Genomic DNA, 115,343 nt, shown 5'->3' on the forward strand with positions numbered 1-115,343 from the left:
CGCCGGTAAGGCCCGGCTGATCGTCCGGCACACCGCCGCCGCCCCGGCAGTGGACGTGCGAGCCGGCGGCAGCCCGGTCTTCGAGGACCTGACCAACCCGAACGAGGCCAAGGCCGACGTGGACGCGGGCAGTGTCTCGGCGGACGTGGTGCTCGCCGGCACCGAGACGGTGGCGATCGGGCCGGCCGAGCTCAACCTGCGGGAGGGCACCGCGACGATCGTCTACGCCATCGGCTCCGCCGAGGCGGAGAACCTGGCCGTCGTGGCGCAGACCATCACCGGCCTGCACTCGGCGCCCTCCGGCGTGCCGAGCGGCACCGGCGGGCAGGCCGACACCGGCCTGGGTGCCTGGTGGTACGCGCTGGCGGGCGCCGGGGTCCTGCTGCTGGTCGCGGGCGGGGCGCGGGCGGCGGTCGTCAGGTCCGGTCGTCGGTGACCGTCGTCAACCGTGGGGCGCTGGCGGCGGTTGCCGCCGGCGCCGCCGCGCTCGCCGTCGCCGCCGTACTGGCCGTGGTGTCCCGGCCGGCGGGAGACGTCGGCGCCGAGCAGGCCGCCGCGCTGGCCGAGGCGAGTCCGTCGGTCGCCGGGACACCGGGCGCCGCACCGTCCGTGGCAGTGGCTCCCGGCACGCTTCCCGGCGACGCCGAAACGGTGCCTCCGGTCCGGCTGCGGATCCCCGGGATCAAGGTCGTCGCGCAGGTCAACCCCGTCGGCGTGAACGAGCGCACCGGGGAGTTCGAGGTGCCGCCCAGCGTGGACCAGATCGGCTGGTACCGCTACGGCCCCGGGCTGGCGGCCGAGACCGGCTCGGTGGTGATCGCCGGGCACGTGGACAGCGCGGAGCAGGGCAAGGGCGCCTTCTACCGGCTGCGTGAACTCGCCCCGGGCGACACCCTGACGGCCACCGGTGCGGACGGCGTCGAGCGGACCTACCGGGTCGTGGCCCGGGAGGAGTACGACAAGACGAAGATCCCGCTGGAGCGTTACTTCGCCCGCGACGGTCGGCCCCGACTGACCCTGATCACCTGCGGCGGGCCGTTCGACGCCGAGGCCCGTCGGTACCGCGACAACATCGTCGTGACCGCCGAACCGGTCTGACCTTTGGCATCCGGTTATCCGGTCTGCGGTCGGCGCGGGCGCGGTCGTTAGGCTGAACCGTGATGGCTTACCTGGATCATGCCGCGACCACGCCGATGCTCGACGAGGCACTCGAGGCGTACGTCGCGACCGCCCGCGAGGTCGGCAACGCGTCCTCCCTGCACGCGTCCGGTCGGCGTGCCCGGCGGCGGGTGGAGGAGTCGCGGGAGCGGGTGGCCGCCGCGCTGGGCGCCCGACCGTCCGAGGTGATCTTCACCGGGGGCGGTACGGAAAGCGACAACCTCGCGGTGAAGGGCATCTTCTGGGCCCGCCGGGACGCCGACGCCCGCCGGGGCCGGGTGGTCTCCAGCGCCGTCGAGCACCACGCCGTGCTCGACGCGGTGGAGTGGCTGAGCCGGCACGAGGAGGCGGAGGTGGGCTGGCTGCCGGTCGACGGTGCCGGCCGGCTGGAACCCGACGCGCTCCGCACCGAACTGGCCGAGCACGGCGACCGGGTCGCCCTGATCACCGCGATGTGGGCAAACAACGAGGTCGGCACCGTGCAGCGGATCGGCGAGCTGGCCGCCGTGGCCACGGAGTACGGCGTGCCGTTTCACACCGACGCCATCCAGGCGGTCGGCCAGGTCCCGGTCGACTTCGCGGCCAGTGGGGTCGCCGCGCTCACGGTGACCGGTCACAAGCTCGGCGGCCCGGTCGGGGTCGGCGCGCTGGTGCTGGCCCGGGACGTCGCCGCCGTACCGCTGCTGCACGGTGGCGGGCAGGAACGCGACGTGCGCTCGGGCACCCTGGACGCCGCAGGCATCGTCGCCTTCGCGGTCGCCGTCGAGGCCGCGGTCAAGGGCCAGCAGGAGTACGCCGCCCGGGTCGCCGCGCTCCGCGACGACCTGGTCCGGCGGGTCCGGCAGGCGGTACCGGAGGTCGTCTTCAACGGCGATCCGACCGACCGCCTGCCGGGCAACGCGCACTTCTCCTTCCCGGGCTGCGAGGGGGACGCCCTGCTGCTCCTGCTGGACGCTCAGGGCATCGCCTGCTCGACCGGTTCGGCCTGTTCGGCCGGGGTGGCCCAGCCCTCGCACGTGCTCCTGGCGATGGGCGCGGACGACGACCGGGCCCGCTCCTCGCTGCGCTTCTCCCTCGGCCACACCAGCACCGCCGCCGACATCGACGCGCTCATCGCCGCCCTCCCGGCGGCCGTCGACCGCGCCCGCCGCGCCGCCGCCCTGCGCACCCCCGCTGACCCCCACCCCCGCTGCCCCTGCCCCACCCCCACCCCGCCGATCTTGCACTTTTGGTCGCGGCAAAAGCCGTGAAGGGGGGTAAATCGGCGACGGTAAGTGCAAGATCGGCGGGGTTCGTCGCTGGGCCATGAGGGCCGCGCGGGGTGGACGCGGGCAGAGATAGGCTCGACTGACGAAGGGAGCGTGGTCCGGGTGAGGGTGTTGGCGGCGATGTCCGGCGGAGTGGATTCCGCCGTGGCGGCAGCGCGGGCGGTGGAGGCCGGCCACGACGTCACCGGCGTGCACCTGGCGCTGGCACGTAACCCGCAGACCTATCGCACCGGCGCGCGGGGCTGCTGCACGCTTGAGGATTCCCGTGACGCCCGGCGCGCGGCCGACGTGCTCGGCATCCCGTTCTACGTGTGGGACATGGCCGACCAGTTCCACGCCGACGTGGTCGACGACTTCGTCGCCGAGTACGCGGCCGGACGTACCCCGAATCCGTGCCTGCGCTGCAACGAGAAGATCAAGTTTGCCGCCGTACTGGACCGGGCGGTGGCGCTGGGGTTCGACGCCGTGGTCACCGGCCATCACGCCCGGCTCGGCCCCGACGGCCTGCTGCGCCGCAGTGTCGACGAGGCCAAGGACCAGTCGTACGTGCTGGCCGTGCTGACCCGGCAGCAGTTGGACCGTTCGATCTTCCCGCTCGGCGACTCGACAAAGGCGCAGGTCCGCCAGGAGGCGGCGAGCCGGGGCCTGGCGGTCGCCGACAAGCCGGACTCGCACGACATCTGCTTCATCGCCGACGGGGACACCCGGGGCTTCCTGGCCCAGCGGCTCGGCGAGACGCCGGGTGACGTGGTCGACGCGACCACCGGTGCCGTGGTGGGCCAGCATGCCGGTGCGTACGCCTACACCGTCGGCCAGCGGCGCGGGCTGCACCTGGACCGCCCGGCTCCGGACGGCAGGCCGCGGTACGTGCTCTCGATCACCCCGAAGACCAACACGGTGACCGTCGGCCCGGCCGAGGCGCTGGAGGTGGCCGAGGTCCGGGCCACCCGCCCGATCTGGACCGGTGCCCCCCGCCCGAGCGCGCCCATCGAGTGTGAGGTGCAACTGCGCGCCCATGGCGTGGTCGTCCCCGCCGCCGTGACGGTGACCGCCGACAGCCTGCACGCCGAGCTGCGCCGCCCGGTTCGTGGCGTCGCCGCCGGCCAGGCGATCGTCGCCTACCGCCCCGATCCGGCCGGCGACATCGTCCTCGGCTCCGCGACCATCACCACCCCCGCTTCGAGCTGATCAAGAAGTTTCGTCTCCGGGCGGCGGAATCCAGACGCGAACCTTTTGATCAACAAGTGGCTGGGTACGCTTCGGCCGTGAGTGATCAGGTGTGGCCATGGCCAGCGGGTGCGGCGACCGGGATCGGGTCGTTGCCGGGCACCGACATCGCCGAGGCACAGCGGGTGGTGCTCGGGGAACTGCCGGCGCTGCCCCACCTGCCGGAGCTGCCGGCGCGCGGCCCCGGGGCCGACCTGATCGGCCGCACCGGCGGCCTGCTCGTCGAGCTGCCGGTGGAGCTGTACGCCGCCCGCTGGCGGATCGCCCCGCGCCCCGGCAAGGATCTGCGCCGCGCACGTGACCTGATGGAACGCGACCTCGACCAACTCGCCGAGCAGGCCGAGGAGTACGCCGGCCCGCTGAAGATCCAGGCGGCCGGCCCGCTCACCCTGGCCGCCTCGGTGGAGCTGCCGATCGGCGGCCGGATGCTGCGCGATCCCGGCGCGGTCCGCGACCTGGCCGGCTCGCTCGCCGAGGGACTGCGTGGCCATGTCGAGGCGGTCACCCGCCGGGTGCCCCGGGCGTCCGTGCTGCTCCAGCTGGACGAGCCGGCCCTGCCGGCGGTGCTCGCCGGACGGATACCGACCGAGAGCGGCCTCGGCACCTACCGGGCGATGGACCAGGCGGACGCTCGTTCGCTGCTGAGCGCGGTCATCGCGGCGGCCGGGGTGCCGACCGTGGTGCACTGCTGCGCCGCGGACGTGCCGGTGGACCTGATCCGGACCGCCGGTGCGGTCGGCGTCGCGCTCGACCTGAGTCTGGTCACCGAGCTCGACCCGCTCGGCGAGGCGATCGACGCCGGGCTCGGGCTGCTGGCCGGCGCCGCACCGACCATCCCGCCGACCGGTCCCGGTCGAAGCGGTGCAGCCGGAACCCGGCCGCCGTCGACCGGTCGCGCACCGACCTCCGCACAGGTCGCCGACCGGGTACGCACCCTCTGGGACCGTCTCGGCTTCCCGCGCAGCCGACTCGCCGAACAGGTGGTGGTCACCCCCGCCTGTGGCCTGGCCGGGGCCACTCCGGCGGACGCCCGGGCGGTCCTCACGGCCTGCCGCGACGCTGGCCGCCGGTTGTTCGAGGAGTGAGCTTCCCCGGTCGTGCCGGTGTGTCGCCGACCCGGGCGGCCACCCGTGCGGCCTCGGCCGGGACGGAACAGTCGGCAGCGGCGAGCGCGTGGGCTTGCGGCGGCACGGCATGATCGCGGGCGTGATCGACTCCTCGTGCCGCCGGGCCGCCGGCTCGCTCTTCGGTCTCGCCTACGGTGACGCCCTGGGCAAGCCCACGGAGTTCCTCAGTGTCCCCGAGATCGACCGCCGGTACGGTCCAGCCGGCCCTCGGGACCTGGCCGGCGACCCGGCGCTGGTCACCGACGACACCCAGCTGGCGCTCGCGGTGGGGTGGGCGCTGCACGACGCGCCCCGATACGCCGCCGAGACGGTGGAGCCACTGCTGCGGCAGCGCTTCCTGGCCTGGGCGGCCAGCCCGGACAACAACCGCGCGCCGGGGATGACCTGCCTGCGGGCCTGTGCCGAACTGTCCCGGGCCGTGCCGTGGCAGCAGGCCACGGTGGTCGGCTCGAAGGGCTGCGGGGCCAACATGCGGGTCACCCCGATCGGGCTGCTCGACGTCGACCTCGACACCCTCGCCGGGCTGGCCCAGCTCCAGGCGGGGCTGACCCACGGGCACCCCACCGGCCTGGCCGCCAGCGAGCTGACCGCGTACGCCGTGCGGCTGCTTGTCGACGGCGCCACGCTGGCGGAGTTGGCCGACCTGCTCGTCGCGCGTACCCACCAGCAGCGCACCGTCTACCGGGCCGACTGGCTCGACGACCTGTGGCGGCGGGCGGGTGCCGCAACGCCGGAGGAGTTCATCGCCATCGGTTGGGACGAGTGCCGGGCGGCGTTGCGCCGGCTGAGCATGGCGCTGGCCGCGCCGGACGACGGCGGTGACCCGTGCCGGCGTACCGGGGAGGGTTGGATCGCCGAGGAGGCCCTCGCGACCGCGCTCTACTGCGCCGTCCGACACGCCGACGATCCGGTCGGCGCGCTCGCCCGGGGTGCCCGTACCGCCGGTGACTCCGATTCCATCGCCGCTCTCGCTGGCGCGTTCGTCGGTGCCGCGCACGGCATGGCCGCCTGGCCGGGGGAGTGGGCCGACCGCATCGAGTACGCCGACCAGCTGACCACTCTCGCGATCACCTGGGAGCGGTAGCGTCGCGCGGGCCGGACCGACGGCGACGAGCCGTTCCTCCGCCGCGTCGCGTACCTGGTCACTGGCGGGCCAGGCCACGGTTGTCAGGCCCGACCGCTACGGTTCTGGGTAGCGTGATCACGGGAGGGCGGCAGCGGTGTCCGAAGACGGCAGGGTGTCCGAGGAAGCGATTCCTCAGCAGGTCAGCGCGGCGCAGGAGGCGGCGGCGGGAGCCGAGCCGAGCCCGCAGGCGCGGGAGCGGCACGCCACGCTCAGCCAGGAGCTGACCGAGCACCAGTACCGCTACTACGTGCTCGACGCACCGACCGTCTCCGACGCCGAGTTCGACCGGCAACTGCGCGAGCTGGCAGCGCTGGAGGAGGAGTTCCCGGCGCTGCGTACGCCCGACTCACCGACCCAGCGCGTGGGTGGCACCTTCTCCACCGACTTCACCCCGGTCGACCACGCCGAGCGGATGATGTCGCTGGACAACGCCTTCGCCGACGAGGAGCTGGCCGCCTGGGCGGAGCGGGTCGAGCGGGACGCCGGTGGTCCGGTGCCCTACCTGTGCGAGCTGAAGGTCGACGGGCTGGCGATCAACCTGACCTACGAGCAGGGCCGGCTGGTCCGGGCCGCGACCCGGGGTGACGGCCGCACCGGCGAGGACGTCACGGCAAACGTCCGCAGCATCCGGGACGTGCCGAGCCGGCTCACCGACTCCGCGGAGTACGGCCCGGTCCCCGAGTTCATCGAGGTGCGCGGGGAGATCTACTTCCCGGTCGCGGGCTTCGCCGACCTCAACGCCAGCCTGGTCGAGCAGGACAAGGCTCCCTTCGCCAACCCGCGCAACGCCGCCGCCGGCAGCCTCCGGCAGAAGGATCCCCGGATCACCGCGTCCCGACCGTTGCGCCTGGTGGTGCACGGCATCGGCGCCCGCCGTGGCTACCAGCCGGTCACCCAGTCCGAGTCGTACGCCGCCCTGCGCGCCTGGGGCCTGCCGACCAGCGACCGGTGGCGGGTGGTGCCTGACCTGGCCGGCGTCCGGGACTACATCGCGCACTACGCCGAGCACCGGCACGACGTCGAGCACGAGATCGACGGGGTGGTGGTGAAGGTCGATCCGGTGCCGATCCAGGGCCGGCTCGGCTCGACCAGCCGGGCACCCCGCTGGGCGATCGCCTTCAAATATCCGCCGGAGGAGGTCAACACCAAGCTGCTCAACATCGAGGTCGAGGTCGGGCGTACCGGGCGGGTCACCCCCCGAGCCGTGCTGCAACCGGTAAAGGTGGCCGGCTCCACCGTCGCGTACGCGACCCTGCACAACGCCCGTGAGGTCGAGCGCAAGGGGGTGCTGATCGGCGACACGGTGGTGATCCGCAAGGCCGGCGACGTGATTCCCGAGGTGCTCGGCCCCGTGGTCGACCTGCGTCCACCCGATGCGGAGCCGTTCAAGATGCCGGCGCACTGCCCGGCCTGCGGCACGCCGCTGGCCCCGGCCAAGGAGAGCGACGTCGACATCCGCTGCCCCAACTCGCGTAGCTGCCCGGCGCAGCTGCGCGAGCGGGTCTTCCACCTGGCCGGGCGGAAGGTGTTCGACATCGAGGCGCTCGGTTACAAGAGCGCCGCCGCGCTGCTCGACGCGCAGATCATCGCCGACGAGGGCGACCTGTTCTCGCTCGACGCGGAGCAGTTGGCCGGCTCGCCGTTCTTCGTCAACAAGGACGGCAGCCTCGGCAGCAACGCGGTCAAGCTGCTCGACAACCTGGCCGTGGCCAAGCAGCGTGACCTGTGGCGGGTGCTTGTGGCGCTCTCCATCCGGCACGTGGGGCCGACCGCCGCGCAGGCCCTGGCCCGGCAGTTCGGCTCGATCGAGGCGATCGACAACGCCACCGAGGAGGAACTCTCCGCCGTCGACGGGGTCGGGCCGACAATCGCCGCCAGCATCCGCGAGTGGTTCGCCGTCGACTGGCACCGCGAGGTGGTCCGCAAGTGGGCCGAGGCGGGCGTACGGATGGCCGAGGCGGCGGTCCCGGAAGGCGCCCGTCCACTGGAGGGGGTCACGGTGGTGGTCACCGGCACCCTGAGCGGATACTCCCGGGACCAGGCCACCGAGGCGATCCAGTCCCGGGGCGGCAAGGTCAGCGGCTCGGTCTCGAAGAAGACCGGTTTCGTGGTGGTCGGCGACAACCCCGGGTCCAAGGCGGACAAGGCGGCCACCCTCAAGGTGCCGGTCCTCGACGAGGAGGGTTTCCGGGTGCTGCTCGACGCGGGTCCGGAGGCGGCCCGCGCGGTGGCCCGCGTCGAGGAGTGAGCCGTACCCCTCCCCATCAGGGCACTCGCCCGGATACCAACTTAATTACGACTACGACCGATTCGTGGCTGTCGTGGCGGGAAAGTGGTCACCAGGAGCGTTTCATTGGGAACGGCGCGTGAACCCACGCGCGGAGGTGACGTACCGGGAGGTGTGATGGAGCCGCCCGACCCGCGAAACCTGGTCCCGCCCGGCCGGACGGCCCAGTTCACGGTCTTCGTCGGCGGGGTGCTGGCCGTGGCCGTGCTGGTCTCGGCCGCCCCGCTGGTGTCGCTTGGCAGCACCCTGCCCGAGCTTCCGGTGGCGTTCTGGACGATGGCGGTGCTCGCGGTGGCCTGCGACGCACGCCCGTTCGTCCCGCCCGGCCGGCGGCAGTCCTCCGCGGTCTTTCCGTCGACCTGCTTCACCTTCGCGATCCTGCTCGGCTGGGGGCTCGGCCCCGCGGTCGCGGTGCAGGCGGTCGCCGTGCTGGTCTCCGGATTCCGGATGGGGTACGCCCCCTGGCGGACGGCCTTCAACGCCGGCCAGTACGCCTGCGCCCTGGCCGCCGCGTACGCGGTCACCCGGCTCGGCCCCGGCGGCGTCTTCGACGGCGGTGCGCTGGGCGTCACGGACATCGCCGCGATCGGCGGTGCCGGGGTCGCCTGGCTCGTGGTCAACTACAGCCTGGTGACGACCGCCGTCCGGTTGCGTTTCGGTGAGCGGTGGTGGCCCAACGCCTGGCACGGGCTGCCCTTCGAGCTCCTCTCCACCGGCAGCCTGCTGCTGCTCGCGCCGGTGCTCGTCACCGCCGCGCGAGCCAGCGCGGCCCTGGTTCCGTTGGTGCTGGTGCCGCTCTTCGCGGTGTACCGGATGGCCCGGCTCACCGTCGAGCAGCACCAACTCGCCGCGCTCGACCCGCTCACCGGGCTGGCGAACCGCAAGGCGCTGCTGGCCGAGGTCAGCGAGGAGATCCACCGGCACGCCGAGTGTCGTGCCCGCGGCGAACCGGATGCCCGGCTGGCCCTGCTGCTGATCGACCTGGACCGGTTCAAGAACGTCAACGACGCGCTCGGGCACGAGGTCGGCGACCGGCTGCTCGTCGAGGTGAGCGCCCGGCTGACCGATGTGGTCGAACCGCCGGATCTCGTCGCCCGCCTCGGCGGTGACGAGTTCGCGATCGTGATGACCCGGCTGACCGAGGTCGCGCAGGCCCGGGCGCTGGCCGACCAGGTGGTGCAGGTGCTGGCCACGCCGGTGCCGCTGGACGGGCTGCCGCTGGACGTCGGCGGCTCCATCGGCATCGCCCTGTACCCGGACCACGGCGAGGATTTCGCCACCCTGATGCGCCACGCCGACGTGGCGATGTACGACGCGAAGCACCGCAACGACACCGTCGCCGTCTACACCGCCGAGTCCGACCACAACTCCGCCGAGCGGCTCGGCCTGCTGGCCGACCTGCGTCGGGTACTGGAGGGCGGGGCGGCCGGACAGCCCGGCGAGGCAGCGGTGCCGGCTGCGCCCGCCTCCGTGGTCCGGGGCGGGGACGGCGCGATGCTGTCGGCGATGCCGTCGGCGTCCACCGAACCGACTCGGGACGTGCCGCCGGCAGCAGCCGGGCTGGACGAGCGGCCCGGCCAGCGGTGGTGGAGCCGGCGTCGCCGCCGCCCGCCGCTCGCGGCCCAGGACGACGAGCTGATCAACCGGATCGTCACCGGCGCGGACCCGATCCTGCGGCGCGCCGCGCACGAGGCCGCAGCCGCCGATGAGCTGTGGGCCCGGCCGGTGCCTGCCGGGGAACCGCCCGATCCGGACCGGGCCGACGGCCAGCCGACCGGGCAGCCGCAGCTGTCCGGCCCCGAACGCGGCAACGAAGCGATCGAGGACGCGGGCGAGATCATGATGTATTACCAGCCGCAGATCGCGATCGCCACCGGTGCGATGGTCGGGGTGGAGGCGCTGCTGCGCTGGCGGCACCCACGCCGGGGGATGGTCGATCCGGAGGAGCTGATCCGGGTCGCCGAGCAGAGCGCCGTGATGCGCCTGCTCACCCGCCGGGTCATCGACGACGTGACGGAACAGCTCGCCAAGTGGTCGGCGGCGGGTCTCGAACTGCGGGCGGCGGTAAACGTCAGCGTGCGGGACCTGCACACCGGCGAGATCGCCGACCAGATCGCCGACCGGCTCGCCCGCCACCACCTGGCTCCGGACCGGCTGCAACTGGAGATCACCGAGGGTGCCCTGATGGCCGACCCGCGCCGGGTGCTGACCACCATCACCCGGCTGCACCGGATCGGGGTGGGCATCGCCCTCGACGACTTCGGCACCGGATACTCCTCCCTCCAGCACCTGCGCCGGCTGCCGCTGTCGGAGGTGAAGGTCGACCGCTCCTTCGTGCTCGGCATGGTCGACGACGCCGACGACGCGGCGATCGTCCGGTCGACCATCGAGTTGGCCAAGGCGCTGGGGCTGCGGGTGGTCGCCGAGGGCGTGGAGGACGAGCGGAGCTGGCGGATGCTGCACGCCGCCGGCTGCGACGTGGCCCAGGGCTGGTTCTACGCCCGACCGATGCCGGCCGCCGAACTCGTCGCCTGGCTGGCCCGCTACCGCCCGGTGCGCCCGCTCGGCGGCCACGACGAGGCGGACATCCCGCACCGGCACGCGCGGTGACGGGCAGCCTCCGACGTCCCGGGGGAGCCGGGGGCGGTCGGCCGGGCGCGGAACAATAGACTCGCTGCGGTCACCGCGGGACGCGCTTCGGCGACCGGGGTGGGCGTACCCAGACGCAGGACAGCCACGAAGGGGGCACCGATGGCCGCCATCTCCCGCGAGGAGGTCGCGCATCTGGCGCGACTGTCGCGGCTCGCCGTGACGGAGGAGGAGTTGGAGACCTTCGCCGGCCAGCTCGACGTGATCCTCCAGGCGGTCGCCCAGGTGGGCGAGGTCGCCGCCGCGGACATCCCGCCCACCTCGCACTCGGTGCCGCTCACAAACGTGCTCCGCGAGGACGTCGTGACGCCCTGCCTGACCCCGGCGGAGGCGCTGTCGGGCGCGCCCGACGCGGAGGAACAGCGGTTCCGCGTACCGCGGATCCTGGACGAGGATGTGGCTTCATGACCGACATCACCAGAATGACCGCGACGCAGATCGCGGGGTTGGTCGCCGCGGGCGAGACCTCCGCCGTCGAGGTCACCCAGGCCCACCTGGACCGGATCGCCGCCGTCGACGGCCGGGTCAACGCCTTCCTGCACGTCGACAGCGAGGGCGCGCTGGCCGCCGCCCGTGACGTGGACGCCCGGCGCGCCGCCGGGGAGCAGTTGGGCCCACTGGCCGGGGTGCCGGTCGCGGTCAAGGACGTGCTCACCACCAAGGGCGTACCGACCACCGTCGGGTCGAAGATCCTGGAGGGCTGGCGTCCGCCGTACGACTCGACGATCGTGCAGCGGCTGCGCGCCGCCGGCACGGTGATGCTCGGCAAGACCAACATGGACGAGTTCGCGATGGGCTCCTCCACGGAATACTCCGCGTACGGGCCGACCCGCAACCCGTGGGACACCGACCGCATCCCGGGCGGCTCCGGCGGAGGCAGCGCCGCGGCACTCGCCGCGTACGAGGCGCCGCTGGCGATCGGCTCGGACACCGGCGGCTCGATCCGCCAGCCGGGCGCGGTCACCGGCACCGTCGGCGCGAAGCCGACGTACGGCGGCACCTCCCGCTACGGTCTGGTGGCCTTCTCCTCCTCGCTGGACACGCCCGGCCCGTGTGCGCGTACGGTGCTCGACGCCGCGCTGCTGCACGAGGCCATCGGCGGGCACGACCCCCGCGACTCGACCTCGATCCCGGCGCCGGTGCCGGCCGTGGTCGCCGCGGCGAAGCTCGGCGCCACCGGCGACCTGAGCGGGGTGCGGCTCGGCATCGTGACCGAGTTCGCCGGCGAGGGTGCCGAGCCGGGCGTCATGGCCGCCTTCAACGAGGCGGTCGACGCGCTGACCAAGCTGGGCGCGGAGATCGTCGAGGTCTCCTGCCCGCACTTCAGGTACGCGCTGCCGGCGTACTACCTGATCGCGCCGAGCGAGTGCTCCTCGAACCTGGCCCGCTTCGACGGCGTCCGGTTCGGCCTGCGGGTCGGCGACGACGGCAACCGCTCGCTGGAGGAGGTCATGTCGCTGACCCGGGAGGCCGGCTTCGGGCCCGAGGTCAAGCGGCGCATCATGATCGGCACGTACGCGCTCTCCTCGGGTTACTACGACGCCTACTACGGCCAGGCGCAGAAGGTCCGCACCCTGATCACCCGGGACTTCACCGCCGCGTTCGAGCGGGTCGACGCGCTGATCTCGCCGACCACCCCGTTCGTGGCCTTCCCGCTGGGCGCGCGTACCTCCGACCCGTACCAGATGTACCTGGCCGACCTGTTCACCATCCCGACGAACCTGTACGGCGGGCCGGGCATCTCGGTGCCGTGCGGGCTCTCCGACGGGCTGCCGGTCGGTTTGCAGATCATGGCCCCGACGATGGCCGACGACCGGATGTACCGGGTCGCCGCCGCGCTGGAGACCGCTCTCGGCACGCTCACCCCACCGACGCTGTGATCCACCGGGCGCCGGGCTGCCGGCCCGCGCCCGGAATCGTCCCCCGCGTCCGGTGCGGTCGTCACGACCGCGCCGGGCGCGGCTGCCGTCGCAGCACACCATGATTACGATAAGTGGGTTGCCGACAGTCACTGGCACTTGTCGAATATGCTCCGAGGCTGCTGGATCGACTCGACTCCTGGTCCGCTGGCGAACGCGAGCGGTTCCGATCAGACCTGGATGTGCGATGAGGACACTTCGCTCGGTCATGGCCCTGATGATGGTTTTCGCGTTCCTGCTGGGCACCTCGCAACCGGCCGCCGCCACCGAAACAGTCACCATCACCTCAAGCAAGCCCAGGTCGGTCATGTACCTCGGGCAGGTGTACGCGATCCACACCGTCGAGGCCACCGGTGGCACCGAGCCGTACCGGTTGTCGGTGGTGTCGGGCAGTCTGCCGTCGGGCATGCTCCTGGTCGGGTCGTCCCTCGGAGGTCAGCCGGACACGCCGGGCAGTTACACGTTCACCCTGCGGATGACCGACCAGGACGGCCGGTTCGACGAGCAGACGGCAACCATCGAGGTACGCGAACAGAAGGTGGTCATCACCTCGGGCGCCCCCAGATCGCCCAGGTACCTCGGGCAGGTGTACGCGATCCACACCGTCGAGGCCACCGGTGGCACCGAGCCGTACCGGTTGTCGGTGGTGTCGGGCAGTCTGCCGTCGGGCATGCTCCTGGTCGGGTCGTCCCTCGGGGGCGAGCCGGACACGCCGGGCAGCTACCCGTTCACCCTGCGGATGACGGACAAGAACGGCCGGTTCGACGAGCAGGACGTCACCATCGTCGTCGCCAAGGCCGCGACCGCCTTCACCTCCGGCGACCCGCTCCCCGGCACGGTCGGGAAGCCCTACTCGTTCGAGTTCACCGCCGACGGTGATTCCGACATCGCGTTCACCCTGGCCGGCGGGGCCCTGCCGGACGGGCTCACGCTCGACAAGGAGGGCCTGCTCAGCGGCGCCCCCGGCAGTGCCGGCACGTTCACCTTCACCGTTCAGGCGAAGGGTCACCAAACCAGCGCCACCAACGAGGTGTCGCTCACCGTCGCCGCTGCGACCCCGACCACGCCCACGGTGCCCCCGACCGGTCCGAGGCCCACCCCGACGGCCACGCCGACCTCAAGCGATCCGACCGCCACACCATCGGAGAGCAGCCCGGCGGCACCCCAGCCGACATCCTCGCCGTCCAAGGCGAGTGGCGCGTGGCTGCCGATCACCGGCTCGAACTCGGCAGTGGTGCTGCTGTTGCTGAGCGTGCTGGCCTTCTCCATCGGCGGGATCCTCTTCGTCGTCGCGTACGAGCGCCGTCGACGGTTCACCACACCCGAGTGATGCCCGGCCGAGGCCGAGCAGGGCGAGCGGTTAGGCTTGGCGGCGTTGTGTCCGGCTGCCGCCGCGGGCCGGTTACCGCCTGCAAACTGGAGTTCCCATGACCACGACGCTGCCCGCGTACGACGAGGTCGTCGCGCGCTACGAGCCGGTGATCGGCCTGGAGACCCACGTCGAGCTGGGCACGAACACGAAGATGTTCTGCGGTTGCCCGACCGACTTCGGCGGCGAGCCGAACACCCGGGTCTGCCCGGTCTGCCTGGGCCTGCCCGGCTCGTTGCCGGTGGCGAACAAGGCGGCGATCGAGGCGACGATCCGGATCGGCCTGGCGCTGAACTGCTCCATCGCGCAGTGGTGCCGGTTCGCCCGGAAGAACTACTTCTACCCGGACATGCCGAAGAACTTCCAGATCAGCCAGTACGACGAGCCGCTCTGCGTCGACGGCTACCTGGACGTCGAGGTGAACGGCGAGACCGTGCGGATCGGCATCGAGCGGGTGCACCTGGAGGAGGACACCGGCAAGACGCTGCACGTCGGCGGTGCCACCGGTCGCATCCACGGCGCCACCGAATCGCTTGTCGACTACAACCGGGCCGGCATTCCGCTTGTGGAGATCGTCACCAAGCCGATCCCCGGCACCGGTGCGCTCGCCCCCGAGGTGGCCCGCGCGTACGTGACCGAGCTGCGCGACGTGCTCCGCTCGCTCGGCGTCTCCGACGTACGGATGGAAGAGGGCTCGCTGCGCTGCGACGTCAACACCTCGCTGAACCTGCCGGGCGAGGAGTGGGGCACCCGCACCGAGACGAAGAACGTCAACTCGCTGCGCTCGGTGGAGCGGGCGGTCCGCTCGGAGATGCTGCGTCAGGCCGCCGTGCTCGACGCGGGCGGGCGGATCACCCAGGAGACCCGGCACTTCCACGAGGACACCGGCGACACCACCCCGGGCCGGTCCAAGGAGACCGCCACCGACTACCGCTACTTCCCGGAGCCGGACCTGGTCCCGCTCGCGCCGGACCCGGTGTGGGTGGCCGAGCTGAAGGCCGCCCTGCCGGAGCTGCCCCGGCTGCACCGTCGCCGCCTCCAGCAGGCGTGGGGACTTTCCGATCTCGACATGCAGTCGGTGCTCAACGCCGGTGCGGTCGAGCTGATCGAGGCCACCGTCGCGGCCGGCACCACCCCGGCCGCCGCCCGCAAGTGGTGGCTCGGTGAGCTGTCCCGCCGGGCCAACGAGACGGGCGTGGAACTGGCCGATGTCGGGGCCACCCCGGCCCAGGTCGCCGAACTCCAGGGCCTGGTCGACGCCGGCAAGCTCAACGACAAGCTGGCCCGTACCGTCCTGGAGGGTGTGGTCGACGGGGAAGGCTCGCCGACCGAGATCATGACCAAGCGGGGCCTGGAGGTCGTCTCCGACACCGGCGCGCTGACCGCCGCCGTGGACGAGGCGATCGCCGCGAACCCGGACATCGCCGAGAAGGTGCGCAGCGGCAAGGTCGCCGCGGCCGGCGCGCTTGTCGGTGCGGTCATGAAGACCACCCGTGGTCAGGCCGACGCCAAGACCGTCCGCGAACTCATCCTCGCCCGCCTCAGCTGAGGTGTAAGGAAGGGCCCCTTATTAACGCCTGGTGTATAGGAAGGGCCCCCTCCTAACACCATGCCGTAACCCCGCGCCGCCGACCGGGCGTCAACGACGACGTACCGGACCCCTGGAGTCCACCGTGAACCAACACGACATCGATGTCCTCGACGAGATTCAGCGGCGGGTGCTCTGGCTCGCCACCCGGATCGTGGACGCGGCCAACCACGATCGCGCCACCGGCGACGGCGTGAAGGTCGGTGGGCACCAGGCGTCCAGCGCCAGCCTGGTCACCGCGATGACCGCGCTGTGGTTCGCCCACCTGGACGCCGAGGACCGGGTCGCGGTGAAGCCGCACGCCTCCCCGGTGTTCCACGCAATCCAGTACCTGCTCGGCAACCTGGACCGGTCGTACCTGACCCGGCTGCGGGCGCGCGGCGGGTTGCAGTCGTACCCGTCGCGGACGAAGGACCCGGACGGGGTGGACTTCTCCACCGGTTCGGTCGGCCTGGGTGCCGCCGCGCCGCTCTTCGCGGCGGTGACCCGGCGCTACGTCGATGCGCACTTCGGCGTACGCCCGCACTCCCGGTTCATCGCCCTGCTCGGTGACGCCGAGTTGGACGAGGGCAACGTCTGGGAGGCGGTCGCTGATCCGGCCACCGGCGGTCTCGGCAACGTGATGTGGGTGGTCGACTTCAACCGGCAGTCGTTGGACCGGGTCGTCCCGGGCGTACGGATCGACCAGTGGCGCGGGCAGTTCGAGGCCGCCGGCTGGCACGTGGTCGAGGTCAAGTACGGCCGCAAGCTGGCCCGGGCGTACGCCCAGCCGGGTGGCACGGCGCTGCGCGACTGGATCGACGCGATGCCGAACGAGCAGTACCAGTCGCTGTTCGGGCTGACCGGACCGCAGCTGCGCAAGCAGTTCCTGGATGGTGCGTCGGCCGAGGTGGCCGCCTTCGTCGCCGACCTCGCCGACGAGGAACTGGGCCCGCTCGTGACCGACCTGGGCGGGCATGATCTCGGTGCGCTGCTCGACGCGTACGCCCAGTGTGACGCGGTGACCGACCGGCCGAGCGTGGTGTTCGCGTACACGGTCAAGGGTTGGGGTCTGCCGATCGCCGGCAATCCGCGCAACCATTCGGCGTTGCTCTCCGCCGATCAGGTCGCCGCGTTGCGCGCGGCGCACGGCCTGACCCGCGACACCGAGTGGGACCGCCTCGACCCGGCCTCGGCGGCCGGGATCCGGGCCGGGCAGCGTCGGGAGGCGCTGTCCCGCGCGCCCCGCGAGCGGGCGCTCGGGGTCACCGTCCCGCAGAGCACCAAGGTACGCGCCAACAAGCCGATTTCCACCCAGGAGGTCTTCGGTCGGGTACTTGTCGACCTGGCCCGGGACCCGCAGGTGGGCCGGTACCTGGTCACCACCGCACCGGACGTGGCGACCTCCACAAACCTGGCCGGGTTCATCAACAAGACCGGCGTGTTCGCCCCGATCGAGCAGCGGTCGTGGTCGCAGGACCGGATGCTGCGCTGGACGGAGAGCCCGCAGGGGCAGCACATCGAGCTGGGCATCTCCGAGATGAACCTGTTCCTGCTGCTCGGCCAGCTCGGCCTGGCCTGGGATCTGTCCGGCCAGCCACTGCTGCCGGTCGGTACGGTCTATGACCCGTTCGTGCTGCGTGGGCTGGACGCCTTTCTCTACGGCACCTACTCGGGCGCACGGTTCGTGGTGGCGGGTACCCCGTCCGGCATCACGCTCGCTCCGGAGGGCGGCGCGCACCAGTCCACGATCACCGCGAGTGTGGGCCTGGAGCTGCCCGGGGTGACCTTCGTCGAGCCGGCGTACGCGACCAGCCTGGACTGGCTGCTCTGCGACGCGCTGGGGCAGCTCGCCGACGCGCCGGGGCCAGCGGCGACGGCCGCACCGGCCGAGGACGGTGCCTACTACTTCCGGCTCAGCACCCGCCCGCTGGATCAGGCGCCGTTCGAGGCGGCCCGCGCCCGGCTCGGCGACGCGGTGCTGCGGCGGCAGGTGCTCGCCGGGGCGTACCGGCTGGTCGACGCCCATCAGGCGGACCCGAGCCTGGTCGACGCGCCGACGGTGCAGCTGGCCGCTTCCGGCGCGGTGCTGCCCGAGGTGCTGGCTGCGGCGGCCGAACTGGCCGACGAGGGCGTGGCCGCGCACGTGGTCGACGTGACCAGCCTGGACCGGCTCTACCGGGCCTGGCAGCGTACGCTGCGCCAGGGCGTACGCACCGCCACCGTGCCCAGCGTGCCCGGCGCGCTGCGGTCCGCCTTCGTCGACGGGGTGCCGGTGGTGACCGTGCACGACGCCGCCTCGCACGCCATGGCCTGGCTCGGCTCGGCCGTCGGTGCTCCCGCCGTGCCGCTCGGCGTCGACGAGTTCGGCCAGTCCGGCACCGTGCGTGAACTGTACGAGCTGCACGACCTGCTGCCCGGCACCATCGTCAACGCCGCCCTGGCCGCCCTCTCCCTCCGCTGACCCCCGTCACCCTCCCCGCCGATCTTGCACTTTCGGTCGCATTTCTGTCCCTTTTGCGGCCTTTGTCGCGACACAAAGTGCAAGATCGCGAGGGGTTTTGCGGGGGTGTGAGGGCTAGCGGGTGGGGGTGGGGGTTACCGGGGCGGGCGGGCCGGCGGCGGGTTGGGCCACCACTGTGCGTTCCAGGTTGACCTGGGCCTGGCCGGTGCCGCCGACGGTGATGCTGTCGTACGCCTGGAGCAGCTTCTGCTGGTCGAAGTAGAGCACGGTCATGGCCAGCGGAGTGGGCTGTTCGCCCTCCAGCCCGCGCAGGCCGGCGCCACCGGTCGAGCCCTCCACCATGAGCGTGGTGGGCTGCTGGCCCGGCACCTCGGGCAGCTTCTCGACCCGCCGGTCGTGGGTGTGCCCGGCCAACACGAGCGGGCAGGTGCCGGAGAGCGGCCCGGCGGCGGACGGGTCGTGCACCAGCGCGATGTCCACCGGCCGTGGTGAGCTGCGGATCGTGGCGGCGAGCTGCTCGCCATTGGTGATCAGCTCGTTCGCGGTGGGCGGGTTGAGCCCGCCGGCAGCCGGGGAGGTGCTCTTGTCCGGGGTGAAGCGGGGATCACCGATGCCGGCGATGGTCAGCCCGGCGACGGTGGTGGTGGCGTTGTCCAGCACGATCGCGTTCGGCTGCTGCGCCACCGCCGCCGCCGTACGCCCCGAGTCGTGGTTGCCGCGGATGTAGACGTACGGCTTGCGGAGCAGGCTTATCGAGCCGACGTAGGAGGCTTCCGGCTCGCTGCCCCAGTCGGTGATGTCGCCGGTGTCGATCACCACGTCGATGCCGAACTGTTCCACCACGGTCCGGATCAGCTGCCAGGCCGTCGGGTTGAGGTGCATGTCGGAGATGTGCAGGACCCGGGTGGTGCCCGGCTCCTGCTCGAACACCGGCAGCGCCGAGACGGTGGTGTAGAGCTGGGTGACGTTGCCGATCAGGCGCTGAAGTTGTTCGGCGTACCGGGTGTAGTCGTTGGCGATCTTCCGCACGTCACCGACGATCGCCGGGGCGTTGACAAGCAACCCCTCGTACCTGGGCTCCTCGATCGACTGCGGGCGAATGGTCGCCGCGGCGGTGCCGAGGCTGCCGGCGGTGATCAGCAGCGCCAGGCCACCGGCCCAGGCGGCCCGGCGGGTGTCCCGGAAGACCAGCAGGGCCAGCACCAGGGCGGCCAGCACGGCGGAGCCGACGGTACGCAGCCCGAGGCGCAGCACACCGGCACGGATCTCGTCGACCGCCGACTGGGTGGCCCGGTTCAGGCTCGCCGGGTCCTCGATCAGGGCCTCGACGCGGCTCTGCTCCAGCGCGCCCAGTTCCACGGTCAGGTGGGTGGGCCCGTCGTGGCTGTCCAGATGCAGCGCGCCCAGCGGCGGGATGTCGATGGTGGTGCCGCCGGTGGTGGCCGGCGAGACCGACAGTTTGGCGCGGAACGGCCCGAGGTCGGTGCCGACCTGTCCACCGGCGATGACCCCGGCCAGCACCCCGGCCAGGGTGACGGCCAGGACGGCCAGGCCGGCGGCGAGCCGGCGTACGCTCCGGTGCCGTCCGACGCGCCGGGACGCGGCGGTCGCGCGCCACAGCGGGGCGAGGCGACCGGCGCGATCGTCCGGGGTGTCCCCGGCACGGTCGTCACGCGGCTGCTCGTTCTGGTGACCGTCCATGCTGAGATTCTGACCTGCCCGCCGAAGGATCTTGGCAAACCTGGGTTGAGAGACGGTCGGAAAACCCGAAGATACCCGAGCGTGCCTCAGCTGCGTCCGGCGCCGCCACCCGAGAAGACCAGCCGCAGCAGTCGGTCGTCCTCCGGTGCCGGTCGGCCCCGCCCGTCATGGTTGGAGGTGCCCACCCAGAGCGAACCGTCCGGTGCGGCGGCGATCGCCCGCAGCCGCCCGTACTCCTCGGTCAGCAGCGCGTGCGGTTGCCCGAGCACGGTGCCGGTCTCGGTGAGCTCGACCAGCCAGAGACGCTGCCCGCGCAGGCAGGCGGTGGTCAGCATCCGCTCCACCGCGGCCAGGCCCGAGCAGGACGCCTCGTCGGTAGTCCACTGCACGATCGGGTCGACGTACTCCTTGTCGCCGCCGCGCCCCTCGACCTCGGGCCAACCGTAGTTCTCGCCCTTGGTGATCTGGTTGATCTCGTCCCAGGTGCTCTGGCCGAACTCGACGGCGTACATCCGGTCGCCCGCCCAGGCGATGCCCTGCACGTTGCGGTGGCCCAGCGACCAGACCGGGGAGTTCGGAAAGGGGTTGCCGGCTGCCGGCTTGCCGTCCGGGGTGATCCGCAGGATCTTGCCGCCGAGCTGCTCGGCGTCCTGGGACTGAGCGGTGTCCCCGGCGTCGCCGGTGCTGGCGTAGAGCTGCCCGTCGGGGCCGAACGCCAGCCCGCCGCCGTTGTGGATGCCGGCCTTGGGGATGCCGGTGAGGATCGGGGTGGGCCGCTCGCCGAGCTTGAACCGGGCGATCCGGTTGTCCCGCTCGGCGGTGTAGTAGACGAACGCCGTCCGGTCCTGCTCGAACTTGGGAGAGACGGCGATGCCCAGCAGGCCACCCTCGCCGCCGGCCGCCACCTCGTCGATGATCTGCACCTCGGTGATCTTCAGGCCGTCCGGGCCGGACTCCGGGCCGACCTGGAGGACCCGGCCGGTGTCGCGCTCGGTGACCAGCGCACCGCCGTCGGGCAGGAACGCGATGCCCCACGGCACCCGCAGCCCCTGGGCGAGCACGGTGGTGACGACCTCCTGGCTGCCGTTGCCGGCGGTGGTCGAGGGGCTGGGCAGGTTCGGTGGCTCGCCGGCCGGGTCCGGGTCCGGTTCGCCGAGGCTGCACCCGGTGGCGACGAGCAGCAACGTCGCGCAGGACGCGGCGAGGAGCGTGCGGACCTGACGGGCGCGGGAGTACGGGGGAGCGCTCACCTCGCCCAGGGTAGCCCGCTGCGGGCACCGGCGCGGAGGCCCACGCCGGTCGCCCTCCGAACGGCGGGGCCTGTCGCAGGGCATATCGTCGACAAGCGTGAAGGTATGGATCCCGCACGAGACCGGCCACGCTTTGCTCGGTGACCTGCCCCCGGAGGTCACCGTCGAGACGATGGCCGACCCCGCGAAGCTGCCCTCGTCGGCGGCCGACGTCCGGTTCTGGGTGCCGCCCTTCCTCGCCCAGCGGGAAGCCACCGCCCTGCTGTCCGAGTTGCCCGAGCTGGCGGTGGTGCAGTTGCTCTCGGCCGGCGCGGACGCCTGGGTCGACCGGGTACCGCCCGGGGTCCTGCTCTGCGACGCCCGGGGCGTGCACGATCCCTCCACCGCCGAGTGGGTGGTCGCCGCGATCCTGTCCCAACTGCGCGCCTTTCCGGCGATGGCCCGCGCCCAGGCGCAGCGGCGGTGGGCGTACGACGACGTGGCGCCCACCGACGAACTGGCCGGCAAGCGGGTGTTGATCGTCGGCGCCGGCTCCATCGGCACCGCCGTACGGCAACGGCTGGCACCGTTCGAGGTGACGTTCACCCTGGTGGCCCGGACCGCCCGGCCGGAAGAGGGGGTGCACGGGGTCGGGGAGCTGACGCAGCTGTTGCCGCACGCCGACGTGGTGGTGGTGCTGGTGCCGCTTACCGAGCAGACCCAGGGGCTTGTCGACGAGAAGTTCCTGGCCGCGATGCGTGATGGTGCGCTGCTGGTGAACGCCGCCCGGGGGCCGGTGGCCCGGACCGACGCACTTGTCGACGAGCTGCCCAGTGGCCGGATCTCCGCCGCGCTGGACGTCACCGATCCGGAGCCGCTGCCCACCGACCATCCGCTCTGGGAGCTGCCGAACGTGTTGATCACCCCGCACGTGGCGGGGTCGGTACGCGGTCTGCTGCCCCGGGCGTACCGCCTGGTCGGCGAGCAGATTCGCCGGTTCGCGACCGGCGCACAGCTGACGAACGTGGTGACGAACGGCTACTGAGCCGGCTCGACCTCGCCCCGACCGGCCGCCGCCGCCAGGCGGGGCAGGTCCTCTCGGCGTACCGCCGGCAGCACCAGCCGCTGGCCGTCGGTGAGCTGGGCGACCGCCCGGCCGCGCGGATCGGCGCCCAGTTCGGCGATCTGCTCCCAGCCGATCCGGCGCTGGCCAACCAGTGCCCGCAGGCGCAGCCCGTCAGCGTCCGCGTCGGTGCCGGCGCGCCAGGCCCAGGCGGCCACCGCCAGCGGTACCAGCAGCACCGGCAGCAGATACGCGCGGGCGCTGGCCAGCGGCACGGCCCCGATGGTGGCGACGATCGCCGCGACCAGGCTGGCCTGGTGGTGCCGGAAACGGACGGTGTCGGAACGGGCCATCCTCCGATGATCCCACCAGCCCCGGGCCGGGTCGCACCGGGCTTCGGCGGGTCGACGCAAGGCGATGCGAGAGTGATCTGACTCACTGTCCGAGGTCGTCACTGACTCGCGTACTGACTCGTTCACCGTTGGTGGGCGGCCGACTACCATGTCGCCGTCCGCCGCACCGCCGCACCGCCGCAGTGTCCCCTCACGAAGGCGAACGCCGTGCCCGTCGCATCAGTCCTCCGCGCCGTCGTCCACCGGCGCATCCTGCCGGAAACCTGCGTCCTCACGGTGGTCGCCGTGCTGGTCGCCATCGGCACCACCGGCCCGGTGCCGGCCCTCGCCGTGGTGGCGCTCGCCGGCGCCGCCGGTTCGACGCTGGCCGGCGTACGCCTGTCCCGGCTGGCCATCGGCCCCGATGGGCCGGCTGCCCGCCGCCCCGGTGGGCGGCTCGCCCGACGCCGGGCCGCCCGACCACGCCGGGCCGCCGCGTTACTGCACGCCGGGGTGGTGACCGCCGGCCTGACTGCGGCGGTACTGCCGCTGGCCTCCGCCGGATACCGACCGGCAGCCGCCGCCACCGGCCTCGTCGGCACCGCCGCCCTGCTCGGCATCGGCCTGTTCAGCCTGCCCCGCCGGCCGCGCCCGCCGACCCGGGTGCGGCTGCGCCGGCTGTTCGACGGTGCCGTGGCCGGGCTCGGCCTGGTGCTCGTGGCCTGGCTGCTGCTGCCGTACGCAGGTGTGCCGGCCGCGGCGCGGTTGGCCACGGCGGCGGCGCTCGGCCTGCTGGCCGGCGACGTGTTGACCGTGCTTACCGGGGCACACCGCAACGCCGGCGCCGCGCGGAGCCGGGTCGGTGCCGCGCTGACCCTGCTCGCGCTGGTGCTGCTGGCCGCGTTGCCGGCCGGGCCCACCGCCGGCCGGGTGGCGCTGCTGGCGGTGGGACCGCTTGTGGTCGGGGTGCTGCTGGTGGCCGACGGGGTGCGGCGCGTGGTGCAGCCGGGCGGGGACCCGCCCCGGCGGGCCACCCTGGTCTGGCCGCGGGCGCTGGTCCCGGCGGCCGGGGTGGTGCTGGCCATCGTCCACCAGTTGCAGGTGGGCCGGCTGCCCGACCGGGTCGCGGTGCTGCTCGCCCTCGCCGCGGTGCCTCCGCTGGTGGCCCGCGAGCTGCTCCGCAGCGACCCGGACCACCCGAGCGACACCGACCCGGACCTGCTGATCGCCGCAGCCACCGCGCCGGCACCCGAACCGGCACCCGAACCGGCCACCGCGATCGAGCCTGCCGTGCCCGCCGGCCGCGCCGCGCTGCTGCGGGCCCTGGCGGCCCGGCCGGCGCCGCCGGTCGGCGCGCTGCTGGTGGTCGACCTGCACCTCACCGAGCTGCCCGGCATGGCGGTCCGCGACGACGTGGCGACCGAGGCGATCCGCCGGGCGCGGGCCGTGGTGGCCCCCGACGACGAGCTGTTCGACCTGGCCGGAAGCGGGCTCGCGGTGATCACCGGGGCCGGGCCGGTGCTGGCGTACGCGCTTGGCGCACGGCTGCTCACCGAGCTGGACCGGCCGTACGAGGTCTCCGGGGCGGTGCTGCGCTCCCGGGCCAGTGTGGGGCTCGCCGAACTCGCCCACGGCGGCCCGGAGGACGTGCTGCGGCAGGCGGACCTGGCCCGGCGGCGCGCGGCCCAGCTCGGCCGGGACCGGATCGAGTGGTACGACGCGTACCTGGAGGAGCAACTGGTGCGCCGGCTGGAGTTGGAGCGGGAGCTGCCCGGCGCGGTCGCCCGGGGCGAGCTGGATCTGGTCTACCAGCCGGTGCTCGGGCTCACCGACCGGTGGCCGGTGGGCACGGAGGCGTTGCTGCGCTGGCGCAGCCCGGTGCTCGGCACGGTGTTCCCGACCGAACTGCTGCCGGTCGCCGAGGATCTCGACATCGTGGGCGAGCTGGGCACGTGGGTGCTGGACCGGGCGTGCCGCCAGTTGGCCGACTGGTCCGCCGGTGGTCGGCGGCTGTGGATGGCGGTGAATGTCTCCGTCCGCGAGCTGACCTCGCCGGACTTCGTGCCCCGGACGGTGGCGGTGCTTGATGCGTACGGGCTGGGGCCGGACCAACTGGTGGTGGAGGTCTCCGAGCCACGGGTGGGTGCCGAACTGCCGACCGTGGTGGCGCGGTTGGCCGGGCTGCGGTCGATGGGCATCCGCACCGCGCTCGACGACTTTCGCGCTGAGCACGCCTCGCTCGCGCAGCTGCGGCGGCTGCCGATCGACCTGCTCAAGGTCGGGCCGGAACTGGTCGCGACGAGCGGGGATCAGCGTCCACTGCTGGACGTGGTGGTCACCGTCGCCGATCGCATCGGGTTGGAGGTGGTGGCCGAGGAGCTGGAATCCGCCCACCAGGTCGACGGGGCGTACCGGGCGGGCTGCCGCTACGGCCAGGGGTTCGAGTTGGCCCGTCCGGCGACCGCGGAGCGGGTCGAGGCGTACTTCGAGGAGTTTCCTTCCACATCACGGTGATGATCGATGGAAACTTAACCGGTTCAGTCGGCGTTCGGCGGCGGTGGACCGGTGCTGCCCCGGGGGGTCAGGTGCGCGGTCTCGTCCTCCAGCCCGGTCGCGGGCGAGCCCTCGATCACCTGCAACAGCTGCCGGGCCGCGTGCGCGCCGTACGCCGGAATGTCCCGCCCGAGCGCGGTCAACGGCGGGTGCACCAGCCGGCACAGCGGGGAGTCGTCCCAGGCCACGATGGACAGATCGGTCGGGACGGCGAGACCCATCTCCTGGGCCACGGAGAGCCCGGCGATCGCCATCACGTCGTTGTCGTAGATCACGGCGGTGGGCCGGAGCCGGGAGCTGAGCAGGCGACGGGTCGCCCGGGCGCCCTCCTCGCCGGTGTAGTCCGAGGAGACGGTGACCGCCTCGGTCAGCCCGAGCCGCTGGCACACCTCGGCGAACGCCTGCGTCCGGATCGCGGTGTGCAGCAGGGCCGGCAGGCCGGCCACGCGGGCGATCCGGCGGTGTCCCAGCGCGTGCAGGTACTCCACGGTCTCCACGAGCGCCGCCGCCTCGTTGGACCAGACGCTGGGCAGGCTGCCGGTGCCGGTCGGGCCGCCGATCACCACGGCGGGCAGGCGCAACTCCTCAAGTACGGGCACCCGGCGGTCGTCGGTACGCAGGTCGCAGACGAGCACCCCGTCCACCCGCCGCTCACCCCACCAGCGCCGGTAGACCTCGATCTCGGCGCTCTGGTCGGCCACCACCTGGAGGGTGAGCGCGTACGACCGGGCGGAGAGTTCCGCCTCCACGCCGCTGATCAGCTCCATGAAGAACGGCTCGATGCCGAGGGTGCGCGCCGGCCGGGCGAGGATCAGCCCGATCGCCCGGGCGGTCGCGCCGGAGAGGGCACGGGCCGCGCTGCTCGGACTGAACCCGATCTCGGCGGCGATGGCCAGGATGCGTTGTCGGGTCGCCTCGGAGACCCCCGGCTGACCGTTTAGCGCGTACGACACGGCGCCCTTGGAAACTCCCGCCCGCCGGGCGACATCCGCGATGGTGGGTCGCTTCACCCGGGTACGTCCTCCTGAACCATCCGCAGCTTGTTCGGTTCAGTCTACGGGCGCACCGCAGGGGTGATCCGTTCAGCGTGCCGGGTGGTGGCGTTGGGCTGCGCCGCCGCGCGGCCCTTCGGGGCGTTCCGGGGAGCCGGCGCGGTGCCCGGATTACGTGTCGGGTACGTCGTTAACCGGCCGTTGACACTGTGGAATCGCGCCCGTACGGTGGCCTCACTTATCCGGTTCAGTCGACGTTCCTCGATCTAGGGAGCGTTCCCACATGGTCTCGGAGGATGGGTCATGAGACGGTCTACGCCTCGTTGGCTGCGGGTCGCAGCCGTAGGTCTGGTGGTCGGGTCGATGGTCGTGGCGTGCAGCGGGCGCAGCACCACCGGCGGCTCCGGCGGCGACGGTGCGGTCACGCTGACGATCAGTTTCTGGGGCGACTTCGGCCTCCAGGATCTCAAGGCGAAGTACGAGGCGGAGCACACCAATGTCAAGATCGCCCTCAACTCGGGCGAGTTCAACGCCCAGCACGAGGACCTCCAGAAGAAGCTGATCGCCGGCTCGGGCGCACCCGACATCGCGGCCATCGACGAGGGCTTCATCGTCCAGTTCCGTGGCCAGGCCGACAAGTTCGTCAACCTGCTGGACAAGGGCGCCGGCAAGCACGAGACCCACTACCTGCCGTGGAAGTGGAAGCAGTCGCTCTCGCCCGACGGCAACACCCAGATCGGTCTCGGCACCGACGTCGGCGGCCTGGCCATGTGCTACCGCACCGACCTCTTCGAGGCGGCCGGCCTGCCCACCGAACGGGACCAGGTCTCCGCGCTCTGGCCCACCTGGGACGACTTCATCCAGGTCGGTCAGCAGTACACCGCCAAGACGAAGAAGAAGTTCATCGACAACGGCACCAACCTGTTCAACCCGATCCTGGGCCAGCAGCCGGTCGGCTTCTACAACGAGAGTGACCAGTTGCAGATGGAGGGCGGCCCCAAGGTCGCCTTCGACTACGCGGTCAAGGCCGTCGACGCCGGCATCTCCGCCAACCTGACCAGTTTCCAGGCCGACTGGGACAAGGGCTTCACCAGCGGATCGTTCGCGGTGCTCGCCTGCCCGGCGTGGATGCTCGGGCACATCCAGAACACCGCGCCCGGCACCAAGGGCAAGTGGGACATCGCCGCGGTGCCCGGTGGCGGTGGCAACTGGGGCGGCTCCTTCCTGACCATTCCCAAGCAGGGCAAGAACGTCGACGAGGCGTACAAGTTCCTGGACTGGCTGATCCAGCCCGAGCAGCAGATCGAGATCTTCAAGACGGTCGGCAACCTGCCGTCGCAGCCGGGTCTCTACACCGACCCCGCGATCACGGAGTTCAAGAACGAGTTCTTCAACTCCGCGCCGGTCGGGCAGATCTTCCCCAAGATGGCGCAGGCCCTGACGCCGCAGTACCTGGGCAAGAAGAACGGCCCCACCCGGGTCGCGGTGGAGAACGTGCTCAACCGGGTGCAGAACGGCACGCTCAAGTCGGACGCGGCCTGGGCCGAGGCGATCAAGGAAGCCGAGAAGGCCAGCAAGTAGCCGTGCGGGGGCGGTGCGGGTGACGGTCAGCCCGCGCCGCCCCCGGCGTACGCCTGCCCGCGCCTTCCGGCACCCGTCTTCCGCCGCATCCGTCCGTCCGCACCTGGAGAGTGCCCATGTCCGCCACGCGCGCGGCCCCCGAACCGACCACCCGCCGCCCCCCACCCGCCCGAAGCCGGCGAATGACCTGGCATGACCGGCTGCACCGCTTCGACGTACGGGTCGTCCCGTACCTGTTGATCGCGCCGTTCTTCCTGCTCTTCTTCGTCTTCGGGCTCTTCCCGATGATCTTCAACGGGGTGGTGGCGCTGCGCCACTGGCGCCTGGACGACCCGGAGCTGACCGGGTGGGCCGGCTTCGAGAACTTCGGCCGGCTCTTCAGCGACGGCGACTTCGGCAACGCGCTCTACAACACCTTCGGTATCTTCCTGCTCTCCACGGTCCCGCAGCTGTTGCTGGCGCTGGTCATCGCGTCGATGCTCAACCGTAGGCTGCGTGCGCAGACCTGGTGGCGGGTAAGCGTCCTGCTGCCCTACATCACCCCGATCACCGCCTCCACGCTTGTCTTCAACGTCTTCTTCTCCCGTGATCTCGGGATGGCGAACTGGGCGCTCGGGCTGATCGGCATCGGCACCGAGAACCCGATCGACTGGCGGGCGGACAAGCTGCACTCCTGGATCGCCATCGCCACGATGGTCAACTGGAAGTGGATCGGCTACAACGCGCTGCTCTACCTGGCCGCGATGCAGTCCATCCCGCGCGACGTCTACGAGGCGTCCGCGCTGGACGGCGCCGGCCCGTGGCGTCAGCTCTGGCGGATCACCGTACCGATGATCCGTCCGGTGGTGATCTTCACGGTGGTGCTCTCCACCATCGGCGGGCTCCAGCTCTTCACCGAGCCGATGCTCTTCGACCTCAACGCGCAGACCGCCCGGGGCGGGGCCGGCGGTGAGTGGCAGACCGTCGCGCAGCTGATCTACAAGGTGGGCTGGAAGGACCTGAATCTCGGCTACGCCGCCGCGATGTCCTGGGCGCTGTTCCTCATCATCCTGGCGGTCGCCGCCCTGAACACTTACTTGACCAACCGCCTGTCAGGGGGACGCAAGTGACGACCGTTGCCCCGCCGCGCGGCGAGCCCGCGCCGGCACCGACGACCGGGCGTAAGCGGGCCGTCCTGATGGGTCGGGCGCCGCAGGACACCCCGGGCGGATTCTGGACGTACGCCTTCCTGGCGGTGACCGCCCTGTTCGCGGCGTTCCCGCTGTACTGGATGTTCGTCATCGCCACAAGCACCGACGAGGCCACCGCCCAACTGCCGCCGGTGGTGATCCCGGGCGACCAGTTCCTGGTCAACCTGGACGAGGTCTTCTCGATGCAGGACGTCTACTTCGCCGCCTCCCTGGTGAACAGCGTCATCGTCGCGACCGTGGTGACCGCCTCGGTGCTGTTCTTCTGCTCGCTGGCCGGGTTCGCCTTCGCCAAGCTCCGGTTCAAGGGCAGCCGGGCACTGCTGCTCTTCGTGATCCTCACCCTGACCGTGCCCAACCAACTCGGCGTGGTGGCGCTCTACATCGTGATGGGCGAGCTGGGTTGGAACGGCACCCTGCTGGCGGTGATCGTGCCCGGCATGGTCACCGCGTTCGGCGTGTTCTACATGCGGCAGTTCATCGTCAACGCGGTGCCGGACGAACTGGTCGAGTCGGCGCGCATCGACGGCGCCAGCACCATGCGGGTCTACTGGAACATCGTCCTGCCCGCCGTGCGTCCGGCACTGGCGGTGCTCGGCCTGCTCACCTTCGTGGCCACCTGGAACGACTTCCAGTGGCCCCTGATCACCCTCAACGGCACCGACTACCCCACCTCGATGGTGGCCATCTCCGACCTGGCCAGCGGCAACTACGTGATCTACCGCCGGGTGCTGGCCGGAGCCTTCGTGGCCACGGTGCCACTGTTGATCATGCTCGTCATCGGCGGTCGGCAGATCGTCCGCGGAATCATGGAAGGCGCGGTGAAGTCTTGAGCGACGCGCGGGGGACCGGGCCGGACCGGCTGGCGCTGCACCAGGGTTGGACGCTGCGAGCGGCACCCGGCCCGCAACTGCCAGCCGGCATCGACGGCCGGACAGTGCCGGCCACCGTGCCCGGCTGCGTGCACACCGACCTGCTCGCCGCCGGGCTGATTCCCGACCCGTACCTGGACGACAACGAGACCGCGCTGAGCTGGATCGGGCACACCGACTGGAGCTACGAAACCACCTTCGACCGGCCGACTGGCGACCACCACCGCCTCGACCTGGTCTGCGCCGGGCTGGACACGGTCGCCACGCTCAGCCTCAACGGCGTCGAGCTCGGCCGCACCGAGAACATGCACCGCGGCTACCGCTTCGACGTCGGGTCGCTGCTCCGCGCCGAGGACAACACCCTCGCCGTACGCTTCGACTCCGCCTACCGGTACGCCGAGGCGCACCGCGACCGGCTCGGAGACCGGCCCAACGCCTACCCGGAGCCGTTCCAGTTCATCCGCAAGATGGCCTGCAACTTCGGCTGGGACTGGGGTCCGACGGTGGTCACCGCGGGCATCTGGCAGGAGATCGGCCTGCACGGCTGGTCGACCGCCCGGCTGGCGCTGGTGCGCCCACTTGTCACCGTGGAGCGCGACACCGGCCGGGTGGAGCTGCACGTGGAGGTCGAACGCGCCACCGACGCGCCGCGCCCCGGGCCCGCCGAGCCGACCGCCGGCCACCCCGAAGCGGCCCACGCGACCGCCGACGTGCCGCTCACCGTGCAGGCCGAGGTGGCCGGGGTGACCGCCGAGGTCACCATCGCGGCGGGGCAGCGGGCCGCCGTGCTTACCCTCACCGTCGCCGAACCCGAACTGTGGTGGCCGCACGGCCACGGCGCCCAGCATCGCTACCCGCTGGCGGTCACCCTGCACGGACCGGACGGCACCATCCTCGACGACTGGCACCGGCGGATCGGCTTCCGCGCGGTACGCCTGGACACCACCCCCGACGAGCACGGCGCACCGTTCACCCTGCACGTCAACGACGTGCCGATCTTCGTACGCGGGGTGAACTGGATCCCCGACGACGCCTTTCCCACCCGGGTCACCCGGGACCGTCTCGCCCACCGCTTCGACCAGGCCATCGGGGCCAACGTGAACCTGCTGCGGGTCTGGGGCGGGGGCCGGTACGAGTCGGAGGACTTCTACGACCTGGCCGACGAGCGCGGGCTGCTGGTGCAGCAGGACTTCCTGTTCGCCTGCGCGGCCTATCCGGAGGAGGAACCGTTCCACGCCGAGGTGGCCGCCGAGGCCACCGAGCAGGTGGTCCGCCTCGCGTCGCATCCCTCGCTGGTGCTCTGGACCGGCAACAACGAGAACATCTGGGGCTGGCACGACTGGGGCTGGCAGGACGCCCTCGCCGGGCGCAGCTGGGGGCGGGGCTACTACCTTGAGCTGCTGCCCCGGATCGTCGCCGACCTCGACCCGACCCGACCGTACTGGCCGGGCAGCCCCTGGTCGGGCAGCGAGGAGATCCACCCCAACGACCCGGCGTACGGCACCATGCACATCTGGGACGTGTGGAACTCCGACGACTACGTCAAGTACCGCGAATACCTGCCCCGCTTCGTCGCCGAGTTCGGCTACCAGGGCCCTCCCGCGTACGCGACGCTGCGCCGGGCGCTCTCCGACGAGCCCCTCGCCCCCGACTCGCCCGGCATGGCGCACCACCAGAAGGCCGCCGACGGTGACCTGAAGCTGCGCCGGGGGCTGGACGCGCACCTGCCGGCACCCCGCGACTTCGACGACTGGCACTGGCTCACCCAGCTCAACCAGGGGCGCGCCATCCAGCTCGGAGTGGAGCACTTCCGCTCTCACCGGGGCGTGTGCATGGGCACCATCGTCTGGCAGCTCAACGACTGCTGGCCGGTCACCTCGTGGGCGGCGATCGACGGCGACGGCCGCCGCAAACCACTCTGGTACGCCCTGCGCCGCGCCTACGCCGACCGGCTGCTCACCATCCAACCCCGCGACGGCGGACTGGCCCTGGTCGCGGTCAACGACAGCGGTCGACCGTGGCGGGCGTCGACCACCGTCGCCCGGCTCGCCCTGACCGGGGAACCGATGTCGAAGACCACAGTGGAACTGGACGTCCCCGGGTACGCGACGGCGACCGTGACGCTGCCGGCGGAGCTGACCCGGCCCGACGAGCCCCGGAAGGAGTTGCTGGTCGCCGACACCGGCGACCCGACCCAACGGGCACTCTGGTTCTTCGCCGAGGACCGCGACATCGACTACCCGTCGGCCGGGTACGACGCCACGGTCGAGTCGGTCGACGGCGGCCAACTGGTCCGCGTCACCGCCCGCACCATGCTGCGCGACGTGACCCTCTTCCCGGACCGCCTCGACCCGTCCGCCCAGGTCGACGACGCCCTGATAACCCTGCTCCCCGGCGAGTCGGCGACGTTCACGGTGCGGGCTGACGCGCCGCTCGACCCCGTCGCGCTCACCAGCCGCCCCACCCTCCGCTGCGTGAACGACCGGTAAGGAAGGGCCCCCTATTAACGCCTCGTGTAGAGGAAGGGCCCCTTCTTAACAACAAACAAGCCCCTGAAAACACCACCACCCGAAGGGGGATCCGATGAGGAGAAGACTGGGCGGCGTACTGCTGGCCCTGGCCGGCCTGCTGGCGACGACGGCTGCCGGGCCGGCGGCGGCCGTACCCCCGACAGGCCCGCCCGCACCCCCGGCGGACGCGGCGGCCCACGCGGCACCTGGCCAAGCGAGGGCCCAGGCGGCAGCAGCCCACGCGACAGCAGGCCAGGCGGCAGCCCACGCGACAGCAGGCCAGGCGGCAGCCCACGCGACAGCAGGCCAGGCAGCAGCCCACGCGACAGCAGGCCAGGTGGCAGCCCACGCGACAGCAGGCCAGGCGACGGTAGGCCAAGCGGCGGCCCAGGCGGCACCTGGCCAAGTGGCGGCAGGCCAGGCGGCGGCAGGCCAGGTGGCGGGCGGCGGCCAGGGCTTCGTGGTACGCAAGGGCGACCGGTTGTACGCCGACGGCAAGCCGTTCCGGTTCGCCGGCACCAACAACTACTACCTGATGTACAAGTCCCGGGCGATGGTCGACGACGTGTTCGCCGACGCGCGGGCGGCCGGCTTCACCGTGCTGCGGCACTGGGGATTCCTCGACATCGGGACGCCCGACGGCACCGACTCGGTGCACGGGCCCGCCGACGGAGTGTGGTTCCAGCACTGGGACGGCGAGCGGCCCGTGATCAACGGCGGGCCCGACGGCCTGCAACGCCTCGACTACGTGCTTGCCGCCGCCCGCCGGGCCGGCATCCGCGTGATCATCCCGCTGACCAACAACTGGCGCGACTTCGGCGGCATCGACCAGTACGTCCGTTGGCGCGGCGCCGACCACCACGACGACTTCTACACCGACCCGGTGATCCGTGGCTGGTACCGGGACTGGGTGACGCATCTGCTCAACCGGGTCAACACGGTGACCGGGGTGGCGTACAAGGACGATCCCACAATCATGGCCTGGGAGTTGGCGAACGAGCCGCGCTGCAAGGGTTCCGGGGTCTATCCGCCGTCGCCGCAGTGCTCCACCGACACGATCACCACCTGGGCCGACGAGATGAGCCGGCACATCAAGTCCGTCGACCGCCGGCACCTGGTCGGCGTCGGCGACGAGGGCTTCTTCTGTGACGGTCCGGACGCCGGCCACTGGACGGTCAACTGCGGTGAGGGCGTGGACTCGATCGCGTTGAGCCGACTGCCCGCCGTCGACGTGCTCGGCTATCACCTGTACCCGGACCACTGGGGCACCGACGCCGACTGGAGCGTGCGCTGGATCGAGCGGCACAACCGGGAGGCGAAGCGGATCGGCAAGCCGGCCCTGCTCGGCGAGTTCGGCTGGCACGACCGGGCCACCCGCAACCCGGTCTACCAGCGCTGGACCGACACCTTCAGCCGCACCGGCGGCACCGGCTTCCTGTACTGGATCCTCTCCGGCGTCTCCGACGACGGCACGCTCTATCCGGACTACGACGGCTACACCGTCTACTGCCCCAGCCCGGTCTGCACCACCCTGAGCAACGCGGGGGAGAGCATCCGCCGGGGTTTCCGGCCACGCCCGCCGGTCGCCGACCACGACACCGCGGTCACCGCGGCCGGCACGCCGGTCACCCTCACCCCGACGAGCAACGACATCGCGTACGCGGCAACCGTGCGGCCGTCCACCATCGACCTCGATCCGACGGTACGCGGACAGCAGCGCGCGGTGTCCGTCACCGGCGGTCGGTTCGCGCTGGGCATCAACGGGTCGGTGGTGTTCACCCCGGCGGACGGGTTCCAGGGCCGGGTCGTCGCCGGGTACACCGTCGAAGACAACGCGGGCCGGCGGTCGAAGGTGGCCGAGTTGACCGTCACCGTCAAGCCGGCGCCCGGCGACCCGATCCGGCTCGCCTCCTGGGAGACCGGCCTGGAGGGCTGGGCGCCGGGTGACTGGCAGCCCGACGCGGGCACCCTGGACCGTACCGACGAATTCGCCACCGACGGCACGTACGGCCTGCGGGTCAGCGCGACCGGTGGCGGCTGGTTCGGGGTGGCCCTGCCCGAGCCGGTCGACCTGTCGACCAAGGCGGTGCTCCGCTACGACGTGCGCACCTCGGCCTCGGCGGGCACCTCCACCTCGATCGCCGTGCAGACCGGTGCCGGTTGGGCCTGGTGCCAGTCGAGTTTCGGCTGGGTGAACCAGGGCTCCACCACCACGGTCGAGATCGACCTGCTCACCGAGATGTCCTGCGACACCTCGGCCCTGGCGGACGTACGCGGGATCCTGATCTGGGTCAGCCCCGGCACCCACGACCTGGATCACCTCCGCGCCGAGTAGGCCACCCGGTCGTACGGCCGCACCCGGGGCCTTCGCGCCGGGTGGGCGGTAGGGCCGCCCGGCCGCACCCACGGTGCGCCGGGGCGAGGGGCAGAGCAGCGGTGGGGTACCGGGCCGGCGCGCGGTCCCCACCGCTTGCGGCGTGTAGGCGAGTGCTCTCCGAATTGAAGAATTCTGCAAGTGATAAACTCTTCACCATGCCGTTCGTGGCGCCGGGAGGAGACTGAGCCGTGTCCGTGCCGCTTTACCAGGCGAAGGCCGAGCTGTTCCGCACGCTCGGGCATCCGGTCCGCATCCGGGTGCTGGAGCTGCTCCAGGACGGCCCCAAGCCGGTACGTGACCTGCTCGCCGCCATCGAGGTGGAGGCGTCGAATCTCTCCCAACAGCTCGCCGTGCTGCGCCGGGCCGGCATGGTCACCTCGTACCGCGACGGCCCCCTGGTGATGTACGCGCTGAGCACGCCCGACGTCGCCGACCTGCTGGCCGCGGGCCGGCGGATCCTCGGCGCGGTGCTCACCGACCGGGACGCCCTGCTGGACGAACTGCGCGCCGGCGGACCAGACCGGTGACGCCCACCGACACCAGGCCGGTCAACCCGGCCGGACCGACCCTGTCCGCCGCCTGGCACCGCGTCCGCGACCTGCTACCCGGCCGCGCCGACTGGCACTCGGTACGCCGCTCACCCCGGCGGGACCTCGTCGCAGGGCTCACCGTCGCCGTGGTCGCGCTCCCGCTGGCGCTCGCCTTCGGGGTCACCTCCGGGCTCGGCGCGGAGGCCGGTCTGATCACCGCCGTGGTCGCCGGTGCGGTGGCGGCCGTCTTCGGCGGCTCGAACCTCCAGGTCTCCGGCCCGACCGGCGCGATGACAGTGGTGCTGGTGCCGGTCGTGGCGCAGTTCGGGTCGACAGGCGTACTCATGGTCGGTGCGCTGGCCGGGCTGATCCTGATCGCCCTGGCCCTCGCCCGCCTCGGCCGTTACGTCCGTTACCTGCCGGTGCCGGTGATCGAGGGCTTCACCGCCGGCATCGCCGTGGTCATCGCCCTGCAACAGGTACCGGCCGCGCTCGGCGTCACCGACGCACAGGGCGACCGGGTGTGGGCGGTGGCGGCCGACGCGGTCGCCCGTTTCGTCGTACACCCTCGGCCGGCCGCCGTCGCGGTGGCCCTCGGTGTCGCGGCGGTGATGCTGCTCGGTGCCCGGTGGCGTCCCGGGCTGCCCTTCTCCCTGCTCGCGGTGGCCGCCGCCACGCTGCTCGCCGAGTTCGCGCCGGTCGACCTGGTCCGGATCGGTGCGCTGCCGCAGGCGCTGCCCGCGCCGTCGCTGGACTTTCTCGACCTCGGGGCGGTGGGTGTGCTGCTGCCTGCCGCGTTCGCGGTGGCGGCGCTTGCCGCGCTGGAGAGTCTGCTCTCGGCCACCGTCGCCGACGGGATGACCGTCGGCCAGCGGCACGACCCCGACCGGGAACTCTTCGGGCAGGGCCTGGCCAACCTGGCCTCCCCGCTGTTCGGCGGCATCCCGGCCACTGCGGCCATCGCGCGTACCGCCGTAAACGTACGGGCCGGAGCGGTCTCGAAGCTGGCCGCGCTCACCCACGCGGTGGCGCTGGCCGGCATCGTGCTGGCTGCCGCCCCGCTGGTCGGCCGCATTCCGCTCGCCGCCCTGGCCGGAGTCCTGCTGGCCACCACGGTACGGATGGTCGAGGCGGCGTCGCTGTGGGCGCTCGCCCGCGCCACCCGGGGCGACGCGCTCGTGCTGGTGCTGACCTTCGCCGTCACCGTGATCTGGGACCTGGTCTCCGCCGTGGCCGTCGGCGTCGGCGTGGCCGTCGTGGTGGCGCTGCGCGCGATCGCCCGCAGCGTGAAACTCGAACAGGTGCCGCTCGACGCCAGCGAGCACACCGCCGAGGAGCAGGCCCTGCTCGCCGAGCACATCGTGGCCTACCGGCTGGACGGGCCGTTGTTCTTCGCCGCCGCGCACAACTTCCTGCTCCGGCTCTCCGACGTCGCCGACGTACGGGTGGTCATCCTGCGGATGTCGCGGGTCTCCACCATCGACGCCACCGGTGCCCACGTTCTCGGCGACGCCATCCGCCGGCTCCAGGGACGCGGCATCACCGTGCTGCTCTCCGGCGTCGTACCCGGCCACGACCAGGTGCTCGACGCCCTCGGCGTGGCCGACCAACTGCGCCGCGACGGACTGGTCTTCGCCGACACCCCGGCCGCCATCGCGTACGCCCGAGCCCTCGCCCTGGCCCCCACCGGGTGACCGGGGAGGCGACCCCGCTCATTGACTGGCGCCGTATCCGTAGGGACCGTGGGATCGTCGTGCGACGGGTAATTTGCAAACGGGCGAGGCGAGGAGAAGACAGGTGGCTGCTGGCGGCTTTTCGTCGAGACGGCTGGTTCGCGTGCGGCAGCTGCTTGAGCGGCACGTCGAGTCCGGCCTTGTTCCGGGCGCGGTGGCCGTCCTCGCCCGCAAGGGCGAGGTGCACGTGGTGGCGACGGGCAGGCTCGCGTTCGAGGGCGTCGGATCGAGCACGCCGATGGCGGGCGACACGATCTGTCGCCTGGGCTCGATGAGCAAGCCGATCGCCGCCGCGTGTGCGATGACGCTCGTCGAGGACGGCACCCTGCGGCTCGATGACCCGGTCGACGACCTGCTCCCCGAGCTGGCCAAAATGACCGTGCTCACCGATCCGCACGGGCCACTGGACGACACCGTTGCGGCGCAGCGTTCGATCACGCTGCGGGATCTGCTGACCTACACCCTCGGCATCGGCATGGTCCCTGCCCAGCCGGGAACGGTTCCGATCGCCGATGCGCTGGACACCCTCGGCAGCCCGTCGCCGGACGAGTGGCTCGGCCGGCTCGGCCGGCTTCCACTCGTCCACCAGCCGGGCGAGCGCTGGATGTACCACACCGCCGCCGACGTGACGGGTGTGCTCATCGCCCGGGCCACCGGCATGTCCTTCGAGGATGCCTTGCGCGAGCGGATCTGCGACCCGCTCGGGATGAAGGACACCGCGTTCAGCGTGGGCGGCGAGAGCATGGATCGGTTCGCCACGGCGTACGAACGGGACAGCGCCCCCAGCGGTGCGGCGATCGTCGAGGACACCCCCGACGGGCGGTGGAGCCGGCCGCCGACATTCGAGTCAGGGGGCGGCGGGATGGTCTCGACCGCCGACGACTACCTCGCCTTCGCCTCGGCGTTGCTCGCGGGCGGCGCCCACTGCGGCGAGCGGGTGCTTTCGCGGCCGGCGGTGACCCTGATGACCACCGACCACCTGTCTGCCGAACAGAAGGCGATCTCCGGATTCTGGCCGGGCTACTTCGACGCGATGGGCTGGGGTTTCGGAATGTCGGTCCGGACCCGTCGTACGCTGCTGGGCCCCTCGGTCGGCAGCTACGGATGGCCCGGCTTCTACGGCACCGCCTGGTACAACGATCCCGCCGAGGAGCTGACGACGATCCTCATGATGCAGCGGGCGCACTTCGGCGACCAGACGCTGCCCATCTGGCACGACTTCTGGAACGCCGTCTACCAGGCAATCGACGACTAACTCGACCGCTGTAGCGCGGTGACGAGATCACCTACCGAGGTCGAGGGGTTTCCTGCGGGCGGCGGATCGAGTCGTGCTGCTCGCTGGCATGCGGTCGCAACCCCATCCCGAAAGCTGTCGAAGTTCAGTGCCGTCTTGTCCCAGTCTGCCAAACGCACCCCTGACGCTCGGGCTGTCTCCGAAGCCTCTCCGGGCGAGTAATGGTCGACGTCACAGACGGCCCACGCCTCGTCGTAGTCGTTCTCCTGCTGCCGGCGGTACGTGCCACGTACCAGATCGACGGGTGAACCGCGCTCGACGGCGACCGCGACCCTGACACTGACCCAAGGTTCCCGTTTCAATGCTTCGAAGTAGGCGCGCTCGGTGGACTCGCCGTTCGTCGTGACCAGTACGGTCCGCCGCTGCTCCCGTGTTGCCGGCCCTCTGCGCAGGTCCGTCTCCCGGCCGCCCGCATGCACCATGCGACCCGTTTGGCGCTCACGACGTCGAGGCGTCATCCGTACCTCCACGGTTGGTGAGTGCCTGCTCGAACAGGTGGGTCGAAAGGTCCGGCACCGCACCGTAGTTGCCGTTCAGGTACCGACGCTGTCGATTCTCGCCTTCCTTCCGAGGCTTGAAATCCGTCAGCGGATAGAGCGAGGAAGCGCCTTGGTCGTCCTTTTCCACGAACCAGATCTCGTCGCGGCGCAGGATCTCCTCCGCATCGAGAGTGCCGAGCAGCGCGGCGTCGTGGCTGGTGAAGATGAGCTGACTACCCAGCGGGTTGGCCTCCGGGCTGCGGAAGAGGCTGATGAGCTTGGCGGTCAAAATCGGGTGCAGGCTGGCGTCGATCTCGTCGATCAGCATGGTGGCACCGGTCCGGAGCATCGCGGCGGCGTGCAGCCCCAGGGTGAGAAGTTGCCGGGTACCGGTCGACTGGTCTCGAAGTTCGAGCAGAGCGGTGCCGTTGGGGCCCTGGTGGGCGAACTGGATCCTCGATCGTTCGAGCACCGCCCACCGACGAGCCCGCCGCTGAACGAATGTGCGATCAGTCGGCAGTGCCGGCTCGTGAGTGCTTTCGCTCGGTCTTGGGTTGACCACGACGCCGACGATTCCGACGTCGGCAGCTTGCAACAGTTCAACGGCCAACTGGAGCATGTCCTGGTCATCCGCGTCGTTAGGACGGAGAAGGCTGGACAAGACCATCTCGGGTTCCATCCGCTGGCCTGCCAGGTAGAACCAGCGGTAAGTGTTGTGCAGCGGTTGCGGGTTCGTCGGATCCGGCTCTGGACGGCTGTGGCCGAAGCGGGCAACAGTGCTGAGGAAAAGTGCAGCTGGCGCGGTGATCTCTGCAATTTGCTCCAGGGGCCGCCGGCCTGACTCCTCGCCCCAGGCGAAGTTGTCCCCATCGCGTTCGAAGATGCGTCGCTTGCGGCCCAACGGATAGTGGTAGAGCCACTCTTCAAGCACCCGATCGTCGTCGATCGTGAACCCGTAGGTGTGCCGGACGTCGCCGAGCATAAGGTCTACGACATAACGTGATGGCTGCCCGACGTTCTCAGGATCCAGTCGGAAAGGTTCGCGGAACAGCCCCACCCCGGGCTCGACCGCGCGGTCAGACTCCACGACCATCTGCCGCATGAACGCCAGAGCGCCGAGGCAGTTGGACTTGCCGGACGCGTTGGCCCCGAAGATGCCGACAACCCTGACAGCCGGGGTCGGAGGCCCACCCGCCTCGATGTTGTCTCCGTAGACCGGTGTGAGGTTGAGCTGCTGCTCGTCGCGGAACGAGCGGTGGTTGGCAAAGCGGAAACTCAGCAGCATCGGCGGTGTGCCCCTACCTGGTGGGCGGTTACAAACGCATCTCTGCGAGTAAACCACGAAGAGGTGGGGGAAGCCCTTCATGGGCAGGTGCTGCTGCCGGGTGCCGGAGCAAAGGGCGTACAGGCCGACGGAGGAAGTGTCAGGGCGTGCTCGCACAGGCCGTGTCGAGCTGGCTTGGGCCGGTGGCGTCCGGCCAGGCCATTCGGAACTTGCGGGGAGAGCCGTTGAGTCGGGACGGGTCGGCGCCGGGTGGTGACACCGTCGCCGTCTCGACATGGCAGGCTCCGCAAGCCTGGTAGAACCGCTGCGCCGCGGTGTTCTGCTCCAGCACCCACAGGTAAAGGCCGTGGGTCGTCGCGTGTGCCACCGCGGCTCGGGCGGCGTGGGCCAGGAGCGCGGTGCCGACACCGGTGCGGTGCTGGTCGTACGTGACGTGCAGGTTGTCGACGAGGCTGCCCCACTGCGGGTCATGGTCGAACATGACATGGACGAAGCCGATCAGCCGGCCGCCGTCCTCGGCCACCACGGTCCGGCTGCGGGTGGGGTCGGCCAGGCGGGTCGACCAGACCGAGCGCCGGTCGGCGACGACATCGCCGTCGAGGAAGGAATCGGAGTACGCGCCGCGATAGTAGCGACGCCAACTGTCGGCGTGCAGCAGCGCGATCTGCCCGGCGTCGTCAACGTCGGCGAGGCGTACTCGCAGCAGATCGTCCTGCTTGAATGCCTGGTCGGATTCCCCGTCCTGGCTGGAGATGGGAGTTGGCACGAAAGCACCTCCGGGCTTCGCAGCTTGCTCGACATCACTCGTGCCGAGCCGGGTCCTCACCCGGAGCACCCCGCCCACGATCGGAGGGTTGCCGGCCAGCAAGCCGGGGCTTCGCGCTGGCGCTCATGACCTGTGTAGACCGTACCAACTCCGCCGCACTTCCGGCGTCCTGCACCGGTTGTCCGAGGCAGTTCGCACCGCGCCGTAGCCTCCGCGATAACCTGTTGGCGGGCCACGGCAACCGCTGCTAGCTTTCCGGAGGCCGTGCGAGAAACCGAGGAGGTGGTACCCGTGAACGTGTCGACATGGGTGCTCCCCTCAGGGGTCACGGTCGGGCGATAGGTCGTCCGGGAGCGCCGTTCAGCGCACTCCCGAAAGGTACGACCATGGAGTTCATTTCCGAACAGCGCCTCGACGACGGCGTCCGCGAGCGCGAATTCACCCTCGGCGAGATCCCCGGCATCCTGTGGACGCCTCCCTCCGTAACCGCTCCGGTGCCGCTGATTCTGCTCGGCCACCCCGGCGGACTGCCGATGATGTATCCCCGACTGGTGGCCCGGGCCCAGCACTGCGCGGCGGAGGGCTTCGCCGCAGCCTCCATCGAGCTTCCCGGCGGCGGTAACCGGCCCCGTTTCCTCGCCGTCGAGGAGGCCCGCGCCGACCTGCGCCGGGCGTTGCAGGCCGGCGAGCGGGTCGACGACGAGATCGTCGACCGGCTCGTCCTCCCGCTTGTCGACAAAGCCGTCCCGGAATGGCGGGCCACCCTCGATGCCCTGCTTGCGTTGCCCGAAATCGGCGGCCCGGTCGGCTACTCGGGAGGGATCATCGCCATCGGCGTCCGGCTGGCGGTGGTCGAGCCGCGCATCCGGGCGGCCCTTCTGTTCGCCGGGAGTTTCGTGCCCCGCAGCATGTTCGAGGAAGCCCGGCAGGTCAGCATTCCGTTGCAGGTGCTGCTGCAATGGGACGACGAAGGTAACGACCGGCAGTTGGCGCTGGATCTGTTCGACGCCTTCGGCTCCCGGGAGAAGGCGCTGCACGCCAACATGGGCGGACACACCGGCATCCCGCATTACGCCGGAGAAGGCGCGAACCGGTTCTTCATCCGGCACCTGAAGTAGAGGTCAGCCCGGCCGGCAGTCTGCCCGCTCATCCGGGCAACGTACCCGATCAGCGTCGAGTGATCAGGGACGCGAGGACAGGTCGACCGCTTCGGCGAGAAAGACGTCCAGCTCGCTGTCCGACATGCTAGGACTTACTTGTTCGTGAGAGGCCGTGTGGCTTGTCAGCCGGAAGATGCAGGGCTCACAACCTGGTGGCCAGCGCTGCTGCTTCAGCGAGAAGCTCGTTCAGCTCGTCGTCACCGACAGCGCCATTGCCCAAGATTTCCAAGATCACCAATCCCTGGATCCGCCCGGCCATCTGGGGCGCTATGGCCGTCTCGACATCGGGATCCACAGCGGCCCGGATCAGCGTCTCGGCTGCGTTGGCGTCGATCTCCGGGGTGCCGGCGGGGGCAGCTGCTCGCATGTCGGCAACGAACCGCATGATCTCGCCTGCGGATGTCCGCTCGTCGAAGCGCCGGTTGACGGCGAAGTAGAAGACCGCACCGAGCAGCGTCGGGAAGCCGTCCCAGCCGATCTCATCGAGGCGGGCTTCGATCCGGTCGTTGGCCTCGTGATCGCCTCTGACCATCGTCCGGATGTAGTCGACCATCTCAGGGCTGCTCATCAGATCGCTTCCTCTCGCGGTGTTTCTTCACCATGTTCCAGACACCTCGAAATCCCACGACGATTGCGCCAGCAGCCATGATGACCGACGTGACCGGGTGCTCCAACTGAGGGCGGTCGACCGGCGTGCCGGGGTCGGAGGCCGTGGACGTCGTGCTACCACTCGATCCCGATCCCTTCAGGCCCTTTTGCAGCTCGCGAAAGCCGGTCGTGATGGCCTGCTCGGTCTGCTTGAGGGTGTCCTCGGTATCGTCTGCCTTCTTGACGTGCCGGCGGAGGAACGCCTCGCCCTTGCGGTTGCGTTCCTCCGTCTCCGCGACCAGGCGTTCGCCGGACGGTGAAGCCGCATCATCTGGTCCGGCGGGCGCGGCGCCGGGGGCGATCGTGTTGACGTACGCGGTGATATGGCTGGCGGCCTCAGACAGCAGGCGGGCGTAGCGGCCGGCTTTGTCCCGGGCCACCTCGGCGTCCGCGACGGCGGCGCGCAACCGGTGGTCGCTACTACCGCGCTGCACCTCGACCAGCCGCGCCAAGGCCACTTCGGCGTCCGTCCGGGCGCGCAGCGCGGTGACCGCTGCGGCATCAAGCTTTCCGCGTACGGCGAGAAGCCGTGCGACCAGTTCGGCGATGCTGCCGCTCATCCGAGTCGGGTGAGGTAGTCGCTTGCGTTCTCGGCGGTGCCTGCGAAGCGGCGGCGAGTCGGTTCGACCTCTGCCTTGGCGGCGGCGAGTGCCTGATGAGTGTCGGTCACGTGCTCGTGTTGGCTGCCGCGCAGGATGGCGTTCGCCGTGCCGGTTGCTGCTTCGGCCTCGGAGACAGCCTGGTCGAACACCCGTTGTCCCTGGCGGACGGCTTCGATGGCGGCGTGAAGGGTCGCCTTGACCTCGCCAACACTCATGGTGGTCGACGGTCAGCCGAGAATGCCGACGTAGCGGCGGGCGGCCTCCGAGCTGCCCTGCACGAGCGTCATGGCCTCGGCCAGGCGCTGCTTGCTCTGCTCTCCTCGGGCGATGGCCTCGGCGATCGTGGGGTGGCCGGTGCCGGCAGCGACAGCACGTAGCCGGGTCAGCATCTGCTCGGTGTTCTCGGCGGCGGCCCGGATCTGGTTGATCGTGGCATTGCCCTGCTCGGCTGCCTGCATCAGCGCCGCCTTGACCTCTTCGATGCTGGCCATGCTGTCCCTCCGTCGATCGTCCGCGAGCGCAGATCACGTTTGCGTAGTCGGGCGGACACTATCGGAGATGACTTCGCTTCGCAGCCCGGTAGCTACAGGTGGTCGGCTGCGGTCCGTTCCACGTCGGCGATGAACTCTTCAAGCTGTGCTTCGTCTTGGTCGCGGTCCTGGAGCAGCTTGCCGAGGAGGACAATCTGTATCTGAAGGGCCGTCTCGGGGTTGAGGTTCTCGATCAGCTTGACCTCGCCGAGCGCTGCCCGGACGAGTCCCTCCATCTCCAGCGTGGGAAGCGACTGCGCGTCCGGGAACTGCGATCGCGTCTCGGCTACGAACCGAGCCACGTCGGTCGGCGAGGGGTTGGCGGGGAAGCGGTCGTTGATTGCGATGGCGAAAGCCGCGCCGATCACCTGGCTGCCGCCGCGCCAACCCGTGGTCTCCAAGCCGTCCAGGATCTGGTCTACCGTGCCCCAGTCACGACGCGCCATCGCGCGAATCAGGTCGCTGAATTCCGTCCGTACGCTCACGGTTTCGTAACCTCGCTATCCCTTTGCGGATCGACACGACGGAGCGGTGGACGGCGATGCCGGCCACCAGCCCAACGACGACCAAGTGCCCTGCGGTGTCCGGTGCCTCGTTGGCGAGACGTTGGCCCAGGGTTGGGCTGGCGCTCGGTGTAGTGGTGCCGGCCTGCGTTCCTGTCGGGCCTTGCGGTCCTCGGATGAAGTTGAAGGCTTCCCGCGCTGCGCTCACGGTCTTCTGGGTGTTGTCCTGAAGGTCCTCGACGTTCCGGGTCATCGTACTCAGGAAGGACCCGACGTTCCGTCGACCGGATTCGCGTTCAACGCTCTCGGAGAGCAGCGTCTCGCCCGAGGGCATGGCGGCCTCGGAGGGCGCCGTGGGGGCGGAGCCGGGAACTACGGCGTTGGAGAAGGCGGCAACGCTGTCGGCTGCCTTGCTGATGAGATTGGCGAGTCTGACGGCCTTCCCCCTGGCTGCCTCACTTTCTTGCACAGCGCCCGTCAAGTTGGGATGGCTGGTGCCGCGCGCGGCCTCGGTGTAGTGGGTGGTGGCCTGGCTGGCGTCTTCCTGCGCACGCCGAGCGACGATGGCAGCGCCTTGCAGAGTCCCGATTACCTGACGGAGCTGTGAGACCACCGCGTCCAGACTCGCGCTCATCCGATAGCGCCCAAGTATGCGTCGGCGTGCTCCCTGGCAGCGTTGATTCGGCGCAGAGTCAGCTCAACCTCGCGAGCTGCGGCGAGCAGCGTCTGCCTGGCGTCCTCCGCCTCCTCGCGTTGGCTGTCGTGAAGAGTGGCGATGGCCAAGGCGGAGGCGTCGCGTAACTGGGCGCTGGCCATCTCAACGCTCTTCTCGGCATCGTTGAGCGACTGGTTGCCGCGTCGGATGGTGGCCTTGACGTCACCGATTGCCACGCGAGGACGGTATCCGAGCGGGACAGTCCAGCGCAGCCCCGCTGAGGGCGACGGTGTGAGCACCGCCTGCGGAACTCAGGGCTTGCTGTAGGGCACCAGAAAAGCCCGTGGACAGGTCTGCTGACGGAACCTGTCCACGGTTTTGGGCCGGTTGCGCTTCGAGCGTCAGCGGTTCTTGCGGGTGGACGCCAAGAAGGTGGTCCAGGCGGTGGGGGTGAAGGTGAGGGCGGGGCCGTGCGGGTCTTTGCTGTCGCGTACGGCGACGATGCCGGGCAGGTTGTCGGCGACCTCGACGCACTCGCCACCGTTGCCGCCGCTGCGGGTGCTCTTGCGCCAGCGGGCACCGGTCAGATCAACCACGGTGAGCCTCCTCGATCACTTTTCGATCAGTTGCTCTTGACGTCGGTCTGGTGCTCGTTGGGTGCATCTGTTGTCGTGATAGCAACAACAGATGCACCCAGACCCGCTACTCGTGAAGGGGGCAGACGTCGGCGCTCGGAAGCTGTCCCACTTTCACGTGAGGCATCTCGGGCCGATCAGCGAGCTTTCGTGGCCTTGACGAAGGTAGCCCAGGCGGTGGGGGTGAAGGTGAGGGCAGAGCTGTGCGGGTCTTTGCTGTCGCGTACGGCGACGACGCCGGGCAGGTTGTCGGAGACCTCGACACACTCGCCGCCGTTGCTACCGCTGCGGGTGCTCTTGCGCCAGCGAGCGCCGGTCAGATCAACCATGGTGGACCTCCCCGATGATCTTGTTGATCAGGTGTCTTGATTGTGCTTCATCGAGGGCGAGCTGTTCCAGGCTCGCCCACACCTTTTCGTAGGCAGCGAACTCTTCGGGGCGATCGAGGTAGAGAGCACCCGTCCAGGACTCGCTGTAGATCACGGGCGGTTCAGGAGTCGCGCGGTTCTTGAGCGGGAAGTTGAGCATCACGAAGGAGCCTGCCTCCACGCCACGATGCAACCCAGCCGTGAGCGGCAGGACTCGGATTGAATTGGTTGGCGTCTCGGAGATTGTCAGCAGGTGATGTAGCTGATTTGTCATGGTCTCGGGGCTGCCCACCGTGCGCAGCAGAGCCGACTCGGAGATGATCACATCCAGCGTTGGAGGCGCGGGCATCCGGCGGGTGAGCAGGGATTGGCGCTGGAGTCGGACTTGCACAAGCCGTTCCCGTTCTTCGGTGCTCACCTCCGTGCGGTGCTGGTAGACGCCGAGCGCGTAGTCCCGCTGTTGCAGCAATCCCGGCAGCATCGCCTCGTTGAAGAAACGGAGTCGGCACGCCGCGTCTTCGAGGCCGACGTATAGCTCGAACCAGTCGGGGATGGCGTCGCCGTAGGCGTGCCACCAGCCTTTCGCTCTCGTCTCGGCAGCCAGGGCGGTAAGCGCCCGGGTCAGTTCGCCACGGGCGGCGTACAGGTCGCACATGGCGCGGACGTCGACGCCGCGTACCGAGCCGAGGCCGCTCTCGATCCGCCACACCTTCTGTCGGCTGCACTCCAGCGCCTCGGCGGCGGCGTCGAGCGTGATGCCGGCCTCGGTGCGCAGGTCACGCAGGGTCCTGCCGAGTTGGCGGCGGGGCACTGTCGACCCCATGTCTTCGGCCATCGCACCCTCCCTCCTGTTGGGTTTTGCAACATCCTGACGGCGATCGTGGAACTCGGAATTGGTGCGATCAAGCAGTTGATCAGTATGACGCGACATTCATTGTGATGGCTTTTCCGACCCTACAAGATGAGTCTGACAACGGCGATGACCGCGACGTCAATTCCGAACTCATCCGTCCCATGCAGAAGGGGTGGTGCCAACCCGTGCGCGCATTCTTTCCACCACGACAGTGCACCAACGGAAAGCCGGCGGGTGAGCGGTGACCGTCATAACCTGCCCGGACTGTGCCGGGATGACCTTTCGGCTGCTGCCCTGCCGGTGCACCAGCTTCGGTGACCGGTTCCTGGCCGAGGAAACAGCGGCAGCCTCGCCCGAGCGCCGGGAGGCGTACCGGGATTGTGAGCAGTGTCGGGGTGCGGGCAGTGTCGCGTACCCCTGTCATCGCTGTCGGCGGCGCGGGCGACGGCGGGCGCAGCTGGTGCTCAGCGTGGCCAACCTGGACAGCGGCGCGGTCGCCTCGCACAACGTCGTGCCCGGCGGCCTCACCCCCGAGCGGACGCACTCCGGCTGGGTGGTCGACCTGGGCCGGACGGTACGCGAGCTGGCCGCAAGCGTCGGCGCGACCGTCACCGACGAAAGACTGACGCTGTTGTTGCCGCCGCAGTGGCGACCCGACGCGCCGGCCGTGCAGCGGTTGGAGCTGGAGGCCCAGGTCATCGCAGGATTCGACAACATGCCCTGGCGGCTGTTCCTCGGCCGGAGCCGACAAGCGCCGCCGGTCGACCCGGCCGACCGGCTGGCCCGGCTCTGCGCGCTGGCCGACCTGCTCCTGCTCGACCTGGTGATCGAGGTACGGCGGGAGGGCCTGGGCTGGGACGTCAGGTACGAGGTGCCCGGCTCGCCGGTGCCGATGTTCCGGACCGGGCGGCTCGACCTGCCACAGGCGCTGATCGGCACCGACGTGACCGACGCGCTCGCCGGGCTCGCCGAACGCGGCCGGGGCGTCGCCGCCCGGCTGGTGCAGCCCGCCCCGCAGCGCCTGCCCGCCGCACCGACCGCCGGGCTGCCTGCCGTGCCGACCGTCGACGTGGACCAGCTGGAACGCCGGATTCTCGCCGACTGTGTCGATCCGGTCGAGGGTGTCGAGCTGCTCGGCGCGCAGGCGATCTGGCGGGACGGACGCTGGTGGCACACCAGCCTGCGCGGCGGCGAGCCAACCGAGGAACTGGTGGAGCAGCCCACCGGTCAGGTTCTCCGCCGGGTGCGGGTGCCGTTGCGTCGCGGCTTCACCCCGCCCGACCCGTCCTGGCTGGGTGCGGAGATCGGCTGGCGGCCCTGCCCGGACTGCGTACCCGGCAGCCGACTGCGTAGCTGCGACTGTCGGCTCGGTGGTCGTACCGCCGATGCCGGTTGCCCGGACTGCCGGGGTGCCGGCCTGCGTACCTCGGCGCTTGCCTGCTTCAGTTGCGACGACACCCACCGGCGGTACCAGGCGGTGACGATCACGCTTACCGACCTGCGGCACCGGGTGCTGCACCTGACCTGGCACGCCGGCACGTCGGAAGAGGTCACGCTCGCCGCCACGCAACCCGGCGGCAAGCCGGTGGTCCGGCTGCCCGACCGCTACCGGCTCGCCGCCTGGGCGCCCATCCTCGGCGTACGCCCCGAGGATTTGGCCGAGGCCGACGGTGGGCACGAGATCGATCAGGACCTGTGCGGTGGGTACGTCACACTGCCCTGGGCCGGGGCCGACCCGGTGGCCGAACAGGTACGCGCCGCCGGCCGGAGCCAGCCCGCGGCCCGGTTGATCGTGACGGCGGTACGCCCCGACGCCCCACCGCTTACCGAGCTGGTCCGGCTCGGGCTCGGCCTGGACCTTGCGCTTGAGGTAAGCCTCTGCGACCTGCGGCACAATGCCGACGATCCGCTGCGCCTCGACGGGCTGCGCTGGTCGGTCGACCTGCGACCCCGCGACGCCCCGGTACGCCCCGACGAGTGGCCCTACCGCCCGACCCTGGAGACGGCGCTCGCCTGGTGCGTCGAATGCCTGCCCGACACCATCGCCGAAGTGGTGCCGGTGGACCCGGCGATCCCGATCCCGACGCCGGATGCCGCGCCGAATGACCTACCCGCCGACCCGGTGCCGGTGCTGCTGCGGCTGGCCGCCCGGCACGCCGGGCAGATTCTGACCGTCCGCTTCACCCGCGCCGGCTGCACCCTGCACCTGCACGACGACGACGGCGTACGCCTGCTTACCGAATTGGAGCCGCCGAGCTGGTAGACATGGTCGTGTCGCGGGGGGAGGGACGGGGTGAGCAGGGCGGTCGAGGAGACGAACCGGGCGATGCTGCGGGCCCGGGACGCGATGGACCGGGCGTACGCGGACCCGCTCGACATCCCGACGCTGGCGCGGATCGCGCACGTCTCCCCGGCGCACTTCATCCGTACCTTCCGGGCGACCTTCGGCGAGACTCCGCACCGCTATCTGCAACGGCGTCGGGTGGAGCGGGCCATGTACCTGCTGCTGCACACCGAGCAGGACGTGACGGACATCTGCCACGCGGTCGGGTTCGGCAGTCTCGGCACCTTCAGTCGTACCTTCCGGCAGATCGTCGGCGAGTCGCCAAGCGACTACCGCAAGGGGCGGACGATGCCCGGCGCGCCGGTACCGGGCTGCTTCACCAAGTCCTGGACCAGACCGAGCAGTTTTGGATAAGCAGCAGGTCAGAGCGCTGAACTAGCGTTCCCGGCATGACGATGAACGCGATCAGCCGCTCTCAGATCTACGTCCTCGACCAGGACGAGGCGCTCGACTTCTATATCGGCAAGCTCGGTCTGGAGTTGAACACGGACCAGGATCTCGGCTTCATGCGCTGGCTCACGGTGAACGTGCCCGGCGATCCGAAGCGCGAGATCCTGCTGGAGAAGCCGAGCCCGCCCAACCTCGACCCGGCCACCGCCGAACAGGTCCGCGAACTGCTCACCAAGGGCGCCGCGGGCGGCTTCCTCTTCATGACCACCGACAACGCCCAGAAGACGTACGAGGACCTGGTCGCCAAGGGGGTGGACATCACCGACGAGCCGATGGAACGGCCGTACGGAATCGACTTCGGCATCCGCGACCCGTTCGGCAACCGGATCCGGATCGGCCAGATGTTCGAGCAGGGCTGAGCGGCCACCCCCTGCGCCGGGCCCGGCGCACCGGCCGAGAGGTAAGGTGCGCCGGGCAGGTCGACAAGCGGTGAGCTGGGTCAGTAGTTGACCCGCCAGCGGCCCGTACCGTCGTAGGTGCTGCCGTCCACACGCGGCCAGGAACCCTGGCCGCCCTGCACGACAAGCCCGCCGTTGTCGTTGAGCGCCTGCTGCATGGTGGACATGCTGCCCTGGATCTTTTCCGCATAGGCGACGTAGGCCAGCACGGCGGCGCCCAGCAACCCCACAACGGTGGCGACCGTGGCACCCGCGTCAATCGGAGCGGCGGGCGCGCCGAAGACCGAGGCGGCCAGGCCGAGGGCTCCCGCCATGCCCACCACGAACGTCCCCGCAGCGACGATCAGCGCCGCCCAGAACGCGATGATGCCCCAGGCCAGATCGTTGAGGACGTTCTGGATGCGTTCCGCCAGCGGTTTGATCGTCCCGACCGCCCGGGCCTGGGCCTCGGCCGAGTCCTTGTAGGCCGACGCGGCCGAGCCGGTCCACTTGTCGTCGGCCTTCATGCCGAAGGCCGAGACGACCTGCTGCTCTCCGCTGACCGGAGTGCCCACGTGCAGATCCCAGTAGTCACCGAGCCGGAACAGCGCGGGCGGATAACCCGGGGCACCGATGAATTCCTGCATCCGGTCGAAGTACTTGTTCGCCTGCGGCAGGAAGAAGTCCCACGATCTGCTGATGGCCCAGCACACCGGCGACGGAAGCCGGCGCATGGTGTTGTTGAGTTCGACGGCGACCGCGTTGATGAGCTGCTGGATCTCATCGAGAAGCTCGTTGATCTCGGTCAGCTTCTCCTCGAAAGCGGCCTCGAAGGCGCTGGCACCCGGCGCGGTCATCGGGGCCCCTCGATCGTCACGAACGTGCCGGCCGAAGCGGTGTCCGTGGCCAGGTAGTCCTCGGCCACCTTGTCCAGGACGTCGGCGAACTCACACATCGCCGCCGTGCCCTCGCCGAGCAGTCGTACCGCCAGGGCCTGCACCTCTGCGTACTTGTTGGTCACATCGACCAGGCCGGCCAGGTAACCCATGTGGAAGTTGGTGAGCGAGTAGGAGTTAGCGGCCTGGCCGGCTTTGTGCAGGACCTGGGCCGACCCGCGCCAGGCGCGAGCATCCGTGGCGAGCGCCTCCAACGCGACTTCGACCACGTCACTGTCCGGTGTGGTCACAGCTCTCCTTCCAAATCTTCAGGGATGGGCTCGGGCCGGCCGGCAGCGGCGCGGCCGGTAAGCGGTTGGAGCCGCCAGCCAAGGGGCTGGCTCGGACGGCCGGGGCCGGTGTGGCTGGCCGAGGTTGGGTGCGGCTGGCCGAGGTCGGTGTGGCTGGCCGAGGTCGGTGTGGCTGGCCGAGGTCGGTGTGGCTGGCCGGGTCGAGTGCGGCCGGCTCAGGTCGGGTGCGGCCGGCTGAGGTCGGTGTGGCTGGCCGGGTTGAGTGCGGCCGGCTGAGGTTGAGTGCGGCGGGTCAGGTCAGCAGGCCGAGGCGGCGCAACAGGGCCGTCGGGTCACCGGACGGCTGGAGCGCCGTGATCGCCGGGAACGCCGCCATCATCTCGGCGGTACGCTCGGCGGCGGCCTGATAGGCGGCGCGGCAGGCGTGCAGCGTCTCGGTGGCGAGGACCTGACTCCCGGGCTGCTGCCGAAGCCAACGCTGGCTGAACTCGACGTCGGTGATCTGCCCACCGGTGAGCCGTACCGTGACGTGGTCCCCGGACCGGCCGACGATCTCCTGCTGCTGCTGATCGCGCAGGTTCTCCTGGTAGCGCCGCAGCTCGTCGCGGGTCTGCCGGAGCTGCTGGACCAGCTGTTGCATGACCTCCAACTGGCCGGCGGCATCCGGCGCCGGGGCGAACTCGAACCGTTGCGGCCCCAATCCGCTGGCCGTGGCCGTTGCCCGGCCGCTGCCCGTCGGAAGCAGCTGCCCACCGCTGAACGTGGACGCCGGACCGCTTGCCGGGTTGGGTGCCGGCGTATCGGCGCGTTCCTCGACCCGACGGACCCACGCCGCGCGTCGGTCCTCGACCGCCGCCTGGATCGCCGTGAGCACCGCAGGCGCCAGGCCGTCGCCCACCATCGACGACCACCGTGGCGCGATTTCCAGCTTGGTGACCCGGTCGCTGTGGTCGACCTCGACGCGTACGGCGTGGGACTCGTCGTGACCCACACCGATGAGGTCCGACGGGTCCACCTGCCAGGCCGCCTGCTCGGCGGCGACGCGCATAGCGCGTAGTTCACTTTCGACAGCCATTACCGTCCCCCGTTTCGTGCGGCCGAAAATAGCAGGTCCTCGGCCTTTCCGTTGACCCGTCGACCCCCGTCCATCGGCAAACGTGAGCAGCCCGCTGGCGCGGGCCGCAGCCCTCCCGCTGGTCGCGGGCCGCGTGGTGACCGTGCGCTGGTCGCGGGCTGCGTTCATGGTCAGCCTGCTGGTCGCGGCTGCGTCGTGACCGCCTGCTGGTCGCGGGCCGCGTTCTTGGTCAGCCTGCTGGTCGCGGCTGCGTTCTTGGTCAGCCCCAGGGGGCCCGGTTCGCCAGGGCGTGCAGTTCCTGCGCCACCTCGGCGGCTCCGGGCCGCTGGATCGTGGCGAGCATCTCGGCGAGCGCGACCAGCTGGGAGCGGGGCGGCAGCGTACCGGTGTCGACCAGCAGCGGAAGGCGTACGCTCCCGTCCGGCCCGGCGACCAGCAGCTCGGGGACGCGGTCGTCGGTCACGCCGGGCGGCGGTGCCTTGAACCGGCGGTTGGTGGGCCGCAGCCCGATGCTGTTCGCGGTGACCAGGTCGACGGTGCGCGGCCGGACCCGTTGCACGGTGAGTCGCGTACCGTCCAGCCAGGCGGCCGTGCGCAGCACGGCGAGCAGGCTCCACACCCACCATCCGGCCATGGCGGCGACGAACAGCCCGGGGATGCCGTACAGCAACGGACCCACCGCGTCGGCGCTGCCGATGTCGGCCACATCGAGCAGCGTGATGGTGACCCACGAGAGCACGGTGCCGAGGCAGGCGGCGAAGCCCACCGCCGGCAGCCCGAGGAGCAGCACTGTCGTCAGCCGACCCGCCCGGGTGTGCCGGAAGCCGTACCACAGTCGCAGGTGCCGGTTGTCGGTGCTCACTCGCTGATCATGCCAACTGCGAGCGCCGTTGCGCTGCCCCGGTTCGTGGGACAGCGCAACGGCGAGTGCGGTTGTTAACAAGGGGCCCTTGCTATGCACGAGGCGTTAACAGGGGGCCCTTCCTTTCACTCGGGTACGCGGCGGTAGGCGCCGTCGCTGGCGGAGGTGGCCATCGAGGCGTACGCGCGCAGCGCGGCGGAGACCGGGCGTTGCCGGTCGACGGGGGTGTAGGGACGGTCCCGCTTCTCCTGGGCGACCCGGCGGGCGTCGAGGACGTCGGCCGGGACGTTCAGCTCGATGGAGCGGGTCGGGATGTCGATGACGATCTCGTCGCCCGGCTCGACAAGCGCGATCAGCCCGCCGGAGGCGGCCTCGGGGGAGGCGTGCCCGATGGACAGCCCCGAGGTGCCGCCGGAGAACCGGCCGTCGGTGAGCAGTGCGCAGGCCCGACCCAGCCCCCGGCCCTTGAGGAACGAGGTGGGGTAGAGCATCTCCTGCATGCCGGGGCCGCCCTTCGGGCCCTCGTAGCGGATCACCACCACGTCCCCGGCGACGATCTCCTTGGCCAGGATGGCGGCGACCGCGTCATCCTGGGACTCGTAGACCTTTGCCGGCCCACGGAAGGTCAGGCACTCCTCGGGCACCCCGGCGGTCTTCACCACGCAGCCTTCGGGGGCGAGGTTGCCGTAGAGGATGGCCAGCCCACCGTCGGCGGTGTACGCGTGCTCCCGGTCGCGCACGCAGCCCCCGGCCGCGTCGGTGTCCAGCGTGGACCACCGGTTGGTGGTGGAGAACGGCTCGGTGGTGCGCACTCCGCCCGGCGCTGCGTGGAACAGCTCGATCGCCTCGGCGTTGGCCGAGCCGCCGCGGATGTCCCAGTCGGCCAGCCAGCGCTCCAGCGAGGGGGCGTGCACCGCGTGCACGTCCCGCCGCAGCAGGCCGGCGCGATCCAGTTCACCGAGGATGGCCGGGATGCCACCGGCCCGGTGCACGTCCTCCATGTGGTACTGCGGCGAGTTCGGGGCGACCTTGGCCAGGCAGGGCACCCGGCGGGAGATCTCGTCGATGTCGGCGACGGTGAAGTCCAGTTCGGCCTCGCGGGCGGCGGCCAGCAGGTGCAGGATCGTGTTTGTCGAGCCGCCCATCGCCACGTCCAGGGCGACGGCGTTCTCGAACGCGGCCCGGGAGGCCACCATCCGGGGTAGTACGGAGGCGTCGTCCTGGTCGTACCACCGCTTGGCGATCTCCACGGCGGTGCGGCCGGCCTCGACGAAGAGCTGCCGGCGGGCGGCGTGGGTGGCAAGCGTCGAGCCGTTGCCCGGCAGCGCCAGCCCGATCGCCTCGGTGAGGCAGTTCATCGAGTTCGCGGTGAACATGCCCGAGCAGGAACCGCAGGTCGGGCAGGCGGAACGCTCGATCGCGTCGAGCTGGTCGTCGGTGACCGCCTCGTTCGAGGAGGCGATCATCGCGTCGATCAAGTCGATCTTGGAGTGCACGACGCCCTCGATCGCCACCGTCTTGCCGGCCTCCATCGGGCCGCCGGAGACGAAGACGGTCGGGATGTTGAGCCGCAGCGCGGCGAGCAGCATGCCCGGAGTGATCTTGTCGCAGTTGGAGATGCAGACCAGGGCGTCCGCGCAGTGCGCGTTGACCATGTACTCCACCGCGTCGGCGATCAACTCCCGGCTGGGCAGGGAGTAGAGCATGCCGCCGTGGCCCATGGCGATGCCGTCGTCGACCGCGATGGTGTTGAACTCGCGGCCCACCCCGCCGGCCTCGGCGACCGCGTCGGCGACCAGGCCACCCATGTCCTTGAGGTGTACGTGACCTGGGACGAACTGGGTGAAACTGTTCGCGATGGCGACGATCGGCTTGCCGAAATCGTCGTCGGTCATCCCGGTGGCCCGCCACAGGGCCCGGGCACCGGCCATCGTCCGACCGTGCGTGGAGGTCTTCGACCGCAGCTCAGGCATGCCTACCAGTCTGGCACCGACAAAGCCGTACCGGACAGGGCTGCCGGCCGTGTCCCACCAGTTGCACACCCGACTCCCATGGCGTGCGCTCATCCGGCAAAGTTGTGGGGGTGCACACACCCCCGGGCCTGATCGGCGCCGCTGCGCTGAGCGCGCTGGTGGCGCTCGTGGCCGGCGGGCTGCTGGCCGTCGCGGCCCGGCGCCGGGCCGGACCTCACCGGCAGGCGTACGCGCTGCTCGCCGTCGCCGCCGCGGTCGCCCTGCTCACCCTGCTCTGCGCGCTGGTCGTGGCGCTGAACCGGGGCGGGCACTGGCCGCACGAGCCGGCCCAGGACGTCGGCTGGCCGAGCGTGGTCGCGCTCGGCACGGCAGTAAGCGGCCTGCTCTTCTGCCTCGGTCTGCTGCGGATGCCCGGGGTGGCCGGCTCGGCGGGCTCGGTCGCCCGGCTCGCCCTGGACGGCCTGATCGTGGGCACGGCGCTGTGGTTCGTCGGCTGGGTGCTCTTCACCGAGCCGACCCGGCTGCTCGGCGACGCCACCCCGACGTCCTGCCCGGCGATCCTGATCGCCTCGGTGAGCGCGGCCTCCAGCACCGGCCTCGCCGCGATCATGGTCTTCCGGGTCTCGGCGCCCCGGCGCGGCCTCGCCGTGCTGGCCGCCGGCATCACCGTGGCCACCTGCGGCGGCCTCTGCCTGGCTGCCGGCCTCTGCCAGGCCGGTCCGGTGGTCACCTCGGTCAGCGCGGTCGCGCTCGCCAGCGGGCTGCTGATCGCCGCGCTGGCCGTGCACCGGATCGACCCGCCCGGCCAGGTTGCCATCGACGTGATCCGGCACGACGGCGAGTACGCGGTGATCCCGATGGCCGCGATGGTCGGCTCGGCGATCTACCACCTGCTCCAGGACGGCCGGTTCGACGCGCTCGGTGTCCTCGCTAGCAGCGTGCAGGGCTTCGCCCTGGTGGCCCGGCAGTACCTCACCCTGCACGAGGCGCGGGCCTACGCCCGGCGGCTCGCCGAGCGGGAGGCGCACTTCCGCCAGCTCGCGCACACCGACGCGCTCACCGGCCTGGCCAACCGGCGCGGGCTGCTGCGGGCGCTGCACCGGTGCGTCGAGGCGGGCGGCCCCTGCGTCCTGCTCAGTCTCGACCTCGACGGCTTCAAGCACGTGAACGACATGCGCGGCCACGACGTCGGCGACGCGGTGCTGGCCGAGGTCGGCCGACGACTGCGCGGCAACCTGCGCCCCGGTGACCTGGCCGCCCGGCTCGGTGGGGACGAGTTCGCGGTGCTCATGCACGGTGGCCCCACCGAGGCGGGGGCAGTCGCCGAGCGGCTGCTGGGCGTGCTCGGCGGCGGCTACGAGCAGCCAGAGGGGGCGGTGTTCCTCTCGGTGAGCATCGGACTGGCCGGCTGGACCGACGCGCCCGACGTCGAGCTGCTGCTGCGGCACGCGGATCTCGCGCTGCGCTACGCCAAGCAGCGCGGCAAGAACCGGATCGAGCGCTACGACGGTGCCTACGACCAGCTGCTGCGTCGGCGTACCACGCTGGAGCACGAGCTGCGCGGCGCGATCGAGCGCGACGAGCTACGGCTGGTCTTCCAGCCGGTGGCCTCCCTGCCCTCGGTCCGTCCGGTCGGTGCCGAGGCGCTGCTCCGCTGGCGCCACCCGGAGCTGGGCAACGTCCGCCCGGACGAGTTCATCCCGCTGGCCGAGGAGTGCGGGATGATCTCCACACTCGGTGCCTGGGTGCTGCACCAGGCCTGTCACCAGCTGTCCCGCTGGCTGGCCGAGGGGCACGACGTCTGGGTGTCGGTGAACGTCTCCCCACGGGAGCTGCACGCACCCGAGTACGTGGTCCAGGTCGCCGAGGCGCTGCGCGCCCACCACGTCCCGCCGCAGCGGTTGGTGCTTGAGGTCACCGAGCACGCGGTCGCCACCGACCTGGACGAGCTGATCCGGCGACTCACCGCGTTGCGGCTGACCGGCGTACGGATCGCCCTTGACGATTTCGGCGCCGGCTACTCCTCGCTGGGGCAGCTTCGCCGGCTGCCGATCGACATCCTCAAGATCGACCACGGGCTGGTGGCCGAGCACGAGCCGGTACGGCCGGTCGGCCGCGACGGTCCGGCCTTCGCGCCGATGGTCGACATCGTCATGCGGTTGGGGCACCAGTTCGGCCTGGAGGTCATCGCCGAGGGGGTGACCACCCCCACGGAGCTGGCCGCGGTGGTGGCCGCCGGCTGCCGTTTCGGCCAGGGTGCGCTGTTCGGCTGGGGCGTACCGGCCGAGCACCTGGAGGCGATGCTGGAGGCGGCCACCTCACCGGGCGCCCGACCGAGCCGCCCGGTGCCGGCAGCGGCCGGCCCACCGAGCCGCCCGGTGCCGGCAGCGGCCGGCCCACCGAGCCGCCCGGTGCTGGCCGCCGGCGCGCCGAGTCGGCCGGTGTCGGGGGAGCGTGCGGCCGGCCGCCAACCGCCCGGTCAACGCCCCGGCGAGGGGGTCGCCGAGCAGGTCACGCCGGGTGTGGCCGGCGTGCCGGGGCATGCCACGCCGAACTCCGTGGACCAAAATATGGGATCAGTTGACTCATCGCGTGAGATGCGTCAGTCTTGAGCCCATGTCGTCGTACCGGTCGCTGCGAGTACTTATCTGAGCGCACTCTCCTCGCCTGAGAGTGCGCTGGCCCCGTGCATCTGGCACGTGGGCCTTTTTCTTGCCGTCGAACCCATCGAACGCTGGCCTCGCCCGCGTTCCACAGTCTGAGCAGCCCCACCAACTCCAGCCGAAGGCCAACGTCATGACGAGACCCACGCCAGAGACCCTCGCCCACTCCGCCCGGCGCGCCCGTACCGCCGTCGAGGCCCCGGGCGACACCGAATCCGTCCGCCCCGCCGCCACGCCGGTACGCTCCGCCCCGGCCCAGGTCTCGGGTGCCGGCTCGCTGGTGCGCTCGCTGGAGGCGCTCGGCGTCGACGTCGTCTTCGGCATCCCGGGTGGCGCGATCCTGCCGGCGTACGACCCGCTCTACGACTCGACCGTCCGGCACATCCTGGTCCGGCACGAGCAGGGCGCCGGCCACGCCGCCACCGGCTACGCGCAGGCCACCGGCCGGGTCGGGGTGTGCATCGCCACCTCCGGACCGGGCGCGACGAACCTGGTCACCCCGATCGCCGACGCGTACATGGACTCGGTGCCGCTGGTGGCGATCACCGGCCAGGTGGCCCGTCCGGCGATCGGCACGGACGCCTTCCAGGAGGCGGACATCCAGGGCATCACGCTGCCGATCACCAAGCACAACTTCTTGGTGCAGGACGCCAGCGAGATCCCGCGCGTGCTGGCCGAGGCGTTCCACCTGGCCGCGACCGGTCGGCCCGGCCCGGTGCTGGTGGACATCCCCAAGGACGTCCTTCAGGCGTCCACCGCGTTCGCCTGGCCGCCCACCCTGGACCTGCCCGGTTACCGGCCCACCCTGCACCCGCACGGCAAGCAGATCCGGGAAGCGGCGCGGCTGATGACCGGCGCCCGGCGTCCGGTGCTCTACGTCGGCGGCGGCGTGCTCAAGGCCGGTGCCACCGAGGGCCTGCGGCGGTTGGCCGAGCTGACCGGCATCCCGGTGGTCACCACGCTGATGGCCCTCGGCGCGTTCCCCGACTCGCACCGGCAGCACCTGGGCATGCCGGGCATGCACGGCACCGTCGCCGCGGTCTACGGCCTCCAGAAGGCCGACCTGATCGTGGCGCTCGGCGCCCGGTTCGACGACCGGGTCACCGGCAAGCTGGACTCCTTCGCCCCGGACGCCACGGTGGTGCACGCCGACATCGACCCGGCCGAGATCGGCAAGAACCGGCACGCGGACGTGCCGATCGTCGGCGATGCCCGGCACGTGATCGACGAACTGCTCGCGGCGGTCACCGCCGAGCGGACGGCCGGGCGTACGCCCGACCTCGCCGACTGGTGGACGCAGCTCGACGACCTGCGCGAGCGGTACCCGCTGGGCTACGAGGAGCCCTCCGACGGCACCCTCTCTCCGCAGTACGTGATCAAGCGGCTGGGGGAGATCGCCGGACCGGACGCGATCTACGTGGCCGGCGTCGGCCAGCATCAGATGTGGGCCTCCCAGTTCATCTCGTACGAGAAGCCGCAGACCTGGCTCAACTCCGGTGGCCTCGGCACCATGGGCTACGCGGTGCCGGCGGCGATGGGCGCCAAGGTCGGCAAGCCCGACACGGTGGTCTGGGCGATCGACGGCGACGGCTGCTTCCAGATGACCAACCAGGAGTTGGCCACCTGTGCCCTGGAGGGCATCCCGGTCAAGATCGCCGTGATCAACAACGGCAATCTCGGCATGGTCCGCCAGTGGCAGACGCTGTTCTACGGCGAGCGTTACTCCAACACCGATCTCGGCACCCACAAGCACCGGATCCCGGACTTCGTCAAGCTCGCCGAGGCGCTCGGCTGCGTCGGGCTGCGCTGCGAGACCGCCGAGGACGTGGACAAGACGATCGAGGCGGCGATGTCGATAAACGACGCGCCGGTGGTCATCGACTTCGTGGTCGGCAAGGACGCCATGGTCTGGCCGATGGTCGCCGCCGGCACCAGCAACGACGAGATCATGTTCGCCCGTGGCGTCCGCCCGGTCTTCGACGAAGACGACATCTAGGAAGGCACAGCCGTGACGATGCACACCCTCTCCGTGCTGGTGGAGAACAAGCCGGGCGTACTGGCCCGGGTCTCCGGGCTGTTCTCCCGGCGCGGCTTCAACATCGACAGTCTCGCGGTGGGCGAGACGGAGAACCCGGACGTCTCGCGGATCACGATCGTGGTCAACGCCGAGTCCTCCCCGCTGGAGCAGGTCACCAAGCAGCTCAACAAGCTGGTCAACGTACTCAAGATCGTCGAGCTGGATGCGTCGACCTCGGTGGCCCGGGAGTTGCTGCTGGTGAAGGTGCGTGCCGACCGCAACGCCCGGAGCCAGGTGCTGGAGACGGTCAACCTGTTCCGGGCCCGGGTGGTCGACGTGGCCCCGGACACCCTCACCATCGAGGCCACCGGCACCGCCGACAAGCTCGACGCGCTGCTGCGCGACCTTGAGCCCTTCGGCATCAAGGAAATGGTCCAGTCGGGCCTGGTGGCGATCGGGCGCGGCTCGCGTGCGATCACCGCCGGTCCGGCCCTGCGGGCCGCCTGACCCAGACCGCGCCGGTCGGCCTGCGGGCCGGGCGGAACCACGACCACGACGGGCCGCACCGGCCGCCGTACGAAAGGGAAGTCATGAGCGTTGAGGTGTACTACGACGACGACGCCGACCTGAGCCTGATCCAGGCGAAGAAGGTCGCCGTGATCGGGTACGGCAGCCAGGGCCACGCCCACGCGCTGTCGCTGCGCGACTCGGGGGTCGACGTGGTGATCGGTCTGCCGGAGGGCTCGAAGAGCCGGCCGAAGGCCGAGGAGCAGGGCCTGCGGGTGCTCACCCCGGCCGAGGCGGCGGCCGAGGCCGACGTGATCATGATCCTCGCGCCGGACACCGCGCAGCGCCACATCTACGCCGAGTCGATCGCACCGAACCTCAGCGCGGGCAAGGCGATCTTCTTCGGGCACGGTTTCAACATCCGGTACGGGCTGATCAAGCCGCCGGCCGACGTGGATGTGGCGATGGTCGCCCCGAAGGGCCCCGGCCACCTGGTCCGCCGGCAGTACGTCGACGGCAAGGGCGTGCCCTGCCTGGTCGCCGTCGAGCAGGACGGCAGCGGCAACGCCCTGGCGCTGGCCCTGTCGTACGCCAAGGGCATCGGTGGTACCCGCGCGGGTGTCATCAAGACCACGTTCAAGGAGGAGACCGAGACGGATCTCTTCGGCGAGCAGGCGGTGCTCTGCGGCGGCGCGGCGGCCCTGGTGCAGACCGGCTTCGAGGTGCTCACCGAGGCCGGCTACGCCCCCGAGGTGGCCTACTTCGAGTGCCTGCACGAGCTGAAGCTCATCGTGGACCTGATGTACGAGGGCGGCATCGCCCGGATGCGCTACAGCGTCTCCGACACCGCCGAGTACGGCGACCTCTCCCGGGGGCCGCGGGTCGTCGACAGCCGGGTCAAGGAGGAGATGCGCAAGATCCTCACCGAGGTCCAGAACGGCGAGTTCGCCCGCGAGTGGGTGGCTGAGGACGAGGCCGGCCGGCCCAACTTCCGCAAGTGGCAGGCCGAGGGCGCGGCGCACCCGATCGAGGAGACCGGTGCGAAGCTGCGCGGCATGATGAGCTGGGTGGACCGCCCGATCACCGAGACCGCCTGATCAGCTTTTCGGGCCGGCGGCCCGTGCCCCGACGCTCTCCCCGGCGGCGGGTCACGGGCCGCCGTCATGTCCCGGCGTGCCGCTGGGCTGCCTGCCCGGCGTCGGGCCGTAGTGGGCCTCGCCACGCGGTGCGCTGATGAACGGGGCATGACAGGCGTGCGACAGACCCGTGTGAGGGCACTCACCCCACGGTCTGAGACACGTTGCCCGGGCTGCCGCCTACGATCCCTGATAGGTGCTGGCCAGCTGGCACCTGACGGCACATGGCACGGACCAGCGCCGGCCGCAGCGCGGCGTTCCGGCGCTCCAGACCGCTCGCACACCAGCGTCTACGAGGACCAATGACTCCTGTCGTACTGATCGCCGAAGAACTTGCCCCCGCCGCCATCGAGGTGCTCGCCCACGACTTCGACGTCCGGCACGTCGACGGCACCGACCGCCCGGCCCTGCTCTCCGCGCTGTCCGAGGCCGACGCCGTCATCGTCCGTAGCGCCACCCAGATCGACGCCGAGGCGATCGCCGCCGCGCCGCGGCTGAAGGTCGTGGCCCGCGCTGGTGTGGGTCTGGACAACGTCGAGGTGCCGGCCGCCACCGCCCGGGGTGTCATGGTCGTCAACGCCCCCACCTCCAACATCGTCTCCGCCGCCGAGCAGGCGGTCGCGCTGCTGCTCGCGGTCGCCCGCAACACCGCAAGCGCCAGCGCCGCGCTCAAGGCGGGGGAGTGGAAGCGCTCGAAGTACACCGGCGTCGAGATCCAGGGCAAGACCGTCGGCGTGGTCGGCCTCGGCCGCATCGGCGTGCTGTTCGCGCAGCGCATCGCCGCGTTCGGCACCCGGCTGATCGCGTACGACCCGTACATCCAGCCGGCCCGGGCCGCGCAGCTCGGGGTACGCCTGGTCGGGCTGGAGGAGCTGCTGCGGGAGAGCGACTTCATCTCGATCCACCTGCCGAAGACCCCGGAGACCGTGGGCCTGATCGGTGAGAAGGAACTGTCGATCGTCAAGCCGGGCGTACGGATCGTCAACGCCGCGCGCGGCGGCCTGATCGACGAGCAGGCCCTCGCCGACGCGCTCGCCGAGGGCCGGGTCGGCGGTGCCGGGGTGGACGTGTACGCCAAGGAGCCCTGCACCTCCTCGCCGCTGTTCGCCTTCGACAACGTGGTGGCCACCCCGCACCTGGGCGCCTCCACCGCCGAGGCGCAGGACAAGGCGGGTCTGGCCGTGGCGAAGAGCGTGAAGCTGGCGTTGCAGGGCGAATTCGTGCCGGACGCGGTGAACGTGCAGGCCGGTGGCGTGGTCGCCGAGGACGTCCGCCCGCTGCTGCCGCTGGCCGAGAAGCTCGGCCGCGCCTTCACCGCGCTGGCCGGCGGCGTCGCCGCAAGCGTCACCATCGAGGTGCGGGGCGAGATCGTCGACCACGACGTCTCGGTGCTCAAGCTCGCCGCGACCAAGGGGCTGTTCAGCTCGGTGGTCGAGGAGCAGGTGACCTACGTCAACGCGCCGCACCTGGCCGCCCAGCGCGGGGTCGAGGTGACGCTGACCACGCAGACCGAGACCGTGGAGCACCCGGTCCTGGTGACCGTACGCGGCGCGCTGCCCGACGGCCGCACGGTGAGCGTCTCCGGCACGGTGACCCACGCCGGCAGCCGGGACCTGCTCAAGCTGACCGAGGTGGACGGCTTCGACGTGGAGATCGGCGCGGAGGGCATCCTGCTCTTCCTGCGCTACGCCGACCGTCCGGGGGTGGTCGGCACCGTGGGCACCCTGCTCGGTGAGGCCGGCATCAACATCGCGGCGATGCAGGTGGCCCGGCGCGAGGCCGGCGGCGAGACGCTGATGACCCTCACCGTCGACCAGGCGCTCGGTGCGGACCTGCTCACCTCGGCCGCCGACTCCATCGGCGCGACCGCGGCCAGCGCGGCCGACCTGCGCGACGAGTAGTCCACGCACGACCGGTAGGGGCCCGACCTCATGGTCGGGCCCCTCGTCGTCGCGCGGGGCTCTGCGGGCTGCCGCGCGGTTCAGCCGGGCAGGCGGGCTGCCGGCGGCGGATAGACCGAACCGTCCTGGGCGTCGAAGAGCATCAGCCGACACTCACCGGCCAGCCGCTCGATGTCGAGCAGCACCTGATCGGCGCAGGCCGGATCCAGGTTCAGTTCGATGTGGTCGGCCGCCGTGTGCAGGGGCGTGACCGCCCAGGGGCTGCCCGGACCCGCCGCGCGCTCGGGGTAACTGGCGGTGATCGCCCGATAGAAGGCGACCAGTCGCGGGTCCGGTTGGCGCTGGAGGTGCTGGCCCTGCCGGCACCGCTGCACCGCCGCTCGCACGTCCTCGGGCGTCGCCCTGTCCGCCAGGGCCCACACGCTCAGATCGAAACTCACGGCGGACAGCGTGCCATCCGCACTTTCCCTTGTCGAAAACGCCCCGGCTGCCGGGTGGTCCAGGGTGGAACGGTGCCGGGATGTCCTGTGTGGACCCCTTGCCGTAAATCGCGTCAATTCGATAGCGTACGCAGGCGGTTGCTGGCCGCGCCCGTGGCGCCGGCCCGTCTTCGGGTGGCGAGGTTGACGCACCGGCCGACCAGTCCCGCACCCCTCGATTGCGCGAGCCACGCGCACTCGTCGCCGACCGGCCCCCACGGTCGTTGCCGCGACCGTGGGGGCCGATCGCTGCACTCGGCCGCAGTCGATCGTCGTCCGCGACACCCGTGCACATTTCTGCTGCCGTCCGGTCTCTGCTGCCGTCCGGCAGCGAGCGCCGATGCCGTCGGTGCGCCGGTGGGTGGGGTGTGTCGGCCTCAGCGGCGGGCGGCGAGCAGCACCCGGTACTCGGATCCGGGGCCGAACCAGTCCAGTCCGGCCGGGCCGGCGGCGTAGAGGGCGGTGGCGTAGGCGTCGGCCACCGCCAGATCCGGGCCGATCACGGTGGCGGCGACGAGTTGGTCGGCCGGTGCGCCGGTGTGCGGGTCCACCACGTGGCCCTGCCGGCCGGTGACCCCGGAGGTGCCGATCGCGCCGCTGGTCAGCTCCAATACCAGTGGCGCGCGTCGGCGGTCGGTCGGATGGTGTACCGCGACCCGCCACGGGCCACCGTGCGCCGCGTGGCCGCGTACCGTCAGGTCGGCGCCGGTGAGCACGGCGTAGTCGTGGATGCCCGCGGCGCGCAACCGGGCCGCCGCTCGCTCGACGGCCCAGCCGCCGAGCAGGCCGCCGGGGTCGAACCCACCGGGCACGGCCCAGGCGTCGAACCAGCCGTCGGTGGCCGCCCGCATCGCGGCGCACCGGTCCACCAGGTCCGCCAGCGGCGGGTACGACTCCGGGCTGATCTCGCCCCGGCGCAGCCGGGACACCAGACTGTCCGGGCGGTTCGGGCCGTAGGTGAGGTCGATCGCCCGCAGTTCGGCCACCGCGTCGCGCAGTGCCTCGCCAGTGCCCCGCCGGCCGACCCACTCCGGCGCGTTCAGTAGCAGGGTGTACTCCGCGGTCGAGGTGCGTACGGTGTGCCGGACGGCGATCCGGTCCCCGGCTACCAGGCCGGACCGGTCCGGGCGCCGGTCACGGGTGCCCAGCCGCAGGTCGGGCCGACGGTAGCGGAAGGCGGCCGGATCCACCCAACGGGTTCGTGGCTGCTCGTCGGTCCACATCGCCTCGTCCCTCCCTCGACGTTCCGCCACGCCGTCGTGGTGGTCGCCCCCCGGGCCAGCCGGCCCGTCGAGGATCACGCTAGGCAGCGCAGATGACCGCTGCATGAATGCGTGCTGGGATTCTGCTGTGCGTTCCGCTTCCCGAAAAGTGGAACATTCGTACCGGGACGCGGGACGGCAGCGTACCGTCGAGCCACACGAGCGAAGGAGCTGACGACGTGGCACGGATCGCGGTGGTGGCCGGGGACGGGATCGGACCTGAGGTGGTCGCGGAGGCCCGCAAGGTCATTGACGCGGTGCTGCCCGGGGTCGAGGCCACCGAGTACGACCTCGGTGCGGCACGTTACCACCGCACCGGCGAGGTGCTGCCCGACTCCGTGCTGACCGAGCTGGCCGGGCACGACGCCATCCTGCTCGGTGCCGTCGGCGACCCGACCGTCCCGCCCGGTGTGCTGGAGCGGGGCCTGCTGCTGAAGCTGCGCTTCGCCTTCGACCAGTACGTCAACCTCCGGCCGTCGCGGCTCTGGCCGGGCGTGTCCAGCCCGCTGGCCACCGTCAAGTCGGGCGAGGTCGACCTGGTGGTCGTCCGGGAGGGCACCGAGGGGCTCTACGCGGGGGCCGGCGGTGCGCTGCACCGGGGCACCCCCGCCGAGATCGCCACCGAGGAGAGCCTGAACACCCGGCACGGAGTCCAGCGGGTGGTCCGGGACGCCTTCGCCCGCGCCAAGCGGCGCGAGCGGCGCAAGGTGACCCTGGTGCACAAGACCAACGTGCTCACCCACGCCGGCTCGCTGTGGGCCCGCACCTTCGAGGCGGTAGCCGCCGAGCACCCCGACGTGGCCACCGAGTACCAGCACGTCGACGCCGCCGCGATGTTCCTGGTGACCCAGCCCCAGCGCTACGACGTGGTGGTCACCGACAACCTCTTCGGCGACATCCTGACCGACATCGCCGCCGCGGTGACCGGCGGGATCGGGCTGGCCGCCAGCGGCAGCATCAACCCCGACGGGGCGTACCCGTCGATGTTCGAGCCGGTGCACGGCTCCGCGCCGGACATCGCCGGTCGCGGGGTGGCCGACCCGGTCGCCGCCATCCTCTCCGGCGCGCTGCTGCTCGACCAGCTCGGGCACGCCGACGCCGCGGCCCGGATCACCGCCGCGGTCAGCGCGGAGCTGGCCGCCCGCGGCCCGGCGGCGACTCTGCGTACCGCCGAGGTAGGCGACCGGATCGCGGCGCAGGTAGCCGGCTGAGCCGACGCGCCGCCGGTGAGCTTCGAGTGGCGGGCCGCCGCCGTCGGTGGCCTGCTCCGCCGGCTACCGGCCGTCGTCTTCCTACCGACCGGTCGACCTACCCGCTGAACGACCGTTCGGGGTAAGTTTTCTGGCACATACGTTTCCGGTGTGCGGCTGCGCGCATGCCGTGGTCCCTCAGGGAGGTCAGCGCGATGAGCGGTGGTGACAAGATCGACTTCGAGATCCGTCCGAATCCCGCGCCGGTATCCGCCACCGACCGGGCCGCCCTGCTGGCCAACCCCGGGTTCGGTCGGGTCTTCACCGACCACATGGTCACTATCCGCTACGCCGAGGGCAAGGGCTGGTACGACGCCCGGGTCGAGGCTCGTGCGCCGATCCCGATGGATCCGGCCAGTGCCGTGCTGCACTATGCGCAGGAGATCTTCGAGGGGATGAAGGCGTACCGCGCCGCCGACGGCGGGGTGACCATGTTCCGCCCGTACGCCAACGCGGCCCGCTTCAACACCTCCGCCGCCCGGATGGCGATGCCGGAGCTGCCGGAGGAGACCTTCGTCGACTCGCTGCGCCGGCTGATCGAGATCGACCGCGAGTGGATCCCCGACGGCGAGGACGGCAGCCTCTACCTGCGGCCGTTCATGTTCGCCAGCGAGGTCTTCCTCGGCGTCCGACCGGCGAACGAGTACCTCTACGCGGTGATCGCCTCACCGGTGGGCGCGTACTTCGCCGGCGGGGTCAAGCCGGTCACGGTCTGGGTCTCGCCCGACTACACCCGGGCCGCGCCGGGCGGCACCGGTGCGGCCAAGTGCGGCGGCAACTACGCCGCCTCGCTGGCCGCCCAGGCCCAGGCCATCGAGCACGGCTGCGACCAGGTGGTCTTCCTGGACGCGGTGGAGCGCAGCTACGTCGACGAGCTGGGCGGGATGAACATCTTCTTCGTCTACGACGACGGCTCGATCGCCACCCCGCCGCTGACCGGCACCATCCTGCCCGGCATCACCCGGGAGTCGGTGATCGCCTTGGCCGAGGCGACCGGGCACCAGGTGCAGGAGCGGCCGGTGAGCTTCGCCGAGTGGCAGGCCGACGCCGCCAGCGGTCGGCTCCGCGAGGTCTTCGCCTGCGGCACCGCCGCGGTGATCACCCCGATCGGCGGGGTGCGCTTCCCCGACGGTGAGTTCGCCGTGGCCGGCGGCGAGCCCGGCACGATCACCATGGCCCTGCGCCAGCAGCTGATCGACCTCCAGCGCGGCAAGGCCGCCGACCCCCACAACTGGGTGCACCGCATCTTCTGAGGTGTAAGGAAGGGCCCCTTCTTAACGTCTGAGGTAGAGAAGGGGCCCCCTATTAACGCCTCGGCTCGCCTGAGCTCGGCTCGCCTGAGCTCGGCTCGCCTGAGCTCGGCTCGCCTGAGCTCGGCTCGGCTCGGCTGGCTCGGCCGGGGCTTCGTCAGCGGCGCTAGTCGAGCAGGTGGGTGCGGAGCGCGGCGAGCTGGCCGTCGGTGACCCCGGCGTGCCGGAGGTAGCCCTCGACGGAGCCGTGCCCCTCGCGGATCTCCGCCAGGAAGAGCAGCATCGTCTCCGCCGGCGAGGCGAGGAAGGGTGGCGGCACCTCCGGGGCGTCCGGGAAGGTGGCGGTGACCCAGGCGCTGAAGCGCTGCGATGCCTCGGCGGTCAGCGCGTAGTCCGCCGCGATGTCCGCGTCCTCGACGCCGAGCGCGGAGAGCGTCAGGCCGCAGACGATGCCGGTACGGTCCTTGCCCGCGACGCAGTGCACCACCACCGGTGCGTTGGCGCTGTCCGCGATCAGGCCGATCGCCTGGGCCAGCCCGGCGGTGCCGGTACGGGCCAGGTCGGCGTACCGGTCGGCGAGGTAGCGGGCGAGGTCACCGCCCGACTGGTACGGCTGCTGGCTCCAGTCCGCGTGCTCGGGGTGGATGTGCCGGTAGCTCAGCCCGTCGAAGTCGGGGACCCGGCCGTCCCGCTCGACCTCGGTCGGGCGGCGCAGGTCGATGACGGTCCGTACGCCGAGCGACGTGAAGACGTCCCGGTCGGCGTCGTTGATGCGGTGCAGCGAGTCGGAGCGGTAGAGGCGGCCGGTGCGGACGGTGCGGCCGTCCCGGCTGCGGTAGCCGCCGACATCGCGGAAGTTGAAGGTCGTGGCGAACGGGATCCTGCGGGTTACCTCGGTGGCGTCCACCCTGACACGGTAGCGGCCGGTGGGGCGGTGCCCCACCGGCCGTCGCGCTCTCCCGCCGAAAGCTGCTCCATCGCGGAAGCGTCGGGCTGCCCCGCCGAAAGCTGGCGGGAAGCTGTCGGGCTCCGCCGCCGAAAGTCGCTCCAGCGCGGGGAAGCTGTCGGGCTGTCCCGCCGGAGCAGGTGGCGGAGATTCAGGTCACCGCAGGTTGCCGGGCGGGGTGGCGGCGTACGTGTCGGAGTAGTAACCGCCCAGCTTGTCGCGGTACGCGGGGTCGGCGGCCGTCTCGTCGTACTCCGGCGCGGCCTTGATCTGGTCCTTGTTGCGGTCCACGTAGACCTTCTGCTCCTCGTGGTCCACGTGGTTCACGGTGCCGGCCGGCAGCATGACCTTCTTGCCGAAGATCCAAGGGCCGGTGTCGACCACCAGGTAGCTGCCGTTGACCTCGTTGCTGTCACTGTCGATCTTGCCGATCGAGCCGTCGGTGGCCTCGACCTTGTAGCCGATCAGGGTGCTGCCGGCGACGCCGGCCTCGTCCCGGTAGCTCCAGGGGTCGAAGTTGCCGGTGGGCGCGCCGCCCATGACAACCCCCTGGTCGACGCCGCGAAGGGCCGGGTCGGGCGTGGCCTGCGTGGTGTTCTGGTTGAGCTTGTCCATGGGAATCTCTCCTGCCTCGACTGCGTGAGTCGTCTCGGAGGAACGTGCTTCCTTGTCCCGAAAACTCCTACCCCGCCCGGCGGGTCCTACACACCCGGTCCGACCACGCGCGGGTGTCGTCCCGACATGTGGATTCCGCCTCCCAGAACCCCCCGTGAGGTGGCAGAGTGCAGAACGTGACAAGCACCGCCCGCATTATTGGCAACTAGCGCGCCGGCCTTCCCTCCGCCGAGCGCGCAGACCTCCCGCAGCCGCGGGGGGTCTTTTTGTTGCGCTGGCCGGTGCCTGACGAAGGGATCTCCATGACGTTCCAGGTCTACGACACGACCCTGCGCGACGGTGCCCAGCGCGAGGGGCTCAGCTACTCGGTGGTCGACAAGCTCGCGGTGGCGCGGCTGCTGGATGAGTTCGGCGTCGGCTTCATCGAGGGCGGGTGGCCGGGCGCGGTGCCGAAGGACACCGAGTTCTTCCGTCGGGCGCGTACCGAACTCGATCTCCAGCACGCGGTGCTTGTCGCCTTCGGTGCCACCCGCCGGGCCGGCGCCGTCGCCGCCGACGATCCGCAGGTACGCGGTCTGCTCGACGCGCAGACCCCGGCGATCGCCCTGGTCGCCAAGGCCGACCTGCGGCACGTCGAGCGGGCGCTGCGCACCACCGCCAAGGAGAACCTGGCGATGATCCACGACACGGTGACCCACCTGGTGGCCGAGGGACGGCGGGTCTTCGTCGATGGTGAGCACACCTTCGACGGCTACCGCTACGACCCGGCGTACACCGCGTCGGTGGTGGAGACCGCGCTCGCCGCGGGCGCCGAGCGGTTCGTGCTCTGCGACACCAACGGCGGCATGCTGCCCTCCTGGGTGACCGCCGCCATCGCCGACCTCACCGACCGGATCGGCGTCGCGCCGGAGATGCTCGGCATGCACGCCCAGAACGACACCGCGTGCGCGGTGGCCAACACCATCGCCGCCGTCGAGGCCGGTGTCCGGCACGTGCAGGGCACTGCCAACGGGTACGGCGAACGGCCCGGCAACGCCGACCTCTTCGCCGTGGTGGCCAACCTTCAGCTCAAGCTCGGGATGCCCGTCCTACCGGAGGGCTGCCTCGAACAGATGGTGCGGGTCTCCCACGCCATCGCCGAGATCGCCAACATCGCCCCCGACACCCACCAGGCGTACGCCGGGGCCGCTGCCTTCGCCCACAAGGCCGGGCTGCACGCGAGTGCGATCAAGGTGGATCCGCTGCTCTACAACCACATCGAACCCGAGGTGGTGGGCAACGACATGCGGATCCTGGTCACCGAGATGGCCGGCCGGGCCAGCATCGAACTCAAGAGTCGTGAGTTGGGGCTGGATCTGGCCGGCCATCCGGAGGCGCTGTCCCGGGTCACCAACCGGGTCAAGGAGTTGGAGGCCGGCGGCTGGTCGTTCGAGGCCGCGGACGCCTCGTTCGAGCTGCTGGTCCGCTCCGAGTTGCCGGGTGCCGCCCCGGCGCGGCCGTTCGCCCTGGAGTCGTACCGGGTGCAGGTCGAGCACCGCGAGGACGGTGCGGTGGTCTCCGAGGCGACGGTGAAGATCCGGGTACGCGGCGAGCGGGTGATCGCCACGGCGGAGGGGAACGGCCCGGTCAACGCGCTGGACGAGGCGCTGCGGGTCGGCCTCGGCCGGCACTACCCGGAACTGCGCGACTTCGAGCTGGCCGACTACAAGGTGCGCATCCTGGAGGGCAGCCACGGCACCGGCGCGGTGACCCGGGTGCTGGTCGAGACGGCCGACGGCCGGGGCGGCGGCTGGACCACCGTGGGCGTGCACCCCAACGTGGTCGAGGCGAGCTGGCACGCCCTCGTCGACGCGCTCACCTACGGGGTGGACCGGGCCCGGGTGTAGCGGGTTAGCCGGCTGCGGCCGGCAGTGTCAGCTCGGCGAGGACCATCCGGTGGTCGCTGCCGGGTAGCGGACGCACCGCCACGTCGCGTACCGCGATGCGGCGGTCGACAAGCACGTGGTCGATCGTCACGGGCGGGATCAGGGCCCCGTCGTACGGGCCCCAGGTGCCGGCCAGCCCCGCCCCGACCGAGGCGGCGGCGTCGGTGTAGCCGGTGTCGATCAGGTCCCGCAGCGGTGCGTGGTCGAGCGTGGCGTTGAAGTCCCCGGCGAGGATGCTCAGCGCCCCGTCCGGGGTGGCCGCCGGTTGTGCCGCCAGGTCGGCGCGCCACGCGCCGACCTGGTCCAGCGCGTACGGGGCCGCCGGATGGGCCGACTCGACGCGGACCGGGGGCGCGCCGGGCACCGCCACCGTGGCGTACGCCTGGGTGAAGCCCCATGCGGCGCGTAGCTGGCGGATGCCGCCGTCGCTGATCGGGTGCCGGGCGTAGAGCCCGGAGCCGGGACTGCCCTCCATCGGGTTGAGCTGCCGGTACGGCAGCAACCGGTCGAGGCCGAGCCGGTCCAGTCCGGCGGCGGCCGCCGGGGTGAACTCCTGCACCACGAGCACGTCCACCCGCTCGGTGCGAACCAGGTCGACAAGGGTCTGCGGATCAGCGGAACCGACCAGCAGGTTCGCGGTGAGCAGCCGCAGCGTCGGCCCGTCGGCCGGCGGCTGCGGCGTGGGCAGGGCCCGGGGTGCCACCACCGCGAGCAGCGCCACGGTGGTCACCGCCGCGACGCTCGCCGGCCACCGGCGCCGCAGCGCGAGGGCGAGCACCAGCGGGCCGAGGGACCCGATCAGGACGTACGGGGTGAAGGCGACCAACTGCACCAACGGCCCGCGTTCGATGCCGAGGAGCCGGACGGCGAGCCAGGTGGCGGCGGGCATCACGGCGGCCCAACAGAGTGCGGTACGGCGACGCTGTCCTCCGGTTGCCGGCGTCGGTCGGCTCGGCGCGGTGCCGGTACGCGTGCTCACGGGTTCAGATTATCGAACCCGCGCCGCTCGTTTGCGAATAGTCCCACACTCGCGTTTCACAATTCTGTCGGCCCCTTGTGCGGATTGCGAAATGTGGTGACCGGGCGTTGACTGAGTTGTTTTTTCGGTGCTATTTTCCACATGGTTGTGATGTCAGAGCACAGAGGACGTACTGCCTGGTCAGGCCGGCTTATGATCTTGTCTGTTCAATGTCATGCGCCCGGTCGGCCATTCTTGGAGCGGAGCCGTCAAATTACTCCGGATCATTATCGCTGTAGATTTCCGATTCGCTGAAAGTGGGTCGGTCGGATCACCCCGGTCAACCAAGGGAGAACCTGTCATGGCCAAGCTCTTCTCACGCAGATCGGTGGCGGTGGCGGCAAGCGCGCTGGCGCTGGCACTCGCTGGTGGCGGCATCGCCGCTGCCGCCCAGCCGCCCACCGCCGCCAAAGCCCCCGTCGATTCCGCCCAGGCGGACGCCCGCGCGGGTGTCTCCGGCGGTCAGCCGCAGGTGACGCCCGAGGAGGCCCGGCAGGCCAGGGCGGCGCTCAAGGGGTCCGTCGGCACCGAGGCGATCATCGGATCCACCTCCTTCGCCGTGGTGGGGTCCGGCGGCAACCTCATCCGGGGCCTCGACGCGGTCTCGGCCACCAAGTACGGCCCCGGGCAGTACCAGGTGCTGTTCAACCGGGACATGACCCGCAGCGCCTACGTGGCCACCATCGGCACGAACTTCCAGTGCTGCATTCCGCCGGCCGGTGAGATCTCGGTCGCCCCGCGCCTGAACACGCCGAACGCGGTCTACATCCAGACGCGCAACTCGTCCGGTAGGCCCGCGGACCGCCCGTTCCACCTGGCGGTCTTCAGCTGACGAGCGACACCGGGTACCGGCCGCCCGCCCGGGTGGCCGGTACCGCTGTCCGGCTTGTCCCGCCGAGGGTGCCGGACGGCCTGACTCGGCGGGTAAGGGTGCCGGAGGGCGCGGCTCGGCCGGTAAGAGTGCCGGACGGCCCGGCTCGGCGGCTAACGGTGCCGGTGGCCCGGCAAGTCCGACGTTTGTCGGGTCGCATGGCCGGGAAGCAAGCACCGTGACGGACATCTCGGACACCATGGCCAGCCTGGCCGGCCCGGCCGATCCCGACCCGACCGCGGCCGATTTGGACCAGACGCTCTACGAGGTCAAGCGCGTGATCGTCGGGCAGGACCGGCTCGTCGAACGCCTGCTCACCGCCCTGATCGCCGATGGCCACTGCCTGCTGGAGGGTGTGCCCGGGGTAGCCAAGACCCTGGCCGCGCAGACCCTCGCGACGGTGGTCGGCGGCACCTTCTCCCGGGTCCAGTTCACGCCCGACCTCGTCCCCTCGGACATCGTCGGTACCCGCATCTACCGGGCGTCGAAGGAGAACTTCGACGTCGAACTCGGCCCGATCATGGCGAACCTGGTGCTCGCGGACGAGATCAACCGGGCCCCCGCCAAGGTGCAGTCGGCGCTGCTGGAGGCCATGGCCGAGCGCCAGGTCTCCATCGGCGGGCGCAGCTACCCGGTGCCGGAGCCGTTCCTCGTGCTGGCCACCCAGAATCCGATCGAGTCGGAGGGGGTCTACCAGCTGCCCGAGGCACAGCGGGACCGCTTCCTCATGAAGATCGTCGTCGACTATCCCGACGGCGCCGACGAACTGGCCATCCTCTACCGGATGAGCGCCGAACGCCCGAGGGCACACCGGGTGCTCGACCCGGATCGGTTGCGCGACCTCCAGGTCCGCGCCACCCAGGTCTTCGTCCACCACGCCATCGCCGAGTACGTGGTCCGGCTGATCCTCGCCACCCGCGACCCGGGCCGGTTCGGGCTGCCGGAAATCGCCCCGCTGCTCGCCTACGGTGCCAGTCCGCGCGCCACCCTCGGGCTGGTCGCCGCCGCCCGGGCCCAGGCGCTGCTGCGCGGCCGGGAGTACGTGCTGCCCGACGATGTCCGGGAGCTGGCCGTGGACGTGCTGGCCCACCGTCTGGTGCTCTCCTTTGACGCGGTGGCCGACGGGGTGACCGCCGAGTCGGTGGTGCACCGGCTGGTCGAACGGGTGCCGCCGCCCCGGGTGGCGGCCGGGCAGCCGGAGTACGCGACCGATCTGGCGACCGCGTGATGGGACGCCGCCCCACACCGGCGGCGGAGCCGGGGCTGACCGACCTCACCCCGGATCAGCGACTGCGTCGGCTGGAACTCACCGTCACCCGGCGGCTCGACGGACTGCTGCACGGCGAGCGGCGCGGCCTGCTGCCGGGGCCGGGCAGCGAACCGGCGGGCAGTCGGGAGTACCGGCCGGGCGAGGACGAGGTACGCCGGATGGACTGGTCGGTGACGGCCCGCACCACCGTGCCGCACGTGCGGGAGGTGGACGCCGACCGGGAGTTGACCACCTGGCTGCTTGTCGACGCCAGCGCCAGCATGGAGTACGGCACCGCCGAGCTGGACAAGCGGGAACTGGCGGTGGCGGCGGTCGCCACCATCGGCTTCCTCACCGCCGGCCCGGGCAACCGCCTCGGCGCGCAGGTGCTCACCCCGTACGGGCTGCACCGGGTGCCGCCCCGGAGTGGGCGTACGCATCTGATCGGGTTGCTGCGCGGGTTGCTCGCCGCGCCCCGGGTGGCTGACCGCGAGCGGGACCTCGCGTCGGTGTCCGGTCCGGCCGAGACGGCCGGACCGGCCGAACTGGCCGAGGCGCTGGCCGCGGTGCGCCGGGTCGCCCACCGCCGCGGCCTGGTGGTGGTGGTCTCGGACTTCCTCGACGGACTGCCCGACGACCCGGTCGCGCCGGCCGCCTGGGAACGGCCGCTGCGCCGGCTGACCGTGCGGCACCAGGTGCTCGCCGTGGAGATCACCGACCCGCGTGAGCTGGAACTGCCGGACGTCGGGCTGATCACCCTCGCCGACCCGGAGACCGGCGAGCACCGGGAGGTCTGGACCGGGGACCGCCGGCTCCGCGAGCGGTACGCGGCAGCCGCCGCCGCCCAGCGCGAGCAGGTCCGGCACGCGTTGCGTCGGGCCGGCGCGACCCATCTCGCGCTGCGCACCGACCGGGATTGGGCGGCCGACATCGTGCGGCACGTGCACGCCCAGCGTCGACTGGCCCTGGCTCCGGCCGGTGCCGCACCGGGAGGGGGCGCATGAACTGGCAGTCGCCCGACCGGCTCTGGCTGCTGCTCGGCGTGGCCGCGCTGGCCTCGGTCTATGTCGTGGCGCAGCGGCGCCGCAGCCGCTACGCCGTCCGGTTCACCAACCTGCGACTGCTCGACCGGGTGGCACCCCGGCGGCCGACCTGGCGTCGGCACCTACCGGCCGGCCTCTTTCTGGCCATGCTGGCGCTGCTGGTGGTCGGCTTTGCCCGGCCCACCGCCGAGGTCCGGGTACCCCGGGAGCGGGCCACCGTGATGGTGGCCGTGGACGTCTCCACCTCGATGCTCGCCACCGACGTCGAACCGGACCGGCTGAGCGCGGCCAAGAGCGCCGCCCGGCGGTTCGTCGACGGGCTGCCCCGGGAGTTCAACGTCGGGCTGGTGGCCTTCGCCGGCAGCGCGGCGGTGCTGGTGCCGCCGGGCACCGACCGGGAGGCACTGGACGAGGGAATCGGACGCCTCGCCGAGGGGGTGACCGGCGTCCAGGGCACCGCGATCGGCGAGGCGATCAGCACCTCGTTGGGCGCGGTCAAGGCGTTGGACGACCAGGCCGCCACCCAGCCGCCGCCGGCCCGGATCATCCTGCTCTCCGACGGGGCGAACACCTCGGGCATGGACCCCATGGAGGCCGCCGCCGAGGCGGTCGCCGCCGAGGTGCCGGTGCACACCATCTCCTTCGGTACGCCCGGCGGCTTCGTCGACCGGGGCGGCCGGCCGATCCAGGTACCGGTCGACGGGGAGACCTTGCAGGCGGTCGCCGAGGAGACCGGAGGCGGCTTCCACCAGGCCGGTACGAGCGACGAGCTGCGCGCGGTCTACGACGACATCGGCAGCTCGGTGGGTTGGCGAAAGGTGCGGCAGGACGTCTCGGCCCGGTTCATCGGGCTCGGGCTGGTGTTCGCGATGGGCGCGGCGTTCGGCTCGATCAGGTGGTTCTCCCGCCTGCCCTGACCTGATGCCGGCGCAGCGCCGCCGGCTGGCGGCCGGCAGACCGCCGAGCGCACACGGGAGGAGCGTACGTATGGCAGTGCAGACCGGACTGGGCGAGCCGCGGGGACCCTGGTTCGTCTCGCCGGACCTCGACCCGGACGGGCGGGGACGGCCGGACGGTGCCGCCGGGACGGGCGAGCTGGCGGCATGGGGCTGGCGACGGCGGCTGTTGGCGGGGCTGGCGGTGGTGGCGCTCTCCACCGGTTCGGGGGCGGTGGCCGGTGGCTGGGTGGCCAGCCGGGACGGTGTGCCGGGGCCGGCCGCCGCCTCGGCCGCGCCGGTGCCGGCCGAGTTGGTCACCGCCGCCGAGAAGACCGTGCCCGGCGTGGTGTCGGTGCTGGTGGGCGGGGCCCGGGGGGCGTCGGCGAGCGGTTCCGGTTTCGCGGTGGACGCCGAGCAGCACATCATCACAAACGACCATATTCTGGCCAAGGGGCGTGGCGGCCCGGTGACCGTGGAGCTGCCGGACGGCCGGCGGTTCGACGCGGAGGTGGTCGGCCGTGAGCCGGGCAGCGATCTCGCCGTGCTCAAGGTGCCCGCCTCGGCGGGCCTGGCGCCGCTGCCGCTGGCCAAGCCGGGAGCCACCCGGGTCGGCGAGCCGGTGCTGGCCGTCGGGTCGCCGCTGGGACTGTCCGGGACGGTCACCGCCGGCATCGTCAGCGCGCTGGACCGTCAGGTGCGCCTCGGCGACAACCGGCACCGCGCCGTGCAGACCGACGCGTCGATCAATCCGGGCAACTCCGGCGGTCCGTTGGTAAACGCGCGGGGCGAGGTGGTCGGCGTGAACACCGCGATAGCCACAATCGACGGCAACGGCTCGATCGGCATCGGTTTCGCCATCCCGATCGAGCAGGTGCAGCAGACCGCCGACACGATCATCGGAAAGGGCGGCTGATGTACGCAGAGTAGCTGTCCGATTACGGGGAGATCGGGGCAAGTGTCGGATTTTTGCGAGGGGTGATCGGCCCATGGAAATATTACGCTGAGTATGGATACTGGCGTGGGTGGAGCGTCCTCTCATTGCGGTCCTCCTGCTGGTGGGCCTCATCATCGGAAGCGGCGTCGGGTCGTCGTACGCCCGCGCTCGGCGGGGCTGGACCGACTACCAGGCCGCGAAAAAGACAGTGCCCGGCGCGCGTCGCGCCGCGTGGCTGCTGATCAAGGTGGTCACCACGAAGGTCGGCGTGATCGCCCTGCTGCTGCTCGGGGCGGTCGCCTACGCCGCCGCCGGTGGCGAGGAGGAGCGGCCCGCCCCCTCGGCGCCCAGCCCCAGCACCGCTGAGGATGATCGGCCGGCACGCTAACCTCAGGGCGTGGACGACGGACTGCGGGTGACCGACCGGTGGGTCGTCCCTGCCGCCGAGTTACGGGAACGCTTCTCCCGGTCGTCCGGCCCGGGCGGGCAGGGAGTCAACACCGCCGACTCCCGGGTCGAGTTGAGCTTCGACCTGGCCGGTTCGGCGAGCCTGCCGGAGTCGCTGCGGGCCCGGGCGCTGGAGCGGCTCTCCGGCCGGCTGGTCAACGGGGTGCTTACCATCGCCGCGAGCGAGCACCGGGCGCAGTTGGCCAACCGGGAGGCGGCCCGGGAGCGACTGGTCGCGCTGCTGCGGGAGGCGGTCGCCCCACCACCGCCGCCACGTCGCCCGACCCGCCCGTCCCGAGGGGCCAAGGAGCGCCGGCTGGCCGACAAGAAGCGCCGGTCCCAGCGCAAGCGCGACCGACGGGTGGACGGCGAGTAACGGTCGGCCCCTCTTCGCCTGGGTGACCTCGGCCGGCGGGCCGGGCCGGGGCGGTGCCTGCCGGCGTACGTCGCGAGCGGCTCACCCCACCGTCGGCGACGGCTCCGCTGCCGCGAGCAACGCCGCGCAGATCCCGATCAACCTGGTGCGTAGCCGGCCGGCCCGGTGCGCGAACTCGCGTTGCCGAGCCACGTACTCGGCCTTGCCCTCCGGCGTCTCGATGGCCACCGCCGGTTGCCCGTACGCGGACAGGTCGTACGGCGACGCCTGCATGTCGAGCAGCCGGATGTCCCGGGCCAACTCGAAGCAGTCGAGCGCCAGGTCACCCGGGACTGCGGGGCCGAGCTTGCCGGCCCACTTGTGGCAGTCCATCGCGGCGTGCAGGCAGCCCGGCTGGTCGAGGTCGACCTGGCTGGCCCGGGTCGGTTGCAGGCGGTTCAGGCCGACCGCCTCGGGGGTGAAGAACCGGAACGCGTCGAAGTGCGTACACCGGATCTGGTGCGCCTCGACCACCGCGTCGGTGCCGGGCTGCCCCAGTCGCAGCGGGAGCGGATGCCGGTGCTCACGTTGGCGGTACACCATCGCCCACTCGTGCAGGCCGAAACAGCCGGTGAAGGCGGGGCGCGACGCGATCGAGGACAGCAGCCGGTGGATGAAGCGCACCGAGTCGGCCCGGTCGGCGAGGAAGGCCGCCGCGTCGAGGCTGACCACGCCGTCGGCGTCCGTGGCGTACCACCGCCACTGCCGGTGCGGTGCGGGACCGTCCGGGCCCGGGGCCAGGGCGACCCCCACGCCGGGGTGCCAGCGGCGCAGCACGGACGGCCGCGTGCCGTAATAGTCGTAGAGGAAGTCGTCGATGGCGTGCCGTTCCCGGGTGGCCCTACGGGCACGGTGGGCCGCGGTGAGCGCGTCGGCGCGCTCCTCGTGCGCGGCCAGCACGGGAAGCCAGCTCGTCGCCGGGATCACCTTCGGCGCACCCACGCTCGGCGCCGCGCCGCCTGCCTGCCCCCGCACGGCCCAAGGGTACGACCACCGCCCGCCCGCCGGTCACCGGCAGGTCCGCCGGCCCGCCGGTCACCGGCAGGTCCGCCGGCCCGCCGGTCACCGGCAGGTCCGCCCGCCCGCCGGTCACCGGCAGATGCCTCAGCGGCCCGAGCCGGTCGCGGCGGCTGGCTCAGGGCATGTCCACTCGCACACCTGCGGAGAAGACCCCACTGCGCAGTTCCAGCCGCTCGGGGGCCGCCCGCCCGTCGACCGTGAAGACCAGCGGCAGCACCATCCGGCTGCCCGCCGCCATCGGCTCGGCGAAGACGTCCCGGCCCTGGTTCGCCCGTCGGGTGGCCGGTTCGTCGGTGGTGACCCAGTTGCCGTTCGGCAGGTACGCCCGTTGCAGCTTGCCGTGCCAACTCTGGTGCTCCGGTGTGACGTTGCGGACGCCGACGGTGGCCTGGCACTGGCGTAGCTGCTGGCCGGGCTCGCAGATCATCCGGTAGACGGTGAACTCGAACGCGTCCTCGCGCAGCGGGACGCCGAGCCTGCCGCTGACTCCGGTGCCCTTCCACGCGCCGTTTGTGGGTTGGCTGTCGGTGTCGATCGCGGTGACCCGCCGGGTGGCGGTCCAGGCGGCGATGCCGATCGTGGCTATCAGCACCGTCGCGGCCACCGGCACGATCAGCCAGATCGGCGGGGTACGCCGGCTAGCCGGCGGGCGGGGCGTGGCCGGACGCGGATAGACCCTCCCCGGCCCGTCCGAGGCGAGTGCGGCGGCGACCGGCCGCCGATTGCGCCGCCAGGTGACGAACCCCACGATGGCCAGCATCAGCGCCGCCACCGCGCCGATCAGCAGCGCGGGCACCTGGCCCCGCCAACCCGACGGCTGCTGCGACTCGTTGGTCGCGGCCTGCGGGCTCGTCCAGGTGGCGCTCGCGCAGTCGTACGGCTGCCTGCCGTCCCCGGCGAACGCGCAGGCCGGAGCGGTGAGCGGTTGCTGCGCCGCAGCGGTGCGCAGCGTGGTGCCCAGCGTGGTGGTGCTCCGCGGCGGCAACCTCAACTGCCAGGTCACCGCGGTCGCGGTGGCCCCGCCCGGGCGTACCTCCCGGCCGCCGTCGCTGATCGAGGTGGCCGAGACGCCCCGGGGCAGTTCCTGGCGCACGGTGGTGCTCACCGGCGCGTTTCCGGCGTTGCGGACCTCGATGCGGTACCCGGGCTCGGTGCTGTTCTTCGGCGCCACCGCCACGCTGACCTTGGGGGCGGGAGCCGGTGAGGCGAGTCGTGTCGGGGTGGGCACGGCCGGCGGCGCTGCGGGCAGGGCGGGATCCGGCGTCAGCAGGCTGGGATCGGGCTCCGGCGCGGTGGGATCCGGCTCCGCCGTCGCGGCCACCTGTGGCCGTCCGACCATCGGGGCGTCCGGGGCGGTGGCCGCCGGCAGCACCGGTAGGGCGGTGAGGAAGCCGACGCAGTGCACGATCGCCGCGAGGGCCCTGTGGTGTCGTGTCGATGCAGGCATACGAACGAACCTCCGCAGCCGACGCTAGGCGCGGGGTCACGTCGGGTGGGTACGAAGCGGAGAATCCGGCCCCGGCGGTGGGCGTACCCGGTAAGGTGCCGCACCCGGTCCGCCAGGTCGGACTAGATTGGCCTCGTGCGTATCGCTCGTTTCGCCCATGCCAAGGGAATGTCGTTCGGGGTCGTCGAGGGGGAGCCGGAGGCGGGTCCGCAGGGGCTCACCATCGCGGAGATCTCGGGCCACCCGTTCGGTCAGATCACGTTCAGCGGGGTCCGTTGGGCGCTCTCCGACGTCCGGTTGCTCTCGCCGATCCTGCCCAGCAAGGTGGTCTGCGTCGGCCGCAACTACGCCGAGCACGCCGCCGAGCACGGTGCCGAGGTGCCGACCGAACCGCTGCTCTTCCTCAAGCCCTCCACCTCGGTCATCGGCCCCCGGGACGCGATCCGGCTGCCCGAGTTCAGCAAGCAGGTCGAGCACGAGGCCGAGTTGGCGGTGGTGATCGGCGCGCCGGGCGCCCGCCGGGCCGACCGGGCGGCGGCGGAGCGGGCCATCTTCGGCTACACCTGCGCCAACGACGTCACCGCTCGGGACCTCCAGCGCTCCGACAACCAGTGGACCCGGGCCAAGGGATTCGACTCGTTCTGTCCGATCGGGCCGTGGATCACCACCGGGCTTGACGTCCGCGATCTGGAGATCCGCTGCGAGGTGGGGCGTGACCCGGAGGAGATGGAGGTGCGCCAGCTCGGCCGGACCCGGGACATGGTCTTCGACGCTCCGGCCCTGGTGTCGTACGTCTCACACGTGATGACGCTGTTGCCCGGCGATGTCGTGCTGACCGGTACGCCAGCGGGGGTTAGCCCGCTCACCGCGGGGGATACGGTCACCGTCCGGATCGAGGGGATCGGTGACCTGACCAACCCGGTCGTGTCTGCGACCTGATCCCTGTTTTCGCAGCTCAAGGGCGGTTTGGGGAAGTCGATTTGGCCTGTCGGTGCCGGGAGGGTAGAGTTTGATCCCGGCGCCGCAAGGGGCCAATGGGGTATGGGGTAATTGGCAGCCCGACTGATTCTGGTTCAGTTAGTCTAGGTTCGAGTCCTGGTACCCCAGCGCAGCCGAGATTCGCAAGAATCGAGGTCGCTGGATTCTGGTGGAGTTCAGCGTCGATGTTCCCGCCCGGGGAGATCGACCAGGAGGTCTGGTAGAGTTCGGCGGCACCACCTACCCGGTGGTGTCGCGTTTGTGTTCTGGCCCCGTCGTCTAGCGGCCCAGGACGCCGCCCTCTCAAGGCGGTAGCGCCGGTTCGAATCCGGTCGGGGCTACAGATTTCGGCTCGTTCTGCTTCGGCGGAACGAGCCGTTTGTCGTCCAGCCAATCCGCCGAGCCGGAGGCCGATCCTGGTTTCGCGCAACGCCGCCACCGACCCCCTCTGCGGCACCCCGGCGACTGCGCCGCTAGACTACTGCCGCACCGCCCGCGAGGGCTGGTGAACAGGAAAGTCTCTGGCCCCGTCGTCTAGCGGCCCAGGACGCCGCCCTCTCAAGGCGGTAGCGCCGGTTCGAATCCGGTCGGGGCTACCACACCGAAGCCCGTCTCCGCCGAGACGGGCTTCTCCCATCCCACACCCACCCTTGGCTGGGTTGACCAAGAAGTTTGCGTCCGGATCTGGCCCGCCGGGAGACGGAACTTCTCGATCAACCCGGGACGGCGGCGTGCCGGGGGTGGGGTGGGCGGGGGTCAGAGGCCGGAGAGGCGTTGGCCGGCTCTGACCACGGCCATGGCGTGGCGTTCGCCGGGGCGGCGGCCGAGGCGCTCGATCGGGCCGGAGATGCTGATCGCGGCGATCACCCGGCCGGTGCGGTCGCGGATCGGGGCGGAGACACTCGCCACACCGGCCTCGCGTTCGGCGACGCTCTGTGCCCAGCCCCGGCGGCGTACCTCGGCCAGGGTGCGGCCGGTGAACTTCGACCGGGGGAGCAGCGGCATCACCGCCTCGGGCGGTTCCCAGGCGAGCAGGATCTGGGCCGCCGATCCGGCGGTCATCGGCAGCACCGAGCCCACCGGAACGGTGTCGCGCAGCCCACTTGCGCGTTCGGCGGCGGCCACGCAGATCCGTTCGTCCGCTCGGCGCAGGTAGAGCTGGGCGCTTTCGCCGGTAGCGTCCCGTAGCGCGGCCAGCAGCGGCTCAGCCGCCGTCAGCAGCACGTCCGGCGCCGCGTTGGCCAGCTCACCCAGGCGAGGACCGGGACGCCAACGGCCCTGGGTATCCCGGACCAGCATCCGATGGATCTCCAGCGCCTGCGCCAGCCGGTGCGCCGTGGCCCGGGGCAGCTTGGTGCGTTCAACGAGTTCGGCCAGGCTGGCGCCGTCGACACAGGCGGCCAGGATGACCACCGCCTTGTCGAGAACGCCGACACCGCTCATACTGTGTCCCACAAGCCGAAATTTACCTCCCAGAATTTAGGATGTCCAGATGGTGGGAGTCACTCCTGAGAAGAGGACCCTGGCCGAGAAGGTCTGGGACGCACACGTCGTCCGGTCCGCCGATGGTGAGCCGGATCTGCTCTTCATCGACCTGCACCTGCTGCACGAGGTGACCAGCCCGCAGGCGTTCGACGGGCTGCGACTGGCCGGCCGCCGGGTGCGCCGCACCGACCTCACGCTCGCGACCGAGGACCACAACACCCCGACCGGGTACGCCGATCCCTCGTTCCAGCAGCGCCGCGGCGACCTGCTCACCATCGCCGACCCCACCTCGCGTACGCAGATCGAGACGCTGCGCCGCAACTGCGCCGAGTTCGGCGTGAAGCTGCACCCGCTGGGCGACGAGAACCAGGGGATCGTGCACGTCATCGGCCCGCAGCTCGGGCTCACCCAGCCCGGCATGACGATCGTCTGCGGCGACTCGCACACCGCCACCCACGGCGCGTTCGGGGCGCTGGCCTTCGGCATCGGCACCAGTGAGGTGGAGCACGTGCTGGCCACCCAGACGCTGCCGCAGGCCCGCCCGAAGACGATGGCGGTCACCGTCAACGGTCAGCTCGGCCCCGGCGTCACCGCGAAGGACCTGGTGCTCGCGCTGATCGCCAAGGTCGGCACCGGCGGCGGGCGCGGACACATCGTGGAGTACCGCGGCGAGGCGATCCGGGCGCTGTCCATGGAAGGCCGGATGACCATCGCCAACATGTCCATCGAGTGGGGCGCCAAGGCCGGCATGATCGCACCGGACGAGACCACCTTCGCGTACCTGAAGGGGCGGCCGAACGCCCCGACCGGCGCGGACTGGGACGCGGCGGTCGCGTACTGGCGGACTCTGCCCACCGACGAGGGGGCGACGTTCGACGCCGAGGTGACCCTCGACGCCGCCGAGATCGCGCCATTCGTCACCTGGGGCACCAACCCCGGTCAGGGCGCGCCGCTCGGCGCGGCGGTGCCGGACCCGGAGACCTTCGACACCGAGCCGGAACGGGCTGCCGCCCGGCGTGCGCTGGAGTACATGGACCTGCGGCCGGGCACGCCGCTGCGGGACCTCTCGGTGGACGTGGTCTTCGTCGGCTCCTGCACCAACGGCCGGCTGGAGGACCTGCGTGCCGCCGCCGACGTGCTGCGCGGCCACCAGGTCGCCGACGGCGTACGCATGCTTGTGGTGCCCGGTTCCGCCGCGGTCCGCGAGGCCGCCGAGGCCGAGGGGCTGGACAAGGTTTTCACCGACGCCGGTGCCGAGTGGCGGTTCGCCGGCTGCTCCATGTGTCTGGGCATGAACCCGGACACGCTCTCCCCCGGGCAGCGCTCCGCCTCGACCTCCAACCGCAACTTCGAGGGCCGCCAGGGCCGGGGTGGGCGGACCCATCTGGTGAGTCCGCCGGTCGCCGCCGCCACCGCTGTGGTCGGCCGGCTGGCCGCCCCCGCCGACCTGTAGAAGGGCTAGCGAGAAGATGGACAAGTTCACCGTGCACACCGGCACCGCCGTGCCGCTGCGTCGGTCCGACGTGGACACCGACCAGATCATCCCGGCCGTGTACCTCAAGCGGGTGACCCGAACCGGCTTCGCCGACGGGCTGTTCAGCGCGTGGCGCGAGGACCCCGGATTCGTGCTCAACGATGAATCGTATTCCGGCGCCTCGATTCTGGTGGCCGGTCCGGAGTTCGGCACCGGCTCGTCCCGCGAGCACGCCGTCTGGGCGCTGCGCGACTACGGGTTCCGGGTCGTGATCTCACCTCGCTTTGGTGACATCTTCCGGGGCAACGCCCTCAAGGAAGGTCTCCTGCCGGTCGAGCTGGAATTGAAATCCGTCGAGCAGATCTGGGGTCTGGTCGAGTCCGATCCGACCACCCCGATCACCGTTGACCTGACCGCCCGGCAGGTGCGTGCCGGCGAATCCGTTTGGTCGTTCCCGCTCGACGACTTCAGCCGTTGGCGGCTGATGGAGGGCTTGGACGACATTGGACTCACCCTCCGGCACGCCGATCGGATCACCTCCTTCGAGGCCACTCGACCGGCCTTCCTGCCCCGGGTCGCCTAGCCGTTCGCCCAACCGCACAGCCGATTTCGCCCCCACCGGTGCCACCCGGTGGGGGCGAATCCGTTACGACACAAGGGCTTTTTTCCACAGAATGTTTGTGTCCTGGCAGCACAGGGCATACGGTGCGCGCAGAATGGCTCGCGTCGAGTCAGTTGCACAATCAGGAGGAAGTAGTGAACAAGGCCGAGCTCATCGAGGCGCTCGCCGTTCGCCTGGGGGACCGGAAGACGGCGACGGCAGCGCTCGACGCGGTCCTCGCTGAGGTCCAGGCGGCGGTCACCAAGGGCGAGAAGGTGGCGATCACCGGTTTCGGAGCGTTCGAGAAGCGCGTACGCGGGGCGCGAACAGCGCGCAACCCGCGCACCGGCGAGGCGGTGAAGGTCAAGAAGACCTCCGTGCCGACCTTCCGTCCGGGCGCCGGGTTCAAGGAGATGGTGGCCAGCGGCAAGGTGCCGAAGGCCACGGCGGCGGCGAAGAAGGCCGCTGCGGCCACCGCCAAGACCACCGGTGCCAAGGCGACCGGTGCCAAGGCGACCGGTGCGAAGGCGACCGGTGCGAAGGCGACCGGTGCGAAGGCGACCGGTGCGAAGGCGACCGGCGCCAAGGCGACCGCCGCGAAGAAGACGACCACGGCGAAGACCGCGGCAGCCAAGAAGACGACCGCGGCCAAGAAGACCACCGCCACCAAGACCACCAAGGCCACCACGGCCAAGAAGACCGCCACGAAGAAGGCCGCACCGGCGAAGAAGACCGCCGCGGCGACCAAGGCCACCGCGGCCAAGAAGACCGCGACGGCGAAGAAGGCCCCGGCGAAGAAAGCCCCGGCCAGAAAGGCAGCGACCCGGCGCTGAGCCGGCCGTACGACGAGGGCGCCCGCCAGATCGGTGGGCGCCCTCAGCATGTTCGCGGTACGCGGATCCGGCCTCCGGCGGAGCCGACCGTTGACCGGTGCGGGATCGGACGCCCAGAATCGCCGCACGATCCCTCGGCGAAATGAGCACCGTGCTGCGTCACCGTCACCTCGGTACCGCCACCCTGGCACTGGGCCTCGTCGTCCTCATGGACGTGCTCCGGGTCTTCCTGCCCTCGGTCATCACCATCTTCGGGCAGGCCGCGTCGACACCGGCCGAGTTGCTCGGCGCGTTCGCGCTCGGCTGGTTCGTGCTCGCGTTCGCCGCACCGGCGCTCGTCGCGCGAGTCGGTGCCGTACCCGTGGGGCTGGCGTCGGCCGCGCTGCTGGGCACCGCCCGGTTGGCGCTGACCGCCGCCCCCGGCGGTCGGGCCCAACTCTGGCTGGCCAGCGCCGGTCTGCTCGCCGGGCTGGTGTGGCTGGCCGCCAGCGCGGCCCGGATGGCGCGTGCACTGCCGGGGCTGGTGCTCGGATTGACCGCCAGCGGGCTGGGTCACGCGCTACTCGGCACGTACGACCTGCTCTGGTGGGAGCGGTGGGAAGCCTGGGTGGTAAGCGTCGGGCTGGTGGCGCTGCTGCTCGTCGCGGCGGCGACCGACGCCCGCCGCACCGATGCGGCGCCTGCGGCCGGCGTACCCGGCCCGGACGCCCCGACCCCCACGGACGGCCGAACTTCGCCGCCCGCTCCGGCCAACGGCCGGACCTGGCTGCTCGCCGGTCCGGCGCTGCTCTTCGCCGGCATGGTCGCGTTGTCACCGGCGGTCGCCAGTACCGCGATGTCGTACTGGGCCGGCTCCGCCGGCACCGCCACGCCGCCACTGTTCGCCCTGGCTCCGCTGGGCGTCGCGGCGGCGCTGTTCGTGTTCGGCGCGCTGACCCCGCCCGCCCGCCGGTGGCGTCCGCTGCCGCCGGTGCTGTTGCTGGCGGGAGCACTGCTGTTCGGGTACGGACCACCGGCGTTGCTCGCCCTCGCGATGGCGCTCACCGCGGCGGGGCTGGGCGGCTGCCTCGCCCTGACCGCCACCGACACCGGCGGGACGAGCGCGCGACGGGCGTACGCGGCGGTGGGCGGGATGCTCGTCTTCGCCGTCGCGGCGGTGCTCTACTACGCCGCCTACGACATCGGCTACCCCAACGGTTGGGTGCCGGCCGTGGTGGCCGTCCTGATCGGCGGCGTCGCGCTCGGTGGCCGGCTGCGGATCGGGCCGACACCGGCGTCGGCGCCGTCCCGGCACGCCCCGGCCGCCGGTGCGTGGCGAGCGGTACCGGCGGCGGCACTTGCCGCCCTGGTGGCTTTCGCTGCCGCCGCGGTGCACGAGCCGTGGCTGGTGGCCAGCAACCGGGAAGGCCCACCGGCACAGGTACGGCTGGTGGCGTACAACATCCGGATGGGCTTCGGCATGGACGGGCGGTTCGACCTGACCGCCCTGGAACGCGCCATCGGCCGGGCCGACGTGGTGGTGCTCAGCGAGGTCGACCGGGGCTGGCTGCTCAACGGCGGCCACGACACCCTGTACCTGCTCGCCGCCCGGCTACAGATGCCCTACGTCTTCGCACCGGCCGCCGGCTCGCTCTGGGGCGACGCGGTGCTCAGCCACTGGCCGGTGCAGCGGGCCCGGACCCGGTCACTGCCGGCCGTGGGCGCACCCACCGGGGCGCAGGCCCTCGGCGTCACTGTCGACTTCAGCGACGGCGTACGACTGGCCGTGGTGAGCACCCACCTGCAACCCCCGCCCGGCGCGGATCCGGTGGTCCAGGCCCGCGCCGTCGCGGAGTTCGCCACCGGGTACGCCGACGGCACCCCGCTGGTGGTCGCCGGTGACTTCAACACCGAGCCGGGCGATCCGGCGTTCACCACGTTCACCGGCGCCGGCCTGCGCGACGCCCTCGCGGCGGCGCGCCCACTGCCCACCAGCCCGGCCGACGACCCGAGCGGGCAGATCGACCACATCTTCGTCTCACCGGACCTGGCCGCGAGCGACCCGGTAGCGGTGCCGAGCACGGCCAGCGACCACCTACCGGTGGCCGTCACCCTCACCCTGCCCACCGGCTGAGACAGGCCGGCACCGGGGCGCCGGTGCGTTGCCGGCGGGCCCGGGTCGCAACCTCGCGGTGACCCGGAAGGCGGGCGCCCTGCCCCGGCGGTCCGCTCAGAGGCGGTCGGCGGCGAGCAGCCGGTCGCCGGAGAAGGCGAGCAGCCAGCCGCCGCCCTTGTCGGTGCGGAAGTCGCCGTCGTGGCCGGCGAGTCGCTCCAGGGCCGCCGGAATCACCTTGCCCTGACTGCACACCGCCACCGGTTCACCGGCTGCGGCCAGTGTGGCCATCAGGCCGGCGGCGGCCAGCGCGCACTCGTCGGGCTGCTGACCGGCGAGTGGCTCGTCCAGGTCGCCGCACACCTCGATCGGCAGGTCCAGCGTGGCGGCGGCCGGGTCCAGGGTCTGCACGCACCGCCGGGGCGAGGCGGAGAGCAGCCGTACCGGGCGGATCAGCTGGATAAGCGGCGCCAGGGCGTACGCCTCGGACCAGCCACGGGCGTCCAGCGGCCGGCCCGCGTCCGGGCCGGACCAGGTGAGTCGCTTGCCGGCGTGCCCGTGCCGGACCAGCATCATCGTCGCGGTGACCGGCGGCAGCGCGGCGAACGCCGCCAGCACCTCGGTGTCGTGCGAATAGCTGACCAGGGCCATCGCGCCGTCGAGGTCCAGCCAGCGCAGCTCGTCGACTTCGGTGTCGGGCTGGAAGCCACCGGTGCCCACCGCCCGCATGGACCAGTAGTCGACAGTCTTGCGCCGACCTTCGCTGCGGTATCGCACGCTGGGCAGCCGGACCTGCGGCACGGCCTGAGCGTCGGCCTCCTCGGCGACCTCTCGTGCGGCGGCGAGCAGTGGATGTTCGCCCGGCTCCAGCTTGCCCTTCGGCAACGTCCAGTCCCCGTATCGGGGGCGGTGCACCAGGCACACCTGGACGCCGCCGTCCGGCATCGGCCGCCACACCACGCCGCCGGCCGCCCGGATCGCTTCGACCATCTGCTCACCCTATGCCCGCGCCGCCGCGCCGGCCTTGTCGCCGACCCGACGCAGCAACAGATCCTGGAGGTGGGTCAGGGACACCTCGGGCGAGCCGCTCCGCCGACTCCAGCTGCCGTCGGCGTGCAACTCGAACGCATCGACGTCGGGGCTCAACGCCGTGCTGAGCACCTGGTCGAGTTCGGCTCGGGCGACCGGGTCGCTCACCTGGACCAGCGCCTCGATGCGCCGATCCAGGTTGCGGTGCATCAGGTCGGCCGAGCCGATCCAGAACTCGGCGTCGCCGTTGTTGCCGAACCGGAAGATCCGGGAGTGTTCCAGGAACCGGCCGAGGATCGAGCGGACCCGGATGTTCTCCGACAGCCCGGGTACGCCCGGCCGCAGCGTGCACATCCCCCGGATGATGAGATCGACGTGCACCCCGGCCTGGGAGGCCCGGTACAGCGCGTCGGTGACCTCCTCGTCGACGAGTGAGTTCACCTTGAACTGGACGAGCCCCGGCATGCCGAGCCGGACGTGCGCGATCTCGCGTTGAATCCGCTCGATCAGGCCGCTGCGGATGCCCTGCGGCGCCACCAACAGCCGCCGGTACGTGGTCTGCCGGCTGTAGCCGGTGAGCACGTTGAACAGGTCGGTCAGGTCGGCACCGATCTCCGGGTCGGCGGTGAGCAGACCGAAGTCCTCGTAGAGCCGGGCGGTCTTCGGGTGGTAGTTGCCGGTGCCGATGTGGCAGTACCGCCGGATCTGGTTGCCCTCCTGGCGTACCACCAGGGCGGTTTTGCAATGCGTCTTGAGGCCGACCAGGCCGTAGACCACGTGGCAGCCGGCGCGTTCCAGGGTGCGCGCCCAGCCGATGTTTGCCACCTCGTCGAAGCGCGCCTTCAGCTCGACCAGCACCACCACCTGTTTGCCGGCGGCGGCGGCGTCGACAAGCGCGTCCACGATCGGCGAGTCGCCGCTGGTGCGGTAGAGGGTCTGCTTGATGGCCAGCACGTTCGGGTCGGCGGCGGCCTGCTCGATGAAGCGTTGCACGCTTGTGGCGAACGAGTGGTACGGGTGGTGCACCAGCACGTCGCCGTCGCGCAGGGTGGCGAAGACACTGCGCGGCACCTCGCCCTCGGCGAGGCGGGGATGGGTGGCCGGGACGAACGGCGGATCCTTCAGGTCGAGCCGGTCAGCCGCGCCGTAGAGCTGCCACAGCGCGGAGAGGTCGAGCAGGCCGCGTACCCGCAGGACGTCCTGGGGGTTCATGTCCAGTTCGCGGATCAGCAGCTCCAGCATGTGGTCGGAGATGGACGCGGCCACCTCCAACCGGACCGGCGGGCCGAAGCGGCGCCGGGCCAACTCCCGTTCCAGCGCCTGGAGCAGATCCTCGTCGCGGTCCTCGTCGACCTCCACCTCGGCGTTGCGGGTGACCCGGAAGAGGTGGCACTCCACCACCTGCATGCCGGAGAAGAGCTGCCCGAGATGCACCGCGATGAGGTCCTCCAGCGGGAGCATCCGGATCTCGGGCTGATCCCGGTCCACCCGGACGAACCGGGGCACGTTGTTGGGCACCTTCACCCGCGCGAACAACTCGGGGCCGCCGTCCGGGTCACGGACCGACACCGCCAGGTTGAGCGACCGGCCCGAGATGTACGGGAAGGGATGGGCCGGATCGACCGCGAGCGGGGTGAGCACCGGGAAGATCTGGTCGCGGAAGTAGCTGCGCATCCGCTCCTGTTCGGCCTCGTCAAGGTCGGACCAGCGCAGCACCTGGATGCCCTCGGCGGCAAGCTTCGGCGCCACGTCGTCGACGAAGCAGTTGGCGTGCCGGGTCACCAGGATGGCGGCCTTCTCGGCGATCCGTTCGAGCTGGGTACGCAGCGGAAGCCCGTCGCCGCCGCGTACCGGTAGGCCGGCGGAGAGCCGCCGCTTGAGCCCGGCGACCCGCACCATGTAGAACTCGTCGAGGTTGCTGGCGAAGATGGCCAGGAACTTGGCCCGCTCCAGCAGGGGCGTGCCCGGGTCCTCGGCCAGCGACAGCACCCGGGCGTTGAAGTCGAGCCAGGACAACTCCCGGTTGAGGAACCGGTCGTCCGGCAGCGGCCGACCGGCCGGCGGCTCGTCGCCTGCGGAAGGCTCCGGCAGCCCCGGCTCGCTGATCGGGTCGAGCACCTCGTCGAGCCCGGCGGAGGCCGCCGCCGGATCGGAGCCGGCCACGTCGTCGGGGGTCGGTCGGCTCGGGCGGAATCGCCCATCGGGCCCTCGCGACCGGCCGCCGTCGCCGCCCGGTTCGTCGGCGACGGCCGGGTCCGCAGCGCGCTCGCGAGGGTTGCTCACCTGCTCATAATTGCCTGACCAGGGTTAATGCAGATTGAACTTGGGGCGGGTGGCTCAGGACATTGTCGGAAGCGTCACCCGGACGACGTCACCGTCGGCGTCGGTTTCGACCCGGACCCGCTGGCCGAGCCGGAGCAGCCGCAGCCCGGAGGCGTCGAAGGCCCGCGCGGGAAACGGCAGCTCGGTGCCGTCGTCGAGCAGCAGCAGTCCGCTGCGTGTCGCCGCGTCGAAGGTCGCCACCGTGCCCTGCATGCCCAGCACCGTACACCGCCGCACCGGACCGGGACCGGCGGTGCGACCCGCGCCCGGACGGACGCGCCCGGCGGGACTGGCGGTGGCACAACGCGCCGGTGCCGTTCGCCGCACCGCCGTCGGCGGTGCGGGCGGCCTCAGCCGGTCAGGCAACCGGCGGCCAGCGCGGCGGTGCGGGGCCCGAGGCCGAGCCGGGCCGCCGCCGCCAGGTCGTCGGCGGTGTCCACGTCGCGGCGCAGGCTGGGCCAGTCGCCGGCGAGCGGCCGGGCGCCGCTGGCCGCGTGCGCTGCGGCCGAGTCGGGCCCGAACCGGGGTGCCAGCGGTACGCCGGGCGGCGCGGCCAACAGCACGGTGCCGGTGCCCGGCGCGTCGGCCACGAAGCCGCGTACGCCCGGCGGGCCGGCCTGCGCCGCGCGCAGCGCCGCCGTCAGCTCGACCGGGCGCAGCGCGGGCAGGTCGGCGGTAAGCCCGGTCACCCAGCCCGCGGCGCCGATCGCGCCGTGCTGGAACGCGGCGTTGAGACCGGCGCCCGCGACGTCCGGCAGGACCCGGGCACCCACCCGACGGGCCGCGCCGGCCACCCGAGGATCGTCCGTCACCACCCGCACCTCGGCCACCTCGGTACAGGCCCGCACCGCGTCCAGGGTGTCGGCGGCCAGGGCCAGCGCCAGCTCCTCATGCGGTACGCCGGGCAGCCCGCCGCGCAGCCGGGTCTTTGCCGCGCTCAGGCGCTTGACCGGCACCACCACGGTCCATGGCTGACTCACAGCTGCCATCCTGCCAGCCCGGCACCGGTACCCTCTCTGGCCGTACCAGGGGCGAGCAGGCATGATTTCGGCTGCGGGGGTCACCGGTTCTGTTCCGGTGGGCGGGTCGGGGCGGGCACGAGGAGGCAGGGTGGGTCGACGGAGGCTCAATTTCTGGCAATGGTTCGCCGTGGTGCTGATCAAGCCGGTGATGACCGTCTGGACGCGGCGTACCTGGCGGGGCCTGGAGCACCTGAGCCAGGACGGCCCCGTGATCGTCGTGGCGAACCACATCTCGCACGCCGACCCGCTGGTCTGCGCCCACTTCGTCTACGACGCCGGGCGGTGGCCGCAGTTTCTCGGCAAGGCGAGCGTGTTCAAGGTTCCGGTGATCGGTTGGATCCTGCACCGGTGCCGGCAGATCCCCGTCGAACGCGGTTCGGTGGAGGCGGCGAGGTCGCTGGACGCCCTGGTCAAGGCGGTCAACGAGGGCGGCGCGGTGATCATCTACCCGGAGGGCACCATCAGCCGCGAACCGGACCTGTGGCCGATGAAGGGCAAGACCGGCGCCGCCCGGCTGGCGCTGGCCACCGGTGCCCCGGTGGTCCCGCTGACGATGTGGGGACCGGAGCGGATCTTCGACCCGCATCGGGCCCGGATCAACCCACGGCCCCGTATCCCGGTGACCGTGGTGGCCGGGCCGCCGATCGACCTGAGCCGCTGGGCCGGTGCCACCCCGACCCGGCCGGTGCTCGAGGAGATGACCGACGTGATCATGCTGCGGCTGCGCGACATGCTGGCCGAGATTCGGGGCGGCACCCCGCCGCCGCTGTGGCAGCGGGCCGGCCGTAGCGTCACCGAGGACCAGCACCCGGGAACGCCCGCATGAGCGAGGAAGGTCGCGGGCACGTGGCGGTGCTGGGGGCCGGCTCCTGGGGTACGGCGTTCGCGAAGATCCTGGCCGACGCCGGACGGGACGTCACCATCTGGGCCCGGCGGCAGGCGATCGCCGACACGATCCGCGAGCACCGGAGCAACCCGGAGTACCTGCCCGGTGCGGTGCTGCCGGAGCGGGTCACCGGCACCGGCGACGCCGCCGAGGCGATCAAGGGCGCGGAGATGGTGGTGCTGGCGGTGCCGTCGCAGACACTGCGGGGCAACCTCGCCGAGTGGGTCGGGCACCTGCATCCCGACGCCACGCTGGTCTCCCTGATGAAGGGGATCGAACTCGGCACCACCAAGCGGATGAGCGAGGTGATCGTCGAGACCGCTCAGGTGGCGGCGGACCGGGTGGTGGTCGTCTCCGGCCCCAACCTGGCGCCGGAGATCGCTGCCGGGCAGCCGGCCGCCACCGTGGTCGCCTGCACCGACGTCGACCGGGCCACGCTTGTGCAGCGCGCCATCACCACGCCGTACTTCCGCCCGTACACCAACGACGACGTGATCGGCTGCGAACTGGGCGGGGCGGTGAAGAACGTGATCGCCCTGGCGTACGGCATCGCCACCGCAATGGGCTTCGGCCACAACACCCGGGCGATGCTTGTCACCCGCGGGCTGGCCGAGACGGCCCGGTTGGGCGTGGCGCTCGGCGCGGACCCGCTCACCTTCGCCGGCCTGGCCGGCATGGGTGACCTGGTCGCCTCCTGCTCGTCGCCGTCGGCGCGCAACCGTACCTTCGGCGAGCACCTGGGCCGGGGCGCCACCCTGGAGGAGGCGCGGGTGGCCACCCGGCAGACCGCCGAGGGGGTGAAGAGCGCGCTGGCCATTCGAGACCTGGCCCGCGCGCACGGGGTGGAGATGCCCATCACCGAGCAGGTCGAGCTGGTCTGCCACGAGGGCGTCGATCCACGGGCCGCGGTGCAGGCCCTGATGAGCCGGACCCCGAAGCCGGAGTGACCGGTGACCACGCACCGTGACGGCACCCGATGCGTACGGGCCGGTCTGCCCGAGCCCACGCCCGGCGCGCCGTTCCTGCCCGGACCGGTCTTCGCCGCGCCGTACCACCTCGACCCCCGGCAGGGGCCGGCGGCGGCACCGAACGGCTACGGGCGCCCGGACAACCCCACCCGCCGGCTGCTGGAGGCGGCGATCGGCGAGTTGGAGGCGGGCGACTGCCGGGTCTTCGCCAGCGGGCAGGCGGCAATCACCGGCCTGCTGCTTGCGGTGCTGCGCCCGGGTGACACCGTGCTGCTCCCGGCCGACGGGTACTTCCCGGTGCGGGCGTTCGCCGCCGACACGCTGGCCGGCAATGGCGTACGGGTGCTGCTGGCGCCGACCGCCGGGCCGTACCCGTCCTTCGAGGGGGTACGCCTGGTGCTTGTGGAGACCCCCGCCAACCCGGGACTGGACGTGGTCGACCTGCCCGCCCTGGCCGAGCGGACCCGCGCGGCCGGCGCGCTGCTGGCGGTGGACAACACCACCGCCACGCCGCTCGGGCAGCGTCCGCTGGAGCTGGGCGCGGACCTGGTGGTGGCCTCCGGCACCAAGGCGCTTACCGGCCATTCCGACCTGCTGCTCGGCTACCTCGCGACCCGGTCGGCGGAGTTGCTGGAGCGGCTCACCGCCTGGCGTACCGCCACCGGGGCGGTGCCCGGAGCATTCGACGCCTGGCTGGCCCACCGCTCCCTGGCCACCCTGGACCTGCGCCTGGGGCGGCAGACCGCAAACGCCGAGGCGCTCGCCCGGCTGCTCGCCGCCCGCGCCGACGTGGCCGGTCTGCGCTGGCCGGGCCTGCCGGAGGACCCGGCCTACCCGGTGGCCTCGCGTCAGCTCCGGCGGGTACCGGGGGTGCTCTGCTTCGATCTGGGCAGCGCGGAGCGGGTCGCCCGGTTCCTGGCGGCGTCCCGGCTGGTCGCCGCGGCGACCTCCTTCGGTGGGCTGCACACCACCGCCGACCGGCGGGCGCAGTGGGGCGACGACACCGCGCCGGGCTTCGTCCGGCTCTCCTGTGGCGTGGAGGACACCGTGGACCTGGTCGACGACGTCACGACCGCGCTGGACGCCACCGCCTGATGGGGCCCGTCTCCCCGGCTCAGCGGGACGCCGTGACCGGCCGGTTGCGCGACGCCGGCTGCGTCTGGGCCGAGGACGAGACCCGGCTGCTCGTCGAGGCCGCCACCGGTCCGGAGATGCTCGCGGCCCTGGTGGACCGGCGGGTCGCCGGAGAGCCGCTGGAGTACCTGCTCGGTTGGGCGGAGTTCTGCGGCGAGCGGATCGCCGTCGACCCCGGGGTGTTCGTGCCGCGTACGCGTACCGCCCTGCTGGTCGCCGCGGCCGTGGCGGTGACCGGGCCGGCGGCGACGGTGGTCGAGCTCTGCTGCGGCTCCGGCGCGCTCACCCGGGCGCTGGCCCGTCGGCTCGTCACGCCCCGCCTGCTGGCCGCGGTGGACCTCGATCCGGCGGCCGTGGCCTGCGCGCGGCGTAACCTGGCCGCGCTCTCCGTGCCGGTCTTCGCCGGTGACCTCTTCGACCCGTTGCCGGTGGCCTGGCGCGGTGGCCTGGACCTGGTGGTGGCGAACGCGCCGTACGTACCGACGGCGGAGCTGACGCTGCTGCCGACGGAGTCCCGCCGGTACGAGGCACCGGTGGCCCTGGACGGTGGTTCGGACGGGCTGGCGGTGTTGCGGCGAATCGCCGTTGCGGCACTGAGCTGGCTCGCCCCCGGCGGGCACCTGGTGTTGGAGATCGGCGCCGGCCAGGTCGACGAAGTACGTGCCGTGTTGACCGACGCCGGACTGGAGGCGACGGTGGTCCGGGACGAGGTGCTCGGTGCCACCGCGATGACGGCGCGGTGCCCGGCTGACGTGGCGGGCCGGCGAAACGAGAACTAGCCTCGCGTCAGGTCACCGACGGCGAGAGGCGGATGTCGGGTGGGTAGCACAGCGGTGCCGGTGGTCGTCGGAATCGACAACGGCGGTACGAGCAACAACGCCACCGTCCTCACGCTCGACGGGCGGTTCCTGGTGGACCGGCTCGTGGAGACGCCCAGCGAGGTGCAGGCCGGGCCGGCGGCGGCGGTCGAGGCGATGGCCCGCGCCTTCGACGGCGTACTGGCCCTGACCGGGGTGTCCCGCGCCCAGGTCCGCGCGGTCGGGCTGGACACGCCCGGTCCGGCCAGCGCCACCGGGGTGATCTCGTCGAAGGGCTCGACGAACTTCTCCCAACCGGCCTGGCGCGGCTACGACATCCGGGGCGCGTTGGCGCACCGGCTCGGGTTGCCGGTGATCTATCACAACGACGGCAACGCCGCCGCGCTCTACGCCCACCACGTTCACTTCGGCGCCGAGGCGATGCGACGGTCGTCCGTCGCCGCGATCGTCGGCACCGGGCTGGGCGGCGGCCTGGTCGAACAGGGTCGGGTGATCGCCGGTGCGGCCGGCATGGCCGGCGAGTTGGGGCACGTGCACATCCCGCTGACGGAGGTGCTTGCACCGCAGCAGCCGGTGCCTACCTGCGCCTGCGGCTTCGCCGGTGACGTGGAGAGTGTCGCCTCGCTTACCGCGATCGAGCGCAACCTGCTGCCGTACTGGCTGACCCGTTTCCCGGAGCACCCGCTGGCCGGCGAAGCGCCCGCACGGGCGGCGAAGCTGGTCCGCGACTACGGCGAGCGCGGCGACGAACTGGGCCGGGAGATCTTCGGCCAGCAGGCGAGGGCGCTCGGCGCGCTGTTCACGATCGCGGCCAACTTCACCGATCCACACGCGTACTTCATCGGTGGTGGGGTGGTGGAGACGGCTCCGGAGTTCCGCGACTGGTTCCTGGCCACGGTGCGCCAACACACCAGGCTCCGCGCCGAGCAGGCGGCCCTGGCCACCTTCGCGCTGGTGCCGGAGCGGGACATGGCCGGTGCGCGGGGGGTGGCCCTGGCCGCGCTGACCGCGATGACGACCTGACCCGGCCGGCGATGCCGCTGGGCGCTGGTGGGGGCCGACCCGAGCGACGGTGCCGCTGAGTCGGCCGGCGGTGCGGCTGAGTCGGCCGGCGGTGCGGCTGAGTCGGCCGGCGGTGCGGCTGAGTCGGCCGGCGGTGCGGCTGAGTCGGCTGGTGGGGACAGGCTGACCGGGCCGGCGGTGCCCTTACCGGCCCGGTCAGCGGCTATGGGGGTGTGTCGGTCGTGGTGCGCGGGTCAGCGGGTCGGCGGTGCCTGGGCGAAGGCGCTCCAGGCGGCCGGCGGGAAGCAGAGCTGCGGACCGCCCGGGTCCTTGGAGTCGCGTACGGCCACCGTGCCGGGTGCGACCGCGACCTCCACGCAGGCTCCCTCGTCGCCGCTGTGGCTGCTCTTGCGCCATCCGACCACGGCTGCCGCCGCGCTTATCGTCGGTGTCATGCCAGGTACCGTCCCTTCAGGGCGTTGACGATTGCGTCGCGGCTGTCCGCCGGGCTGAGCGCGACGGTCCGCAGGTGTTCCATGATCTTGGTGCAGGTACGCAGATCGCCGGGGCGATCGAGAACCATCTGACCGGCGACTGTCTCCACCGAGGCGATGATCGGGTCCTCCGGGTCGGCGAACTCGAGGATGTGCAGCGAACCTCGGGTGCCCCGGTGATAGCCGGCGGCCAACGGGATCACCTGAACGGTGATGTTCGGTAGTTCACTCATCTTCAGCAGGTGGCGCAGCTGCCCCTGCATCGCCGAGTCGTCGCCGACCGGGCGCAGCAGGGCGGCCTCGTCGAGGATCGCGTCGAAGATCGGCGGATCCTCGCCAGCGAGCCGCTGCTGCCGGTCCAACCGGAGGTGCACCCGATCCTCGACGTCGCTGTCGCTGAGGGTGTGTGGGCCGCCCCGCATCACGCCGCGGATGTAGTCGGCGGTCTGCAACAGCCCAGGCACCACCGAGGGCTCGAAGTTGAAGATGCCGGTCGCCTCGGCCTCCAGCGAGATGAAGTCGATGGTGCGTCGGTCGAGCAGGTACGAGTAGGAGACCCACCAGCCGGGCTTGCGGGCGTCCTTGGCCAGCGCGACAGCCGCTGCGACGTCGTCCGCGCTGGCCCCGTAGAGCGTGAGCAGCGCGCGTACGGTGGCCGGGCTGACCAGCGTCTGCGCGTTCTCGTAGCGGGACAGGGTACTTCGGGTGCTGTTGATCTCGTCCGCCGCGGCCTCCAGGGTGAGGCCGGCGGCCTCCCGGTGGAGGCGCAGGGCGATGCCCAGCCGGCGGGCACGGGCCGTCTTCGGTGCCATGCATTGATGGTCGCACGTATTTGGGACTCTGTACATGAGAAAACGTCGGTGAGAGTTGCATTCATGGCCGTAAGAGTGTCAACCTGTTAGCGCGTCCTCACCGCCGGTTGTCGTGGCGACGGTGGTGGTGAGCGACCGGAGGGGATGGGGCACGCGGCGGTCGGGTTTCCCCCGTACTCGGCCGCCGCGTGCCCCACGCCAGAAGTCGGGCACCGGAAGGGAAACGACGTGCTTGGAGACTGTCGCCTCGGTGGCCCGCGATGACCCGTTTCCTGGTGGTGCTGACCGATGTTCGTCCCGACGAGGGGGGCGCTCGCAACGAGCGCACCGCGCCCGAGCGTCGCCGTCAGGTGGTCGGCGCGAGCAGTCGGGAGGCGGCCGAGCGGATCGCCGGCGCGTTCATGGCGCTGGGCATGGTGCGGGCCGGTCGGCAGCGGGTCAAGGTGATCGCCATCGGTCGGCGACATCCGTACGTCGAGCGCGAGGCAACCGGCTAGTCGGGCACCGGACGGGGTCGATTTCCGTACTGTCTGATTACGCTCCGTATGTGTGGTGTGGGGTTAATGCGGCGTTCCCCGTTGTCGCCGGGTATCGACTGCCCACCTTCGCCACGCACAGTAAGGTCATCCGGGAGAGCGCCAGCAGTGCGTCCCGGAAAGGTGACCGCAGTGACCACCCCAGGCAAGACTCGTGTCGCGATCGTCTTCGGCGGCCGTAGCCCGGAGCACGGCATCTCCTGCGTCAGCGCCGGAAGCGTGCTCGGCGCGCTCGACCCGGACGAGTTCGACGTGGTGCCGGTGGGCATCACCCGGGCCGGCCAGTGGGTGTTGACCGACGGTGACCCCGGCCGGTTGGCCATCGAGGCCCGTCGGTTGCCGGAGATCACCGCGGCGTCGGGCACCGACATCGTGCTGCGGGCCGATCCGACCGGCGGTGGTCTGCTGGTGCTCGACCCGACCGAGGGCCCCCGGGCGCTTGCCGACGTCGACGTGGTGTTTCCCGTGCTGCACGGCGCCTACGGCGAGGACGGCACCATCCAGGGCATGCTGGAGATGGCGGGCATCCCGTACGTGGGATCGAAGGTGTTCGCTTCGGCCGCCGCCATGGACAAGGAGTTCACCAAGAAGCTCTGCGCCGCCGAGGGCATTCCGGTCGGCCCGTACGCGGTGCTGCGCAGCGGGGTGACGCTGAGCGAGGCGGAGAAACAGCGGCTCGGGCTGCCGGTCTTCGTCAAGCCGTCCCGGGCCGGATCGTCATTCGGCATCACCAAGGTCAACGACTGGGCCGACCTGGACGCGGCGATCGCCACCGCGCGGGAGATCGACAGCAAGGTGCTTGTCGAAGCGGCGATCGTCGGCCGGGAGATCGAGTGCGGTGTGCTGGAGGGCGAGGCCGCCGGAATGCCGGAGGCGTCCGTGCTCGCCGAGGTGCGGGTGGTCGGCGACTACGACTTCTACGACTTCGAGGCCAAGTACGTCGACGCGGAGTCGGCCTGCGAGTACGACATCCCGGCCGACCTGCCGGAGCCGGTCGCCCGGCAGGTGCGCGAGTACGCCGTCCGCGCGTTCATCGCGCTGGACTGCGCCGGGCTGGCCCGGGCCGACTTCTTCGTCACCCCCGAGCTGGACGTCTACCTCAACGAGATCAACACGATGCCCGGCTTCACGCCGACGTCGATGTTCCCCCGGATGTGGGCGGCGGCCGGCCTGGAGTACCCGAAACTTGTCGACCGGCTCATCCGTACCGCCCTGACCCGGGGCACCGGCCACTGACCGACGGCTGATGTCGGCCCAGGCCGTTCACCAGTTGCCGATGCCGGCGCAGGGTGCGCTGACCAGCTGCCGATGTCGGGGCATGGGTCACCGAGCAGCTGCCGATGTCGCACCGGGTCCCGGGCCCGCCAGCTCGCTGCGGCCCGCAGATCAGCAGGATCTCCGCTGGCGGACCCTCAGCGGGTGCAGCCGGAAGGGGCCGGGCCCGCCGAGCGGATCGATTCGACGATGGTGTCCGAGATCGGGGCCGCCCATTGCAGCGCCTCGCCGTAGAAGTGCGGCACCCGCACCGTCACCGCGGTCTCCCGGTCGACCGTGGTCAGCTCGGTGACGTCGGCCCGCTCGGTCGCATGCCAGCAGACCGAGTTGACCAGAGTCAGATGGTCGGTGGGCTGCACCTCGGGCTCGGCGCCACCGCAGGCCACCGTCACCGCCGGGTCGCCGTACGCCGCGTTCTGCTCGGGTCCGGCGGTGACCGGTCGCTGCGGCAGGTTACGGATCGAGGCGGGCAGCTGGGACAGCAGGGCGCGGCAGACGACGGCCGGGCGTTCGGCCAGCGCCGGAGCGGCCATCTCCACCGGCACGGTGGAGCGCGGCTGGGGCGTGGTCGGCGAGGGATCCGGTGCGGCGGCCGGAGTGTCCGGCGCGAGGTTGGCGAGCGCCAGCGCGCCCACCAGCAGGGTCACCGGCAGGGCCACCGCGGTGGCGATCAGCGCCGCGCGGCGGTTGGTCCGATCGGGTGCCTTCGCCGGACGTTCGGCCTCGACGACGGGGGCTTCGGAGGTGCTCTTCACTTACAGTCGCACCACCGAACACGTCAGGGTACGGGTGATGCCGGGCACCATCTGCACCTTGCTGACAATGAGTTTGCCGAGCTCATCGACGGTGTTCGCCTCGGTGAGCACGACCACGTCGTACGGCCCGGTCACCGCGTCGACCCGGACCACCCCGGCGAGGTCCGCGATGAGACCGGCCACGTCACGTGCCCGGCCGACCTCTGTCTGGATGAGGATGTACGCCTGTACCACGACTCGACCTCCCTCCGTCGCCGCCTGCCAGACGGCCCGAAGGGAGAAAGTACCTTACGGACCAGGTCGGATCCCTATCGGTGGTCAAGGAGAAGCGGTGAGCGAGCGCGGCGAGCGAACCATTGGACGCGACGGTGTGGCTCCTCGCCCCGCTGCGCAGCGGAGCGGAGCGGCGGCGTGAGCGTCGCGGGGGTGGGAGAGTTCGGCCTGATCGACCGGGTGACCGCCCGGCTGTCGTACGGATCCACGGTGCTGCTCGGCCCCGGCGACGACGCGGCCGTGGTCGCCGCGCCGGACGCCCGGGTGGTCGCCTCGACCGACGTACTGGTCGAAGGGCGGCACTTCCGCCGGGACTGGTCCGGTGCGTACGACATCGGCCGGCGGGCGGCGGCGGCGAACCTCGCCGACGTGGTGGCGATGGGTGCCGATCCGACCGCCCTGCTGGTGGCGCTCTGCGTACCGGTCGGTACGCCCACCGAATGGGTCGAGGAACTCGCCGACGGGCTCGGTGCCGAAGCGGCCGGGGTGGGCGCCAGCGTGGTCGGCGGGGACATGTCCGCCAGCCCCACCCTGACCATCGCGGTCACCGCCCTCGGAGACCTGGCCGGCCGGGCACCGGTCACCCGGACCGGTGCCCGCCCCGGCGACCTGGTTGCCCTGGCCGGTCGAACCGGGTACGCAGCGGCCGGCTTCACCGTGCTCTCCCGCGGGTTCCGTACGCCCCGACTGCTGGTCGAGGCGTACCGCCGACCGGAGGTGCCCTACCCGGCCGGACCGCAGGCCGCCCGGCTCGGCGCCACCGCCATGATCGACGTCTCGGACGGGTTGCTCGCCGACCTCGGGCACGTGGCGAAGGCCAGCGGGGTGGCCATCGACCTCACCCGGGACGCCTTCGCGGTGCCGCCGCAGATCCGCGACGCCGCCCAGGCGCTCGGCATCGACCCGTACGCCTGGCTGCTCGCCGGTGGCGACGACCACGCGCTGGCCGCGACCTTCCCGCCGACGACGGCGTTGCCGGACGGCTGGCGCATCATCGGCCGGGTCAGCGAGGGCTCCGGGGTGACGGTGGACGCAGCCGAGTTCGACGGGCCGGCCGGCTGGGACCACTTCCGCTGATTTGCGGATCACCTCGTTGCGGCCACCGCACCGGGCCCGATCAACCTGGTCGTACCCTGCACGAATGCCACAGATCGAGATCTACGCGGAGCCCTTCGACTCGCCGGTGGCGCAGCGGTTGATCACCGCTGCGCTTGCCGACCTGGGCGCCCGGTACGGCGGCAGCGGCGACGAGACCCCGGTCGCCGCCGCCGAGTTCGTGCCACCGGCCGGGGCGTTCCTGGTCGCGCGGCTCGACGGGGAACCGGTCGGCTGCGGCGGCTGGCGCAGCCACGGTGCCGACGGCGATACCGCCGAACTGAAGCGGATGTACACCGCACCGCAGGCCCGGGGACGCGGCGTGGCCCGAGCCGTGCTGGCCGCCATCGAACGCTCGGCCCGCGAGCACGGCCGCAAGCGGATCATCCTGGAGTGCGGTGACCGTCAGCCCGAGGCGATCGCCATGTACACCGCGGCCGGCTACCAGCGGATCCCCAACTTCGGCTTCTACGCCGACGCCCCCGGCTGCCTCTCCTTCGCCCGCCCGCTGTGAAAGGAAGGGCCCCTTTTTAACGCCTCGTGTATAGGAAGGGCCCCTTATTAACATCCACCCGGCCGGGTGCCGGCGCGCGATCGGGGTGCCGGCGTGCGGCGTACGGCCGGGATGGCGGCGTACGGCAGGCACGCCGGCGTACGGGAGTGTGTCGCCTCGGCGGGCGGTGGACACGAAACGATGCCGGCGGGCCGCCTGGCCCGCCGGCATCGATGTCGTGATGTGTCGGTGTTACCGCGTCAGGCGCGGGCGACCTTTCCTGCCTTGATGCAGGACGTGCAGACCTTCAGCTTCTTGGTCGTGCCGCCACCGGCCGGGGTACGCACCGACTGGATGTTCGGGTTCCAGCGGCGGTTGGTCCGCCGGTGCGAGTGGGACACGTTGTGGCCGAAGCCCGGTCCCTTGCCACAGACGTCGCACACGCTAGCCACGGGATACTCCTGGGATTGAAACGTTCATGAGGTCGCCGCCAGGCGCTGCCCGGGCAACCTGGCCAGGGTACCCGATGTCCCAGCCACCCGCCCAACCGGGCCCAACCGCGCCGGCTCCGCGGGCAGGCGAGCGCTCGACCGGACGTCCAGGCCGAACCTGGCGAAGTGTTAACCGGGGGCCCTTCCTATACACCAGGCGTTAACAAGGGGCCCTTCCTTGCACAAGCCTGTCGGTCCGGCGGGTGTCAGCGTACGCCAGTAGGCTTCCCAGCGTGCTGGACACCCTCGACGCCGCCGCCGTGCGCCGCTGGTGCGCCAGTGGCCTGGCCGCGCTCAAGCGGCACCAGGGGGAGATTGACGATCTCAACGTCTATCCGGTGCCCGACGGCGACACCGGCACCAACCTGGTGCTCACCCTCACCTCGGCCCAGCAGGCCCTGGCAATGGACCTCGATACCGTCGCTGACGGCGACTCGACCGCGCACGGGCACGCGCTGCGCCTGATGGCCCGGGGCGCCCTGCTCGGCGCGCGGGGCAACTCGGGCGTGATCCTGTCGCAGATCCTGCGGGGCTTCGCTGACGCGCTGGCCACCGTTCCGGCGGTTCGCGGCCGGGAGTTGGCCGCCGCGCTGCGCGATGCGACCACGGCGGCGTACGCGGCGGTCGCCCGGCCGGTGGAGGGCACCCTGCTCACCGTGGTCGCCGCGGCGGCCGAGGCGGCCGGCCGGGCCGGCAGCGACGAGCTGCGGACGGTGGCCCGGGCGGCGGCGGGTGCCGCCGCCAGCGCCCTGGCCCGTACGCCCGACCAGCTTCCGGCGCTGGCCCGAGCCGGGGTGGTGGACGCCGGTGGGCGGGGACTCTGCCTGCTGCTGGACGCCCTGGTCGAGGTGATCACGGGGGAGAGCCCGGAACATCCCGCGCCGCAGCCCCGGACGGTGCCGCTGCCGGTCACCGCCGCCCGGCAGACCGGTTCCCCGGAGTACGCGTACGAGGTGCAGTTCCTGCTCGACGCCGAGGCCGAGGCCGTCCGGCGGATGCAGGACACCCTGGCGGCGCTCGGCGATTCCCTGGTGGTGGTCGGCGACGGCAGCCCGTCGGGCGGGACCTGGCAGGTGCACGTGCACGTGAACGACGTCGGCGCGGCGATCGAGGCGGGGGTGGTGGCCGGCCGCCCGTACCAGATCTCGGTGACCCGCTTCGCCGACCAGACGGCGCCGGCTCCGCCGTCGGATGGCCGGGCCGCCGTGGTGGTGGCGGCCGGTGCCGGGCTCGCCGAACTCTTCGCCGGGGAGGGCGCGATCACGGTGCCCGGCAATCCCTCCACCGGAGAGCTGCTGGAGGCGGTACTGGCCACCGGTGCGGCCCGGGTGGTGGTGCTGCCCAACGACCCCGACGCGCAGGCGGTGGCGAACCAGGTCACCGAGGAGGCGCAGCGGTTCGGCGTGACGGTGAGCGTGGTACCCACCCGGTCTCCGGTGCAGGCGCTGGCCGCCCTCGCCGTACGCGACCCGCGCCGGCGTTTCGCCGACGACGTGATCGCGATGGCGGAGGCCGCCGGGGCCTGCCGGTACGCGGAGGTGTGTCACGCCGGCCGGGACGCGCTCACCGTCGCCGGCCCCTGCCGCGAAGGCGATCTGCTCGCCCTGGTCGAGGGGGAGGTGAACCTGATCGGCAGCGATCTGGAGGAGACCTGCGTGGCCCTGGTCGACCGGCTGCTCGGTGGCGGTGGCGAGCTGGTCACCCTGCTCGTCGGGGCCGACGCGCCGGCCGGGCTGGCCGATGCGGTGCAGGCGCACGTCGCACGGCGCTGGCCTTTCGTCGAGGTGCAGGCGTACCCGGGTGGGCAGCCGCGCTATCCGTTGCTGGTAGGTGTCGAATGACCGCCGACGAGTCCACCCTGGGCACCCCGCTGAAGAAGCTGGTCGGTGAGAAGACCGCCAAGGCGCTCGCCGCCCACCTCGACCTGCACACCGCAGGTGATCTGATCTACCACTTCCCGCGCCGCTACGACGAGCGCGGCGAACACACCGACATCCGCGCGCTTGACGTCGGCGAGCAGGTGACCGTGCTGGCCCAGGTGCAGCGCACCGCCGTACGCCCGATGCGGCAGCGGCGGGGCAACCTGCTGGAGGTGACCGTCGGTGACGACACCGGTGGCACCCTCTCGCTTACCTTCTTCGGCAACCAGGCGTGGCGGGAGCGTGAGCTGCGTCCTGGCCGGTGGGGTCTGTTCGCCGGCAAGGTCACCGAGTTTCGGGGGAAGCGCCAGCTCAACGGGCCGGAGTACGTCCTGCTCGGCGAGCAGACCGACACCGAGGCTGCGGCCAACGAGCAGATCGAGGAGTTCGCCGGGGCGCTGATCCCGGTCTACCCGGCTGCGGCGGCCGTGCCCACCTGGGTGATCGCCCGCTGTGTACGGGTGGTGCTGGACACCGTGGCGCCACCGGAGGATTCGCTGCCGGCCACCGTGCGCGCCACCCGCAACCTGGTCGGCCTCGGCACCGCGCTACGCGAGATCCATCGGCCGTCCAGCAAGGAGGAGCTCTACCGGGCCCGCCGACGATTGAAGTGGGACGAGGCGTTCGCCGTGCAGGTGACGCTGGTCCGGCGCAAGCACCAGGCCGCCGCCTGGCCGGCCCGGCCCCGGCCGCCGCGCCCGGGTGGCCTGCTGGACGCCTTCGACGCCCGACTGCCGTACGAGCTGACCTCCGGCCAGCGGGACGTGGGCACCGAGATCGCGGCGGATCTGGCCACCAGCCATCCGATGCACCGCCTGTTGCAGGGCGAGGTCGGCTCCGGCAAGACGGTGGTGGCGTTGCGGGCCATGCTCCAGGTGGTCGATGCGGGCGGGCAGGCGGCACTGCTCGCCCCGACCGAGGTGCTCGCCGCGCAGCACTACCGCGGCATGCTCGACCTGCTCGGCCCGCTGGCCCAGGCCGGTGAGCTGGGTGCCGCCGAGCACGCCACCCGGGTCGAGCTGGTCACCGGCTCGCTCGGCGCGGCGGCCCGGCGCCGGGCACTGGCCGAGGTGGCCAGCGGCGCCGCCGGCATCGTGCTCGGCACCCACGCGCTGCTCTACGAGGGTGTCGACTTCGCCGATCTCGGCCTGGTGGTGGTGGACGAACAGCACCGGTTCGGCGTGGAGCAGCGGGACGCGTTGCGGGCCAAGGCCGACCAGCCGCCGCACGTGCTGGTCATGACCGCCACCCCGATCCCGCGTACGGTGGCCATGACGGTCTACGGGGACCTGGAGATCTCCACCCTGTCCCAGTTGCCGCGTGGCCGGTCGCCGATCGCCTCACATGTGGTGCCGGCGGCTGAGAAACCGGCATTTCTCGACCGGGCGTGGCGTCGGTTGCGCGAGGAGGTGGCCGCCGGCCATCAGGCGTACGTCGTCTGTCCGCGCATCGGTGACGCCACCGGGGGGGCCGAGGAGGAGCCACCGGCTGTGGACGACACCGGGCGGCGTCCGCCGCTGGCGGTGACCGAGGTCGCTCCACTGCTGGCCGAGGGGCCGCTGCACGGGCTGCGGATCGGCGTCCTGCACGGTCGGCTGCCCGCCGACGAGAAGGACGCGGTGATGCGCTCCTTCGCCGCCGGGGAGCTGGACGTGCTGGTGGCCACCACTGTGGTCGAGGTCGGCGTGGACGTGCCGAACGCGACAATGATGGTGGTGCTGGACGCGGACCGCTTCGGGGTCTCCCAGCTGCATCAGCTGCGCGGGCGGGTGGGCCGGGGCAGCGCGGCCGGGCTCTGCCTGCTGGTCACCGAGGCGGCCGAGGGCAGCAGCGCGCGGGAGCGGCTGGATGCGGTCGCCTCCACCACGGACGGCTTCAAGCTCGCCGAACTCGACCTGGAGCAGCGGCGGGAGGGCGACGTGCTGGGCGCGACCCAGTCTGGTCACCGCTCGCACCTGCGGCTGTTGTCGTTGCTGCGCGACGCCGACCTGATCCGCGACGCCCGGGCGGAGGCGATCGCCCTGGTCGAGGAGGATCCCGACCTGTCCCGCCATCCGGCGCTTGCCGCCTCGGTCGCGGCCCTGGTCGACGCCGACCGCGCCGAGTACCTCGAAAAGGGCTGAGCCGTTGACGTCTGAGGGGCGCGCCGGCCGGCGCGCCCCTCACATGCGGCAAGGAAGGGGCCCTTCCTAACGCCTCGCGTATAGGAAGGGCCCCTTCTTAACGGTTCGCTTCGCTCAGCTCAACCCAGCAGCTCAGCTCAGGCGGTGAAGTGGATCCGACGACGGCGCGCCATCACGAACAGCACCGCGCCCACGGCCAGCAGGGCGATGGCACCGGCGGCGATGCCACCGGCCGCGGCACCGGTCACCGGCAGGCCCGGCTCCTCGCCACCGCCGCCGCCACCCTCGCAGCCCTCGGGCGCGTAGATGACCTCAAGCTCCAGCCCCAGCTCGGGCAGGACGACCAGGGCCGCCTCGTCGTCACCGGCCTTGAAGGTGACCGTCTCCGACTTGCCCGGCTCGACGGTACGGGTCTCGGTCTTGTCGCCGTAGGTGAACTCCACCTTGACCGGCAGGCCACCCTCGGGGTTGGTCGCGGTAAGCGCGAAGGTCTCGCAGTCGGCCTCGGTGGTCACCGTCGGCAGCGGGCAGTCCTCCGGACGCTCCCAGGAGTAGGTGCCGCCCTCGATGACCTTGCCGTCGACCAGCACCTCGATCTTGCCGGCGTTCTCGGCGGGCACGACGGTCTCGTTGTCGGCCTTACCCGGCTCGACGGTGACCTTCTTCGACCAACCGTTCTCGCCCCGAACCTCGAACTCGACCGGGTACTTGGAGATCTTGCCGTCGTTGCTCAGCGAGACCGTCACCGTGCCGTCGCAGGAGGAGGCGAAGGTGGACGTCGGGGTGGTGCAGTTCTTGTCACCGCCGTTGTACCAGCCGGGCGGGCCCGACGAACGATTGCCGGGGGCGCCCTTCTCGCCGAGCTTCTTGTCGCCGTAACGCGGGCCGTTCTCGACCAGCGGGTCGATGACCTCGTCCAGGCCACCCCAGATCAGGTCGACCTGGGTGTAGCACTCCGGAACCTCGACGTTGAGCTCGATCTCGGTCTGGGTGCCGCCGAGGAAGTCGCTGTCCGGCGTGCCGTAGACGTACTGCGGGGTGGCGAACTGCGGACGCGGCGCGAAGTACGACACCAGGGTGAAGTACTGCTTCTGGTCCTCGCACAGCGGCAGGTTGCCCTCCAGCTTCACGGTCGCCGTGCCCTTCGGGCCGTCGAACGTGTGGCTGTACTTCGCCTGGCTGGCGTCGACGCACTTCGGCGCCGGCTTGCAGGGCTCGTCGCGGTCGAGCTTGACCGTGCCGTGGTTGGTCTGCTCGCGCCGGTTGTCCCAGCGCGCCTCGACGGTGAGCTTGGCGCTCTTGGCGTCACCCGGCACCCGCTGCACGGCCTCGACCGAGCCGCCCCGGGGGATCGCCGTGCCCTGAAGGTTGACGGGGTCGGCACCGGGCACCAACACCTGGACGGGAGTCGAGGGGTCGGCGGTCACCTTCTTGATCGTGGCGGCCTTGTCACGCTCGCTGTTGACGACCCGCCACGTGATCACCCGCTCGCCGCTGAGCTGGTCGCAGACGACCGTGCCGGTGATGGTGGTGTGGTGGGCGCTGGCCGGAGTGGCCACCGCCGCCGCTCCGGTCATGCCGATGAGGGCGGCTGCCAGCACAGCCAGCGGTCGCCGCAGCGACAGCTTTGGTCGGATCACGCGTACTCCCGGGGTGAAAAGCGTTTGTTCGGCGCGGGTGGGACGGACGGCTCCGGCGGAGTTCGCCGCGCCAGAGGGATGTCTGCCCGGCCGATGAACCGGCGGCGATATGCCGGCACCGGGCAGACCTTAGCGAGATCGCGAGTGTCGATACAGCCTTCAAACGCGGCTAAGAATGATGTTATGAATGCGAGATCATTGATATACGGATAGTCGCCAAACGGGGACGATCGGTGTCGATCTGTCCGGTCGGGACCGCCCGGCTGGCGACGGATAGCTGCGGTACTGCCGGCAGCGCGCGTCCGGGCGGTGCAGTCTACGCGCACCCTGGCTCTCCGGTGTGCCCGCTTGGCGCGTCGCGCGGTGCGCACGCCGAGGGCGCGCCGACCGGGTGGTCGACGCGCCCTCGGTTTCAGGCTCGGTTCAGCTCAGCTCAGGTCAGGCGGTGAAGCGCAGTCGACGACGACGAGTCACCACGAACAGGCCCGCGCCTGCGGCCAGCAGCACGACCGCACCGGCGATGATGCCGCCGGTCGCGGCGCCGGTGACCGGCAGGCCGCCACCGCCCCCGCCGTTGTCGCAGTCCGCCGGCTGCTCCCAGGCGATCGGGTCGCCCTCTTCGCCCTCGAAGCTCGGGGTGACCTCCAGGCCCTCGTAGGCGTCGAAGGAGACCGAGGTGGTCTGGCCCGGAACGGCCTCCAGCGTCTTGACCTCACCCTTCTCCGAGGTCAGCGTGATCGAGAAGGCCACGCCGTCGGCCGGGTTGACGATCTGGAAGGTCAGCTCGTCGCAGGTCTCGATGAGCTCGAAGGTCGGCTCACCCGGCTCCGGCAGGTTCGGCACCTCCGGCTCGCTCGGGCTCGGCGACGGCGTCGGCTCCTCGGTGGGCTCCTCGCTCGGGCTCGGCGACGGCGACGGCTCCTCGGTGGGCTCCTCGCTCGGGCTCGGCGACGGCGTCGGTTCCTCGGTGGGCTCCTCGCTCGGGCTCGGCGTCGGCGTCGGCGACGGCTTCGGCGGCTTCGGGCAGTTGCCGATGATCACCGCCTTCTCGTTCGCGGACCGGGTGTGCGTCTGCCGGTGCCTCGTCCACTCGGCGGTCACGGCCAGCGTGATGTCCCGGTCGCGGACGTTCCTCGGGACGATCTGCTCACCGACCAGCGCTCCCTCGCCCGCCTTGGGCAGCACGGCATCGCGGCGGATGTTGGTGACCGGAGTGCGGACCCCGGTGGAGACGGCCGTGATCTTGCCTTCCAGGTCCCGCTCGCTGTTCGAGACGGTCCAGGTGATCTTCTTGCTGCCATCCTTTTGTACGCAGCCAACGCCCTTGATGATCGGGTGGTGGGCGCTGGCCGGGCTGGCGACGACGGCGACGCCGGCCAGGCCGATCAGCGCACCCGCGGCAGCGGCCGCGATACGCCGGAAGTTCAGACGGTTCACGTCTACTCCTGTAGGGGGAAACCGGAGGTTAAGTCGAACTGGCAGCGGAACCACACGCCGCGTCCAACACCGGGCAGACATTAGCGATCGCGCCCCGTGCGCCATAGCCTTCAGCGAAACCTAAGAATGATGTTGTGCATTCGTGATCTTTCATATACGTAAGGTCTTCGTCTGGTCGCGCAGCGCTCAAGTGGGGTTGTCCGACGGTCGCCCGGCCGTCGCGTAGCGTCGAGACAGGAACTGATGGGTGGCGAGTGCGGTGCCGACTCGGGTGTGCCGCAACCGCTTCCCGTCGCCGAACGAAGCAAGCCGAGGCGGGAGAGCGAGCCGAAGCATGAGAGCGGGGCGGGCATGAGCAGGAGCAGGCGGTGACCCGGATCGTCGCCGGGACCCTCGGCGGCCGGCGGATCACCGCACCGCCGGGCGCCGGCACCCGGCCGACCTCCGACCGGGTACGCGAGGCGCTGTTCAGTTCGCTGGCCACCGAACTCGACCTGGATGGTGCACGCTTCGCCGATCTGTACGCGGGGTCGGGCGCGGTCGGCCTCGAGGCGCTGTCCCGGGGAGCTGCGCACGTGCTGTTGGTGGAGTCCGATCCGCGCGCCGCGCGCGTCATCCGGGACAACGTGGCAGCCCTGCGTGCCGCACCGGCGGCCCGGCTGGTCACCGGCAAGGTGGCCACGGTCCTGGCTGCCGGCCCCGAGGGCGACCCGTACGACGTGGTTTTCGCCGATCCGCCGTACGCGGTGTCGGACGAGGCGGTGGCCGCCATGCTCGCCGCGCTCGTCGACGGCGGCTGGCTGGCGCCGGAGGCGGTCGTGGTGGTGGAGCGGTCCAGCCGCAGCACCCCCATCGAGTGGGTGGAAGGCGTCACCGGCCAGCGCAGTCGCCGGTACGGCGAGACCACCCTTTGGTACGGTCGCCGATCATGAGACGTGCGGTGTGTCCCGGCTCGTTCGACCCGGTCACCAACGGTCACCTCGACATCGTCGGCCGGGCCAGCCGGCTGTTCGACGAGGTGATCGTCGGGGTTCTGGTCAACCAGTCGAAGAGTGGCCTGTTCACCGTCGAGGAGCGCATCGAGATGCTCCGCGAGGTGACCGCCTCGTACGACAACGTCCGAGTGGAGTCGTTCCGCGGCCTGCTTGTGGACTTCTGCCGGGCGCAGCGGGCGACCGTGCTGGTCAAGGGGATCCGGGCGGTAAGCGACTTCGACTACGAGTTGCAGATGGCCCAGATGAACATGGGCCTGGCCGGGATCGAGACCTTGTTCATGCCGACCAACCCGCTCTACTCCTTCCTCTCCTCCAGCCTCGTCAAGGACGTGGCCAAGTGGGGTGGCGACGTCACCCCCCACGTGCCCGACGTGGTCCGCGACGCCCTGAAACAACGCCTAACCACCCCCCACCCGCCTAACCCCCACCCCCACCCCACCCCACCCCCCACCCCCTCACCCCCGCGATCTTGCAGTTCCGGTCGCCTTTTGCCCCGACCTGCCCCTTCTGCGGAGTCGATAACTGCAAGATCGGCGGGAGGTGGGTGGCGGGTGCGGCGACGCGCCGGGGTGGGGGTGTGGGATGGGTGGGGTGCGGGACGACATTATTGGGTGAAGCGGGAACCGGGTCGCTGCCCGCATGATGTAGGTCGGCCCGACGAACGACAGGAGTGAGGTACCGGTGGACCCGCTCGACCGCATCGACGAACTGATCGCCATGGTGGAGCAGGCGCGCTCCGTCCCGATGTCGCGCAACAACTGCATGGTCGATCGGGGCGAGATGATCGCGGCCCTCGACGAGTTGCGCGCCGAACTCCCTGCCGACCTGCGCCGGGCCGCCGTCCTGCTGGAGGAGCGGGACAAGATCATGGAAGCCGGCAAGCGGGAGGCCGACCGGATCATCAGCGAAGGTGAGGCGGAACACGCCCGCCTGGTGTCGGTGAACGAGATCACCGTCTCCGCCGAGCACGAAGGTGCCCGGATCATCGCCGAGGCGCGGGCCGAGGCGCAGCGCCTGCGCGAGGAGGTCGACGACTACGTCGACACCGCGCTTGCCAACTTCGAGCAGTTCCTCACCCGGGCGCTGGCCTCCATCGAGCGCGGGCGGGACAAGATGCACGCGTTGCGGGAGATCGGCACCTTCGCCGGCGACGAGGCGGAACGGCCCCTGCCGTTCTGAACGGCCCGGCAGCCCCGGTTCGACGCTGGGGTGCTGGTCCAGGTAACCTCGTTTGTCGGCCTCTCACCGGCCGGAGTCTGACTATGCCCAAACATTCACCCACCGCACCCGATCCCAGGTCGCCGCTGGTCCTCGACACGAGGGAGCTACCGCGCCGGCCTGGTGCGATGCGTACCGTCAAACGGGTGGTTACGGCGCCGTCGGACCTCGGCGGAGAGTTGATCGGTGTGCCGGAAGGCGCGGACCTCGACCTCGATCTGCGGATGGAGTCGGTGTCCGAAGGCGTGCTCGTCTCGGGGACCGTCAGCGGTCCGGTCCGTGGCGAGTGCGGTCGTTGCCTACGCGAGATCAACGACTCGTTGGCGGTGACGATCCAGGAGCTGTACGCGTACGCGAACAGCACCACGGACGTCACCACCGAGGAGGATGAGGTCGGTCGGATGCAGGGAGACCTGATCGACCTGGAACCGGCGGTGCGGGACGCGGTGGTGCTGACGCTGCCGACCAACCCGCTCTGCCGGCAGGACTGCCCCGGCCTGTGCCCCGAGTGTGGGGTGCACTGGGACGATCTGCCGGCCGACCACAGCCACCAGCAGATCGACCCGCGTTGGGCGGGCCTGTCGCAACTGACCCGTACAGAGGAGTAAGAACCGTGGCCGTCCCCAAGCGCAAGATGTCGCGCAGCAACACCCGGTCCCGCCGGGCGAACTGGAAGGCCGCGGCGGTCGCGACCGTGGCCTGCCCGCAGTGCAAGTCCCCGAAGCTGCCGCACGCCGCCTGCTCCGTCTGCGGCACCTACAACGGCCGCCAGGTCCTCGAGGTCTGACGCTGGACGCCGAGTGACGTCTCCGACCACGGGTCGGGCGACGCGCACACCCCGGCGATCGCCCGCTGCTCCCGCCGACGCCGGCCGGCTCTGTCCGGCCGGCGTCGCGAAGCAGCCGGGTACCGCACGGATCGCCGTTGACCTCCTCGGCGGGGACGAGGCTCCCGCCGTCGTGGTGGACGGCGCTCTACGGGCGGTGCGTGCCGACCCCGACCTGCACCTTTTACTCGTCGGCCCGATGACGGCAGCCGGCGCGCTGATCGACGCCCTCGACCCGGACCAGCGCGCCCGGGTCGCCGTGTGGCCGGCAGACGCCGCCGTCGACATGGCGGAGGACCTGACCGCGGCCCGCGCCGACACCACCATCCGGGCGGCCGTCGCCGCCGTCCGTTCCGGGCAGGCCGACGCGGTGGTTTCCGCCGGCTCCACCGGTGCCACGGTCACCGCCGCCGCCCTCGGCTTCGGCCGCTGGCCCGACGTGCGGCGCCCGGCCCTCGTCGCCGCGCTACCCGCGGTCGCCGGGCCGGTCGTACTCCTCGACGTCGGTGGATCGTTGGAGCCGAGCGCGGCGACCCTCGCCCAGCACGCCCTGCTCGGTGCCGCCTACGCCGCGGTCGCGCACGGCCACGCCGAACCCCGGGTGGGGCTGCTCTCCGTCGGCACCGAACCCGGCAAGGGCGACCGGGCCCGCCGGCTGACCGACCCGGTGCTCAGCGCCACCCAACTGCCCGGCAAGGCCCGCTACGTCGGGCTGGTCGAGGGGTACGACGTCTGCCTCGGCGGCCGGGCCGACGTGGTGGTCACCGACGGATTCACCGGCAACGTGCTACTCAAGGCCGTGGAGGGCGCGTACGCCCTGGCTGGCGGGCCGCCGCCCGGCGGGGCCGCACCACAGGCCGCCACCCTGCTCGGGGTGGCCGGGACCGTGGTGGTCTGCCACGGTGCCGCCCGAGCCGGCGACATCGCCTCCGGCATCGCGCTCTCCGCCCAGCTCTGGCGCCAGGACGCCATCGCCCGGGTCGCCACGCTGCTCGCTGGGAACCGCACCATCCGCACGACCGACACCGAGGTACGCACATGAACAACGACAAGCGACGGCGGCCCTCCATCGGCCATCTCGAAGCGGCCTTCGGCGTGTCAATGGAGCCGGAACTGCTGGAGCGGGCGCTGACCCACCGGTCGTACGCGTACGAGAACGGCGGACTGCCCACCAACGAGCGGCTGGAGTTCCTCGGCGACTCGGTACTCGGTGTGGTGATCACCACAGCGCTCTTCCACAACCACCCGGACCTGCCCGAAGGGCAGCTGGCCAAGTTGCGGGCCAGCGTGGTCAACATGCGCGCCCTCGCCGATGTGGCGCGTGGCCTGGGCCCGGACGGGCTCGGCCCGTACCTGCTGCTGGGCAAGGGCGAGGAGGCCACCGGCGGCCGGGACAAGGCGAGCATCCTCGCGGACACCCTGGAGGCACTGCTCGGCGCGATCTACCTCCAGTACGGGCTGGACACCGCAGCCATCGTGATCCACCGGCTGTTCGATCCGCTGATGGCCGAGTCCGCTGGTCGGGGTGCCGCACTGGACTGGAAGACAAGCCTCCAGGAGTTGACGGCCGCGCTCGGTCTCGGTGTCCCCGAGTACCGGATCGAGGGCACCGGTCCGGATCACCTCAAGACCTTCACCGCCTGGGTGGTGGTCGCCGGCAACCGGTACGGCGGCGCGGAGGGACGCAGCAAGAAGGAAGCCGAGCAGCGGGCGGCGGAATCCGCCTGGCGAACGCTCACCGAGCAGGCCGAGTCCACGGCCGAGCCGGCCGAGCTGGCTGAACCGGCGGCCGAGCCGGCGCAGCCAACCGAGTCGGCGACCGGGCCGGCGTCGTCGCTGGCGGGGGAGACCGCAACCGCGCCGACCGGCGGACTGCCGCAGCCGGCGGCCCAGGCCGAAGCGCAGGCGCGCGGTGCCTGAGCTGCCCGAGGTGGAGACCGTCCGGCAGGGGCTGGCCCGCTGGGTCACCGGCCGGCGGATCGACTCCGTCGAGGTACGCCACCCCCGGTCGGTGCGCCGGCACGTGCCGGGTGGCGCCCACTTCGTCGGCGTCCTGGCCGGCCGGACCGTGCTCGACGTACGCCGCCGCGGCAAATACCTCTGGCTTCCGCTGGACAG

The 115,343-nt window shown here is 71.5% G+C and carries 105 protein-coding genes, 3 tRNA genes, 1 pseudogene and 1 riboswitch (2 of these 110 only partly in view); of the genes and pseudogenes, 69 read left to right on the forward strand and 40 right to left on the reverse strand.

Annotated features, from left to right (window positions below):
• The 13 genes from QQG74_RS06735 to QQG74_RS06795 form a co-directional block, all read left to right on the forward strand.
• Window positions 1-436, forward strand: the 3' portion of a protein-coding gene (locus QQG74_RS06735; protein WP_341719433.1) for a DUF4397 domain-containing protein. It extends 395 nt beyond the left edge of the window; the window shows 436 of its 831 coding nt (coding positions 396-831); its start codon lies beyond the left edge, outside the window; its stop codon occupies window positions 434-436.
• A complete protein-coding gene (locus tag QQG74_RS06740) occupies window positions 433-1,098 on the forward strand; it encodes a class F sortase (protein WP_341719434.1) in 666 nt (221 codons plus the stop codon). Before QQG74_RS06735 ends, QQG74_RS06740 begins: the two co-directional genes overlap by 4 nt.
• Window positions 1,099-1,160: 62 nt before the next feature.
• Entirely contained in the window at window positions 1,161-2,408 is a 1,248-nt protein-coding gene (locus tag QQG74_RS06745; protein ID WP_341719435.1) for a cysteine desulfurase family protein, read from the forward strand.
• A gap of 120 nt (window positions 2,409-2,528) precedes the next feature.
• The gene (gene mnmA / locus QQG74_RS06750) at window positions 2,529-3,614 is read left to right on the forward strand and encodes a tRNA 2-thiouridine(34) synthase MnmA (protein ID WP_341719436.1); all 1,086 of its coding nucleotides are present in this window, start codon (window positions 2,529-2,531) and stop codon (window positions 3,612-3,614) included.
• Window positions 3,615-3,691: 77 nt separating this feature from the next.
• Complete coding sequence (locus QQG74_RS06755; RefSeq protein ID WP_341719437.1) at window positions 3,692-4,738, forward strand: methionine synthase; 1,047 nt, start codon at window positions 3,692-3,694, stop codon at window positions 4,736-4,738.
• A 109-nt stretch (window positions 4,739-4,847) separates the two neighbouring features.
• Entirely contained in the window at window positions 4,848-5,864 is a 1,017-nt protein-coding gene (locus QQG74_RS06760) for an ADP-ribosylglycohydrolase family protein (protein ID WP_341719438.1), read from the forward strand.
• A 154-nt stretch (window positions 5,865-6,018) separates the two neighbouring features.
• Entirely contained in the window at window positions 6,019-8,154 is a 2,136-nt protein-coding gene (ligA, locus tag QQG74_RS06765) for an NAD-dependent DNA ligase LigA (RefSeq protein ID WP_341719439.1), read from the forward strand.
• A 156-nt stretch (window positions 8,155-8,310) separates the two neighbouring features.
• A complete protein-coding gene (locus QQG74_RS06770) occupies window positions 8,311-10,803 on the forward strand; it encodes an EAL domain-containing protein (protein WP_341719440.1) in 2,493 nt (830 codons plus the stop codon).
• Between the two features lie 141 nt (window positions 10,804-10,944).
• Window positions 10,945-11,250 (forward strand): Asp-tRNA(Asn)/Glu-tRNA(Gln) amidotransferase subunit GatC, encoded by a 306-nt coding sequence (gene gatC / locus QQG74_RS06775; protein ID WP_341719441.1) that lies wholly within the window; start codon window positions 10,945-10,947, stop codon window positions 11,248-11,250.
• Window positions 11,247-12,722 (forward strand): Asp-tRNA(Asn)/Glu-tRNA(Gln) amidotransferase subunit GatA, encoded by a 1,476-nt coding sequence (gatA, locus tag QQG74_RS06780; RefSeq protein WP_341719442.1) that lies wholly within the window; start codon window positions 11,247-11,249, stop codon window positions 12,720-12,722. Before gatC ends, gatA begins: the two co-directional genes overlap by 4 nt.
• 226 nt (window positions 12,723-12,948) lie before the next feature.
• Complete coding sequence (locus tag QQG74_RS06785) at window positions 12,949-14,091, forward strand: Ig domain-containing protein (protein ID WP_341719443.1); 1,143 nt, start codon at window positions 12,949-12,951, stop codon at window positions 14,089-14,091.
• Window positions 14,092-14,188: 97 nt separating this feature from the next.
• Entirely contained in the window at window positions 14,189-15,679 is a 1,491-nt protein-coding gene (gene gatB, locus QQG74_RS06790) for an Asp-tRNA(Asn)/Glu-tRNA(Gln) amidotransferase subunit GatB (RefSeq protein WP_341719444.1), read from the forward strand.
• A gap of 124 nt (window positions 15,680-15,803) precedes the next feature.
• Complete coding sequence (locus tag QQG74_RS06795; protein ID WP_341719445.1) at window positions 15,804-18,161, forward strand: pyruvate dehydrogenase; 2,358 nt, start codon at window positions 15,804-15,806, stop codon at window positions 18,159-18,161.
• Window positions 18,162-18,275: 114 nt separating this feature from the next.
• Here QQG74_RS06795 and QQG74_RS06800 read toward each other — a convergent pair whose 3' ends face one another.
• Window positions 18,276-19,862 (reverse strand): metallophosphoesterase, encoded by a 1,587-nt coding sequence (locus QQG74_RS06800; protein WP_341719446.1) that lies wholly within the window; start codon window positions 19,860-19,862, stop codon window positions 18,276-18,278.
• A gap of 86 nt (window positions 19,863-19,948) precedes the next feature.
• Window positions 19,949-21,121, reverse strand: a complete 1,173-nt coding sequence (locus QQG74_RS06805; RefSeq protein WP_341721152.1) for a PQQ-dependent sugar dehydrogenase — start codon at window positions 21,119-21,121, stop codon at window positions 19,949-19,951.
• Between the two features lie 88 nt (window positions 21,122-21,209).
• On the opposite strand from QQG74_RS06805, the gene QQG74_RS06810 reads away from it, so the two are divergent.
• Window positions 21,210-22,136, forward strand: coding sequence for a 2-hydroxyacid dehydrogenase (locus QQG74_RS06810; protein ID WP_341719447.1), 927 nt, complete (start codon window positions 21,210-21,212; stop codon window positions 22,134-22,136).
• Here the strand turns inward: QQG74_RS06810 and QQG74_RS06815 are convergent.
• Window positions 22,130-22,507, reverse strand: coding sequence for a PH domain-containing protein (locus QQG74_RS06815; RefSeq protein WP_341719448.1), 378 nt, complete (start codon window positions 22,505-22,507; stop codon window positions 22,130-22,132). The two genes, QQG74_RS06810 and QQG74_RS06815, sit on opposite strands and share 7 nt — an antisense overlap.
• 207 nt (window positions 22,508-22,714) lie before the next feature.
• Between QQG74_RS06815 and QQG74_RS06820 the strand changes: the two genes are divergently transcribed.
• A complete protein-coding gene (locus QQG74_RS06820) occupies window positions 22,715-25,000 on the forward strand; it encodes a bifunctional diguanylate cyclase/phosphodiesterase (RefSeq protein ID WP_341719449.1) in 2,286 nt (761 codons plus the stop codon).
• Window positions 25,001-25,023: 23 nt separating this feature from the next.
• Here the strand turns inward: QQG74_RS06820 and QQG74_RS06825 are convergent, their stop codons facing one another.
• Window positions 25,024-26,049 carry a LacI family DNA-binding transcriptional regulator gene (locus QQG74_RS06825; RefSeq protein WP_341719450.1) on the reverse strand — a complete coding sequence of 342 codons (1,026 nt, stop codon included), beginning with the start codon at window positions 26,047-26,049 and terminating at the stop codon, window positions 25,024-25,026.
• A gap of 285 nt (window positions 26,050-26,334) precedes the next feature.
• On the opposite strand from QQG74_RS06825, the gene QQG74_RS06830 reads away from it, so the two are divergent.
• From QQG74_RS06830 to QQG74_RS06865, 8 genes are all read left to right on the forward strand, one after another.
• The gene (locus QQG74_RS06830; RefSeq protein WP_341719451.1) at window positions 26,335-27,612 is read left to right on the forward strand and encodes an extracellular solute-binding protein; all 1,278 of its coding nucleotides are present in this window, start codon (window positions 26,335-26,337) and stop codon (window positions 27,610-27,612) included.
• Window positions 27,613-27,728: 116 nt separating this feature from the next.
• Window positions 27,729-28,721: a sugar ABC transporter permease gene (locus QQG74_RS06835; protein WP_341719452.1), complete on the forward strand. Its 993-nt coding sequence runs from the start codon at window positions 27,729-27,731 to the stop codon at window positions 28,719-28,721.
• A 68-nt stretch (window positions 28,722-28,789) separates the two neighbouring features.
• Window positions 28,790-29,632 carry a carbohydrate ABC transporter permease gene (locus QQG74_RS06840; RefSeq protein WP_341721153.1) on the forward strand — a complete coding sequence of 281 codons (843 nt, stop codon included), beginning with the start codon at window positions 28,790-28,792 and terminating at the stop codon, window positions 29,630-29,632.
• Window positions 29,629-32,160, forward strand: coding sequence for a glycoside hydrolase family 2 protein (locus tag QQG74_RS06845; protein ID WP_341719453.1), 2,532 nt, complete (start codon window positions 29,629-29,631; stop codon window positions 32,158-32,160). The genes QQG74_RS06840 and QQG74_RS06845 overlap by 4 nt, the downstream gene beginning before the upstream one ends.
• A gap of 427 nt (window positions 32,161-32,587) precedes the next feature.
• Entirely contained in the window at window positions 32,588-34,516 is a 1,929-nt protein-coding gene (locus QQG74_RS06850) for a cellulase family glycosylhydrolase (RefSeq protein ID WP_341719454.1), read from the forward strand.
• 230 nt (window positions 34,517-34,746) lie between these two features.
• Window positions 34,747-35,085, forward strand: a complete 339-nt coding sequence (locus QQG74_RS06855) for a metalloregulator ArsR/SmtB family transcription factor (protein ID WP_341719455.1) — start codon at window positions 34,747-34,749, stop codon at window positions 35,083-35,085.
• A 41-nt stretch (window positions 35,086-35,126) separates the two neighbouring features.
• Window positions 35,127-36,782 (forward strand): SulP family inorganic anion transporter, encoded by a 1,656-nt coding sequence (locus QQG74_RS06860; RefSeq protein ID WP_341721154.1) that lies wholly within the window; start codon window positions 35,127-35,129, stop codon window positions 36,780-36,782.
• 142 nt (window positions 36,783-36,924) lie between these two features.
• Complete coding sequence (locus tag QQG74_RS06865) at window positions 36,925-38,076, forward strand: serine hydrolase domain-containing protein (protein ID WP_341719456.1); 1,152 nt, start codon at window positions 36,925-36,927, stop codon at window positions 38,074-38,076.
• A 477-nt stretch (window positions 38,077-38,553) separates the two neighbouring features.
• Here the strand turns inward: QQG74_RS06865 and QQG74_RS06870 are convergent, their stop codons facing one another.
• Both QQG74_RS06870 and QQG74_RS06875 read right to left on the reverse strand, forming a co-directional pair.
• Window positions 38,554-39,879 carry an AAA family ATPase gene (locus QQG74_RS06870; protein ID WP_341719457.1) on the reverse strand — a complete coding sequence of 442 codons (1,326 nt, stop codon included), beginning with the start codon at window positions 39,877-39,879 and terminating at the stop codon, window positions 38,554-38,556.
• A gap of 139 nt (window positions 39,880-40,018) precedes the next feature.
• Window positions 40,019-40,645, reverse strand: a complete 627-nt coding sequence (locus tag QQG74_RS06875) for a GNAT family N-acetyltransferase (RefSeq protein ID WP_341719458.1) — start codon at window positions 40,643-40,645, stop codon at window positions 40,019-40,021.
• 15 nt (window positions 40,646-40,660) lie between these two features.
• Window positions 40,661-40,776: riboswitch (SAM riboswitch) on the reverse strand.
• 255 nt (window positions 40,777-41,031) lie between these two features.
• Here QQG74_RS06875 and QQG74_RS06880 point away from each other — a divergent pair.
• Entirely contained in the window at window positions 41,032-41,763 is a 732-nt protein-coding gene (locus QQG74_RS06880; protein ID WP_341719459.1) for an alpha/beta hydrolase, read from the forward strand.
• Between the two features lie 184 nt (window positions 41,764-41,947).
• On the opposite strand, the gene QQG74_RS06885 is transcribed toward QQG74_RS06880, so the two are convergent.
• The 10 genes from QQG74_RS06885 to QQG74_RS06930 form a co-directional block, all read right to left on the reverse strand.
• The gene (locus QQG74_RS06885) at window positions 41,948-42,373 is read right to left on the reverse strand and encodes a hypothetical protein (protein WP_341719460.1); all 426 of its coding nucleotides are present in this window, start codon (window positions 42,371-42,373) and stop codon (window positions 41,948-41,950) included.
• Window positions 42,360-43,013, reverse strand: a complete 654-nt coding sequence (locus QQG74_RS06890) for a hypothetical protein (RefSeq protein WP_341719461.1) — start codon at window positions 43,011-43,013, stop codon at window positions 42,360-42,362. Before QQG74_RS06890 ends, QQG74_RS06885 begins: the two co-directional genes overlap by 14 nt.
• A complete protein-coding gene (locus tag QQG74_RS06895; RefSeq protein ID WP_341719462.1) occupies window positions 43,010-43,270 on the reverse strand; it encodes a hypothetical protein in 261 nt (86 codons plus the stop codon). Before QQG74_RS06895 ends, QQG74_RS06890 begins: the two co-directional genes overlap by 4 nt.
• Window positions 43,271-43,282: 12 nt before the next feature.
• Window positions 43,283-43,546 carry a hypothetical protein gene (locus QQG74_RS06900; RefSeq protein WP_204036660.1) on the reverse strand — a complete coding sequence of 88 codons (264 nt, stop codon included), beginning with the start codon at window positions 43,544-43,546 and terminating at the stop codon, window positions 43,283-43,285.
• 92 nt (window positions 43,547-43,638) lie between these two features.
• On the reverse strand, window positions 43,639-44,070 hold the full coding sequence (locus QQG74_RS06905) for a hypothetical protein (protein WP_341719463.1): 432 nt from the start codon (window positions 44,068-44,070) through the stop codon (window positions 43,639-43,641).
• The gene (locus tag QQG74_RS06910) at window positions 44,018-44,722 is read right to left on the reverse strand and encodes a hypothetical protein (RefSeq protein ID WP_341719464.1); all 705 of its coding nucleotides are present in this window, start codon (window positions 44,720-44,722) and stop codon (window positions 44,018-44,020) included. The genes QQG74_RS06905 and QQG74_RS06910 overlap by 53 nt, the downstream gene beginning before the upstream one ends.
• The gene (locus QQG74_RS06915; protein ID WP_341719465.1) at window positions 44,719-44,979 is read right to left on the reverse strand and encodes a hypothetical protein; all 261 of its coding nucleotides are present in this window, start codon (window positions 44,977-44,979) and stop codon (window positions 44,719-44,721) included. Before QQG74_RS06915 ends, QQG74_RS06910 begins: the two co-directional genes overlap by 4 nt.
• Window positions 44,980-45,144: 165 nt before the next feature.
• Window positions 45,145-45,339, reverse strand: coding sequence for a DUF397 domain-containing protein (locus tag QQG74_RS06920; protein ID WP_341719466.1), 195 nt, complete (start codon window positions 45,337-45,339; stop codon window positions 45,145-45,147).
• A 176-nt stretch (window positions 45,340-45,515) separates the two neighbouring features.
• On the reverse strand, window positions 45,516-45,707 hold the full coding sequence (locus QQG74_RS06925) for a DUF397 domain-containing protein (protein ID WP_341719467.1): 192 nt from the start codon (window positions 45,705-45,707) through the stop codon (window positions 45,516-45,518).
• The gene (locus tag QQG74_RS06930; protein WP_341719468.1) at window positions 45,700-46,581 is read right to left on the reverse strand and encodes a helix-turn-helix transcriptional regulator; all 882 of its coding nucleotides are present in this window, start codon (window positions 46,579-46,581) and stop codon (window positions 45,700-45,702) included. Before QQG74_RS06930 ends, QQG74_RS06925 begins: the two co-directional genes overlap by 8 nt.
• Window positions 46,582-46,873: 292 nt before the next feature.
• On the opposite strand from QQG74_RS06930, the gene QQG74_RS06935 reads away from it, so the two are divergent.
• From QQG74_RS06935 to QQG74_RS06945, 3 genes are read left to right on the forward strand one after another with little or no spacing between them, the layout of a single operon-like run.
• Window positions 46,874-48,862, forward strand: a complete 1,989-nt coding sequence (locus tag QQG74_RS06935) for a hypothetical protein (protein ID WP_341719469.1) — start codon at window positions 46,874-46,876, stop codon at window positions 48,860-48,862.
• 30 nt (window positions 48,863-48,892) lie between these two features.
• Window positions 48,893-49,297, forward strand: coding sequence for an AraC family transcriptional regulator (locus QQG74_RS06940; protein WP_341719470.1), 405 nt, complete (start codon window positions 48,893-48,895; stop codon window positions 49,295-49,297).
• Between the two features lie 35 nt (window positions 49,298-49,332).
• Window positions 49,333-49,752, forward strand: a complete 420-nt coding sequence (locus tag QQG74_RS06945) for a VOC family protein (protein WP_341719471.1) — start codon at window positions 49,333-49,335, stop codon at window positions 49,750-49,752.
• Between the two features lie 80 nt (window positions 49,753-49,832).
• Here QQG74_RS06945 and QQG74_RS06950 read toward each other — a convergent pair whose 3' ends face one another.
• The 5 genes from QQG74_RS06950 to ilvD form a co-directional block, all read right to left on the reverse strand.
• Window positions 49,833-50,627, reverse strand: a complete 795-nt coding sequence (locus QQG74_RS06950; RefSeq protein WP_341719472.1) for a hypothetical protein — start codon at window positions 50,625-50,627, stop codon at window positions 49,833-49,835.
• Complete coding sequence (locus QQG74_RS06955) at window positions 50,624-50,956, reverse strand: hypothetical protein (RefSeq protein ID WP_341719473.1); 333 nt, start codon at window positions 50,954-50,956, stop codon at window positions 50,624-50,626. The genes QQG74_RS06950 and QQG74_RS06955 overlap by 4 nt, the downstream gene beginning before the upstream one ends.
• Before the next feature lie 292 nt (window positions 50,957-51,248).
• On the reverse strand, window positions 51,249-52,031 hold the full coding sequence (locus QQG74_RS06960; protein ID WP_341719474.1) for a YbaB/EbfC family nucleoid-associated protein: 783 nt from the start codon (window positions 52,029-52,031) through the stop codon (window positions 51,249-51,251).
• 259 nt (window positions 52,032-52,290) lie between these two features.
• Window positions 52,291-52,893 (reverse strand): hypothetical protein, encoded by a 603-nt coding sequence (locus tag QQG74_RS06965; protein WP_341719475.1) that lies wholly within the window; start codon window positions 52,891-52,893, stop codon window positions 52,291-52,293.
• A gap of 125 nt (window positions 52,894-53,018) precedes the next feature.
• Entirely contained in the window at window positions 53,019-54,866 is a 1,848-nt protein-coding gene (gene ilvD, locus QQG74_RS06970; protein WP_341719476.1) for a dihydroxy-acid dehydratase, read from the reverse strand.
• A gap of 110 nt (window positions 54,867-54,976) precedes the next feature.
• Between ilvD and QQG74_RS06975 the strand changes: the two genes are divergently transcribed.
• From QQG74_RS06975 to serA, 5 genes are all read left to right on the forward strand, one after another.
• On the forward strand, window positions 54,977-57,478 hold the full coding sequence (locus QQG74_RS06975; protein ID WP_341719477.1) for an EAL domain-containing protein: 2,502 nt from the start codon (window positions 54,977-54,979) through the stop codon (window positions 57,476-57,478).
• 184 nt (window positions 57,479-57,662) lie between these two features.
• Window positions 57,663-59,525 carry an acetolactate synthase large subunit gene (locus QQG74_RS06980; protein ID WP_341719478.1) on the forward strand — a complete coding sequence of 621 codons (1,863 nt, stop codon included), beginning with the start codon at window positions 57,663-57,665 and terminating at the stop codon, window positions 59,523-59,525.
• A 12-nt stretch (window positions 59,526-59,537) separates the two neighbouring features.
• A complete protein-coding gene (ilvN, locus tag QQG74_RS06985) occupies window positions 59,538-60,053 on the forward strand; it encodes an acetolactate synthase small subunit (protein WP_341719479.1) in 516 nt (171 codons plus the stop codon).
• Between the two features lie 83 nt (window positions 60,054-60,136).
• Complete coding sequence (gene ilvC, locus QQG74_RS06990) at window positions 60,137-61,150, forward strand: ketol-acid reductoisomerase (RefSeq protein ID WP_341719480.1); 1,014 nt, start codon at window positions 60,137-60,139, stop codon at window positions 61,148-61,150.
• A 341-nt stretch (window positions 61,151-61,491) separates the two neighbouring features.
• Entirely contained in the window at window positions 61,492-63,090 is a 1,599-nt protein-coding gene (gene serA / locus QQG74_RS06995) for a phosphoglycerate dehydrogenase (RefSeq protein ID WP_341719481.1), read from the forward strand.
• Between the two features lie 80 nt (window positions 63,091-63,170).
• On the opposite strand, the gene QQG74_RS07000 is transcribed toward serA, so the two are convergent.
• Window positions 63,171-63,530 (reverse strand): hypothetical protein, encoded by a 360-nt coding sequence (locus QQG74_RS07000; RefSeq protein ID WP_341719482.1) that lies wholly within the window; start codon window positions 63,528-63,530, stop codon window positions 63,171-63,173.
• A 416-nt stretch (window positions 63,531-63,946) separates the two neighbouring features.
• Window positions 63,947-64,792: an FAD:protein FMN transferase gene (locus tag QQG74_RS07005; RefSeq protein WP_341721155.1), complete on the reverse strand. Its 846-nt coding sequence runs from the start codon at window positions 64,790-64,792 to the stop codon at window positions 63,947-63,949.
• Window positions 64,793-65,010: 218 nt separating this feature from the next.
• Here QQG74_RS07005 and QQG74_RS07010 point away from each other — a divergent pair, with 218 nt between their 5' ends.
• Together QQG74_RS07010 and QQG74_RS07015 are read left to right on the forward strand one after the other, a co-directional pair.
• The gene (locus QQG74_RS07010) at window positions 65,011-66,042 is read left to right on the forward strand and encodes a 3-isopropylmalate dehydrogenase (protein WP_341719483.1); all 1,032 of its coding nucleotides are present in this window, start codon (window positions 65,011-65,013) and stop codon (window positions 66,040-66,042) included.
• A gap of 194 nt (window positions 66,043-66,236) precedes the next feature.
• Window positions 66,237-67,334, forward strand: coding sequence for a branched-chain amino acid aminotransferase (locus QQG74_RS07015; RefSeq protein WP_341719484.1), 1,098 nt, complete (start codon window positions 66,237-66,239; stop codon window positions 67,332-67,334).
• Between the two features lie 163 nt (window positions 67,335-67,497).
• On the opposite strand, the gene QQG74_RS07020 is transcribed toward QQG74_RS07015, so the two are convergent.
• Complete coding sequence (locus QQG74_RS07020; RefSeq protein ID WP_341719485.1) at window positions 67,498-68,238, reverse strand: tyrosine-protein phosphatase; 741 nt, start codon at window positions 68,236-68,238, stop codon at window positions 67,498-67,500.
• A gap of 195 nt (window positions 68,239-68,433) precedes the next feature.
• Window positions 68,434-68,817, reverse strand: coding sequence for a PRC-barrel domain-containing protein (locus QQG74_RS07025; RefSeq protein WP_341721156.1), 384 nt, complete (start codon window positions 68,815-68,817; stop codon window positions 68,434-68,436).
• A gap of 377 nt (window positions 68,818-69,194) precedes the next feature.
• Here QQG74_RS07025 and cimA point away from each other — a divergent pair, with 377 nt between their 5' ends.
• Complete coding sequence (gene cimA, locus QQG74_RS07030) at window positions 69,195-70,778, forward strand: citramalate synthase (protein WP_341719486.1); 1,584 nt, start codon at window positions 69,195-69,197, stop codon at window positions 70,776-70,778.
• A gap of 4 nt (window positions 70,779-70,782) precedes the next feature.
• Here the strand turns inward: cimA and QQG74_RS07035 are convergent, their stop codons facing one another.
• Window positions 70,783-71,706: an endonuclease/exonuclease/phosphatase family protein gene (locus QQG74_RS07035; RefSeq protein WP_341721157.1), complete on the reverse strand. Its 924-nt coding sequence runs from the start codon at window positions 71,704-71,706 to the stop codon at window positions 70,783-70,785.
• 430 nt (window positions 71,707-72,136) lie between these two features.
• Between QQG74_RS07035 and QQG74_RS07040 the strand changes: the two genes are divergently transcribed.
• From QQG74_RS07040 to arfB, 7 genes are all read left to right on the forward strand, one after another.
• A complete protein-coding gene (locus QQG74_RS07040; RefSeq protein WP_341719487.1) occupies window positions 72,137-72,667 on the forward strand; it encodes a hypothetical protein in 531 nt (176 codons plus the stop codon).
• Between the two features lie 217 nt (window positions 72,668-72,884).
• Window positions 72,885-73,934: a MoxR family ATPase gene (locus QQG74_RS07045; protein ID WP_341719488.1), complete on the forward strand. Its 1,050-nt coding sequence runs from the start codon at window positions 72,885-72,887 to the stop codon at window positions 73,932-73,934.
• Window positions 73,934-74,959, forward strand: a complete 1,026-nt coding sequence (locus QQG74_RS07050; RefSeq protein ID WP_341719489.1) for a DUF58 domain-containing protein — start codon at window positions 73,934-73,936, stop codon at window positions 74,957-74,959. Before QQG74_RS07045 ends, QQG74_RS07050 begins: the two co-directional genes overlap by 1 nt.
• Entirely contained in the window at window positions 74,956-75,915 is a 960-nt protein-coding gene (locus QQG74_RS07055; RefSeq protein ID WP_341719490.1) for a VWA domain-containing protein, read from the forward strand. The genes QQG74_RS07050 and QQG74_RS07055 overlap by 4 nt, the downstream gene beginning before the upstream one ends.
• A gap of 70 nt (window positions 75,916-75,985) precedes the next feature.
• Window positions 75,986-76,849, forward strand: coding sequence for a trypsin-like peptidase domain-containing protein (locus QQG74_RS07060; RefSeq protein ID WP_341719491.1), 864 nt, complete (start codon window positions 75,986-75,988; stop codon window positions 76,847-76,849).
• Window positions 76,850-76,958: 109 nt separating this feature from the next.
• On the forward strand, window positions 76,959-77,258 hold the full coding sequence (locus tag QQG74_RS07065) for a hypothetical protein (protein WP_341719492.1): 300 nt from the start codon (window positions 76,959-76,961) through the stop codon (window positions 77,256-77,258).
• 9 nt (window positions 77,259-77,267) lie between these two features.
• On the forward strand, window positions 77,268-77,693 hold the full coding sequence (gene arfB / locus QQG74_RS07070; RefSeq protein ID WP_341719493.1) for an alternative ribosome rescue aminoacyl-tRNA hydrolase ArfB: 426 nt from the start codon (window positions 77,268-77,270) through the stop codon (window positions 77,691-77,693).
• 81 nt (window positions 77,694-77,774) lie between these two features.
• On the opposite strand, the gene QQG74_RS07075 is transcribed toward arfB, so the two are convergent.
• Both QQG74_RS07075 and QQG74_RS07080 read right to left on the reverse strand, forming a co-directional pair.
• Window positions 77,775-78,707: a 3-methyladenine DNA glycosylase gene (locus QQG74_RS07075; RefSeq protein ID WP_341719494.1), complete on the reverse strand. Its 933-nt coding sequence runs from the start codon at window positions 78,705-78,707 to the stop codon at window positions 77,775-77,777.
• Between the two features lie 160 nt (window positions 78,708-78,867).
• Window positions 78,868-80,199 (reverse strand): hypothetical protein, encoded by a 1,332-nt coding sequence (locus QQG74_RS07080; protein WP_341719495.1) that lies wholly within the window; start codon window positions 80,197-80,199, stop codon window positions 78,868-78,870.
• A gap of 135 nt (window positions 80,200-80,334) precedes the next feature.
• Here QQG74_RS07080 and QQG74_RS07085 point away from each other — a divergent pair, with 135 nt between their 5' ends.
• The 4 genes from QQG74_RS07085 to QQG74_RS07100 all read left to right on the forward strand — a co-directional run bounded on the left by QQG74_RS07085 (window position 80,335) and on the right by QQG74_RS07100 (window position 81,776).
• Window positions 80,335-81,138, forward strand: coding sequence for a fumarylacetoacetate hydrolase family protein (locus QQG74_RS07085; RefSeq protein ID WP_341719496.1), 804 nt, complete (start codon window positions 80,335-80,337; stop codon window positions 81,136-81,138).
• 96 nt (window positions 81,139-81,234) lie between these two features.
• Window positions 81,235-81,306: transfer RNA gene (locus QQG74_RS07090), tRNA-Gln, on the forward strand.
• 139 nt (window positions 81,307-81,445) lie between these two features.
• A tRNA-Glu gene (locus tag QQG74_RS07095) sits at window positions 81,446-81,518 on the forward strand.
• Window positions 81,519-81,700: 182 nt separating this feature from the next.
• Window positions 81,701-81,776 (forward strand) — tRNA-Glu (locus QQG74_RS07100).
• Between the two features lie 157 nt (window positions 81,777-81,933).
• Here the strand turns inward: QQG74_RS07100 and QQG74_RS07105 are convergent.
• Window positions 81,934-82,620: an IclR family transcriptional regulator gene (locus QQG74_RS07105; RefSeq protein WP_013284529.1), complete on the reverse strand. Its 687-nt coding sequence runs from the start codon at window positions 82,618-82,620 to the stop codon at window positions 81,934-81,936.
• A 49-nt stretch (window positions 82,621-82,669) separates the two neighbouring features.
• Here QQG74_RS07105 and leuC point away from each other — a divergent pair, with 49 nt between their 5' ends.
• The 4 genes from leuC (at window position 82,670) to QQG74_RS07125 (ending at window position 87,683) form a co-directional block, all read left to right on the forward strand.
• Window positions 82,670-84,115: a 3-isopropylmalate dehydratase large subunit gene (gene leuC, locus QQG74_RS07110; protein WP_341719497.1), complete on the forward strand. Its 1,446-nt coding sequence runs from the start codon at window positions 82,670-82,672 to the stop codon at window positions 84,113-84,115.
• Between the two features lie 16 nt (window positions 84,116-84,131).
• A complete protein-coding gene (gene leuD, locus QQG74_RS07115; protein WP_341719498.1) occupies window positions 84,132-84,719 on the forward strand; it encodes a 3-isopropylmalate dehydratase small subunit in 588 nt (195 codons plus the stop codon).
• 173 nt (window positions 84,720-84,892) lie between these two features.
• On the forward strand, window positions 84,893-85,570 hold the full coding sequence (locus QQG74_RS07120; protein WP_341721158.1) for an HU family DNA-binding protein: 678 nt from the start codon (window positions 84,893-84,895) through the stop codon (window positions 85,568-85,570).
• A 142-nt stretch (window positions 85,571-85,712) separates the two neighbouring features.
• Window positions 85,713-87,683: an endonuclease/exonuclease/phosphatase family protein gene (locus QQG74_RS07125; RefSeq protein WP_341719499.1), complete on the forward strand. Its 1,971-nt coding sequence runs from the start codon at window positions 85,713-85,715 to the stop codon at window positions 87,681-87,683.
• Window positions 87,684-87,779: 96 nt separating this feature from the next.
• Here the strand turns inward: QQG74_RS07125 and QQG74_RS07130 are convergent, their stop codons facing one another.
• The 4 genes from QQG74_RS07130 to cofC form a co-directional block, all read right to left on the reverse strand.
• On the reverse strand, window positions 87,780-88,652 hold the full coding sequence (locus QQG74_RS07130; protein WP_341719500.1) for an NUDIX hydrolase: 873 nt from the start codon (window positions 88,650-88,652) through the stop codon (window positions 87,780-87,782).
• 9 nt (window positions 88,653-88,661) lie between these two features.
• Entirely contained in the window at window positions 88,662-90,974 is a 2,313-nt protein-coding gene (locus QQG74_RS07135) for an RNA degradosome polyphosphate kinase (protein WP_341719501.1), read from the reverse strand.
• A 54-nt stretch (window positions 90,975-91,028) separates the two neighbouring features.
• Window positions 91,029-91,226, reverse strand: coding sequence for a cold-shock protein (locus QQG74_RS07140; protein ID WP_341719502.1), 198 nt, complete (start codon window positions 91,224-91,226; stop codon window positions 91,029-91,031).
• Window positions 91,227-91,363: 137 nt separating this feature from the next.
• A complete protein-coding gene (cofC, locus tag QQG74_RS07145) occupies window positions 91,364-91,993 on the reverse strand; it encodes a 2-phospho-L-lactate guanylyltransferase (RefSeq protein ID WP_341719503.1) in 630 nt (209 codons plus the stop codon).
• Between the two features lie 130 nt (window positions 91,994-92,123).
• Here cofC and QQG74_RS07150 point away from each other — a divergent pair, with 130 nt between their 5' ends.
• Genes QQG74_RS07150 through QQG74_RS07170 form a run of 5 tightly spaced genes read left to right on the forward strand, consistent with a single transcriptional unit; the run spans window position 92,124 to window position 96,864 of the window.
• Window positions 92,124-92,861 (forward strand): lysophospholipid acyltransferase family protein, encoded by a 738-nt coding sequence (locus QQG74_RS07150; protein WP_341719504.1) that lies wholly within the window; start codon window positions 92,124-92,126, stop codon window positions 92,859-92,861.
• Window positions 92,858-93,868 (forward strand): NAD(P)H-dependent glycerol-3-phosphate dehydrogenase, encoded by a 1,011-nt coding sequence (locus QQG74_RS07155; RefSeq protein ID WP_341719505.1) that lies wholly within the window; start codon window positions 92,858-92,860, stop codon window positions 93,866-93,868. The genes QQG74_RS07150 and QQG74_RS07155 overlap by 4 nt, the downstream gene beginning before the upstream one ends.
• A gap of 3 nt (window positions 93,869-93,871) precedes the next feature.
• Window positions 93,872-94,984 carry a cystathionine gamma-lyase gene (locus QQG74_RS07160; RefSeq protein WP_341719506.1) on the forward strand — a complete coding sequence of 371 codons (1,113 nt, stop codon included), beginning with the start codon at window positions 93,872-93,874 and terminating at the stop codon, window positions 94,982-94,984.
• On the forward strand, window positions 94,984-95,802 hold the full coding sequence (locus tag QQG74_RS07165) for a putative protein N(5)-glutamine methyltransferase (protein WP_341719507.1): 819 nt from the start codon (window positions 94,984-94,986) through the stop codon (window positions 95,800-95,802). Before QQG74_RS07160 ends, QQG74_RS07165 begins: the two co-directional genes overlap by 1 nt.
• A gap of 39 nt (window positions 95,803-95,841) precedes the next feature.
• Window positions 95,842-96,864, forward strand: coding sequence for an ROK family protein (locus QQG74_RS07170; RefSeq protein WP_341719508.1), 1,023 nt, complete (start codon window positions 95,842-95,844; stop codon window positions 96,862-96,864).
• A 233-nt stretch (window positions 96,865-97,097) separates the two neighbouring features.
• Here the strand turns inward: QQG74_RS07170 and QQG74_RS07175 are convergent, their stop codons facing one another.
• The gene (locus QQG74_RS07175; RefSeq protein ID WP_341719509.1) at window positions 97,098-97,298 is read right to left on the reverse strand and encodes a DUF397 domain-containing protein; all 201 of its coding nucleotides are present in this window, start codon (window positions 97,296-97,298) and stop codon (window positions 97,098-97,100) included.
• Window positions 97,295-98,149, reverse strand: coding sequence for a helix-turn-helix transcriptional regulator (locus QQG74_RS07180; RefSeq protein ID WP_341719510.1), 855 nt, complete (start codon window positions 98,147-98,149; stop codon window positions 97,295-97,297). Before QQG74_RS07180 ends, QQG74_RS07175 begins: the two co-directional genes overlap by 4 nt.
• A 260-nt stretch (window positions 98,150-98,409) precedes the next feature.
• Between QQG74_RS07180 and QQG74_RS07185 the strand changes: the two genes are divergently transcribed.
• Window positions 98,410-98,646, forward strand: a complete 237-nt coding sequence (locus tag QQG74_RS07185) for a hypothetical protein (RefSeq protein ID WP_341719511.1) — start codon at window positions 98,410-98,412, stop codon at window positions 98,644-98,646.
• A 171-nt stretch (window positions 98,647-98,817) separates the two neighbouring features.
• Window positions 98,818-99,921, forward strand: coding sequence for a D-alanine--D-alanine ligase family protein (locus QQG74_RS07190; protein WP_341719512.1), 1,104 nt, complete (start codon window positions 98,818-98,820; stop codon window positions 99,919-99,921).
• A 176-nt stretch (window positions 99,922-100,097) separates the two neighbouring features.
• Here the strand turns inward: QQG74_RS07190 and QQG74_RS07195 are convergent, their stop codons facing one another.
• Window positions 100,098-100,715: a DUF3515 family protein gene (locus tag QQG74_RS07195; RefSeq protein WP_341719513.1), complete on the reverse strand. Its 618-nt coding sequence runs from the start codon at window positions 100,713-100,715 to the stop codon at window positions 100,098-100,100.
• Window positions 100,716-100,949, reverse strand: a complete 234-nt coding sequence (locus tag QQG74_RS07200) for an Lrp/AsnC ligand binding domain-containing protein (protein WP_013284547.1) — start codon at window positions 100,947-100,949, stop codon at window positions 100,716-100,718.
• Between the two features lie 177 nt (window positions 100,950-101,126).
• Here QQG74_RS07200 and QQG74_RS07205 point away from each other — a divergent pair, with 177 nt between their 5' ends.
• Entirely contained in the window at window positions 101,127-102,065 is a 939-nt protein-coding gene (locus QQG74_RS07205) for a thiamine-phosphate kinase (protein WP_341719514.1), read from the forward strand.
• Between the two features lie 64 nt (window positions 102,066-102,129).
• Window positions 102,130-102,597, forward strand: a complete 468-nt coding sequence (locus QQG74_RS07210) for a GNAT family N-acetyltransferase (RefSeq protein WP_341719515.1) — start codon at window positions 102,130-102,132, stop codon at window positions 102,595-102,597.
• A gap of 239 nt (window positions 102,598-102,836) precedes the next feature.
• Here the strand turns inward: QQG74_RS07210 and rpmB are convergent, their stop codons facing one another.
• Entirely contained in the window at window positions 102,837-103,028 is a 192-nt protein-coding gene (gene rpmB, locus QQG74_RS07215; RefSeq protein WP_093401721.1) for a 50S ribosomal protein L28, read from the reverse strand.
• Window positions 103,029-103,300: 272 nt separating this feature from the next.
• On the opposite strand from rpmB, the gene QQG74_RS07220 reads away from it, so the two are divergent.
• Together QQG74_RS07220 and recG are read left to right on the forward strand one after the other, a co-directional pair.
• A complete protein-coding gene (locus QQG74_RS07220; protein ID WP_341719516.1) occupies window positions 103,301-104,908 on the forward strand; it encodes a DAK2 domain-containing protein in 1,608 nt (535 codons plus the stop codon).
• Complete coding sequence (recG, locus tag QQG74_RS07225) at window positions 104,905-107,109, forward strand: ATP-dependent DNA helicase RecG (RefSeq protein ID WP_341719517.1); 2,205 nt, start codon at window positions 104,905-104,907, stop codon at window positions 107,107-107,109. The genes QQG74_RS07220 and recG overlap by 4 nt, the downstream gene beginning before the upstream one ends.
• A 137-nt stretch (window positions 107,110-107,246) precedes the next feature.
• Here recG and QQG74_RS07230 read toward each other — a convergent pair whose 3' ends face one another.
• Window positions 107,247-108,749, reverse strand: coding sequence for a cell wall anchor protein (locus QQG74_RS07230; protein WP_341719518.1), 1,503 nt, complete (start codon window positions 108,747-108,749; stop codon window positions 107,247-107,249).
• A gap of 438 nt (window positions 108,750-109,187) precedes the next feature.
• A complete protein-coding gene (locus QQG74_RS07235) occupies window positions 109,188-110,186 on the reverse strand; it encodes a cell wall anchor protein (RefSeq protein WP_341719519.1) in 999 nt (332 codons plus the stop codon).
• A 368-nt stretch (window positions 110,187-110,554) separates the two neighbouring features.
• On the opposite strand from QQG74_RS07235, the gene rsmD reads away from it, so the two are divergent.
• The 8 genes and pseudogenes from rsmD to mutM all read left to right on the forward strand — a co-directional run.
• Window positions 110,555-111,118 carry a 16S rRNA (guanine(966)-N(2))-methyltransferase RsmD gene (gene rsmD, locus QQG74_RS07240; RefSeq protein ID WP_341719520.1) on the forward strand — a complete coding sequence of 188 codons (564 nt, stop codon included), beginning with the start codon at window positions 110,555-110,557 and terminating at the stop codon, window positions 111,116-111,118.
• A pseudogene (gene coaD, locus QQG74_RS07245) lies at window positions 111,115-111,570 on the forward strand (pantetheine-phosphate adenylyltransferase); the annotation flags it as partial. The gene rsmD and the pseudogene coaD, both read left to right, overlap by 4 nt.
• A 292-nt stretch (window positions 111,571-111,862) precedes the next feature.
• Window positions 111,863-112,360: a hypothetical protein gene (locus QQG74_RS07250; protein ID WP_341719521.1), complete on the forward strand. Its 498-nt coding sequence runs from the start codon at window positions 111,863-111,865 to the stop codon at window positions 112,358-112,360.
• Between the two features lie 83 nt (window positions 112,361-112,443).
• Window positions 112,444-113,007, forward strand: coding sequence for a YceD family protein (locus QQG74_RS07255; protein ID WP_341719522.1), 564 nt, complete (start codon window positions 112,444-112,446; stop codon window positions 113,005-113,007).
• 5 nt (window positions 113,008-113,012) lie between these two features.
• Window positions 113,013-113,186 carry a 50S ribosomal protein L32 gene (rpmF, locus tag QQG74_RS07260; RefSeq protein ID WP_013732077.1) on the forward strand — a complete coding sequence of 58 codons (174 nt, stop codon included), beginning with the start codon at window positions 113,013-113,015 and terminating at the stop codon, window positions 113,184-113,186.
• Between the two features lie 130 nt (window positions 113,187-113,316).
• Window positions 113,317-114,267, forward strand: a complete 951-nt coding sequence (locus QQG74_RS07265) for a phosphate acyltransferase PlsX (protein ID WP_341721159.1) — start codon at window positions 113,317-113,319, stop codon at window positions 114,265-114,267.
• Entirely contained in the window at window positions 114,264-115,145 is an 882-nt protein-coding gene (gene rnc, locus QQG74_RS07270) for a ribonuclease III (protein WP_341719523.1), read from the forward strand. Before QQG74_RS07265 ends, rnc begins: the two co-directional genes overlap by 4 nt.
• Window positions 115,138-115,343: the 5' end (the start) of a bifunctional DNA-formamidopyrimidine glycosylase/DNA-(apurinic or apyrimidinic site) lyase gene (gene mutM / locus QQG74_RS07275; protein WP_341719524.1), read on the forward strand. The gene runs 640 nt beyond the window's last position; 206 of the gene's 846 nt are visible here — the first part of the coding sequence; its start codon is at window positions 115,138-115,140; the stop codon falls past the right edge of the window. Before rnc ends, mutM begins: the two co-directional genes overlap by 8 nt.

Origin of the sequence: Micromonospora sp. FIMYZ51 (assembly GCF_038246755.1) — a bacterium.
Taxonomy (GTDB): domain Bacteria; phylum Actinomycetota; class Actinomycetes; order Mycobacteriales; family Micromonosporaceae; genus Micromonospora.

Excerpts from the sequence above, each read along its gene's own strand:
- QQG74_RS06760 (WP_341719438.1), top strand. The coding sequence starts at position 4,848 with ATGATCGCGGGCGTGATCGACTCCTCGTGCCGCCGGGCCGCCGGCTCG.
- QQG74_RS06910 (WP_341719464.1), bottom strand. The coding sequence starts at position 44,722 with ATGAGCGCGAGTCTGGACGCGGTGGTCTCACAGCTCCGTCAGGTAATC.
- QQG74_RS07105 (WP_013284529.1), bottom strand. The coding sequence starts at position 82,620 with ATGAGCGGTGTCGGCGTTCTCGACAAGGCGGTGGTCATCCTGGCCGCC.
- QQG74_RS06815 (WP_341719448.1), bottom strand. The coding sequence starts at position 22,507 with ATGGCCCGTTCCGACACCGTCCGTTTCCGGCACCACCAGGCCAGCCTG.
- QQG74_RS06835 (WP_341719452.1), top strand. The coding sequence starts at position 27,729 with ATGTCCGCCACGCGCGCGGCCCCCGAACCGACCACCCGCCGCCCCCCA.
- QQG74_RS07175 (WP_341719509.1), bottom strand. The coding sequence starts at position 97,298 with ATGACACCGACGATAAGCGCGGCGGCAGCCGTGGTCGGATGGCGCAAG.
- QQG74_RS07180 (WP_341719510.1), bottom strand. The coding sequence starts at position 98,149 with ATGGCACCGAAGACGGCCCGTGCCCGCCGGCTGGGCATCGCCCTGCGC.
- QQG74_RS06945 (WP_341719471.1), top strand. The coding sequence starts at position 49,333 with ATGACGATGAACGCGATCAGCCGCTCTCAGATCTACGTCCTCGACCAG.
- rnc (WP_341719523.1), top strand. The coding sequence starts at position 114,264 with ATGAACAACGACAAGCGACGGCGGCCCTCCATCGGCCATCTCGAAGCG.
- QQG74_RS06900 (WP_204036660.1), bottom strand. The coding sequence starts at position 43,546 with ATGGCCAGCATCGAAGAGGTCAAGGCGGCGCTGATGCAGGCAGCCGAG.
- QQG74_RS07060 (WP_341719491.1), top strand. The coding sequence starts at position 75,986 with ATGGCAGTGCAGACCGGACTGGGCGAGCCGCGGGGACCCTGGTTCGTC.
- QQG74_RS06840 (WP_341721153.1), top strand. The coding sequence starts at position 28,790 with ATGGGTCGGGCGCCGCAGGACACCCCGGGCGGATTCTGGACGTACGCC.
- QQG74_RS07185 (WP_341719511.1), top strand. The coding sequence starts at position 98,410 with ATGACCCGTTTCCTGGTGGTGCTGACCGATGTTCGTCCCGACGAGGGG.
- QQG74_RS07210 (WP_341719515.1), top strand. The coding sequence starts at position 102,130 with ATGCCACAGATCGAGATCTACGCGGAGCCCTTCGACTCGCCGGTGGCG.
- QQG74_RS06935 (WP_341719469.1), top strand. The coding sequence starts at position 46,874 with ATGACCTTTCGGCTGCTGCCCTGCCGGTGCACCAGCTTCGGTGACCGG.
- QQG74_RS06890 (WP_341719461.1), bottom strand. The coding sequence starts at position 43,013 with ATGAGCGGCAGCATCGCCGAACTGGTCGCACGGCTTCTCGCCGTACGC.
- QQG74_RS07025 (WP_341721156.1), bottom strand. The coding sequence starts at position 68,817 with ATGGGCGGCGCGCCCACCGGCAACTTCGACCCCTGGAGCTACCGGGAC.
- leuD (WP_341719498.1), top strand. The coding sequence starts at position 84,132 with ATGGACAAGTTCACCGTGCACACCGGCACCGCCGTGCCGCTGCGTCGG.
- QQG74_RS06830 (WP_341719451.1), top strand. The coding sequence starts at position 26,335 with ATGAGACGGTCTACGCCTCGTTGGCTGCGGGTCGCAGCCGTAGGTCTG.
- QQG74_RS07035 (WP_341721157.1), bottom strand. The coding sequence starts at position 71,706 with ATGCCCGCCGCCACCTGGCTCGCCGTCCGGCTCCTCGGCATCGAACGC.
- serA (WP_341719481.1), top strand. The coding sequence starts at position 61,492 with ATGACTCCTGTCGTACTGATCGCCGAAGAACTTGCCCCCGCCGCCATC.
- QQG74_RS06745 (WP_341719435.1), top strand. The coding sequence starts at position 1,161 with ATGGCTTACCTGGATCATGCCGCGACCACGCCGATGCTCGACGAGGCA.
- QQG74_RS06960 (WP_341719474.1), bottom strand. The coding sequence starts at position 52,031 with ATGGCTGTCGAAAGTGAACTACGCGCTATGCGCGTCGCCGCCGAGCAG.
- gatB (WP_341719444.1), top strand. The coding sequence starts at position 14,189 with ATGACCACGACGCTGCCCGCGTACGACGAGGTCGTCGCGCGCTACGAG.
- ilvD (WP_341719476.1), bottom strand. The coding sequence starts at position 54,866 with ATGCCTGAGCTGCGGTCGAAGACCTCCACGCACGGTCGGACGATGGCC.
- leuC (WP_341719497.1), top strand. The coding sequence starts at position 82,670 with ATGGTGGGAGTCACTCCTGAGAAGAGGACCCTGGCCGAGAAGGTCTGG.
- QQG74_RS07080 (WP_341719495.1), bottom strand. The coding sequence starts at position 80,199 with ATGCCTGCATCGACACGACACCACAGGGCCCTCGCGGCGATCGTGCAC.
- QQG74_RS07165 (WP_341719507.1), top strand. The coding sequence starts at position 94,984 with ATGGGGCCCGTCTCCCCGGCTCAGCGGGACGCCGTGACCGGCCGGTTG.
- QQG74_RS06800 (WP_341719446.1), bottom strand. The coding sequence starts at position 19,862 with ATGGACGGTCACCAGAACGAGCAGCCGCGTGACGACCGTGCCGGGGAC.
- QQG74_RS06895 (WP_341719462.1), bottom strand. The coding sequence starts at position 43,270 with ATGAGTGTTGGCGAGGTCAAGGCGACCCTTCACGCCGCCATCGAAGCC.
- QQG74_RS06770 (WP_341719440.1), top strand. The coding sequence starts at position 8,311 with ATGGAGCCGCCCGACCCGCGAAACCTGGTCCCGCCCGGCCGGACGGCC.
- QQG74_RS06950 (WP_341719472.1), bottom strand. The coding sequence starts at position 50,627 with ATGACCGCGCCGGGTGCCAGCGCCTTCGAGGCCGCTTTCGAGGAGAAG.
- QQG74_RS07155 (WP_341719505.1), top strand. The coding sequence starts at position 92,858 with ATGAGCGAGGAAGGTCGCGGGCACGTGGCGGTGCTGGGGGCCGGCTCC.
- QQG74_RS07005 (WP_341721155.1), bottom strand. The coding sequence starts at position 64,792 with ATGTGGACCGACGAGCAGCCACGAACCCGTTGGGTGGATCCGGCCGCC.
- QQG74_RS07125 (WP_341719499.1), top strand. The coding sequence starts at position 85,713 with ATGAGCACCGTGCTGCGTCACCGTCACCTCGGTACCGCCACCCTGGCA.
- QQG74_RS07015 (WP_341719484.1), top strand. The coding sequence starts at position 66,237 with ATGAGCGGTGGTGACAAGATCGACTTCGAGATCCGTCCGAATCCCGCG.
- QQG74_RS07140 (WP_341719502.1), bottom strand. The coding sequence starts at position 91,226 with ATGCAGGGCACGGTGGCGACCTTCGACGCGGCGACACGCAGCGGACTG.
- QQG74_RS07050 (WP_341719489.1), top strand. The coding sequence starts at position 73,934 with ATGGGACGCCGCCCCACACCGGCGGCGGAGCCGGGGCTGACCGACCTC.
- recG (WP_341719517.1), top strand. The coding sequence starts at position 104,905 with ATGACCGCCGACGAGTCCACCCTGGGCACCCCGCTGAAGAAGCTGGTC.
- QQG74_RS06870 (WP_341719457.1), bottom strand. The coding sequence starts at position 39,879 with ATGCTGCTGAGTTTCCGCTTTGCCAACCACCGCTCGTTCCGCGACGAG.
- QQG74_RS07130 (WP_341719500.1), bottom strand. The coding sequence starts at position 88,652 with ATGGTCGAAGCGATCCGGGCGGCCGGCGGCGTGGTGTGGCGGCCGATG.
- QQG74_RS06930 (WP_341719468.1), bottom strand. The coding sequence starts at position 46,581 with ATGGCCGAAGACATGGGGTCGACAGTGCCCCGCCGCCAACTCGGCAGG.
- QQG74_RS06980 (WP_341719478.1), top strand. The coding sequence starts at position 57,663 with ATGACGAGACCCACGCCAGAGACCCTCGCCCACTCCGCCCGGCGCGCC.
- QQG74_RS06785 (WP_341719443.1), top strand. The coding sequence starts at position 12,949 with ATGAGGACACTTCGCTCGGTCATGGCCCTGATGATGGTTTTCGCGTTC.
- QQG74_RS06880 (WP_341719459.1), top strand. The coding sequence starts at position 41,032 with ATGGAGTTCATTTCCGAACAGCGCCTCGACGACGGCGTCCGCGAGCGC.
- gatC (WP_341719441.1), top strand. The coding sequence starts at position 10,945 with ATGGCCGCCATCTCCCGCGAGGAGGTCGCGCATCTGGCGCGACTGTCG.
- QQG74_RS07255 (WP_341719522.1), top strand. The coding sequence starts at position 112,444 with ATGCCCAAACATTCACCCACCGCACCCGATCCCAGGTCGCCGCTGGTC.
- gatA (WP_341719442.1), top strand. The coding sequence starts at position 11,247 with ATGACCGACATCACCAGAATGACCGCGACGCAGATCGCGGGGTTGGTC.
- QQG74_RS06925 (WP_341719467.1), bottom strand. The coding sequence starts at position 45,707 with ATGGTTGATCTGACCGGCGCTCGCTGGCGCAAGAGCACCCGCAGCGGT.
- QQG74_RS07055 (WP_341719490.1), top strand. The coding sequence starts at position 74,956 with ATGAACTGGCAGTCGCCCGACCGGCTCTGGCTGCTGCTCGGCGTGGCC.
- ilvC (WP_341719480.1), top strand. The coding sequence starts at position 60,137 with ATGAGCGTTGAGGTGTACTACGACGACGACGCCGACCTGAGCCTGATC.
- QQG74_RS07040 (WP_341719487.1), top strand. The coding sequence starts at position 72,137 with ATGGCCAAGCTCTTCTCACGCAGATCGGTGGCGGTGGCGGCAAGCGCG.
- cimA (WP_341719486.1), top strand. The coding sequence starts at position 69,195 with ATGACGTTCCAGGTCTACGACACGACCCTGCGCGACGGTGCCCAGCGC.
- QQG74_RS06885 (WP_341719460.1), bottom strand. The coding sequence starts at position 42,373 with ATGAGCAGCCCTGAGATGGTCGACTACATCCGGACGATGGTCAGAGGC.